This is a genomic window from Psychrobacter sp. UBA2769 (assembly GCF_002352555.1).
Classification (GTDB): Bacteria; Pseudomonadota; Gammaproteobacteria; order Pseudomonadales; family Moraxellaceae; genus Psychrobacter; species Psychrobacter maritimus.
Window position 1 is genome coordinate 115,343 of the sequence record NZ_DEIR01000001.1, and the last position, 104,899, is coordinate 220,241.

The 104,899-nt window shown below is 43.3% G+C and carries 75 protein-coding genes; 30 read left to right on the forward strand and 45 right to left on the reverse strand.

Features of this window, described 5'->3' with window-relative positions:
* Positions 1-123: 123 nt before the first annotated feature.
* The gene (locus tag B3Q63_RS00485) at positions 124-1,452 is read right to left on the reverse strand and encodes a S1C family serine protease (RefSeq protein WP_201624331.1); all 1,329 of its coding nucleotides are present in this window, start codon (positions 1,450-1,452) and stop codon (positions 124-126) included.
* A gap of 502 nt (positions 1,453-1,954) precedes the next feature.
* Between B3Q63_RS00485 and B3Q63_RS00490 the strand changes: the two genes are divergently transcribed.
* Together B3Q63_RS00490 and B3Q63_RS00495 are read left to right on the forward strand one after the other, a co-directional pair.
* Positions 1,955-2,812 (forward strand): Nif3-like dinuclear metal center hexameric protein, encoded by an 858-nt coding sequence (locus B3Q63_RS00490; protein WP_296172494.1) that lies wholly within the window; start codon positions 1,955-1,957, stop codon positions 2,810-2,812.
* A gap of 1,125 nt (positions 2,813-3,937) precedes the next feature.
* A complete protein-coding gene (locus tag B3Q63_RS00495) occupies positions 3,938-5,161 on the forward strand; it encodes a transglycosylase SLT domain-containing protein (protein WP_296172497.1) in 1,224 nt (407 codons plus the stop codon).
* Between the two features lie 155 nt (positions 5,162-5,316).
* Here the strand turns inward: B3Q63_RS00495 and B3Q63_RS00500 are convergent, their stop codons facing one another.
* From B3Q63_RS00500 to B3Q63_RS00510, 3 genes are all read right to left on the reverse strand, one after another.
* Complete coding sequence (locus B3Q63_RS00500; protein ID WP_296172501.1) at positions 5,317-8,388, reverse strand: LysM peptidoglycan-binding domain-containing protein; 3,072 nt, start codon at positions 8,386-8,388, stop codon at positions 5,317-5,319.
* 230 nt (positions 8,389-8,618) lie between these two features.
* Positions 8,619-9,113: a nuclear transport factor 2 family protein gene (locus B3Q63_RS00505; RefSeq protein ID WP_201565352.1), complete on the reverse strand. Its 495-nt coding sequence runs from the start codon at positions 9,111-9,113 to the stop codon at positions 8,619-8,621.
* Between the two features lie 513 nt (positions 9,114-9,626).
* Positions 9,627-10,964 carry a CNNM domain-containing protein gene (locus tag B3Q63_RS00510; protein ID WP_296172687.1) on the reverse strand — a complete coding sequence of 446 codons (1,338 nt, stop codon included), beginning with the start codon at positions 10,962-10,964 and terminating at the stop codon, positions 9,627-9,629.
* A 530-nt stretch (positions 10,965-11,494) separates the two neighbouring features.
* Here B3Q63_RS00510 and yajC point away from each other — a divergent pair.
* The 6 genes from yajC (at position 11,495) to B3Q63_RS00540 (ending at position 18,085) form a co-directional block, all read left to right on the forward strand.
* Positions 11,495-11,824, forward strand: coding sequence for a preprotein translocase subunit YajC (gene yajC / locus B3Q63_RS00515; RefSeq protein WP_201543085.1), 330 nt, complete (start codon positions 11,495-11,497; stop codon positions 11,822-11,824).
* Between the two features lie 321 nt (positions 11,825-12,145).
* Positions 12,146-14,023: a protein translocase subunit SecD gene (gene secD, locus B3Q63_RS00520; protein ID WP_271133112.1), complete on the forward strand. Its 1,878-nt coding sequence runs from the start codon at positions 12,146-12,148 to the stop codon at positions 14,021-14,023.
* A 9-nt stretch (positions 14,024-14,032) separates the two neighbouring features.
* Positions 14,033-15,289, forward strand: coding sequence for a protein translocase subunit SecF (secF, locus tag B3Q63_RS00525; protein WP_296172512.1), 1,257 nt, complete (start codon positions 14,033-14,035; stop codon positions 15,287-15,289).
* A 186-nt stretch (positions 15,290-15,475) separates the two neighbouring features.
* Positions 15,476-16,900, forward strand: coding sequence for an MATE family efflux transporter (locus B3Q63_RS00530; protein WP_296172515.1), 1,425 nt, complete (start codon positions 15,476-15,478; stop codon positions 16,898-16,900).
* A 104-nt stretch (positions 16,901-17,004) separates the two neighbouring features.
* Entirely contained in the window at positions 17,005-17,736 is a 732-nt protein-coding gene (locus B3Q63_RS00535; RefSeq protein ID WP_201628588.1) for an AzlC family ABC transporter permease, read from the forward strand.
* Positions 17,726-18,085, forward strand: coding sequence for an AzlD domain-containing protein (locus B3Q63_RS00540; protein WP_296172520.1), 360 nt, complete (start codon positions 17,726-17,728; stop codon positions 18,083-18,085). The genes B3Q63_RS00535 and B3Q63_RS00540 overlap by 11 nt, the downstream gene beginning before the upstream one ends.
* A 242-nt stretch (positions 18,086-18,327) precedes the next feature.
* On the opposite strand, the gene purF is transcribed toward B3Q63_RS00540, so the two are convergent.
* The 11 genes from purF to B3Q63_RS00595 all read right to left on the reverse strand — a co-directional run bounded on the left by purF (position 18,328) and on the right by B3Q63_RS00595 (position 29,409).
* Positions 18,328-19,863 (reverse strand): amidophosphoribosyltransferase, encoded by a 1,536-nt coding sequence (purF, locus tag B3Q63_RS00545; RefSeq protein WP_201565357.1) that lies wholly within the window; start codon positions 19,861-19,863, stop codon positions 18,328-18,330.
* A 242-nt stretch (positions 19,864-20,105) separates the two neighbouring features.
* On the reverse strand, positions 20,106-20,603 hold the full coding sequence (locus B3Q63_RS00550; protein ID WP_201624314.1) for a CvpA family protein: 498 nt from the start codon (positions 20,601-20,603) through the stop codon (positions 20,106-20,108).
* 80 nt (positions 20,604-20,683) lie between these two features.
* Positions 20,684-21,718, reverse strand: coding sequence for a quinone-dependent dihydroorotate dehydrogenase (locus B3Q63_RS00555; RefSeq protein WP_296172524.1), 1,035 nt, complete (start codon positions 21,716-21,718; stop codon positions 20,684-20,686).
* 254 nt (positions 21,719-21,972) lie between these two features.
* Positions 21,973-22,398: a DUF4870 family protein gene (locus B3Q63_RS00560; protein WP_296172526.1), complete on the reverse strand. Its 426-nt coding sequence runs from the start codon at positions 22,396-22,398 to the stop codon at positions 21,973-21,975.
* Between the two features lie 152 nt (positions 22,399-22,550).
* Entirely contained in the window at positions 22,551-23,120 is a 570-nt protein-coding gene (gene gspM / locus B3Q63_RS00565; RefSeq protein ID WP_296172529.1) for a type II secretion system protein GspM, read from the reverse strand.
* A gap of 2 nt (positions 23,121-23,122) precedes the next feature.
* On the reverse strand, positions 23,123-24,448 hold the full coding sequence (gene gspL, locus B3Q63_RS00570) for a type II secretion system protein GspL (RefSeq protein WP_296172532.1): 1,326 nt from the start codon (positions 24,446-24,448) through the stop codon (positions 23,123-23,125).
* 294 nt (positions 24,449-24,742) lie between these two features.
* Positions 24,743-25,201, reverse strand: coding sequence for a SixA phosphatase family protein (locus tag B3Q63_RS00575; RefSeq protein ID WP_296172533.1), 459 nt, complete (start codon positions 25,199-25,201; stop codon positions 24,743-24,745).
* Positions 25,202-25,293: 92 nt separating this feature from the next.
* Complete coding sequence (locus B3Q63_RS00580; RefSeq protein ID WP_296172535.1) at positions 25,294-26,598, reverse strand: NAD(P)H-dependent glycerol-3-phosphate dehydrogenase; 1,305 nt, start codon at positions 26,596-26,598, stop codon at positions 25,294-25,296.
* A gap of 212 nt (positions 26,599-26,810) precedes the next feature.
* Positions 26,811-27,500, reverse strand: a complete 690-nt coding sequence (locus B3Q63_RS00585) for a nitroreductase family protein (protein ID WP_296172538.1) — start codon at positions 27,498-27,500, stop codon at positions 26,811-26,813.
* A 19-nt stretch (positions 27,501-27,519) separates the two neighbouring features.
* Positions 27,520-28,626: a cell division protein ZapE gene (zapE, locus tag B3Q63_RS00590; RefSeq protein ID WP_296172542.1), complete on the reverse strand. Its 1,107-nt coding sequence runs from the start codon at positions 28,624-28,626 to the stop codon at positions 27,520-27,522.
* Between the two features lie 126 nt (positions 28,627-28,752).
* Positions 28,753-29,409, reverse strand: coding sequence for an alpha/beta hydrolase (locus B3Q63_RS00595; protein WP_296172545.1), 657 nt, complete (start codon positions 29,407-29,409; stop codon positions 28,753-28,755).
* A gap of 287 nt (positions 29,410-29,696) precedes the next feature.
* Here B3Q63_RS00595 and B3Q63_RS00600 point away from each other — a divergent pair, with 287 nt between their 5' ends.
* The 3 genes from B3Q63_RS00600 to xseB all read left to right on the forward strand — a co-directional run bounded on the left by B3Q63_RS00600 (position 29,697) and on the right by xseB (position 32,306).
* The gene (locus tag B3Q63_RS00600) at positions 29,697-30,065 is read left to right on the forward strand and encodes a hypothetical protein (protein ID WP_201565367.1); all 369 of its coding nucleotides are present in this window, start codon (positions 29,697-29,699) and stop codon (positions 30,063-30,065) included.
* Between the two features lie 307 nt (positions 30,066-30,372).
* A complete protein-coding gene (gene xseA, locus B3Q63_RS00605; RefSeq protein ID WP_296172549.1) occupies positions 30,373-31,884 on the forward strand; it encodes an exodeoxyribonuclease VII large subunit in 1,512 nt (503 codons plus the stop codon).
* Positions 31,885-32,060: 176 nt separating this feature from the next.
* The gene (gene xseB, locus B3Q63_RS00610; protein WP_183617778.1) at positions 32,061-32,306 is read left to right on the forward strand and encodes an exodeoxyribonuclease VII small subunit; all 246 of its coding nucleotides are present in this window, start codon (positions 32,061-32,063) and stop codon (positions 32,304-32,306) included.
* Positions 32,307-32,318: 12 nt separating this feature from the next.
* Here the strand turns inward: xseB and pncB are convergent, their stop codons facing one another.
* The 5 genes from pncB to B3Q63_RS00635 form a co-directional block, all read right to left on the reverse strand.
* Positions 32,319-33,566 carry a nicotinate phosphoribosyltransferase gene (pncB, locus tag B3Q63_RS00615; RefSeq protein WP_296172553.1) on the reverse strand — a complete coding sequence of 416 codons (1,248 nt, stop codon included), beginning with the start codon at positions 33,564-33,566 and terminating at the stop codon, positions 32,319-32,321.
* Positions 33,567-33,848: 282 nt separating this feature from the next.
* Positions 33,849-35,699, reverse strand: coding sequence for a bifunctional peptide-methionine (S)-S-oxide reductase MsrA/peptide-methionine (R)-S-oxide reductase MsrB (gene msrAB, locus B3Q63_RS00620; RefSeq protein WP_296172555.1), 1,851 nt, complete (start codon positions 35,697-35,699; stop codon positions 33,849-33,851).
* Positions 35,700-36,245: 546 nt separating this feature from the next.
* The gene (locus B3Q63_RS00625) at positions 36,246-37,148 is read right to left on the reverse strand and encodes an ATP-binding cassette domain-containing protein (protein ID WP_296172557.1); all 903 of its coding nucleotides are present in this window, start codon (positions 37,146-37,148) and stop codon (positions 36,246-36,248) included.
* A 93-nt stretch (positions 37,149-37,241) separates the two neighbouring features.
* On the reverse strand, positions 37,242-39,185 hold the full coding sequence (locus B3Q63_RS00630; RefSeq protein WP_296172560.1) for a glycine betaine ABC transporter substrate-binding protein: 1,944 nt from the start codon (positions 39,183-39,185) through the stop codon (positions 37,242-37,244).
* A gap of 362 nt (positions 39,186-39,547) precedes the next feature.
* Positions 39,548-41,044: a coniferyl aldehyde dehydrogenase gene (locus tag B3Q63_RS00635; protein WP_414706286.1), complete on the reverse strand. Its 1,497-nt coding sequence runs from the start codon at positions 41,042-41,044 to the stop codon at positions 39,548-39,550.
* Positions 41,045-41,660: 616 nt separating this feature from the next.
* Here B3Q63_RS00635 and lipB point away from each other — a divergent pair.
* The 4 genes from lipB to B3Q63_RS00655 all read left to right on the forward strand — a co-directional run bounded on the left by lipB (position 41,661) and on the right by B3Q63_RS00655 (position 44,474).
* Complete coding sequence (lipB, locus tag B3Q63_RS00640) at positions 41,661-42,530, forward strand: lipoyl(octanoyl) transferase LipB (protein WP_296172562.1); 870 nt, start codon at positions 41,661-41,663, stop codon at positions 42,528-42,530.
* Positions 42,531-42,783: 253 nt separating this feature from the next.
* Positions 42,784-43,314, forward strand: coding sequence for an inorganic diphosphatase (locus B3Q63_RS00645; RefSeq protein WP_025651820.1), 531 nt, complete (start codon positions 42,784-42,786; stop codon positions 43,312-43,314).
* A 179-nt stretch (positions 43,315-43,493) separates the two neighbouring features.
* Positions 43,494-43,958, forward strand: coding sequence for a hypothetical protein (locus B3Q63_RS00650; RefSeq protein WP_296172572.1), 465 nt, complete (start codon positions 43,494-43,496; stop codon positions 43,956-43,958).
* A gap of 138 nt (positions 43,959-44,096) precedes the next feature.
* Positions 44,097-44,474 carry a hypothetical protein gene (locus B3Q63_RS00655; protein WP_296172575.1) on the forward strand — a complete coding sequence of 126 codons (378 nt, stop codon included), beginning with the start codon at positions 44,097-44,099 and terminating at the stop codon, positions 44,472-44,474.
* Positions 44,475-44,727: 253 nt separating this feature from the next.
* Here B3Q63_RS00655 and B3Q63_RS00660 read toward each other — a convergent pair whose 3' ends face one another.
* The 4 genes from B3Q63_RS00660 to B3Q63_RS00675 all read right to left on the reverse strand — a co-directional run bounded on the left by B3Q63_RS00660 (position 44,728) and on the right by B3Q63_RS00675 (position 49,712).
* Entirely contained in the window at positions 44,728-45,615 is an 888-nt protein-coding gene (locus B3Q63_RS00660; protein WP_296172578.1) for an SDR family NAD(P)-dependent oxidoreductase, read from the reverse strand.
* A 168-nt stretch (positions 45,616-45,783) separates the two neighbouring features.
* The gene (gene dusB / locus B3Q63_RS00665; RefSeq protein WP_296172580.1) at positions 45,784-46,821 is read right to left on the reverse strand and encodes a tRNA dihydrouridine synthase DusB; all 1,038 of its coding nucleotides are present in this window, start codon (positions 46,819-46,821) and stop codon (positions 45,784-45,786) included.
* Between the two features lie 111 nt (positions 46,822-46,932).
* Positions 46,933-48,981 carry a BCCT family transporter gene (locus tag B3Q63_RS00670; protein WP_296172584.1) on the reverse strand — a complete coding sequence of 683 codons (2,049 nt, stop codon included), beginning with the start codon at positions 48,979-48,981 and terminating at the stop codon, positions 46,933-46,935.
* Between the two features lie 293 nt (positions 48,982-49,274).
* Positions 49,275-49,712 (reverse strand): HIT family protein, encoded by a 438-nt coding sequence (locus B3Q63_RS00675; RefSeq protein ID WP_296172587.1) that lies wholly within the window; start codon positions 49,710-49,712, stop codon positions 49,275-49,277.
* Between the two features lie 190 nt (positions 49,713-49,902).
* On the opposite strand from B3Q63_RS00675, the gene B3Q63_RS00680 reads away from it, so the two are divergent.
* From B3Q63_RS00680 to B3Q63_RS00690, 3 genes are all read left to right on the forward strand, one after another.
* The gene (locus tag B3Q63_RS00680; protein ID WP_296172590.1) at positions 49,903-50,661 is read left to right on the forward strand and encodes a hypothetical protein; all 759 of its coding nucleotides are present in this window, start codon (positions 49,903-49,905) and stop codon (positions 50,659-50,661) included.
* Positions 50,662-50,840: 179 nt separating this feature from the next.
* The gene (gene ilvD, locus B3Q63_RS00685; protein ID WP_296172591.1) at positions 50,841-52,751 is read left to right on the forward strand and encodes a dihydroxy-acid dehydratase; all 1,911 of its coding nucleotides are present in this window, start codon (positions 50,841-50,843) and stop codon (positions 52,749-52,751) included.
* Positions 52,752-52,997: 246 nt separating this feature from the next.
* Positions 52,998-54,245, forward strand: coding sequence for a cation:proton antiporter (locus B3Q63_RS00690; protein ID WP_201624262.1), 1,248 nt, complete (start codon positions 52,998-53,000; stop codon positions 54,243-54,245).
* A 28-nt stretch (positions 54,246-54,273) separates the two neighbouring features.
* Here B3Q63_RS00690 and B3Q63_RS00695 read toward each other — a convergent pair whose 3' ends face one another.
* The 4 genes from B3Q63_RS00695 to B3Q63_RS00710 all read right to left on the reverse strand — a co-directional run bounded on the left by B3Q63_RS00695 (position 54,274) and on the right by B3Q63_RS00710 (position 59,318).
* Complete coding sequence (locus tag B3Q63_RS00695; protein WP_296172594.1) at positions 54,274-55,776, reverse strand: serine hydrolase domain-containing protein; 1,503 nt, start codon at positions 55,774-55,776, stop codon at positions 54,274-54,276.
* Between the two features lie 153 nt (positions 55,777-55,929).
* Positions 55,930-56,499, reverse strand: a complete 570-nt coding sequence (locus B3Q63_RS00700) for a beta-lactamase hydrolase domain-containing protein (protein ID WP_296172596.1) — start codon at positions 56,497-56,499, stop codon at positions 55,930-55,932.
* 49 nt (positions 56,500-56,548) lie between these two features.
* Positions 56,549-57,463 carry a MaoC family dehydratase gene (locus B3Q63_RS00705; protein ID WP_201619912.1) on the reverse strand — a complete coding sequence of 305 codons (915 nt, stop codon included), beginning with the start codon at positions 57,461-57,463 and terminating at the stop codon, positions 56,549-56,551.
* 454 nt (positions 57,464-57,917) lie between these two features.
* The gene (locus tag B3Q63_RS00710; RefSeq protein WP_296172602.1) at positions 57,918-59,318 is read right to left on the reverse strand and encodes a 3-oxoacyl-ACP reductase; all 1,401 of its coding nucleotides are present in this window, start codon (positions 59,316-59,318) and stop codon (positions 57,918-57,920) included.
* Between the two features lie 664 nt (positions 59,319-59,982).
* Here B3Q63_RS00710 and B3Q63_RS00715 point away from each other — a divergent pair.
* Positions 59,983-61,560, forward strand: coding sequence for an acetyl-CoA C-acetyltransferase (locus B3Q63_RS00715; RefSeq protein WP_296172605.1), 1,578 nt, complete (start codon positions 59,983-59,985; stop codon positions 61,558-61,560).
* A 345-nt stretch (positions 61,561-61,905) separates the two neighbouring features.
* Positions 61,906-62,919: a polyphosphate kinase 2 gene (gene ppk2 / locus B3Q63_RS00720; protein ID WP_296172607.1), complete on the forward strand. Its 1,014-nt coding sequence runs from the start codon at positions 61,906-61,908 to the stop codon at positions 62,917-62,919.
* Between the two features lie 144 nt (positions 62,920-63,063).
* Here the strand turns inward: ppk2 and B3Q63_RS00725 are convergent, their stop codons facing one another.
* From B3Q63_RS00725 to rsmG, 10 genes are all read right to left on the reverse strand, one after another.
* Complete coding sequence (locus tag B3Q63_RS00725; RefSeq protein ID WP_183617741.1) at positions 63,064-63,411, reverse strand: PilZ domain-containing protein; 348 nt, start codon at positions 63,409-63,411, stop codon at positions 63,064-63,066.
* 40 nt (positions 63,412-63,451) lie between these two features.
* Positions 63,452-64,570, reverse strand: a complete 1,119-nt coding sequence (locus B3Q63_RS00730) for a DNA polymerase III subunit delta' (protein WP_296172613.1) — start codon at positions 64,568-64,570, stop codon at positions 63,452-63,454.
* 182 nt (positions 64,571-64,752) lie between these two features.
* Positions 64,753-65,577, reverse strand: a complete 825-nt coding sequence (gene kdsB / locus B3Q63_RS00735; RefSeq protein WP_296172691.1) for a 3-deoxy-manno-octulosonate cytidylyltransferase — start codon at positions 65,575-65,577, stop codon at positions 64,753-64,755.
* 68 nt (positions 65,578-65,645) lie between these two features.
* Positions 65,646-66,758 (reverse strand): tetraacyldisaccharide 4'-kinase, encoded by a 1,113-nt coding sequence (gene lpxK / locus B3Q63_RS00740; protein ID WP_296172616.1) that lies wholly within the window; start codon positions 66,756-66,758, stop codon positions 65,646-65,648.
* 48 nt (positions 66,759-66,806) lie between these two features.
* On the reverse strand, positions 66,807-68,594 hold the full coding sequence (msbA, locus tag B3Q63_RS00745; RefSeq protein ID WP_296172619.1) for a lipid A export permease/ATP-binding protein MsbA: 1,788 nt from the start codon (positions 68,592-68,594) through the stop codon (positions 66,807-66,809).
* A 144-nt stretch (positions 68,595-68,738) separates the two neighbouring features.
* Positions 68,739-69,182, reverse strand: coding sequence for an ExbD/TolR family protein (locus B3Q63_RS00750; protein WP_296172621.1), 444 nt, complete (start codon positions 69,180-69,182; stop codon positions 68,739-68,741).
* Positions 69,183-69,277: 95 nt separating this feature from the next.
* Complete coding sequence (locus B3Q63_RS00755) at positions 69,278-70,018, reverse strand: MotA/TolQ/ExbB proton channel family protein (RefSeq protein ID WP_271133077.1); 741 nt, start codon at positions 70,016-70,018, stop codon at positions 69,278-69,280.
* A gap of 80 nt (positions 70,019-70,098) precedes the next feature.
* Entirely contained in the window at positions 70,099-71,259 is a 1,161-nt protein-coding gene (locus B3Q63_RS00760) for a ParB/RepB/Spo0J family partition protein (protein WP_296172625.1), read from the reverse strand.
* A gap of 140 nt (positions 71,260-71,399) precedes the next feature.
* The gene (locus B3Q63_RS00765) at positions 71,400-72,179 is read right to left on the reverse strand and encodes a ParA family protein (protein ID WP_271133075.1); all 780 of its coding nucleotides are present in this window, start codon (positions 72,177-72,179) and stop codon (positions 71,400-71,402) included.
* A gap of 192 nt (positions 72,180-72,371) precedes the next feature.
* Positions 72,372-73,088: a 16S rRNA (guanine(527)-N(7))-methyltransferase RsmG gene (gene rsmG, locus B3Q63_RS00770; protein ID WP_201564909.1), complete on the reverse strand. Its 717-nt coding sequence runs from the start codon at positions 73,086-73,088 to the stop codon at positions 72,372-72,374.
* Positions 73,089-73,475: 387 nt separating this feature from the next.
* On the opposite strand from rsmG, the gene B3Q63_RS00775 reads away from it, so the two are divergent.
* From B3Q63_RS00775 to B3Q63_RS00785, 3 genes are all read left to right on the forward strand, one after another.
* Positions 73,476-76,421: an ATP-binding protein gene (locus B3Q63_RS00775; protein WP_296172634.1), complete on the forward strand. Its 2,946-nt coding sequence runs from the start codon at positions 73,476-73,478 to the stop codon at positions 76,419-76,421.
* Positions 76,422-76,534: 113 nt separating this feature from the next.
* Entirely contained in the window at positions 76,535-77,689 is a 1,155-nt protein-coding gene (locus B3Q63_RS00780) for a helix-turn-helix transcriptional regulator (RefSeq protein WP_296172636.1), read from the forward strand.
* Between the two features lie 123 nt (positions 77,690-77,812).
* The gene (locus B3Q63_RS00785; RefSeq protein ID WP_296172639.1) at positions 77,813-78,472 is read left to right on the forward strand and encodes a TerD family protein; all 660 of its coding nucleotides are present in this window, start codon (positions 77,813-77,815) and stop codon (positions 78,470-78,472) included.
* Positions 78,473-78,651: 179 nt separating this feature from the next.
* On the opposite strand, the gene B3Q63_RS00790 is transcribed toward B3Q63_RS00785, so the two are convergent.
* Positions 78,652-79,632 carry an ion transporter gene (locus B3Q63_RS00790; RefSeq protein WP_296172641.1) on the reverse strand — a complete coding sequence of 327 codons (981 nt, stop codon included), beginning with the start codon at positions 79,630-79,632 and terminating at the stop codon, positions 78,652-78,654.
* A gap of 659 nt (positions 79,633-80,291) precedes the next feature.
* Between B3Q63_RS00790 and B3Q63_RS00795 the strand changes: the two genes are divergently transcribed.
* Positions 80,292-80,918: an OmpW/AlkL family protein gene (locus B3Q63_RS00795; RefSeq protein ID WP_296172644.1), complete on the forward strand. Its 627-nt coding sequence runs from the start codon at positions 80,292-80,294 to the stop codon at positions 80,916-80,918.
* A 163-nt stretch (positions 80,919-81,081) separates the two neighbouring features.
* Here B3Q63_RS00795 and B3Q63_RS00800 read toward each other — a convergent pair whose 3' ends face one another.
* Together B3Q63_RS00800 and aceE are read right to left on the reverse strand one after the other, a co-directional pair.
* Positions 81,082-82,845: a 2-oxo acid dehydrogenase subunit E2 gene (locus tag B3Q63_RS00800; RefSeq protein WP_296172647.1), complete on the reverse strand. Its 1,764-nt coding sequence runs from the start codon at positions 82,843-82,845 to the stop codon at positions 81,082-81,084.
* A gap of 39 nt (positions 82,846-82,884) precedes the next feature.
* Positions 82,885-85,698, reverse strand: coding sequence for a pyruvate dehydrogenase (acetyl-transferring), homodimeric type (aceE, locus tag B3Q63_RS00805; RefSeq protein ID WP_271133067.1), 2,814 nt, complete (start codon positions 85,696-85,698; stop codon positions 82,885-82,887).
* Positions 85,699-86,696: 998 nt separating this feature from the next.
* Between aceE and B3Q63_RS00810 the strand changes: the two genes are divergently transcribed.
* The 5 genes from B3Q63_RS00810 (at position 86,697) to B3Q63_RS00830 (ending at position 98,146) form a co-directional block, all read left to right on the forward strand.
* On the forward strand, positions 86,697-88,775 hold the full coding sequence (locus tag B3Q63_RS00810; protein ID WP_296172651.1) for a hypothetical protein: 2,079 nt from the start codon (positions 86,697-86,699) through the stop codon (positions 88,773-88,775).
* Positions 88,776-89,183: 408 nt separating this feature from the next.
* A complete protein-coding gene (locus tag B3Q63_RS00815) occupies positions 89,184-89,648 on the forward strand; it encodes a hypothetical protein (RefSeq protein ID WP_296172652.1) in 465 nt (154 codons plus the stop codon).
* A 66-nt stretch (positions 89,649-89,714) separates the two neighbouring features.
* Positions 89,715-91,739 carry an isopeptide-forming domain-containing fimbrial protein gene (locus tag B3Q63_RS00820; RefSeq protein WP_296172653.1) on the forward strand — a complete coding sequence of 675 codons (2,025 nt, stop codon included), beginning with the start codon at positions 89,715-89,717 and terminating at the stop codon, positions 91,737-91,739.
* Between the two features lie 156 nt (positions 91,740-91,895).
* Positions 91,896-97,202 carry an SdrD B-like domain-containing protein gene (locus tag B3Q63_RS00825; protein ID WP_296172656.1) on the forward strand — a complete coding sequence of 1,769 codons (5,307 nt, stop codon included), beginning with the start codon at positions 91,896-91,898 and terminating at the stop codon, positions 97,200-97,202.
* Positions 97,203-97,354: 152 nt separating this feature from the next.
* Positions 97,355-98,146 carry a hypothetical protein gene (locus B3Q63_RS00830; protein ID WP_296172659.1) on the forward strand — a complete coding sequence of 264 codons (792 nt, stop codon included), beginning with the start codon at positions 97,355-97,357 and terminating at the stop codon, positions 98,144-98,146.
* 183 nt (positions 98,147-98,329) lie between these two features.
* Here B3Q63_RS00830 and B3Q63_RS00835 read toward each other — a convergent pair whose 3' ends face one another.
* From B3Q63_RS00835 to glpK, 4 genes are all read right to left on the reverse strand, one after another.
* Positions 98,330-99,022, reverse strand: coding sequence for a TetR/AcrR family transcriptional regulator (locus B3Q63_RS00835; protein ID WP_201619525.1), 693 nt, complete (start codon positions 99,020-99,022; stop codon positions 98,330-98,332).
* 214 nt (positions 99,023-99,236) lie between these two features.
* A complete protein-coding gene (locus B3Q63_RS00840; protein WP_296172670.1) occupies positions 99,237-100,265 on the reverse strand; it encodes an endonuclease/exonuclease/phosphatase family protein in 1,029 nt (342 codons plus the stop codon).
* Between the two features lie 361 nt (positions 100,266-100,626).
* Complete coding sequence (locus tag B3Q63_RS00845) at positions 100,627-101,097, reverse strand: hypothetical protein (protein WP_201564951.1); 471 nt, start codon at positions 101,095-101,097, stop codon at positions 100,627-100,629.
* A 578-nt stretch (positions 101,098-101,675) separates the two neighbouring features.
* Entirely contained in the window at positions 101,676-103,268 is a 1,593-nt protein-coding gene (glpK, locus tag B3Q63_RS00850; RefSeq protein WP_296172671.1) for a glycerol kinase GlpK, read from the reverse strand.
* A 428-nt stretch (positions 103,269-103,696) separates the two neighbouring features.
* Here glpK and B3Q63_RS00855 point away from each other — a divergent pair.
* On the forward strand, positions 103,697-104,899 hold a 1,203-nt coding region (locus B3Q63_RS00855), incomplete at its 3' end, for a TolC family protein (RefSeq protein WP_296172673.1).

Genomic DNA, 104,899 nt, shown 5'->3' on the forward strand with positions numbered 1-104,899 from the left:
TAAAAATCCCGATAAAAAAAGCGCGTTATCTGTAAGATAACGCGCTTTTTTATTATTTATTAAACTCTAAAAACGTTTTGATTAAACTTTACGTTATAGAGCATGGCGTTATAAAGCATAGCATTATAAAGGTGCGCCATCTCTTTCAAATAGCTGTAATAACTCTTCACGCATACGGTCACGCTCAGCTTCTGACATCATAGGTACTTCTGCTCTATCACCCTGTAGACTTGGATCTTCCATACCGCCAAGCGTTTCATCATGAATCACGACAGGGCTCGCCATTGGCTCTTGCGCCGGACGTTCCTCTAGTAATATCTTCACTTGGGCATTTTTACCGCGGCGTAAGATTTGCGCGTTGAGCGTGGTATTCGGTGCTTTACGAGCAACATACTGAATCAAAGTATTGGCATCCGTCATCTCAACGCCGTCAATCGTCAGGACGATATCACCAACGCGCAGACCACTTTTAGCAGCAGGGCTCTTAGGAACGACGTTTAGCACTTCTACCCCAGTCGAAGTTTCTAGCTGGGTTGGGTCGCGTAATTGTGACTGTATCTCAATCCCTAACCAACCACGGCTGACCTTACCATCTTTAATCAGCGCATTCATCACTTGCTCAACGATAGCCGTAGGAATGGCAAAGCCGATACCCATCGAGCCACCAGAACGCGAGAAAATCACCGTATTGATACCGACCAATTCACCGTGCGCATCCACCAGCGCGCCACCTGAGTTACCCGGGTTGATAGCGGCATCGGTTTGAATAAAGTCTTCAAACTTATTGACCCCAAGCCCCGTACGACCTGTCGCTGAGATAATCCCTTGGGTTACGGTTTGACCAACACCAAACGGATTGCCAATCGCTAGCGCTAAATCGCCCACGCGAATAGGATCTTCACGGAAACCAAGTGGCGTCAGACCCGTCATATCGACTTTAATCACCGCCAAATCACTATCAGGATCAGTACCGATGATTTGCGCGCGGCTCTTACGCCCGTCGTTAAAGGCAACGGTAATCTCATCGGCTTTTTCGATGACATGGGCGTTGGTGACGATATAACCATCTTCTGACACGATTACGCCAGAGCCTAAGTTGGTATTGCCCTGCTCTTGTGATGGACCACCATGAAACTCAAAAAAGCGGCGCAACACCGGATCATTCATATAAGGATGCTCGGCCATCGTTTGGGTGGTATAAATATTCACCACCGACTGCGAGGCACGGGCGACCGCATTATGATAAGAGGAAATCGGCGCTGGGGTATCGGCCACAGGCGCTGAAGCTTGCTGCTCAGCAGGCGTGGTTCTAGGTGGCTCCCAAGCCTGCTCTGATGCCGCCTTCATACTCGCAAACAACCAGATAAATGCTACAGTGACTACAAGTAACAAAATCCAAGGTAACCATTTTACCAGACCAGCCTTGTCATTGGCGTTCCGAGATGACGACATATAAAAACCTCTATATTATTTTAGAAACAGTATTTGTAACGATGTTTTTGTAAAAGTAACAATAGCTTTGTAGCAATAGCTTTATAAAAATAGTTTTTACAAAACAGTAAATGATGAATAAGCCAAAAGCTTCTGAGCAGTCCGCTGTGATTGGGCGCAAAACCAGATAGGATACGCGCTATGAATCATATAGGCTCAGGTATGCAAATTATAACTGGCAACACGGGCAAATAGTAACGCATCGTGTACCGTTTCAGTTATTCGCCTTGTCTACTCTTTTACAGCGCCATGCTAAAATGGCGATGATAGAAACCCAGATTATTTATAACATACATAATTTATAAATTGGTATTTTGATTATTTACTATAAACACTTAAACCATTTAAACCATTTAAACCATTTAAACCATTTAAACCATTTAAGCAGTAAAAATCAAAGCCGTTATAAACCCAATGATAAAACCAATATAGTGCAAAACTGCAACAATTATAAGGAAACTCCATGACCGCGCACAATACCTTGAACCCATCCGCAAGCGAATCTTCAACCCAGATATCAGATACGGCGATTAGCGCGCAAGCTTTAACAGAATTTTGTGACGAATACTTATCAGCACCCGCTTTTAAAGACTATGCTCCAAATGGTTTACAGGTAGATGGCGGCCGACCTATCCAGCGCATCGTTACCGGGGTCACTGCTTGTGAGGCGTTGATTGACGCCGCGATTGCTGATAATGCCGATGCCATTTTGGTGCATCATGGTTATTTTTGGAAAGGCGAGCCTGCGCCCATCACCGGTATGAAAGGTCAGCGTATCCGTAAACTGATGCAACATGGCATCTCTTTGATTGGCTATCATCTGCCGCTTGATGCCCATCCTCGCATTGGTAACAATGCCAAGCTGGCTGAGCTACTTGATATGAGCATCATTGGCGCGCTTTATCCTACCGAATCACATCCGGTTGGTAATATCGCCACTTGCACCCCGCAAAGTGCTCAAAGTCTAATCACCCAGATTACCGAAGCGCTAGGACGCCTGCCCTTACATATCTCTGCTCATTATCAAGTCTCAGATACCAATCAATCTAATGGGCAAAATGACAGGCTTATCGAACGGGTGGGTATCTGCACCGGTGGCGCGCAAGATATGATTGAACAAGCGGCACTGATGGGCTGCGATGCGTTTATCTCAGGTGAGATATCAGAGCGCACCACACATATCGCTCGTGAACTTGGTATTGATTATTTTGCTTGCGGCCATCATGCGACAGAGCGTGGCGGCATTCAAGCATTGGGTGAACTGGTTGCTGAGCAATTTGGCTTACCGGTGACTTTCATAGATATCGATAATCCAGCCTAATCATTTAGCCAATTTATCGTATTTATGATAATTTTCGTGGCTTTAACGCTGTTTCAGCGCTATTTAAATGCTAATTTTCACATTTTAAGCGCCATGCAGGCGCTTTATTCCCTATCGCAATCGCTTTTTATGACGTTTATTGTCAGCAGATTAGTAAAAACGAGGTCTTTTTTTACCGTTTATAGCGCTATTGTTAAGTTTTATCGCTAATTTATTAACTCTACTTGAATAATATGATGAATATCCGCATATTAGTACCTGAAGAAAGAACGTCTTGTCATGAGACTTCCCATTTTTATAGCTTCCGGTTATGGTTCTAAAACAGGGTTTATCGTCTAAAAGCCTATTTTTAACTCATTAGGTTTTTGGCAGTGAGCAATCAAATACTATTTTTGTATGGTTAATTTTTAATTAGTTTTTTTAATTAATTAGTTTTCTAATTAATTGGCTTTCTAATTAAATAGTACACCCTGTTTTTAGCGTCGCGATACTGCTTAAGCAAAGTTTGTCTGCTACTTATTGTTAATAAGTAGTTAGATAGAATGTTTGCTTGTTTTTATCGCTGAACAGTACATATTACTGATCATCTACTCTACTACAAACTATTTAAAGAGTAGCTGGTTAATAATATGAGCGTTGCAATGATTAAGTGCAGCTGTACCGCACTTATCCGACGTTTTTGTCTCAATAACTTATTCATGACCTTACCTATGTTTACGATAGTTGAATAACGGGTCTTTTATTCAGTAGCAACCCTAACATCGATGAAGGAATCATCCGATTTATACCCTTCGCGGTGTTGTGCGTCTTTTTTTTAGAGCGTTTTTTTTAGAATAGTGTTTAAGATGATTTCTATTTTAAAAAAGTTTAAACAAAGACGGCATTGGGTATTGGCTAGCTGATTAAAAGACTTGAGCGCTAACGCTTATATAATGCATGTTAGCCCCACTATATGTAAACAAGATGACATTGTGCTTATTTTATTTATAAGAGCGATATTATCTAAAATGCAACGCCAGTTTATGCCACTTATATAGCAATACGCTTTTGATAAGCATATATAAGCAGCATGAATTGACGAGGCGTTTTTATGGTATGTAGGATGGCTAAAATTAGGAGACATCCATGCAGCGTATTACTTATCGTGTGAAAGTATCTGCGCAAGGGGCCAAACGCCGTATCTCATACTTACTGCGTCCATCTAAGCGCCTACTGCACACCAAAAGTAACATCGTTCCAGCCGTTGCACCTATTAAAGTAGCTCGTTTTGCCAAAACTAATTTCTCTAAAACTAAGAAGTTGGCACAAGTATCTAGCATCGCCATGCTCTCTCTACCTGCTGAGAGTCTGATGACGATGGGCGCACCCATACCAGCTTATGACCATGTCATGCTGGAGAACACTCTGACCATTGCTGCCGTGCCAGGTGATAGCACCTACTTTGCGACTGATGGCTTTCAGCATGGTTTTGGCTACGACTTGGTGCGTAGTTATGCTGACGAGCTTGGGGTAAAAATCGATTTAAAAGCTTATGCCAGTGAAGAAGCGGCATTAAGAGCGTTAAAATCAGGCGATGCCGATATGGCATTGACCACTGCCAGCACCCAACTAAAAAGCCAATTAAGCTTATCATCAGTCAATGTCAGCTGCGGCTATGACGCCAGCTTGACCAAAAATGGTCTACATCCTAAAGTCAGCTGGACGTTTAATTCAGCCAATGACCCGTTATCACAAAAAGCCAGCTATTTTTTATGTGATAGCATGAAGCTTGAGCATACTCAGAAACTGGCCGCGTTTTATAATCAGAATTTATTAAAAGACGCTTATAGCCAAGACCATTTTAAAAAGACTTTGACCGAGAAACTGCCCGACTATCAGTCTTCGTTTCAAGAGCAAGCGCGCAATTACAACCATGATTGGGAGCTGCTCGTCGCCATGGGTTATCAAGAGTCGCATCTAAATGCCAATGCCGTGTCTCCAACAGGCGTACGCGGTATTATGATGCTGACCAATAATACTGCCAAAGCGATGGGCGTCTCTGACCGCGTTGACCCTTATCAAAGTATCGGCGGCGGTGCGCGTTATTTGGAACAAGTCAAAGAGGACTTCGCCGATGTACCAAAGACCGACCGCATCTGGTTTGCCCTAGCAGGTTACAACATGGGTCCTAATGCGGTAAAAAGTATCCAGCGTAAATTAAGGGCGCAAGGAATCGATGATAAAAGCTGGGCAAATATATATGCCTACTTATCTGAGAACAGAGCCTCAAATAGCCGTTATGGTCAAGCGATGCATTATGTAAGTAATATTAGAAGTTATCTTGAGACCATTAAAACTCAAACGGTTTAATAACTTTTCTTTTTAAAAGACTGCTAGTAAAAGCTGCTAAATACAATACGTATAAAACCTTGTTAATAAAAAGCTTTGTCAATAAAAAAGCTGCTCTTATAAAAGAGCAGCTTTTTTTAATGCTTAAAATTTATTAAATACGGCTACATTCTACATTAGCGATTCGGTACGGTTAAACGTTGACCGCGTTGTAGCATGGTATCTACAGCGATATTATTCATATCCGCAAGCTCTTTGGTTGAGACGCCATATTTACGTGCCAATCCAATCAAGCTATCGCCTGAGCCAACGGTATAGCTTACTGTCGCTTTTGGTACTTTGATCGTTTGACCACGTTGTAACTGGGCATTGGTCGCCAAATCGTTTGTCGCCGCTAGGTCTTCTACTGAGATACCAAACTGACGCGCTAAGGCAATAAGACCATCGCCCGATTTGACTTTGTAGCTCTCAGTATTACCAAGTTTTTTGCCGCTACTGCTTGCGGTTTCTGCACTGGTGCTGCTGGTGCTCTTGTTACTGGTGCTACTAGTATTACTGTTAGCTGTACTAGGAGCACTTACTGTCCCATTGGCAGGAATGGTAATCGTACGACCAAGGATTAGATTAGAATTGGTTTTCAAATTATTGGCGGCTGCCAAATCACCCAAACCGATATTGTAACGCTGCGCAACGCCCGTCAAGGTATCGCCGGATTTAACTTTATAACTGACTGCTTTGTCATTAAGCTGACGATCTACCAAATCTTTAGTGACCGGTACTTTAATCGTTTGACCACGTTGCAAGCGAGCTTTAGCATCAAAGTTGCTATTCACCGCTGCCAATTCTTCAGGACTAATGCCAACGCTATTTGCAATACCAATTAAAGTATCACCTGATTTGACTTTATAATTGGTCGTTGCCACTGAGCTTGAAGTACTAGCAGTCGTATTGCTGCTTGTGCTATTCGACGTATTGTTAGATGCACTACTAGACGTCGTAGGCGCTGGCGTAAAGTCTACATTGGCTGGTACTTTTAAGGTTTGACCAACGTATAGTGAGTCAGTCGTACCCATATTATTTAACGTCGCCAAGGTGGTAGTCGGTACATTAAACTGGCGTGATAAAGCAATCAGACCATCGCCAGGTTTGACTTTATAATTCTTGGTTGCCGTGCTCGACTTACTAGGTTTGGTCGATGGTGCAGCAGGCGTGGTTGCAGGCGCGGTCACTTTACCAGGAACCAGCCATAGTTTTTGACCGCGTAGCAAGTCCGCTCTACTGCTCAAATTATTATAAGTAGCTAGCTGAGTCACCGATAAACCAAAGCGATTGGCCGTACCGATAAGCGTATCACCACCTTGTACCACATAGCTTTCAGGCTGGCTTGCCGCTGTAGTACTGGCATTGCTCAATGGCTCGATAGATTTGGCGTTATATAAATACAACGTGCTGCCGGCTAGCAGATTGGCGCTGGCATCTATCTGGTTCCATTCAGCGATATCACGCCAGCTGACGCCCGCACGACTGGCGATATTTGCCAAGGTATCGCCACGTTTTACCGTATAAGTGCTACGCGTGCCTTGTGGTTTTGGCTTACTAACCGAGGTTTTTGGGAAACTTAATTTCTTTTCTTGACCACTGGCCTCTAACACTGACTGCTGCGTCTGTACGGCTGATAAATTGATATTACCATCGGCATTAATGACTTTGGTTTCAGGCGTACTGATGCGAATCTGACTGGCAATGAAATCGCGCTCTTCTTTGCTTAGTGGTGGCTCTTGAATAATAGTATTGTTTTGCGTGATTTGTGCCGATGTGGTCGGTAAGCTGTTACTGCTTTTTAGCTCAGCGTTAATCTTTTTGGTTTCTGCAGAAGTCAGCGGTGGCTCAGTACGGAATGAGGTATTGCTGCTATAAACAGAGCTGCTCGTCGGTGAAACCGTCGGCGGAATATAGCTGGTGGTTTGCTGCGGTACACTGGCGCTCGCCGCGTAATCAGCAAGGGCGCTACCGGTAGAAGGTAATGATCCACCGCTAGTATAAGGCTTATTGTTATAGCTCGGCGTGGTAGAAGTAGAGCCTGAATAGCTTGGCGTGCTACTGCTGCTAGTGTTACTAGAAGCAATCACATTACTACTGCCATTCCCTCTCAAGGCGCTCAGCTTCGCATCTGTCGTCAAGCTGACATCATTAGGAATAATGATACGCTGTGGACCAGATGAATCAATACGAGCTGAAGTCAGCGCGGTATTCAGTCTTTCTAGTTCGTCATAACTGACCCCAGTCACCTGTGCGACTTCGGCTAAGCTGACGCCATAATTTACTGGCACACTACGGAAATGCTGACGGTTAGCAATAGCAGGGAGATAAACACCATATTGCTCAGGCTTGGCGACGATTTCAGCAACCGCTAAAAAGCGCGGTACATAGTTCATGGTCTCTGTTGGCAGTCTTAGTGACCAGTAATCGGTCGGCAAGCCACGAGCAGCATTGGCATCGATGGCTTTTTGCACACGACCAGGACCGGCGTTATAAGCGGCTAGTGCCAGCTCCCAACTACCGAACTGGTTATGCAATGCGGTCAAAAAGTCATAAGCGGCACGTGTTGATTCAATCACATCACGGCGACCATCATAAGTGCTACTTTGATTTAGACCATAGATACGCCCCGTACTCGGAATAAACTGCCATAGACCTGCTGCTGCCGCACTACTGGTACCACTTGGATCGTAGGAGCTCTCAATCACAGGCAATAATGCAAGTTCGGTTGGAATATTACGACGCTCGGCTTCTCGAACGGTATGGTAAAGGTAGCGACTGGCACGCGCGGTCAAACGGTTGAGATAGTCTTGACGACTGGTAAACCAACCTTTTTGCGCTTCAATACGCTGATTATAAACAGGCTGACCACCATTCATACGGTACCCTGCCCGCAAGCGATTCCATAAATCACCATATTGTTGAATGGCAAGTTTATTGCCTTCCACCATAGTCATGTCGGTGGCTTCTAATAAATCAGCCAGCTCATCTAGGCTTTCAGCATCCAAGAACGCCGTTGAATAATCAGCGCCCGTACTTGGCTTAGTAACTTGAGCGACAGGACGCTTAGTAACCACAGCTGAGCTGCCGGTCGCACCCGTCTTTTTCACCGCCGACGTATTACTACAAGCGCTGATAAGTAAAGTCGACACCGCAAGCGTCAGTGGTAAAGCGATAAATGAGCGAGATTTTGATGACACAGTAGACATGATAGTGGAAGTTTCCTAACAACAATAAGTGATAAAATAAAGTTAATCGACAGTATAGTACGCAATATCAAACAAAGACCAGCCTATTATGAAAGATAATGAGTAGAATTTAATCCACTCTATCTTTCAATGGCTGAATAGCGACATTATTTATACGATTTATTAACTAACTCTGCTAGCGATGGCTCATTGATGGCTAATGACATTACTTACTAATAAAGTAGTAATGATTAATTAATCGCCACTTGTGACACAGCGCGTAAAAGCACCGCATTACCAGTCGATAAAGTAAGCGTTACTCTCGATGTCGTGACAAATGAGACCTTTTGCCCATCTTTTACCCAGCTTTCATTGGTAGTGACATTGGCTTTTGCTTGCTCACCGGTAATGACAATATTATCCACATTGATATCGTAACGATAATTTGAGGTATTACTCCAACTGTTTTGCAGTAATTTTAGATAAGCATCTTTGTCGAGACTGGTAGACTTGCCTTTTCTTGACATAGAAATCAGCGCATCGTCAGATACGAGGCGCGCGACCTGATTAAGACTTTGGCTATTGGCTGCTGACTTCATGGCCGTCGCATAGTTTTGTACCAAAGCTTCGGTCATGGTTGCCGCTTGCGCGCTGATAGTCATGGTGCTGGCAGCCGCCACTATCGCAGTCACGCTAGCGCTTTTCATCAATAGAGCCAACAGCCCTTTTCCCCATAATCTTTTCATGATATTCCTTAGTGATACTATTGTCGTCTATATCGTCATGGTCAGGTGTGATTTTCATCATGCCCTCATACAATGACGCTTAACGGTGATGTATCATTTAATTATAAAGTGCTGCTCTCGTAGATAAACAGTTATCATATAAATTGAAACAAGTCGTGCTTTTATCAGTTAAGTATTTTACATCTGGCTTAATCTAAGACTTTTAGCAGCCTTCTGTTATGATAATTTTAGCCTATCACTAAATTCTCACAGCCATGTGACACCCTGTGTAATTATTGCGAATATCATCAAAGTTGACAGCCTAGAGTAAAAAATCACCGCTTAGCTTAAATACTATGACTAAGTAGCATTACTAGATATCATGCAATATAAAATATATTACTCTTTATAGAAACTATCTATTATAAGAACTGCCTAAATGACTCATAACTTAGGCAGCTTTATCGAACATGTTTTTAATGTCTGTTTTTAATAGCTACATTTCTAATAGCGGTGTTTCTAATAGTTATACTTCTAATTCTTATGTTCAGTATGGATGTCTTCATACTGCTCATCATCACTCAGTTTCATACCCAAGCGCTCAACACGTCTGTCCATCATCTGCCGAGCTAACGCTTGCATGTCTTCGACGCGGTCTATTTCATCGACAATCTCAAGACCCAACAAAGTCTCAAACACATCTTCTAATGTCACTAAGCCTTTGACCTCGCCATACTCACCAACGGTAATGGCGATATGAATACGGTTTTTTAGCATCAGCTCTAACAAGTCAAACAATTTCATCTTTGAAAATACAAAGGTAATATCACGTTTGAACTGCGTCAAGGGTTTATGTACCGCATGATTAACCTTGGCCAATAGCATGTCGGTTTTTAAGACAAAACCGGTGATATTGTCTAAATCACCATCATAAATCGGCAGGCGCGAAAAAGTGAGTTTTGGTCGGTCAACCAATAATTCAGCAACGGTTTTATTTTCTTCAAACGCCAGCATCACCGAACGCGGGGTCATAATATCTTCAACTTTAATGGCACCAAATGCCAATAAGTTACGAATGATACGCGACTCTAATGGGTCGATTTGTCCTGACTCTTCGCCGATACTCGCGAGCGCCGCAAACTCTCGGCGACTAAAAGTTACCGGCTCTTTGCCTCGTACCAATAATTTGGTCAGTTTTTCTGATATCCAGATTAATGGGTATAGCAGTAAAATAATACCGCGTACAAAATAAGCCACCATGCCACTTAATTGACGCCAATAGACTGTGCCCAACGTTTTTGGAATAATCTCAGATAAAAATAAAATTGCCAAGGTCATAATGGCAGAAAACAGTCCAAACCAAGCGCTACCAAAAACAATCGTCGCCTGTGCACCAGCGCCAATAGAACCTAAGGTATGTGCAACCGTGTTTAAGGTTAAGATAGCCGCTAATGACTGATCGATATTATCAATCTTTAAGCGTCTTAGCATGTTGGCTTTTTTGGGGTTAGTCTCTTGAACATCGGCGATATATGACGGCGTCATACTAAGTAATGCAGACTCTGCCAACGAACAAATAAATGAGATACCAATCGCTACTACCACAAATAAGATAAGCAGTAGAACGCTGGTCGGGCTTGGGTCTGCTAAGGCATCAGCAGCCAGCACCGATTGCGGCAGTAATAGAGTGAGGAATAGCGTTATCAATGCAGATAACGTAGCAAGCCGTTTTATAACAAAACGCCACATATTAAGGCGCATCATACCGAAGTAATTTTTACTAAAGCGAGTATAGCCACCCATCATCGGGGGAGGTTCAGCGGATGCGTCTTTACGACAGGCGCGCGGACGGTATAAACGAGGTACAGATATAAAAGAGGTGAACAAGTTAGGTAACCTAAACAAAGAAGTAAAAGGAAGTCACAATATATCATGAGCTGACGGCAGCAGATAGAAAATAATAGCCGATAGCGTCTAATTTTTATCTATTTAACGACCAAAATCATGCTCAAGACAGCCTATTATACCCCCATTTATAGCGATATAAACCCTCGTTTAATCGTAGCAGCAATAATGGCATTCCATAGTAAATAACTATTTATATCAAAGATATAATGTATTGAATAAAGCTATTTTTTGACTATTGTGACGCTATGCCAATTGATATATCTACTTAATAGTCGGCTTTTACTGCTTGCTGAGCGTCTGAGCACTCTGCCCTTTAACTCCAATCATTCTATCATTTAGAATAGCAAAACGATTGTTAGGCTAAATATTGGCGGTTAGTATGTTAAATGGGTAACAAAAACACGCCTAGCCTATGATTAACAGTTACCAAGTCTGGGATTTTTTGTTACTATGCCTGTAAATTTATTGTTATCTATGACTTACTGAGAGAAATTATGAGCTTTTTTATTCAAGCTGCCCATGCTGCGCCAGAAACTGCCGGAGCTGCGTCACTATTTGGTCAAATCTTGTTGCCAGTGGCGTTTTTTGCCATTTTTTACTTTTTGGTGATTCGTCCACAGTCAAAACGCACCAAAGAGCACCGCGCTATGGTTAATTCATTGACTGTTGGTAGCGAAATCATCTTTGCGGGCGGCCTTATGGGTCGTATCAAAGCACTAGAAGGCGATTATGCGGTTGTGAGCTTAAACAACAACACTGACGTTAAAGTACAACGTGCTTCTGTTATTTCAGTATTGCCCGCTGGTACTATCGAAAGCGTTTAAGCATTATCGATGTATTTGATGATTGTTAAATATGAATTATTGAACATTGGTTGTGACTAATTGATGGCTATTATCAATTAATAGTTGTAATGACTTTAAAATGACCGTACATTATTTACGGTCATTTTTCGCTTTACTGCTTTACGCTTTACCGTTTTTTGCTTTACTATCATCGCGGATGATCACAGTGGTGCATGATTCAGTACGACTACTAAAATATAGTAGCTCTCCCTTTAGTCACTCACCCTTGTTATCGCTAACTTCCCATCTGCTAACTTGTGGCCTGCGTCGCCAGTAGTTTATCAACTTAAAGAAGTGATTATGCAATATCCCGCTTGGAAATACTTACTCATCACCGTCGTGCTCATCATTGCCGGTCTATATGCGGCTCCCAACCTCTATCCTGATGAACCTGCCGTACAGATTACCAGTGCAGCAGCAGGTACACAGCTGTCTGAAGGTATCTTGACTCAGTCTCAAAGCTTGCTCGAAGAAGCAGGCTTGAACAATCATGATGGTACCTTTGAAGGCAATAGTGCGCTGGTGCGTCTCGACAATCCCGTCGATCAGCTAAAAGCTCAGGAAGTGCTGCGTCAAAATCTAGGCGAGGACTATGTGGTCGCGCTGAACTTGGCACAGACTACTCCTGAGTGGCTACGTGATATCGGTGCAAGACCCATGAAACTCGGGCTTGATTTGCGCGGTGGTGTGCGTTTCGTGCTAGAAGTGGATATGGACAAGGCGCTCGAACAACGCTTGACAAGCGCCAGTCGTGATATGCGCCGTGACCTACGTGCTGAACGTATTGCGGTTAAAGGTATCAAAACAGAAAAGCGTGGCGTGGTGCTGCATTTTTCTGATACTGATACCCGTAACCGTGCGCAAAACATCCTGCAAGGCTCTATGGGTAACACATTCTCCTTACAGTCTTCTATTGATGAGCAAGGCCCTGCCCTGATTTTAGCTTATAACGATGCGACTTTAGACGAAATCAATAGCTACGCGGTCAACCAAAACTTGACCACCCTACGCAATCGTATTGCTGAGCTTGGGGTTACTGAGGCCTTGGTACAATCACAAGGCGCTAGCCGTATCGTCGTTGAGCTACCGGGTGTACAAGATACTGCAGAAGCAAAACGTGTCCTTGGTCGTACGGCAAACCTTGAGTTCCGTATGGTCGCTGAAGGCGCCGAAAATTATATGGGCGGCATTCCGCCTGCTGGTACCGAAGCATTTCCATTTGAAACGCTTGATGGTCCACCAGTATTGCTAGAGCGTCAAGCGATTGTCACCGGTGATAAAGTTACTAATGCTCAAACCGGTATTGATGAAAGCGGCTCGCCTGAAGTAAGCATCACCCTAGATAGTGCTGGTGGTAAGCTGATGCAAAACGCCACGCGTACGGCTGTCGGCAAACAAATGGCGGTGCTGTTTATTGAAAATAAACAACGCATCACTTATGAAGAAAATCCAGCAACTGGTGAGACCGTCGAAGTACGCACGCCGTATGCTGAGACTAAAGTTATTAACCGTGCCAATATCCAAGCGGTACTGGGTTCGTCTTTCCGTATTACTGGGCTTGATAGCAGTGCTGAAGCCGCAGAGCTTGCGCTATTGTTACGTTCAGGTGCATTGGCAGCCCCGATGTATTTCGTTGAAGAACGCACCATTGGTCCATCATTAGGCCAAGAAAATATCGACAAAGGCCTATTCTCTACCCAAGTGGGTTATCTACTAGTCTTCGCCTTTATGATTATTTTCTATCGCTTATTTGGGGTGATTGCTAATATTGCTCTAGCGATTAACGTCATTATCATTATTGCCATTATGTCAATTTTAGGCTCATCACTGACCTTACCCGGTATTGCTGGTATCGTCTTAACCATCGGTATGGCGGTCGATGCCAACGTACTGATTTTTGAGCGTATACGTGAAGAGCTGGCAAACGGGGTCAGACCAAAATCCGCTATCGTGGCAGGTTTTGATCGTGCCTTTAGTAGTATTTTCGATGCCAACATCACCACGTTATTGGTCGCGTTTATCTTATTTGCGATTGGTACGGGTCCGATTAAAGGCTTTGCGGTTACCCTCGCGATTGGTATTGTCAGCTCACTATTTACCGCGATTTTGGTAACCCGTGCGCTGGTACAACTTGCTTACGGTAAGCGTAAATCTATCAAACGTCTGAGTATCGGTTAGGAGAAAACTATGGCCATCGATAATAACAACCCTTTAGAACAACAGAACAATCCTGAACCGAATGGCTCAAATAGCGAAGCTAGTACGCGTCGCCGTAAGAAACCGCGCCGTGATGGTAAAGGCAGTAATACCCAAAGCAATAAGACTTCTAAGACGAGCTTGAGTAAAAATAAAACCCGTCGCGCCGGTAAAGATGCGAGTCAAGACAGCCATGCATTGGCCACGCAAGCAATGGATCCTAATCTAAATAATTTAGACATAGGTGATGCTGAAGATAATGCTGCAGCAGAAGCTGAAGGTGGCATCAAAGCCATTGGCGATCAACGTATCATTCCATTTATGAAGTTAGAAAAGCCGATGGCACTTCTATCGCTGCTGATGGTGATTGGTAGTATTATCGCCATTGCCGTCAATGGTCTAAATCTAGGTCTTGATTTCACCGGCGGGGTTTCAGCAGATGTACGTTATGAGCAGCCTGCTGAACAAGTAGAAGTGGTTAAAGCGTTGGCTGATAATGGTTTTGATGATGCTGTCGTACAATATCTAGGAACGCGTCAAGAGCTACTAATACGCTTACCACCCCAATCTGATAACGTTGATGGCTTGAACGCCAGTCTTAGTGAAGCATTGGCATTGCCTAATAACAATGTTGAAATCAGTAATGTTAATATTATCGGTAGCCAAGTTGGCAATGAGATCTATCTAAGTTCAGTCATGTCGATTGTATTAGCATTGGCCTGTATGCTTGGTTATGTTGCCCTACGCTTTCAGTTTAAGCTGGCGCTTGGTGCCGTATTGTCACTATTTCATGATGCTATTGTAACCATCGGTGTCTTTGCTTTATTTGGCTTCCCATTTGACTTAACAGTACTAGCAGCCATCTTGGCATTGATTGGTTATTCATTGAACGATACCATCGTTGTCTATGACCGTATCCGTGAGAACTTCCGCCGTGTCCGTGGTATCACGCCGCGTCAAACGATTGATTTGTCATTGACAGAGACGCTACGCCGTACGATTATGACCATATCAACGGTACTGTTGGTTGTCCTCGCGATGCTATTCTTAGGCGGTGATGGCTTATTCTGGTTCTCGGCTGCGCTGTTTATTGGTCTACTTGCTGGTACTTACTCATCTACCTATATCGCAAGCTCAATTCCTCTAGCGATGGGTCTGTCACGTGATGACTTTATCGTTAAGGTAAAACCTGAGTTCGAAGAAGAAATCGTGACCTTTAATGATCCAAAAATGTTTGAGCAAGATTAATGCTTACCTCAAAGGCAATAATTAGACCCTTTAATTATTAAGCTGCTAAGTTATTAAGCTGATAAGCGTTATCCTGATAAAAGCACCTACACCCTAGGTGCTTTTGTCTTTATATTATTTATATTTTAATGTTATTTGAAAAGTTCTTACTAAACTTCTCTGCCTCGTTATATAAGCGACTAAGCTATGTCATCTACCTTGCCGCCAAGTACTATGCCGCCTATCGATACTCGCTATGCGCGCATTATCGCCATCGCCTTGCCAGTATTATTGGCCAACCTTGCGATGCCACTACAAAGCGTCATTGATACAGCGATTGTCGGTAATATGAATGACACCGCTAAGCTTGCTGGTATGGGCTTAGCCATACAGCTGCTCTCTTTAATACTGGTCAGCTTTAACTTTTTGCAATATGCGTCATCTGGACTGTCGGCACAAGCATTGGGTCAACTGGCTAATAAAGATACCTCTAACAATAACAATGCGCCATTAAACCCATCTAACCGAACACCATCACCGCTGTTGTCGATTTTGCAACGGGCTTTATTATTGGCCTTTATGATTGGCGCGGTTTTACTTATCGCAAAACCTTGGCTGATTGATTTTGGCTTGCAAGCGCTCTCCGCCAATCCTGACAGCGGCAGCGCGGCAAAGACTTATTTAGATGTACGTTTTTGGGGTGTCATCGCTGAGCTGATGAACTTTGCCTTTATCGGCTGGTTTGCAGGTCAAGGCAAAACCCGCTACATGCTTTATCAGCAAGGCTTTATCGCTATCCTTAATATCATACTGACCTTGTTTTTTGTTTATGTGATGCAAATGGGCTTGGTTGGGGTGGCGTTAGGTACGACAATTGCCTTTTGGCTTGGCGTAGTTTTGGCATTATGGCTCAGCCGTCGACATCTACAAATCTCTTGGCGAGCGTTATTGACCGCCAATAAAGAACACTTTACCAAAGATAAAATGCTTAGGCTATTTTCATTAAATAAAGACATTTTTATCCGTACGCTTATTTTAACGATAAGCTTTGCTTGGATTACCCGCCTGTCGGCCCAAAGCGGCGATGTCATACTGGCCGCCAACGCCATCTTATTGCAGGTATTAAGTATCTCAGCCTTTGCCCTTGATGGCGTGGCAGTCTCTGCAGAAACCTTAAGCGGGCAAGCTGCGGGACGACGCGACTGGCCACGGTTTCGTATTATCGTAAAGCGCACAGGCGTGGTTAGCTATGGGCTTGCCATTATGCTAAGTGCGATATGGTGGCTTGCCATGCCGACTTATTTACAATTGATGACCAATATCGAGCCGGTCTTTGCGCTTGCTTATGACTATCACCTTTATGCCGTGCTACTGCCGCTTGTGGGCGTTGGCGCTTATTGGTTAGATGGGATATTTTTTGGTTTAACGGCAGGTAGTGTCATTCGTAATGCCGCGCTTATATTGGCGGTTATCTTTTTCCCCTTAAGTTGGCTACTGTATCAACAATGGGATATGACCGGCATCTGGCTGAGCGTTTGGTGCTTATTATTATTAAGATTGATTATCCTCGGTGGGTTTTTATATCGCGCCCATCAGACAGGCAGTTATGAAAAATTGCAGCCTGAAGCCTGATCATTAAGAGCATTTAGCCAAAATGATGCTTGTATGATGAATTTAAAAAAGAAGAAAAAAGACTATAAACGACAAATTAAAGTAAGAAAAAATTAGGATGTCACGTGAATACTCAATCAAATGAGATAAATCAAAATCAAGCCTACCACTACGATTGGGCGGAAGGCTTTAAAAAAAGCTTGCCAGTCGCCATGGGTTATCTGCCAGCAGGGATTGCCTTTGGCGTGCTCGCACAAGTAGCTGGTGTGCCAGTGTGGGCTACTATCATGCTAAGTGTGGTCTTATATGCAGGCGCGGCGCAATATGCTTGTCTGCCAATGCTGAGTGCTGGATTACCGATTGGCAATATCGCAACCAACATTGCTGCTATTAACTTGCGTCATGTCTTTTATGGCATGCCATTATTACAATATCTCCCAAAAAACAAAATAGCCAAGACCTATTGCTTGTTTGCTCTAACCGACGAAACGTTTTCAGTGATGACCAGTTTGCCAAATGAGTCGCGACAATCATTGATACTGCCTATTAGTCTGTTTAATCAAAGCTGGTGGGTATTAGCTGGTGCAATTGGCGTGATGATTGGCAGCGCGCTCAGCGATTTAATACCACATTTAGATTTTGCCTTGGTCTGTTTATTTGCGATTTTAGCCTATGAGCAATTCCAAAGTATCAAACGCTATTTCCCCATTGGTATTGCCGTCATTGCCTTAGTGATTGCCTCGTTCTTTACTAGCAACTGGCTATTATTGGTAGCGATTACAATTTGTATGCTGATGATTTTAGCCCGTGGAGTTTGGGTGCAGCGCAGTGTGCAAGGAGGCAGCAATGAGCAGTAGTTACCTGATTTTTGCAACGTTCGCGATGGCCGCAGTGACGTTTATTACTCGCGCCCTGCCCGCATTAATACCCAAAAAGCTACTGGATACGCCGTGGCTACATCGCTTAAATGAAAGCTTGCCGCTTTCTGTGATGGTATTGCTAATCTTAACCAGTCTTTCTTATCAAGGTTTGTCAGGCAATGCGAGTTTAAATATCGCAGAAGTACATTTATTAATGGCACAAATAGGCGCGTTATTATCAGTATTAGTCGTTTATCATATTAGCCGTCAGTTACTGGTCAGTATGATCGTCGGTATCGCTGCGATTAATGGCTTTTTATGGCTATTTACGCATTTCTTAGGCTGATTAAAGGTTTATTGTATATAGCAGATTAATTTTAAAAAAGATACAGCGCGACTGGGATGAATTTTTCGTAGCCTCTGTGATAACAGCAAGCGAGGAAAATTTATACCAGTCGCATGTGGCTATTAATTCATCAATTATATTTCACACTGACTACATTTATTTTTGCCCATAAAAAAGGCTGCAATCTCAATGATTGCAGCCTTTTTATTTTGCCATTACTTTATTTTAAGATATTTGGTCTCTTACAGCTCTTCTACGCCCATCATATCGACTGGGGTATCAGCAACGATTTGTACGCCTTTTTTGCCAGTCTTAGCCGTGTCATTACGCTGCTCTTGTAGATGCTCAAGATAGGCTTCGTTGATTTGTCCGGTAATGTAGCAACCGTTGAACACCGCACAATCAAAGCCTTCGACCTTGCTATGCTTGGTATCTTTGACGGCTTCAATCAAATCGTCCAAATCTTGGAAAATCAAGCGGTCAGCACCGATAATCTCGCGTACTTCTTCAACGCTATGACCTGAGGCAATCAGCTCGCTACGCACTGGCATATCGATACCATAGACGTTTGGATATTTAACCGGCGGTGCAGCACTGGCAAAGAATACTTTACGGGCACCGGCATCACGTGCCATTTGGATAATTTCGTGACAGGTCGTACCGCGTACGATTGAATCATCAACCAAAAGGACGTTTTTACCTTTAAACTCAAGCGGTACCGCACTTAGCTTTTGACGGACAGATTTTTTACGTTGCTGCTGACCTGGCATGATAAAGGTACGACCGATATAGCGGTTTTTCATAAACCCTTCACGGTATTTCACATTCATCTTTAGTGCCAGCTCCATCGCTGAGGTACGCGAGGTGTCAGGAATAGGAATGACCACATCGATATCATGATCTTCGCCCCATTCAGCAAGGATTTTATCGGCCAGTTTTTCACCCATACGTAGGCGTGATTTATAAACAGAGATATTGTCCATAATAGAATCTGGACGGGCAAAATACACATATTCAAAGATACAAGGCGTGTATTCTTTTTGCTCAACGCACTGATAAGTATGTATTTGATGATCTAAATCGATAAAGATAGCTTCGCCAGGCTTAACATCACGAACAATACTAAAGCCTGAACCCGTCAACGCTACTGACTCTGAGGCGACCATATATTCTGTGCCGCCATTGGCTGCCATACGCTTACCGTAAATCAGTGGGCGGATACCGTTTGGATCACGGAATGCTAGCAAACCATGACCAGTAATCAGGGCAACCACGCCATAAGCGCCTTCAATGCGCCCATAAACCGCTGTCACAGCTTCAAAGATATCAGCAGGCGTCGGATTGGTTTTATCCAAATTTTGCATCTCATGCGCAAGGACATTTAGCAACACTTCAGAATCTGAGTCGGTATTTAAATGGCGGCGATCTTCTTGATATAGAGACTTAGCCAGACTTTCAGCATTGGTCAAGTTACCATTGTGCGCAAGCGTAATACCATAAGGAGAGTTGACATAAAAAGGCTGTGCTTCGGCACTACTTGAGGTGCCAGCGGTCGGATAACGGACGTGACCGATACCAAACTTACCCACCAGCTTTAGCATATGACGATTCATAAATACGTCACGTACCATGCCATTTTCTTTACGTAAATAAAGACGCCCGTCCTGTAAAGTCACAATACCTGCCGCATCTTGCCCGCGATGCTGCAACATGGTTAAGGCATCATAAAGAATTTGATTGACTGGCTCATGAGCTGCGACCCCAACGACTCCACACATAGTTGTATCCTATTTTGTACCACACATTGATAACACAATAACGGCGTAACTGCTGACAAAGTTATGGAACACACTGCCTGCCATTTACCGCCAAGCTGACGATTTTTCTGACTAAAAATCTTATAGATAATCAATAAGGCCTATTATCCATAAGACAAGTTGCTGATGATTGATAGAGGTGTATTTTACGAATATTAAAGCTGATTGAATAGCTTTTTATGAGCACTGATGACTGATGATGCTTAGGACTGATTGACCTGATCCCACGCCAAGCCAAACATATCTGAGACCAGCTCTTTACCCATGGGGGCATAAGGCAGTAATTCAGGCGCGAGCACCGAGGTTTCCCATTGCGGCATTTGCACCAATAATGGCGCGCTGACGCTAAGAACCACTAAGACCATAAGGACGTTTTTTGCCGCGCCAAGTACCCCGCCCGCCACTTTATCAAGGACGCCAAGACGTAAGGTTTTGAGTACTCCAGAGAATACGAATGCAACTAGGTGCATGATGGCTAAGATGGCAATCACAATCACTAAAAAAGCCATCGCCATTTGCAAAACAGGATTTTCTACCATACCTGATAATTGCGGCGCGACGGAACCCGCCAATCGAGTGGCAGCAATAAGTGCAATAAACCAACCGACCAAACCAACAGCTGTCTTAATCAGACCTACCTGAAAACCACGCCATAAGCCAATCAGAACAACCACAGCAATCACAATGTCTAAACCACTCATGTTTATCGCCTCATTTGCATCTTATATCGGGTATTTCAGTAAAGTTGAAAAGCTTGCAGTTTTAACAATCTTTAAAAGGATTAAGCTTCCATGGCATCGTAATAGCCACCGATAGATTGAATGCAAGACTGTACCAGCCCAGGCCCTTTATAAATAAGCCCTGAATAAAGCTGCACCAAACCTGCACCCGCCTCGATTTTCTTGACGGCTTTGGCGCCGCTATCGATACCGCCAACGCCAATCAACGCTACCTTACCATCCAGCTGATCGGAGAATTGTTGTAAAATTTGCGTACTAATGTGGCTGACCGGACGACCGGATAAGCCGCCAGCTTGGTCACCATCGGGCAAATCTTCGACGCCTACGCGGCTCAAAGTGGTATTGGTGGCAATCAAGCCATCAATCTCAAAATCCAGCAGTTGCTGGGAGATATAATCCACTTGTAACGGCTCTAAATCAGGAGCGACCTTTAACACCAAGGGCACATAAAAACCATATTCGGTTGCCAGCTGATTGTGGCGGTTTTTAATGGTGTCTAATAATTGGGTTAACGCTTCACCGCTTTGTAGGTCGCGCAAATTTTTGGTATTCGGAGAGGAGATATTCACAGTGATATAAGAAGCATGCGCATAAACACGCTCTAAGCAATAGACATAATCATCAGCCGCATTTTCAACCGGTGTTGCCGCATTTTTACCGATATTAATACCGATATTGCCTTTGTATTTGCAACGTTTGACGTTTTCAATCAGGTAATCAACGCCTTGATTATTAAAGCCCATACGATTAATGATGGCATCGGCTTGCTTGATTCTAAATAGTCTTGGTTTGTCATTGCCGACTTGCGGCTTTGGCGTGACAGTACCCACTTCGATAAAACCAAAACCCAACTCTGCCAGCGCATCGATATAGTCGCCATTTTTATCCAATCCGGCAGCAAGCCCGACGGGATTGGCAAACTGCAAACCCATACAGTCGGTTGGCTGCATTGACTGACCATATACTAAGCCCAATACACGCGCTTTATGAGCTTTATCTAATAAAGATAAGGTCATCTCATGAGCGTGCTCGGGGTCCATATTAAATAAAAAAGGGCGAAGTAAGGCGTAAGACATAGTAATGACAGACCCTGCTTGAAAAGAAATGATAAATAAGAAAAACGAATGAGGTCAAGCGCTGCGATTATATCAGCTTAACTGAAATAAGACCAAAGTTTCATAGGACAAATTGCGCTAAATCATGCGAATAAACAATCGTTGATATTGCAAACGGACGCCCTTAACCTAGTAATGAGTTGATATCAAAAAGCATTTTTTTGAATGCATTGTTTATTCGTATTTGCTGCTTATTGATATTCGTGTTTTTTATATTAAGGAACTGGGCGGCCATCAGCAAGCGCAATCCAACCGCGTACAATACGGTATAGATGCCAAATAAAAGTAAAGCCCATAATAATAAAGCCTAAACTGGCCAATAATACTGAGCCGATGGCAATATTATTACTGTCAGCAAACATACTTACGCCAAAACCACCTAGGGAAAATGTGATGATAAGCACACCAATGACAAAAAAGACGATGCTATACCAAAACGTCTTAATCTGCCAATCAAAGTGCGTGGCAAGCCAAGTATTATCAGCGTCACGACGTTTGGCATAATTCATAAAGATAGGCACAATCCACAGCAGTCCGGCGGTAAAATAGCTGAGCACATAGAGCAAATACGTGATGTGATTATAGGTAATCAAAGAACGGCGCTTATTATCACTCATCGTATTATTGGTATTATTTATCATACTTTCACTCGTTATATTCTGTGGCTAATAGCACTTTTATTGTGGCAAGGGAGCAAGGTTTCAATGCAGCATATTTTAAAATATAAAGGTGCTTAAATATCAACTTGTTAGGTGTAAAAGTTGTTAGGCATAAAGGTTGTTAAGCATACCTCTTAAGAAGTTACGGTCGCCTGTACCTGAATCGCTTTAGTGACCAAATCTTGCTGCATAGACAGTTGAGTAAATTGCCAACCTTGCTGTTCAAGCTTACCCAGTGCGCCGCTCACCACCGCTTGGCTTGGATGATTAAAGCTTAATTGCACCGCATCGCCAGCAGCAATGACCTGCGCATCGGCAATACCTGAATTATTTAACAACGCATTGATACTGCTAGCCGGCGGCATGGCATCTACGCCATCTGCAGTACTAGCTGCATTTAACGCATTGCTGTCAATGTTACCAGCTTGGGCACGTAACCAAAAATAATCGGCGACCTGCTCTTGATACTCACTTTTGCTAGCATTTGCTGCTTGATGGACGCTATAGCCGCCATAGCCACCGACAAATAACAGCAAAAACGCTGACAATAACAGCAGAGCTAATTGGTCGCGCGCAGACAATGCCTGCCAACGTGTCGCTAGAATGCTTTGGTAACTACTCATGCGCACTGATAAAGCACCACTTCGAGGGCGAGGGTTAGTAGCAGTAGTGCTGCGTTTGGCGAGGCGCTGTAATCTTTTCATGGTTACCCTTTATTGCTGACGCTGCTATTGTTTGCTACCACATCAACGGTCACTTGACCACTAAACTGCCCTTGCTCATTACCATTCACTTGTTCTAATTTGGCGTTTAAGCCTTGGGCGACAAGCGTATTGGTAAATTGATCAAGACTGCCGCGGTCGGGCGCAATCAGCGTAAAGCTAAGCGCAGTTGGCTGCATGACTAACGCCTGCGCGCGTAATGACGACTGTTTAATCAACGGCGATATACGTGATAATACCGCTATGTGAGCGTTAGGCGCTTGGCTGTCACTACGCAGTTTTGGTTGCAATTGCACTTGTAGCTTTGTGCGCGTACTAAGTGGCTCATTTGGAAACCAAGACTGATACTGGCTCGCAATCTCGGTTTTGGTCGCCGCTGTCGCCGCCTTATATTGATACCACTGCACCCCATCGGTCGCCATCTGCAATACCAATGCCGTTAGCGCGACCATCATCGCCACCCGTAGATACGGTGATAATTGCGAATCGGTTGATTTAATAAAAAAGTTCAGCGCATGACGTTCAGGATTTTCAAGCGGTTTAGGAGTAACGGGAAGCGTGGTTAATAGTAATTGATGCTCGGCAATCATTGCCGCTGTCTGAGTAGAGGCGCTGGCTGTGGATGCAGATTTCGTTAAATTAATACCATCGTCAAACGCTGGCTCATTAGCAAGATTTTCAGCAAGACCGTTATTAGAAGCTTGATGAAAAACGGCACTAGAGTCATCAAAGATGTCATCGATGGCTGGCAATAGCAGCACTTCGCTTAAATACGGAAAACGCTCAAAGATTAAAGGCAAGTAACTTACTGCCATGCCTTGATGTAAGGATTGGCGCAGCAGCATGGTTTGTTGGTCTTGGTATAATATGATTTGCTGCCCTGCGCCCTCTTCTGGCGTTGGCAGTAATAAAAAGTCAGGCAGTAACGCTACGATGTTCATGCCAGCGAGCTTGGCGCTTTGCTGCCATGATTCGATATCGCTTTGAGCCAAAGCATAGAGATGATGGCTGGTATTTTCAGTCATTTGCCGAATGGCTAACTGCTCAACCGGCGTTAGAGAAGTTTCTTCAAATAAATACTGCTTACCGCTCATACCTAATTGTTTGAGCTGAGCAGTATTTAGCTCCGAATCCACTTGTAAGACATGGCTTGATGGAAAATACAGACAAACAGATTTTTGGCTATTGGTTTTATAGCTACCATAAATATCATGCAGCTGTTGCCAACCGTCAATCAATTGCCATTGCTTTATGTCTTCATGCCAGACCGCTAGTGGACTGTGCTGCGCTCGTAACCAAACATGTAACACCAAATGTGTCCTTAATTATCAAAGCTGTTGTTTAAAGCCATTGCTTATTGAAGCTGCCATTTAAAGCTACTGTTTATTAAAATGGTTATTCGTTAAAGCTGCGGTCTAGCAAAAATCTAGATAGTTTTACGAGCGTTTGTATAGTCGATACTAAATAACATGGATACGTTATCTGACAAGGTGAAACTGGTACAAATTTTTCTAGCTTGCTGTGCCTACGCCAACAGAGGCTACAAAAAATTCATTCCAGTCTCACTGTGTCTTCTTTATATGGAGCTGACTATATTATTGATATTAATAAGGTTGTTCGGGAACAAAGCGATCAATCTCGGTTGCCATACCTGTCATCACAAAATCCATCTCAAACACGCGTGCTTCTGCTAAAGAGAACGACTCAGGATAATCACCCGTTAGCAGCCCTGCGATATGAGCAACGATAGACATATGACAGACGACCACCAGACACTCTGCTTCAATATTACCAATATCGATGAGCGCCTGACGGGCATCGTCAGACGGCGTGATATTTTCTTGTATTTGTGAGGGCACGTTAGGGGCGCGTAACTGTAATGCCGCCAACGTCTGCTGCGCTCTCTTATAAGGACTCACGACAAAACAGTCAGGCTGATAATGAGTGGTAATATACTCTGTCGTTTGCGCAGCTTGCTGCTGACCAAAATCAGTCAACTGACGCGCACTATCTGGGCGCGTTTCATCTTCTGCTTGACCATGACGTACTAAGATAATTTTCATAATCTTAACCACCTTGTTTGTTACTTTTACCTGACTATTTTGATACTAATGCTATTTAATTATTATGCTGAAGCGACATTTTGCTAAGCGTTTTATTTATTATCGCCATCTACTTTTTTATTTTTAGCATTTTTAGCATTGCTGCTTGCCGTTTGCATTTGCGCCGTTAATGAAGCATTGCTATGGTCATGCTCCATGACAAACTCAACATCGCTACGGAAGCCCGCTTCCATAAGATGTAAAGCAACGCCAAGTGCGGCTTTATCTTCATAAATGACTGCATGCAAGGCATGGGTAATCGGCATATAAATGCCTTCTTTGGTGGCTTTCTCATGTACCTGCTGAATAGTATTGACGCCTTCAGCGGTTTGACCCAGTTTTTTGACCGCCGCATCGATGGTCATACCGCGACCGAGCATATTACCAATACGGTAGTTGCGACTCAGCTCTGAGCTGCAAGTAGCATATAAGTCGCCGACGCCGGACAGACCTAAAAAGGTCAGCGGATTGGCACCAGCATGCACGCCAAAACGGCTCATTTCTGCTAAGCCACGGGTCAGTATCATGGCTTTGGTGTTTTCACCGACTTCATAAGCTGCCGCCATTCCCATTGCAATGGCATAAATGTTTTTGAGCGCGCCGCCAAGTTCGACACCGCGAACATCATCACTGGCAAACACTCTAAAAAACGCACTGTGTAGCGCTGCTTGTACCGCATGGCGTAGTGGCTCAGAGTCACTGGCAATGACCGTAGCAGACGGCATGTTTTTCATGATTTCGATGGCAAGGTTTGGCCCTGACATTACGCCAAAGTTTACTTCTGGTAGCTCATCTTTAATAATATCACTCATTAAAGCGAAGGTATCTTTCTCCATACCTTTGGTCAAAGAAACGATAGATTGCCCGCTAATAAAGGGAGCGATAGTTTTAAGGGTTTCTCGAAATGCAAGGCCTGGAACAGCTATAAAAATAATATCGGTATCTTTGACCGCCGCTTGTAAATCGTGGCTGTATTTGAGGCGATCATCAAGCTTATAACCGGGCAGGTATTTTTTATTGGTCTGCGTCTTTGCCATTGCTTTAACTGTACGCTTATTGCGTACCCACAGCGTGGTATCACAGCCATTACGGGCGGCCAAGTTTGCCATTGCCGTACCAAAACTACCACCACCTAAAAATGCCAAACGCAACTTGGTTGGATTGTTATGGATTTCTGCCATGTTTTTTGCCACGGCAGATTCAACCGCGCTAGGATTTAACTTTTTACGTCCAAGCCCTGATTTGGTAGCACGCTCAATAATACCTGACAGCAAACTGTTTTGTTTTTCATCTGCTTTATTCTCTGCCTGACTGCTATCTATACTTTTGTCTTTATTTTTATCATTAGCGCTGGTCATATTCTTTTATCCGTGTTGACTGACTGAATTATGAGTAGATTTGATGCTGAGTATACAGGGAGACTAACGGCATGTTTCAACAATTATTGATATAAAATCGCTATTTTAATCGAACAACCTGATTAATTTACTCATTATTTTCTTTAATGAGTGACTTTAGCGCCGCATCTGCCCTGCCAAGATATCTCTGTAACCCTACTACGCTATTGCCTTTATGACTCAAAGCGTAGCAAGGGCTCAATATCAATGGGCTTGCGCGTGGGCATATCACAAGGACTGCTGCCAGTATAAACAAAAGCCGTGACATAATCATCTGCGCCAACGCCAAAATATTCTTTAACGGCAGGCTCATTGCATAGCAAGCCTGTGCGCCAAACCGTACTAAACCCTTGGGCTTTTAGCGCCAAAATAAGATTTTGCACTGCGGCGCCAGTGCTTAGCATTTGCTCAAAAGGTGGTACTTTTTTATGCACTTGCATCTGGGTGACGACCGTAATAATCACCGGCGCACGTAGCGGCATATTGTAGGTTTTTTGGCGAGATTTCTCAGACAGCGCCTCACCCTCTTGTGCCGCTTGTGCTTCAGCGGCTGCTAAAAAGGCACGACCCAAGTCATGACGGGCATTGCCTTGGGTAACAATAAAGCGCCATGGTTGCAGTTTTTTGTGATCAGGCGCGGTAACCGCACAATCGATAGCCGCTTTAATCTGACTTTCTGTCGGTGCCGGAATACTCAGGTTGCCGATGCTGCGTCTCGACTTAATCCAATTAATCAGCTGCTCATCGGTCACTTGCGCATTTGTCACTATGGGGCTTTCGGTATTATTTTGCGGCGCGCTTTTACTTGATTGCTTAGCGCTACTATCGTTATTCTCTTCTAAGCTGTCTGCTGAATTACTCATAATGTATCCTTATTTTTTATTATGCTGCATCCGTATCTTCGACTCGATGCTCCATTCTTAAGTAATCTTCTGACTGCATCTCAAGCAGGCGTGAACGTGTACGCTCAATCTCAAACGCTAACTTCTCTCCTTGATACAGCTCAAGAATAGACTGCTCTGCTCGTACCAATAGTTTGACGCGGCGATCATAAAATTCATCAACCAGATAAATAAAACGGCGGGTCGGATCACGCAAATTATCATCTAAAGCGGGCACGGCATTGATTAAGACGGTGCTAAACTCTTTGGCAATTTCAATAAAATCAGACGCTGAACGTGGCTCCATACATAAATGACGGAAGTCACAGAATAAAATATCTTCGGTACGCGCATTAATTCTAATTTCACGACCATTGATAGTAATAGGCTCATTGCTGATTTTTTGATTATTAGATAAGCTGGCGAAACGGTTAGCAAGCCAATGGTGATTGGCCTTAGTCAAAGGCGACTCATATAGCTCCGCCTGCTGCAAGACACGCAGGCGATAATCAATACCAGAGTCAATATTCATTACCGTCGTATGGCGCTCAACTTCGGCGATAGCCGGCATAAAGCGGTCACGGTGCAGACCATCTTTATAGAGACCAGACGGCTCAATGTTTGACGTCGCCACCAAAGTTACGCCACGATTAAATAGCATGGTAAATAAATCACCCAAAATCATGGCGTCGGAGACGTTAGAGACAAAAAACTCATCAAAGCAGATAATCACTGCTTCTGCATAGATAATATCCGCGACTTTTTCCAATGGATCGCTCTGACCTTGCAGCTTATTTAACTCTTGATGGACGCGCTGCATAAAGTGATGAAAATGCTGGCGCATCTTACGCTCAATGGTTAAAGAGTCGTAAAACATATCCATCATCCATGTTTTACCACGTCCTACCCCGCCCCACATATACAAACCTTTGGGCGCGACGGGCTTTGCTTTTAAAAAGCTAAAAAAGCCTTTTTTTTGTTCGACGCTACTATTGAGCTGATGATACAACTCATCTAGATAGCTCATTGCCTGATATTGCTGCTCATCTCGAGTAAACTCATCAGTGCTAATGGCCTGCTCATAACGTTGCAAGGGAGATAAACTCATAATACGACTCATCATTAGACAAAATAAATATAAAAATGGTGGATGTTATTTACTTAACCATCTTAAAGCGGAAATTCTATCGCTACTTGGCTACACAACATCGGATGGTAATATCTAGACAATCAGCTATTTATTACCAAAGCTATGTTCTTCTAACAAGCCTTTAAGCTCAGATAAACGCCCGTGGAAAAAGTGCCCAGCGCCATCAATGACACTAACCGCTAGCCCTAAGCGTTCAGCAAATTCCTGCATGCTAGCCGGCGCAATAACATTATCTTCATTCCCGTATATCTCAAAAGTTTTATCAACGGGTAAGGTAATGTCACTGTTGTCATTTTTTTCAACGGATGGCGCGATAAGGGCAACTTTTTCTATCTCAAAATCACTCAGCCCCCAGATATGCGGCGACACCATGACTTGCTCAGCAACACGTGCCGTCACGTAACCGCCAAAGGAAAAACCACCCAACCACAATTTACGTGCGTTGGTTTGCTCTGCAATCCATTGTAGCACGGTCATTGCGTCTACTACTTCCCCTTCCGCATAATCGTGCTCGCCAGTTGACTGCCCGACACCGCGAAAGTTAAAACGTACCACATGCATGCCGTTATCACGAGCAAACCGATACATGGTCGTGACTACCTTATTATTCATCGTACCATCGAATAACGGATTAGGATGGCAAAGCAGCGCCACCGTATCAGTGTTGGGATCGTTAGGATTGTCTTGTTGCCAGAGTGCATCAACTTCGAGCACGCCAGCAGGAGCAGGAATCAGTTGCATAGAATTACTTACTAATTAAGAATGAATAGTCCAATTATCCTAGATATGGTTTATATTTCAAGTGATTTGCTGTGTACTGGTGCTGTTTGTCTCATTTTGGAGTGACGGTAAGGAGCAATCACCTTAAATAACTGCTGATTTCAGAAAAATCTCTACTGCTTCATTGCCAATATGACATATACCTGCAATATCAAACACAATAACAGCCTAGACACTCAAGAGTACGATAGGTTAGATTCATACTGTTTATTTTTTATGTTTAACTAACAGCCTTTTAGGAAACAGTTATGAATACTTTTAATAAAACCTTGACTTTAACGGCAACATTAGCAGCGGCATTAGCGTTAAGCGCTTGCCAAAGCACGCCTTCTTCGCCGGTTATCCAACGCGCCAATTCTATTTATGAAACCACTGGCATTGCCGATACCAAAGTAAAAGCCCAGCAAAATGCGATAGACAGCGCGCAAAAAACCTGCCGGAACAAGCAGGTTATTATCGTTGATGACAAAGTAAAATATAATGGTATTTTAAATGAGCAAACTGGCCGTATGATTGGGCAAGCGGGTGCGGTCATTGGTTCGATATTTGGTACGGGTTCACCAGACTTATCACGTAAAGATGATTATGAGTATATGATTAATTTCCGTTGCCAATAAGACAGTTATTATTTAACAAAGCTATTAGCTTTTAGCCAATAAGTTTGCGAGATAGATAGTATATTCATCGCGGCTTATTGGCTTTACTTTTTGTAGCGGCACTTTTGGGGTAAACTACCCTAACTAATGTCCCATACATTCAAATCAGTCTATAACTAGTGGCTACTTGCGCCTGGTATAAATTTTCCTTGCTTACTGCTATCACAGAGGCTGCGAAAAATTCATCCCAGTCGCCTATATTGATTTTAAAGAGACTCTACTATATAAGCCGCCCGTTTTTAAACCTTCTTACCTTTGGTCTATTATTATGCGCAAACCCAACCTGTCACATACGAAACAAGCTAAGGTTTTAGCGCCTGCCAAAGATTTAGCGACCTTGGAGGCCGAACTGGCTGAGCAAGAAAACAGTCTCGAAGTCAGTTTAGAAGATACGGTCTTACGGCTGAGCGACTATCTATCGGCGGTCGATATGGTCATCAAACAAACCTTTAATCACCGCGTATGGGTCAAAGCTGAAATTCGTAACTTATCAAGTAAAGGTGGGCATTATTACTTTGAGCTGGCAGAAAAAGATGACGACGGCAAAGTCATTGCCAGCTGCCGCGGTAACCTTTGGCGCTTTAAAGCCGCACGCGTCTTAGCAAAGTTTGAGCGCGCAACAGGCATGCCGCTTGACCGTGATTTGACCGTATTACTCAAAGTATCGGCAGGCTTCCATGCACAATATGGCTTTTCACTCACCATTGAAGATATCGACCCAAGCTATACTTTAGGCGACTTGGCACGGCAATATGCGGAGATGGTCGACCGCTTGACTGGCGAAGGCTTATTAAACCTCAATCAGCAATTATCTATTCCATTTGATATTGAGCATGTGCTGGTCATTGCCCCTGAAAAAGCCGCCGGATTGGGCGACTTTCAAGCCGATGCTGACCGCTTAGCTCGCACAGGTGCCTGTCATTTCCATTATCATCACGCTACCTTTCAGGGCAATCATGCGCCAGGCGAAATCCGTCAAGCTATCGTCAGCGCCCAGCAGCAATTTTATGATACTTATCAGCGCCTACCCGATTTGTTAGTCATTATCCGTGGTGGCGGTGCCGTTGGTGATTTAGCCTATCTCAACGATTATGAGCTGGCCGCGCTCGTTGCCGAGCAGCCTATCCCTGTCTGGGTCGGTATCGGTCACGAGCGTGACAAAGTTATCTTGGATGAAGTGGCGCATACCAGCTTCGATACGCCATCAAAAGTCATTGCCGCTATCATGACGCATTTAGCACAGCTCGTCACTCAAACACTGCAATACCAAGCGCAAATAAAACAAGCTGCCAAGCAGCAATTAAATAGCGCTGAGCAACAGACGACACGCCAGTTAAGCCAAATACAATCGCAAACGATTGGTCAATTGACCGCCCTGCAAAAAGACAGTGATTATGCTTGGCGTAGTATTCAGCAAAGCGCTCAGCGGCAGGTGAAGCAAGCTGCTAGACTAACCAGCGATTTGCGCACGCAAACTCAAGTCTCTGCTTATCAGCAGTTAGCAAGCGCCGCTACACACAGTCAAAACAACCAAAAGACGATTATGCACAGTGCGCAGCAGCAGTTGCTACAAGCACGACGTAATAGCGAGCATCTGCGTGATATTGTACTCTTGCATCGTCCTTCTCGCGTGCTTAAGCAAGGTTATACTATGCTGACTGATGCAAAAGATAAAAAAATACTAACCAGCAGTACGCAGCTTTATGCTGAGCAAACGGTACATATCGTCTTAAAAGATGGTAAGGCAAAAGCACAAATTATTGATGTAGAGACCAATTAGTTATAGTCTATTTGCCATAAAAATACAGAGCTGCTGGGATAAATTTTGCGTAGCCTCGAACAGTGACGAAGTCACACAGCAAGCAAGGAAAATTTATACCAGCAGCAGACTCCTGAAACTAAAATATTTAACAATTACTCATCTACTGAATTTTTATTTCAAAATTAGGAAACATTATGACAACCCCTACTCGCAAACGCAAAAAAGCCGCCCCAAAAACTTTTAAGGCAGCTTACGATATTCTAAAAACCAATGCCGCTGAACTACAGCAACAAGACGAGCCAGATATCGATAATCTTATGACGACAGTGGAAGAATCGATTGCCGCTTATCGCGTTTGCGAAACCCGTATCAATGCGGTACAGCAAGCATTAGATGCCGCCTTCGCTGAAGAAGATACCACAGAGAATAGCGACATTTAAGTTAAGCCAATTCTACTCTGGCTCATCGACTTCAAATACTTGGCGCAAATAGGCAAGATAGGTATCGTTATTGATCATGGTCTTGCCGGGGCTGTCTGACAGCTTAGCAACTGGCTGTCCATTGCATTCAACCAATTTCAGGACGATGTTTATCGGGGTGATGCCCATATCATTGGTCAAATTGGTGCCAATGCCAAAGCTGGTTCTTATTTGACCTTTAAAGTACTGATGTAAATCCCAAGCTTTATTTAAATCCAAGCCATCACTAAAGGTTAAAATCTTGGTTCTTGGATCTATCTTTAATTTCTTATAATGCGCAATCGCCTTGTCACCCCAGATATACGGGTCGCCGCTATCATGACGCAAACCATCGAAAAGCTTGGCAAAATACAAATCAAAGTCGCGTAAAAACGCATCCATACCAACGACATCGGTCAGCGCAATACCCAAATCACCACGATATTCATGCACCCACGCTTCAAGCGCGGCTTTTTGTGAATCACGCAAACGCACATCCAATGCCTGAAATGCCTGCATAAACTCATGTGCCATCGTTCCTATCGGCGTCATTCCAAGTTTTTTTGCTAAATAAACGTTGGAAGTTCCGCTGACGATTTTTGGCTCTGCTTTATGTAAAGTGTCAACCACATGAGCTTGCCATACTTTACTAAAACGTCTACGAGTCCCAAAATCAGCGACGATAAACGGTGGTGTCGGTCTATCACGGCTGTAATTTGCTTGTTCTTCTGCATAGCGATGCAACAAAGCCACTTTTTCATCAAGCCGACGCTGCCCTTCTTCAATGACGCTGGCATTTGATAACGCCCTAAAATACAGCTCATTGACTATCGCTAATACAAACACCTCAAAGAACATCGCCTGAATCATCGGCCCTTCAATATCGATACATAGGCGACCTTTATCATCGATACTGACTGTGATAAAACGCCGTTTTAGCTTAAATAATTCCAAATAATCCACGAAGTCTGAGCGCATAAAGCGCAACTTACGTAAATATTCCAGCTCATCTTCTAAAAATCGCAACTCACATAAGCTGTCTAGCTGTTGCTCTAAATCTTCTTTGATGTCAGCTAAAGGATAAACCGTGTCTTGATTATTGCGGCAGCGGAAACGATAAACACCATGGGTCTGCGGAAACTGATGCAGCATGGCTTGCAGCATGGTAAATTTATATAAGTCGTTATCGAGTAAAGAAGTAATAATGGGTTCAAAAGTTTTAGAAGTATGAGTAACGGTCATGTTACAGCCTTAAATACAAAAATGAAAAGCCGCCAAACAAAGCGAGCGACGAAATAGGTATCAATAATTATCAAGATGCTAATAATAGAAAACGTTAAGATTTTGAGTATAACGAAGTTTGTCTCATTTTTCATAATTCAACGGTTATAACAGCAAAAATACAACGATAATAAACGTATTCATCATGTAGCTATAGCCTATAAATTTGAAACATCAGCCATAAAAAAGACGTTAAGCCTATACTTAACGTCTCTTCATGAGTTTAATTATCAAGGTTAATCATTAAGGTTTTGCAGGCTTTACCAATTTTACCAAGGGCGCATAGCCTGACTGCGGCATCACATCGACTGGAATAAACTGTAGCGCCCCGCCGTTGATACAGTAACGCAGCCCGCCACGGTCTTTTGGTCCATCAGGGAATACATGACCCAAATGCGAGTCTGCTACTCGTGAGCGAATCTCGGTACGCACCATGTTAAAGGCGGTATCATCGTGTTGAGTAATGACCTGCTTATCAATTGGTTTGGTAAAGCTTGGCCAACCGCAGCCAGATTGGTATTTATCGGTTGATAAAAATAATGGCTCACCGCTTACGACATCGACATAAATACCCGGCGCAAATAAATTATCGTATTCATGACTAAAGGCGCGCTCGGTACCCGCATCTTGCGTGATATTGTATTGTGCTTTGGTCAAAGTATTCTTCAGCGCGCCTTTATCAAAGCCCGCATAGCGTTTAGGGTCTAAGGTTTCAGCAACTGTGCTTACAGGCGCAAGCTTGGTACGCGCAGTGCCTTCCGGCTTATCATCGGCGAGGCTTAAATCGACATGACAATAGCCATTTGGATTTTTTGCCAAATAATCTTGATGATACATCTCAGCCAAGTAAAAATTATCCAGCGGTGCGTTTTCTACCACAACTTTTTGTTTATACTGGCTTTGCACACGTTTGAGAGCAGCATCAATCACCGCTTTATCTGCTTTATCGGTGTAATAAACGCCAGAACGGTACTGAACGCCGCGATCATTACCTTGCTTATTAAGACTGGTTGGATCTATCACGCGCAAATAGTATTTTAAAATAGTATCGAGATCGGTTTTATCGGCATCATAGGTTACTTTTACAGCTTCGGCATGACCTGAGCCACGAATCACTTGCTCATAGCTTGGATTAGCCGTCTCGCCATTGGCGTAGCCTGATACCGCATCGACGACACCTTCGACGCGTTCCATATAAGCTTCCACGCCCCAGAAACAGCCACCTGCCAGATAGATTGAGCGCGTATTAATCGCTTTACCTTTGTCATTATAATAAACGCCATCTTTTTGCTTAATGGTTTCAATCTTACTGTTGTTATCTAATGCTTGGGCGTTTGCCGGTTTGGCATTACCGGCTTTTAGTCCGGCAAAATCATTATCAGCGTTTTCAGCGAGGGCATAGGCTTGCTCTGCTGATATATTACCTTTTACCAAGTGCACCAAATTGCCGCTTTTATCGAGTATCGCCCAGCTAGGATACACTTGTACGCCAAGCTTATTAATCAGCTCGCCTGAAGCGTCAGACAATACTGGCAGCTTCGGATAGTCGGCTTGCACGCCCGCATACCAAGTACTAAACTCGCCATCGGCTTTTTCATTGAGATGACCAGGACTGGCAACGGTGACGACATTTAAATCAGCAAATTTAGGATCGGTACGCCATTCCTCGGTTTCTGCAAGCGTCCCTAGGCATAACGGGCACCAGCTTGCCCAGAATTTAATCAAAGTTGGTTTATTAGGGTCAATGACCGCAGCACCTGTTTTGCCCAAGCCCTTTGTTAATTGCGGCAACGCCTGCATTTGCCCAAGCATGTCAGACGGTAACATATCACGTGAGCTTTTCACGCCACTGTTTTGGCTACCTGTATTGGCGCTACTACTGGCATTGCTCTTAGCATTTTTTTCTGCGCTACTCATTTGCCCACAAGCAACCAATATCCCTGCACTTAATACGGTCGTCACCCCAAAAGCGCTGATATTTTTTAGCCAACGCGCTGCTGCACGCGTTGAAGATGTCGCTAAATCACTAGCATTGCTGCGCTCATGATAACGGTTTTTTTTCTGCGACTTATTATCTTGTTTATCAGGTAGCATGGTGGATCCTTTTTACAAAGTCTTGCGAGCAAATACTTAGTTTGAATGGTCTTTTATGGTTTTTTATAGGCTTGTTATGCTGTCTATTGAGGTAAATATGCTTAGACTAAATGCGTTAATAGCGTTATAAAAGCAAGACAGAATAAATATAAAGGTAATGAGATAAAAGCGGTTAGGTTAATTAAGGATAGCTAAAATTTAAGATAAGCATAAAAAACTTATCTACATTAGATTATCTTAATAGTATAACCCCACAATAGAGTTTAATTTAAGAGTTAATGACAGCTTACTACACTTTTTTAACAACGCAGTAAGGTTGTTGATATAGAAATTAGAGATATGGGCGTAGTAGCAGCAATAATGAGGCCTAGTGACTTTTTGCTTAGTGACTTTTATATGAGGCTAAATGAGAGGAAAATCAATATCTACAAATAAATCAATCTCTTATCTGATTATTCAACACTTAAAAACCTGCTATTAAAGTCATCTTTTTGCAGCAGTTAATTTAAAAAATTAATTATTAAACAAATATAGCGCTTGACTGAATTAATTTTTAGCCCTCATAAACTGTGCAATATAATCATCGGCTGGATTCTGGCGTAATTCATTTGGCGTACCGGTTTGCACTAAGCGCCCACCATTTAAAATACTAATACGCTGACCGACTTTGACAGCTTCATCGATATCATGGGTGATGAAGACAATGGTCTTATTGAGCCGTGCTTGTAGCTCAAGTAATTGGTCTTGCAATTGCGCACGAATGAGTGGGTCAAGCGCCGAAAATGCTTCGTCCATCAGCAAAATTGGATTATCCGTCGCCAAAGCGCGAGCCAGCCCGACACGCTGCTGCATACCACCCGAAAGCTCATCAGGATAGCTGTGCTCCAAGTTTGGCAGCCCGACTTCATTAAGCCAATGCCGAGCAACTTCATGACGCTCGCTTACACTCATTTTACGTACACGCAGACCGTAAGCGACGTTTTGCATCACCGTCATATGTGGCACTAAGCCAAAGTGCTGAAATACCATGCTGACCGTTTGCTGCCGATAATGTTGTAGCTCCTTATCATTAAGCTCTAAAATATTAATAGCCGAGTTGGTATTGGCAGCGGTTTGGGACGAACCTTCCTCTGCTATCGGGCTTTGCGCGTTGCCCTTATTTTTTGCATTAATGCTGGTATCAACCCAAATTTTGCCACTGGTTGGGTCAATCAAGCGATTGATATGGCGTATCAGTGTTGATTTTCCTGAGCCTGATAGCCCCATAATACAATGCAGCTCGCCCGCCTTAATGTTCAAATTGATATCATATAGCCCGACCGAGTAGCCCGTTTGCTCCTTGACCGCAATGCTATCCATACCTTCAGCCAATAATGCCAATGCATACTGTGCTTGCGAGCTATTGGCATTATAAATCTTACTGATGTTCTCTAGCTGGATATGGTTCATCGTTGCTCTCACTATTTGTATTTTTTATTTGCATTGTTTCGTGATGGTCACTTTTACTGCTTGTGATATTCACTTCTAATATGGAGCACAGTGCTAACCAATCGGACGTCTGCCAGCGTCGATGGTTTTTTGCCGTGCGCGCCTACCTTGACCGAATGCTTGCGTAATACGGTCAATGATAATCGCAACGATGACAATCGCTGTACCAGCTTGCAAGCCCTGACCGATATTGAGCGTTTGGATAGATTGCAAGACATCTTCGCCAAGACCGGGGGCACCAATCATAGAAGCCAATACCACCATAGAAAGTGACATCATTACCGCCTGATTAATACCCGCCATGATACTGGGGAGCGCTTGGGGTAATTTAATCCAAATAAGTAGCTGCAGATGCGTACTACCGAACGAGCGCCCTGCTTCGACCATCTCATGATTGACTTGGGTAATACCCAAAGTCGTCAAACGAATCAGTGGCGGCAAGGCATAAATAATGGTGGCAAATAGCGCTGGTACTTTACCAATACCAAACAGCATGAGCACTGGAATAAGATAAACAAAGCTTGGCATGGTCTGCATGACATCTAGTATCGGGGTCACAATCTTACGCAGGATTTTACTGCCTGACATGGCAATGCCAATAGGAATACCAATCACCACCGTGACCAACACCGATACGATAAGCAGCGCAAAGGTATCAATCAAGGCGCCCCATAGTCCAAAGGCGCCGATAAGAAACAATCCTGCCCCGCACGCCAGCGCAAACCAAATTTTACGCACGCCAAACCACGCCAATACCGTCACAAGTGCGATAATTAGCCAAGGCGGAATAACCGTTAATAGCCGCTCAATGGGTAGCAAGAGATAGGTTAACGCCACCGTACTGATAGTACGAAAGACGTCACCGTAGTTTTGGACAACGTTTGCTAATATATTATTAAGCGGGGTCTCAAGTGACCACGAAGGAAAGCTTGATGATAAGCCAAATTTGTTAGCACTGGATGCCCCGTTATTACTATCACCAGTATTCGCAACAGCCGCGCCTGTTAGGCTAATACCTAACTTAGCAGCAAGTCTTGTGGCCGCTTCCTCAGATAACCACCCTTGCCAAACGTTTGGATTCTCACGCAAAAACGTTAAGGCTTGCTCATCGCCGCTCCGTTTACTTTCACTCATCTCTAAGATAGCCCCATTCAGCTCATCGGAGCTAAACTGAACCTTTTTGAAGACAGCAGCCAGCTCAGGATTAGATTCAATAAACGGTGTCGATACCGCGATACCTAAAGGTGATACTGGAAATCCAGAAACACAGTCCGCTGTGCCATCAGCAAGTAGCAAGTCTTGCCAGCAAGCGTCGTCATGGGCGGGAAATGCTAATGGCGCAAAGTCATACTTTGCCATCAAGCCAGTAGGCTGCCAGTAGTAGAATAATAGTGGTTTATGCTGTTCAAAAGCAGAGGCAATCTCGGCATCAAGCGCAGCACCCGTTCCTGGATGGGCATTGTTAAAAATACTATCTAAACCGGTATTTTTAAGCAAACGGCTATTAAATATCTCACACGTCCAACCAGACGGACAGTTCATAAAACGTGATTTTCTTGGGTCTTCAGGGTCTTTAAACAGCTCAGCGTACTTCGGCAAATCTTGGTAGCTGCGTAGACCTGGGTTTTCGTCTAGGACATATTTGGGTACATACCAACCTTGAGTAGCACCGCCTTTCAGCGTATCGCCAATGACCGCGACTTTATTTTGGGCGATGGCTTGCTCCATGATTGGCGAGCGCCCAACCCACTGCTCCCCAATCACTTGAATGTCGTCTTGTGATAATGCGGTTTCAAGCGCAGGACCGGCGCCCGGCACTTCTTCAATTGTACAATCGTAGCCATCTTCAGCGATGTACTTAAGCACCCCAGAGATAAACTGACCGCTCTCCCATGTCAGTGCGCCAAATTTGATGGGTGCATCACAAGCTGCTGACGCCGATACCGGCAGCAACAAGGCACTCATACACAGTAAACTTAACGCAATCCATTGGCGCATGGGATATCCTATTTATGATTTTTATTATCAGTATTAATATTAGTATTAACGCTAAAGTTAGTAGTACTGACATCTTGAACCAAGAGTATGTTGCCTTTGACTAGTTTGGTGATTAATGCCTAAATTAGCTATTGCTGATTAATCTAAAATTGACACTATAATCGTTTAGGCTTACTACAAAGTGTAGCGATTTATAGATAGGATGACAAATGCTCATTAATTTTAATTGTTGGTTTTTAACTATTGGTTATTAATGACTAAATTTTAGGCAAAAAAATAGCACCTACCTGAATAGATGCTATTTTTTATCGTGTTGCTTGCTTAACCAAAAACTGTTTTATCATTGGCTATTTTATTATTGGCTATTTCAAAAACAGCGCCATGGCTTTTTTAAACAAGCCACCGTATGGCGGTAGTAAAACATTAAGACCATTCAACTTCGATTGTACAAACACAGGCTTCATATGACTAAGACGCTCAAAGCCAGCTTTACCGTGATAAGCGCCCGTACCTGAGTGTCCAACACCGCCAAACGGCAAATCATGTTGCGCCACATGCATAATGACTTCATTAATACACAGGCCACCCGATACCGTATTATTACGCACCTGATCTATCTCGCTATTGTTATCACCAAAGACGTATAGCGCCAACGGGCGTGGACGCTCATTGATAAAACGAATGGCATCATCAAGGCTGTCATAGTGCATCAAGGGTAAAATCGGTGCAAAAATCTCGTTTTGCATGACATCGCTATCAGGCGCAGGCTCACTGACAATCACGGGCGGCATTAGGCGGCTGTCAATATTAGCATCCGTATCAGTCAGCGGATGAACCTCATCGCCTGCCAAGCCATCTAGATAGCCTTGTACACGTTTAAACTGCGCACCATTAATGATGTGCGAATAGTCAGGATTGTCTGCAATATTGGGATAATGTTTTTCCATCCACTCTTTTGCCAGACGGATAAACTCTTCATGATATCGACGCGGAATGAGCACATAATCAGGCGCAATACAGGTCTGACCGGCATTAAGCGTTTTGCCCATCATCACGCGATTGACGGCGTTTTCTAAGTTGGCACCTTCCAAAATGACGACAGGCGACTTACCACCAAGCTCAAGGGTGACCGGCGTTAAATTTGGTGCAGCAGCAGCCATGACCTTTTTGCCGACCGCAGTTGAGCCGGTATATAATAAATGATCAAAGGGTAATTGGCTAAAGGCTTGAGCAATCTCAACTTCGCCGATGACCACAGAAACCATATCCGGTGAAAAATAACGTGAAATAGTTTCAGCGAACGTTTGGGCAAATTGCGGTGCGGCCTCGCTCATTTTAATCATAATGCGATTACCCGCCGCCAGTGCATCAATCATCGGTCCGACTGCCAAAAACAGCGGGTAATTCCAAGGCACCATAATACCGACCACGCCAAGCGGCTGCGGCTGAATCTCATTATGAGCCGGCATATAAAGCGCTGAAATCGATACACGCTGCGGTTTCATCCATTTTTTACCATGTTTTCTGGCATGGCTGATACCGGTAAAACTCGGAAACAGCTCAGCGAACTGGGTCTCTGACTCACTGCGATAGCCAAAATCGGCGCTAATCGCTTTGGCAAGTAGCTCTTGATTGTCGCTTAGCATCACCTCTAGATTGTCGAGTTGATTTTCACGCGTGGCCCAATCATTGATGGGCTGTGTGCGGCTCAAACTTTGTAGGCGTAAAAATTGCGCCTGCATATCAGCGACGGTCTTAATGATGCTAAGGGATTCGTTTGCATCATTGGCATGGTTTGAAGCTTGGTTGGTTGGCGTCGGCTCGCTTTGGAAAAGCGTGTTCTGATTATTATCGGTCATTTATCTTCCTTGTCATAGGCGTTAGAGTCGGCACGCTATAATATATTTTAAGACTCTGAATACATGATCAGGCGCAATATACGCCGTCTATATCCTATATGGCACTTATATATTCACCTTCAACTGATGGCTGTTGATGAACCGTTTTCAATAATGAAGGCAGATGAGATTCCTTTCAATGCTATTCGACACTATTTTAGTCAACGCCGTTTAATGTAGCGCATCGACCAGTGAATGAACAGCACCTTTGATTGACTAGTGGGTCTGTATGAAATACGTGTCATTTAAGGCCTATATTGCTGCTATTTATCAGTATTTTTACTGCCGCTAAATGGAGTAAGCGAATAGCGCAGCTGACGCAAATATAGAGTTGGGCACAATTGCTAAAACTGCTACACTGAATCGCAGTAATAGGATTTATCCAATCTACAAATGCGATCATGCTGTTGGGATTAATTTTTCGCAGCCTCTGTCTGCATCGGCACAACAAGGAAGATTAATCCGAGCAGCATCTGTGTATAAATCTATTGCTTATATTTAGTCTTGACTATCACTCTAGGCAACTAGACTCTAAAAGCATCCTTCTAAAACATCAAAATATAAGACAGTCATTCTTATGCAAAATACCGCGCAACCCCTCAATGAAATGCTAGTCAGCAAGTCGCTCTCAGCTGCTGATTATGTCCCTACCCTTGATGCCATGCTATCGCGTACGTTGGCGCGTATCGCGCTCAAAAAAGAGCAAGGTCTACGCACCCCTGACGAACTATGGATTGTCGATCACAATGATGTCTATACGCTTGGACAAGCCGGTAAAGAAGAGCATATCCTGCAACGTACCAATACCCCTATTATCAAGACCGACCGCGGTGGTCAGGTGACATGGCACGGGCATGGGCAGCTGGTTATCTATTGGTTGTTTGATTTGGAAAGTTTAGGTTGGAGTGTGCGCAACATGGTATCGCACGCCGAGCAAGCGATTGAAGATGTGGTCAATGACTGCCTAAAAAGCCACGCGTCTAATAGTGTCAATACCAGTGCCGATATCAGCGCCCATGCCCGCCGTGATGCGCCCGGTGTTTATTTATATAGCCATCTAAATACTGCCAGCAACGAGAACGCTCAATCTCTGTCTAACGCACCCGCTGATGACGCCATTATGCTCGGTAAAATTGCCTCACTTGGCTTTAAAATCAAGCATGGTTTTAGTTATCATGGGGTCGCGATTAATTTAGATTGTGATTTATCGGCCTTTAATGCAATTAATCCGTGCGGCTATGCGGGCATGCAAATGTTACGACTGGCTGACTTCGTTGCGATGGATGAGCAAACGCAGGATGAACAAATGGCAGTGCAGTCAGCGGAACAATCTATGCAAGCAATTGCCAACTGTTTAAGCTATGAGCAAGTGACCCAAAAGCTTATCGATAATATTGCCAAACGTCATGCGGGACATATCCAATTACGTGCCCTCGCCCCAAAGTAATTTTCCAAAAATTTTTTATAGTGCTTTTTATACAGTCTTGCTTACACAGTTTTTTTTAAATTAAATACTGTTCTTTGCATAATCCTTTTTTGCATAATATCGTGCACGCTTAGACTTAAGCATTGTGAGAAAATTTGAGTCAAACTTGTTATAATCGCAGGCGCACAAATTGGGCGCAGCAATAACCTTAGCGCGCCAACATCTAACCCTTTATCATTGAAGCATTCATAACAAAAGCACCTTGGAGCAATTTATGGCAGATTTTAATAAAATTTTGGACGCAGGCGACGTCGATGGCGGCATCATTAATGTGGTCGTAGAAATCCCAACTGGTAGCAGCCATAAAATTGAGTGGAATCGCGAATTGGCAGTTTTTGAGCTTGACCGTGTTGACCCACAGATTTTTGCTAAACCTTGTAACTACGGTTTTATTCCGCAAACCCTTGATGAAGATGGCGACGAGTTAGATGCGCTTATCATCACAGAACAGCCTTTGCCTACTGGTATTTTCTTAAAAGCGAAAGTAATCGGCGTGATGAAATTCGTTGATGATGGCGAAGTTGATGACAAAATCGTCGTCGTACCTGCTGACGACCGTGATACAGGCAATGCTTACAACAGCCTAGAAGACTTACCAAAGCAGCTTATCAATCAATTACAGTTCCATTTTAGCCACTATAAAGACCTTAAAAAAGCCGGTACAACGGTGGTCGAATCTTGGGGTGACGTCGCAGAAGCTAAAGAAGTCATCAAAGAGTCTATCCAACGCTGGAAAGACTTATAAATTATCCTAGATAATTTATAAGAAGTGTTTATTGCCATTTTTTATTGAAATACGATAAGCGCCATAAAAAATACCGCAGACATGATAATGGTTGCGGTATTTTTTTGCTTGAATTTTGCGCCGATAAAATGGTTATAATACCCTCACTTACCTATTATCACATCCAAATAAGGACTGTCATGTTTGACTCTGATTCAGGCTCAACACCCGCCAATAAAAAACTGCCAAAAGCCGTTATGATGATGGTCGAAAAAGGCAATTTGGTGCAGGCAATTAAAACATTGGCCGCTGATGAAAATATCAGTATGGATGCCGCCAAATCTCGGATAGATGCTTATGAGCTTGCGCTAAAGAACAAGCAGCAGCAAACCCTCACGACTATCGCCAACAAACAAGGTATCCCAAGCCAAGCCTTTAGCTTTGATAGAGAACAAGTGCAAGAAGAGTCGGAGCGCTTGACGAAGACTCGCGTTAAAACCACGCCCACAGAGCAAGGATTCCAAAGTCTACAAGAGGGCGTTGACAGCCAGCTCAATGACTTAGGCTATAAAAAACCGCTTATTCCTTATTGGGCAAAGCGGTTATTGATTATTGCTGCGGTGATGGCAGGGTTATTTTGGATAATGTGGCGTGTGTTTGGCTAGTCTGTTATAAGTGGTTCCATTATAGCAGTCTGTTTTAAATGGTCTGTTAATAGGTTTGAAGAGTGAAATAGCTGGTTCCCTTAGGGTATAGTCAATGGAATTCTCTAATGGCAGTATTTATGATCCAAAGGTAACAAAATGATAGTTCAAGGCAAGTTTAATCCTTATCCAAAAATTTTATTGCCTACTCAATTCATCTATCCAGTTAAATATTCAAAAATTAGTGAGAATCCAAAACTCGTTAATCATAATAAAGACTATCACTTCCGTTGGTGGTTTGAGGACGCTGATAACGAAGGAAGTAAATTAGCTTATAGGCTTAGAAATGATAAAATAGAAGGACTTAATTTAGTGCCATTTGCTCAAAATGGAGATTGGATGGCATATTTTGACGGTGATGATATTTCAGGCAATCCAAGAGTTGTGATAGTAGATTTGGGTGATTTGCCATTTCATATGATATGTGAAGACTTTGATGACTGGCTGACTAAAGCCGAGCAGGATTATTGGCGATAGCTCACCCTAATAGTTTAATGTTTTGTACACCATGAAGTACCCTGAAACTGTTCCCGTGAGTAAAGCTGTTGATACCATTAGCCCACAGCTGAAGGTTCAAGTCCTCACTAGGGAACCATGCTTATTCCCATAACGGTGATTATGTTAAATAGAAATCCACTACCTACCCATTTATATAATTACGAATAACTTCAAGACATTAAAAAAGAGATACCGTGGCATCTCTTTTTTTAAATTCATCAGACATATTATCTTAGTGATGCTCACCCGGTAGAATTCTAGCAAAGGCACGCTGAGCAAGGTTTGGTTTTTTATCAGTCGTCAATCCAGCGCGGGTACTTGGAAAAATACGGTAACCCATCGATTGAATACCAACGTTGATCGCTGGTGCTAATGAATAAGTCGCCGAGGCAAATTTGCCCATGTTACTGGCAATACTGTTTGGTTTATGGACAATCGCTTTGGCAACCATCATCGCCGCCTCATCCGGCATAAGCGCAGGCATGTAGCGGTATAACTTAGTAGGCTCAATCATCGGCGTACGTACCAACGGCATAAAGATATTGGTAATCGTAACATTATCGCCCTTCACTTCAGCAGCCAAGCAGCGGCTAAAGGCATCCAATGCCGATTTTGAGGCAACATAAGCAGCAAAACGCGGGCTATTCGCCAGCACACCAATCGATGAGATATTAACAATTTGACCAGTCTGGCGCTCAATCATCGTCGGCAAAAACCCAAGAACTATTTTAACGGCGCCAAAGTAATTGATATCCATGGTACGCTCAAAATCATGGAAACGATCTATAGACTCGTGAACCGAGCGGCGAATAGAGCGTCCAGCGTTATTGACCAAGACATCAACATGGCCGAAATCTGCCAAAATTTGCGTGCTGACTTTTTCGATATCATCCATATTGGTCAAATCACAAGGGTAATAACTGGCCTTGCCACCAAGCTCCTCGATACTCTCTTTAACGGCTTTCAGTTTGTCTTCAGTACGTGCCAATAAAATAACATGAGCACCGCATTCACTGAGCAGATAGGCTGTACGCTCACCAATACCACTTGATGCTCCTGTGATAATAATATGCTTATCTTTGACTGCTTTGCTGATTGCTTTTTTTGAGGGATTGGCCATAAAAGATCCTTTTCGTAAATGATACTTCCGTTAATGTTCGCCTAAAGCATAACAAATATAATTGGATTAAAGTTAATAAAGAAGCCGTAAAATGCATTTAATATCATGAATATTAGCAGCTGGGTATTTATTATCAAGTGGAATGCTTAAACTGACCGTTTTTTCTTGCTATTCGTGCGCGTGCAAAAAGGCTTCGACCACGCGAAACTGCCCAGCGGTACTCTCCTCGCCATACATCGCTTGGCGAAAAGCATTGGAATTGGGAATGCCGGTGGTATACCAAGCGATGTGCTTGCGGGCAATACGGCAACCTGAATATTCGCCATAAAACTCATATAGTTCTTGCAAATGCGCTAGGACAATCTCCTTTATCTTGCTCACACTAGGTGCCGCAAGCACCTCTCCTGAGCGCAAAAAATGCTCGATATCACGAAATATCCAAGGCTGCCCTTGCGCGGCACGCCCTATCATCACCGCATCACAACCGGTCAGCTCATAGACACGCTGCGCTTTTTGCGCGCTATCGATATCACCATTGGCAATCACTGGAATACTGATGCTTTCTTTGACCTCACGGATCAGCTCATAACGCGCCTCGCCAGTGTACATGTCCTCACGCGTACGCCCGTGAATGGCAATCGCCGCAATACCTGCTTGCTCAGCGCGCTTCGCCACGCGTAAAATATTCTCACGTCCATTCTCATAGCCCAAGCGCGTCTTTAACGTGACGGGCGCATTGACGCTATTTACAGCAGCATCTAGCAAGCGCGCGACCAAATCTTCATCTTGCAAAAGTGCAGAACCCGCCAACCTACGGCACACTTTTTTGGCAGGACAGCCCATATTAATATCAATAATCTGTGCGCCATTATCTATCTGATAACGTGCGGCTTCTGCCAATTTATCAGGTTCTGCGCCTGCTATTTGGGCAGAAATAGGCGCTATTTCGTTATCAAAATTGGCACGATAGAGCGATTTTTTGCGTGCATAAAGAGCGGTATCAGCGATAATCATCTCACTGACCGCATGCCCTGCCCCAAAGGATTTACACAAGCGTCGGAAGGGATTGTCGGTCACGCCAGCCATCGGTGCGACCATCAGGCGATTTTCAATCGTCAAGCCGCCAATGACCAATGGCTGCAATAAAGGATGATCATTAGCAGTTTGTGCTGATGAGTGACTAGACACTGGATTATTTATAGGCATAAAAAACGGCTTGATTCATGGTGAAAACAAGCCGTTATTCTAAGGGTTCGTACGCATATTGCAAGTCATTCAGACAATCATTTGCTCAGCGCACGTCAAGGGACAAAGTGCCTATTTATCAAAGACACTGCCCTGCTCTAAGGTAATATCATCATCGTGCTCTTGCATACGCCACGGTAAAATATCTGGCGATTCATTGATAAAGTGCAAGTATTTCTCGAACTGATCAATAATGTCGTTAATCACTGACTCTGGTTGATAGCCATACAAATCGTAGGTTTGACCACCACGGCGCAAGTAAACCTCCGCACGATAATGATGCTCTTGCGGTAATTTATTCGCCATCGCTTCCGTATAATAGTCAGGCGCTTCATGCTCCGATAAACGCACTTCGTACCAAAATTCAACGTTATCGCCGCCTCGTAACTCAAGCACCACACGATCATTGACCTCATCATAGTTCACATCAGGCAACCAGCCTGTTTCAGCAAATTTTTCTGAGACTTCATTCATCGACGAGACAACTGTACCTTTAATATAATTCAGTACTTTTTCACGCGTTGGCTGCTGCGTCATATAATCAATACGGTCGTGCCATGCGTCTAGTTTGAGTAGGTGCGGCGGCAAATGATTGTCATTGGCCAAGCTTTGATTGCGATGACCTTCGATACGTAGCGCGCGCCACATGCCAAATATGGCAATCAAGATAATCACCGCAAAAGGCAATGCACTGACGATGGCGGCGGTTTGTAAGGCCGTTAAGCCCCCTGCAATCAGCAGTACTGCAGCGACCGCGCCCTCAGTGACCACCCAAAATGAACGCTGCCACCATGGCGTATCGCTACGGCCACCCGCTGCGAGCGAATCAATCACCAACGACCCAGAATCCGATGAAGTCACAAAAAAGGTAATAATCAATAAAACGGTCAATGAAGAGACAAATTCAGTAAAAGGTAGATTCTCTAATAATTTAAACAAGGCAATAGCTTGGTCGTTTTGTACTTCGCTGATTAATGAGGTATAACCATCGAACATAATCATATGTAGCGCCGTGTCACCGAACACCGCAAACCAAAAGAAAGTGAAGAATGTTGGTACTAACATCACGCCAAAGACAAACTCACGAATGGTACGACCACGGCTAATCTTGGCAATAAATAAGCCTACAAAGGGTGCCCATGCAATCGTCCATGCAAAGATAAACAATGTCCAGTTACTAATCCAATCACTCAGCTGATACGCTTGTAAACTAAAGGTGCGCTCAACGATATTGCCCAAATAGCTACCGGTATTTTCCATAAAGGCATTGAGAATAAAGACAGTCGGACCAACGACAAAGACAAACAGCATCAACGCCGTTGCCAATACCATATTTAAGATAGATAAGCGTTTAACCCCTTTATCCATACCCGCCAGCACCGAAACCAATGCCGCTGCAGTAACCATTGCAATCGTAATCACTTGGACGGTAATATTAACAGGAATCAAATCCGGCAATAAATAATTTAAACCGGCATTAATCTGCGAGACCGACAGACCCAAACTGGTGGCAATACCAAACATCGTACCCAAAATGGCAAACACATCAACCGTATGCCCGATAGGACCATAAATCTTGTCACCGATTAATGGATATAAGGTTGAGCGCATCGATAAGGGTAAGCCATGCCGAAAGGAGAAGTATGCGAGCGACAAACCAACGACCCCATAAATAGACCAAATATGAAAGCCCCAGTGAAAGTAGGCAATCTGCATGGCTTCCTTTGCGGCGGCAATGGTCTGCGGTTCTGATAATGGTGGACTGGCAAAATGCAATACCGGCTCTGCCACGCCAAAGAAGAGTAAGGCAATACCGTAACCCGCCGAAAATAGCATGGCGAACCACTCAAGAAAGCCATACTCAGCCTCGGCATGATCAGGGCCTAGCTTGATACTACCGTAAGGCGAAAATGCCAATACGATGATAAACATCAAAAAAATCGCCACCGCCAGCATATAAAACCAGCCAAAGGTTTCGGTAATATAATTTAATACTGTACCAAACAACTCGCCAGCGGCTTCAGGATTAAGGGATGTGCCTATAACTAACAGCAACATAATGACGGCCGCTGGCACAAATACCGGCAGCAAAATGGTGGAACTGGATGATTTAGGCTTCATAAAGGGAGTCTCGTAACGGTGAGAAAAATATCAAAAAGTTTTCAAAGCATTCAAAATATAAAAATGTAAAAATACCTACGTAAAATATGCACCAATTTTTACCACATTGAACGCCCAAACCCCAGAACCATGCCAAATATGTAACATCAATTTAACATTTGTTACACCACTATTACCTAAAAATAAAAAAGGCAACTTGTTAGCTGCCTTTTTATCCATACTTTTCTATTCACACTTATAAAAATTGTTTTTTTCTAACGCAATGTCTAAGCAATAAATCTCAGCTCTACAGCTTAAGCATTAATAACCTCTGCTAATTGTTTTGCCATTTCAGCAAGTTCGCCATGATCTGCTTGCGTTACAGCATGGCGACCTAGTTCATGAATGCTCGATGGAATCAGGTGCACGTGATAATGAAAAACAGTTTGCCCTGCTTGTGCGCCATTGAGCTGCATTTGAATAATACCTTCACGCTCGAATACTTGACGCTGTGCTTGCATTACCTTTTTGGACGTCATGAGCACGGCTGCGGCATATTCTGGCTCCAGGTCGACTAAATCAACAGCTTTTTGCTTAGGAATCACCAATACATGACCTTTTGCTTGCGGCATGATATCCATAAAGGCGAGGGTTTTATCGTCCTCGAAAACCTTATGATAAGGAATATCACCGTTAAGCATTTTGGCAAAAATATTGTTATCGTCGTATTTGGTTTGGTTGTCTTGACTCATTATTTTATTCCTTAGTTGGTTATCAGTACTTGTTGATCAGTATTAGAGGGTAAATATCTCAGCAAATATAGTGGACGAAATATGGGCTGAGTACAAGGGCTTGAGGATTTGCAGGTATCACGATTAATTTATTGACGAGTGATGCGCTTTAAATGTTATATTAATCCTCTATTTTAATCACCCTACGTTTATGGATTTGACTGCCTTGCCAACCCAATCATCGAACACCACTGATGCTCATAGCGACCACGCTCATGACGCTATGAGTAATCATACTGCGGTTAATGAAACGCTTGAAGATAGCGCGCCGTCAACCATTGAGCCAAATGCCATTATCTTAGCTGAAGCATTGACCGATAAAGCTATCAGCTGGCGTATCCATAATTGCAAAATCAGCAAAAAAACCATTACGCAGGATATGCTGCTGCCCTTTTTGTATCATTACGACAGTTTGGATGACAGTATTAAACAAACCTATCCGCTAACACCGTCATTGCTTGCCCAGTTTAATACTCCGATGACGGCGAATGAGGCTGCGAAACTTATCGGTATTGATAAGGCGCTGATAACCAGCCCTTGGCATGTCAAAGTAGTTGGCTCATTGGTCGTATTCAGCGAAGCCCTGCAATTAGCGGTACGTTTGCATTGGACCAATACCGGTAAAGACACCCAGCAAATTTATACCAAAAATGAAGCGGATGCGCTTACTGCGGCTTTTAAAGAGTGGCAGTTTTTTGGTCGTATTGATGTCCTATATAAAAACGCCAAACAGACGTTAATCAGTATTGATGAACAAGCTGAAGGCGATAAACAGATACTGACTATTGATGCCAGCTCCGATTATCAGTTCTTGCCAGCGACTCACGCCTTGGTCGTCATCGCCAAACTAGAAGCTGATAAAGGCGAGCTGCCTTGGTTTGAGAGCGCTATCTTAGAGCGTCTTGCCTAAATATTGACCCTTAAGTCTTTATGATTCGGGGTTAATTGTTTTCAGTTACTCATATCTAATGGTATGGTAATGACTTAGTATTATTCACTAGTACTCACACTGCATAAAAAGCACACTATCAGTATGACAGCGGATGCTGCACACGTTAATAAATCTCGCTCATTTGTAAGGAATATCACATGGATTATCGCTCAAAAACTTCTACTGGCGGTCGTAATATGGCAGGTGCTCGTGCCCTATGGCGCGCAACCGGCATGACTGATGGCGACTTTGGCAAACCAATTATTGCAATTGCCAACTCCTTTACGCAGTTTGTACCCGGTCATGTGCATCTAAAAGACTTGGGGCAAATGGTTGCGCGTGAGATTGAAAAAGCGGGCGGCGTGGCAAAAGAGTTTAATACTATTGCAGTCGATGATGGTATTGCCATGGGTCATAGCGGTATGCTGTATTCACTACCAAGTCGTGACTTGATTGCTGATTCGGTTGAATATATGGTTAATGCGCATTGCGCCGATGCTTTAGTTTGTATTTCTAACTGTGACAAAATCACCCCTGGTATGCTAATGGCGGCAATGCGCCTTAATATTCCAGTGGTGTTTATTTCAGGCGGCCCGATGGAAGCAGGTAAAGTGATTGCCAGCACTGTAGCTCACAGCCATAACAACGATGGCGGTAGCGACGTCCATACCACTGACAGTAAAGGCAATGCGATTCGTAAGCTTGATTTAGTCGATGCGATGATGGATGCCGCTGATGATAGCATCAGTGATGAAGACGTCTTAGCCATTGAAAGCTCAGCGTGTCCGACTTGTGGTTCGTGCTCTGGCATGTTTACTGCTAACTCTATGAATTGCTTGACCGAAGCTTTAGGTTTGGCATTACCGGGTAATGGTTCGCTGCTGGCCACTCATTCGCTGCGCCGCGAGTTATTCTTGGAAGCTGGGCGCACGATTGTGTCATTGGCCAAACGCCGCTACGAGCAAGATGATGATTCTGTATTGCCGCGCTCTATCGCCACCAAAGCTGCCTTTGAAAACGCGATGACTCTAGATATCGCCATGGGCGGCTCAACCAATACTATTTTGCATCTGCTAGCAGCCGCCAATGAAGCCGAAGTCGATTTTAAAATGTATGATATCGATCGTTTAAGTCGCGGTGTGCCTTGCCTAGCAAAAGTTGCTCCTGCATCGCAAAAATACCATATGGAAGATGTACACCGTGCTGGTGGTGTATTTGCGCTGTTGGCCGAGCTTGATCGTGCAGGCTTACTCCATACTGACTTGCCAACCATTCATAGCGCCACGATGAAAGAAGCCATCGATAAATGGGACATCATGAACCCTGACAATCTTGAGGCGCGTGCACGTTACATCGCCGCTCCTGGTGGCGTCCGTACTACTGAGGCCTTCTCACAGTCAAAAGAATGGCCGAATCTCGACGTCAACCGCGAGTCAGGCTGTATTCGTAGTGCTCAGCATGCCTATTCAACCGATGGCGGCTTAGCAGTACTCTACGGCAACATCGCCGAACGTGGCTGCGTGGTCAAAACCGCTGGCGTCGATGAAAGCATCTTAGTCTTTACCGGACGCGCACGCATTTTTGAATCGCAAGACGATGCCGTAGCAGCTGTGCTTGCTGATCAAATCGTAGCCGGTGATGTGGTCATCATCCGCTATGAGGGCCCAAAGGGTGGCCCAGGTATGCAAGAGATGCTGTATCCAACGACTTACCTAAAGTCTAAAGGTTTAGGCAAAGAGTGTGCGCTGTTAACTGACGGTCGTTTCTCTGGTGGTACCTCAGGTTTATCAATTGGTCACGCCAGCCCTGAAGCGGCTGAAGGTGGCGCGATTGGCCTGGTAGAAGAAGGCGATACCATTCATATCGACATCCCAAACCGTACTATCAATATGCAGGTCAGTGATGAAGAGTTGGCAGCTCGCCGTGAAGTCATGGAAGCCCGCGGTCGCGATGCATGGAAGCCTGTGAGTCGTGAGCGTCACGTCTCTCCTGCCCTACGTGCTTATGCGGCTATGACGACCAGTGCCGATACCGGTGCCGTCCGTGATGTGAGCCAAGTTGAGCGTTAAGCAAAAAACTTTGCTTATAAGTTTTTAAAACTACAGTCTTAAAGCAATACTCTTATAGAATTATCCAAAGCCTGCGCTATGCAGGCTTTTTTTTCACCAAAAAACAACGTAGCCGCCATTCTGATAACGTTTTTTTGCGGTATTAAAAAGCGTTTAGCCTCATTATTAAGAGCTAATAAACACCATCTAATAAACACCATCTAATATCGCATCTCTAAATCCTATAAAACAGCGTGCAGCAAACTTATGATTGAAAATTATAATTTATTCTTATTGGTCTGCGGCATTGCCTTTTTATTTGGGGCGCTGTTTCCTATTATTTTTAAACGCACGCCCATCTCATTACCCATGTTACAGGTGAGCTTTGGTTTACTGATGGGTTATTGGTGGACGAGTTTATCTTTTTTAAACCCGATTGATAATGGTCTTATTATCGAAAAACTGACCGAGATTGTGGTATTAGTTTCATTAGTTGGTGCGGGTATTAAGATTGATACTGAGCTATCGTGGCACTTATGGCGACCGACCGTGCGCTTACTGCTTATCACCATGCCGATTGGTATTTTTGCAATGGCCGTCTTAGGCTATTATGCTTTTGGTTTGACGCTCGGCGCTGCCATCTTGCTCGGCGCTGTACTGGCCCCGACCGACCCCGTATTAGCCTCTAGCATTCAAGTAGGCCCGCCTAACACCGGCGGCGAAGATGCACCGCGCTTTACTTTAACCTCAGAAGCGGGGTTGAATGATGGTCTCGCATTTCCTTTTGTCTATCTCGCGATTAAGATAGCGGAAGCTTATAGCGGAGGGCAGCAGTTCACGGGTGAGATGCTGTGGTCTTGGTTCACCCATGATGTGCTGTGGAAAATTGGCGCAGGCCTGATAGTTGGCATTGTGGTTGGTAAAGTTTTGGCAAAGCTGGTGTTTTCGAAATACAGCCACAACACCACTATTTCCCAAGGGTATGTGGTGATTGCCATCACATTGCTTGCCTATGGACTGGCAGAATACGTGCATAGCTATGGGTTTATTGCCGTATTTGTTGCAGCCTTTGCCTTTCGGCGCTCAGAGCGCGAACACAGCTATCATCACAAATTGCACGATTTTGCTGAGCAATCAGAAGGTTTGCTGATGTCTTTAGTGCTTGTTATCTTTGGCATGTTCTTAGGTCAAGGCTTGCAAGCGGGGGTTGAGCTGACGTGGCGCGTTTATATTGTCAGCTTTACCTTTTTATTGCTGATTCGTCCTATTGGCGGCTTTATCGCTTTATCAGGATTAAACCTTCCACGTACCGAAAAATACGCTATTTCTGCGCTCGGTATTCGTGGTATTGGGACTTTATACTATTTATCTTATGCCCTCAATCAAGGATTCTTTAATAATGAAGATGCCCTTAAACTTTGGATAGTGTGCTCCATTGTGATTTTAACTTCTATCTTTATCCATGGTTTAAGTGCGACAAGGCTGCTTAAAATGACGCCAAATAAGTCGCATTAGTATTAAGTGCCGATGATGCTAATTAACCTTATCTGTCAGCATCCACCAAATCCAATACTGCTTCCGTTAGCGCAAACTGACGGACATCATTAAGCATCGTTACGTCAAAGTTATGGATAAAGGCTAATGACAGTTGCCGCGTAGGGTCACACCAAGCAACCGAGCCGTTATAACCCATATGACCAAAGCCTTGCGCCCTATCATCACCAGCTTTGCTATCACAAAGACTAAAACGGCGATGATAGCCCAAACGCCAGTTCATTTTTGCAGGCATCACTGCATCCATGCCGGTAACTTGCGGGGTTGATAGCTGCTGAAAGGTTTGCTCATCAATGAGTGTCTGCCCCTGCCATATACCGCCATTGGCTAGCATGGCATAAATAGTCGCTAATGCTTGCGCTGAGGCCACGCCATTGGCAGCAGGGATAACAGCCTGTAATGTGCGTTTATCATAATAATCAATAGGTTGCTTATTGGCTAACATAAGAGCGGATTTATAATTTTTTAAATTAAGCTGGCTATTATTAAAGTATAAACGATTAATTTTTGCCGTATCTAGACTGGGTAGCTCATCTACCGTTGTACTTTCGTTTGTACTCTCATTTTTACCATCATTTGCGCTCGTTTGATTGGTTAGCGCTCTTTTTTGCCAACAAGCATAGCTTGGTAGACTGGTGTAAGTATGCAAAGTATTGGCAGAGTCTGCCCTTAACACTGGTTTACTACGGCGAGGACGCGCTTGCCCGCTTTGTTGACTGCTTTCTTGGTTTGTTCCTAAATCGTCTTTTTGCTCTGCTACCTGCTCTGCTGTCTCAAAATACTTAACTAGATGCGCAACGTCGTTTACCTTGTTTTCTGGTACGCCAAAATAACAGCTATCTGCAATCCCAAGAGGTTCGGTTAAATAATGGCGCAATGCGTCAGCTAATGGCATATCAGTAACGGCTTCTATCACGCCGCCTAACACCCAGCCATAAACCAGCGCGCTATAAGCGCTATCATATAACTCACTCTGTTCGGGAGCAGTTATCGGCATGGCGGCAACTTTCTCTAGCATTATATTCCAATCAAGCACGGTTTTATTATCGACATCGATACTTTGAATGGAAAATAAATTGCCCTGATGCGACATCACGCGACGCAGCGTAATCTGCTCTTTGCCCTGCGCCGCAAAAGCTGGCCAATAATCAGCAATCGGTTGGTCATAATCAAGTAATTGCTGCGAGACCAATACATGTACCAAGGTCGCCAAAATACCCTTACCCGTCGAAAAATTAAGCGATAACGTATCAGGACTCCATGACAAATCCGCGCGTGCCATGCCCACACTTGCTTGAGCGATGCATTGTCCCGCCTGACAAACGACTAATGCCCCACCGGCTGGCGCATCATCAAGCTGTAAGTCCGTTAGCAGTTGTTGTAATCGTTGCTGAAGATCAAGGTTAATGGCGACAGTTGATTTAATCGCTTCATTCGGGGCGCTTGATTCATGGACGTTGTTATTATTTGCTTGTTCATTATTTTTTATCATTATTTACTCGCTTTATTTTTAATCTGAGTTATAAAAAACCGTTATTACACTTAAAAAACTGCCTGCTGATAAAATTTTCTCGTAAAAAAGGCAACCTATTGGTCGCCTTTTTATTGAGTGATGCTAATCAGTTTAAATGACATCGACGATAGCTTAGCGTGGCACTAATAAACGATTATGAACCTCTTCTGCAAGCTTCGTCAAACCATGACTACGCCCACGTTCCATCGCCGTATCCATTTTACGCCCACGTAACCAGCCGGCACGCAGCGCAATTGCTGCGCCAGCACGATTGCCAGAGCCACAATGCATAACGGTTTTTTTGCCATGATGCTGACGTAAGATGTTATCAAATGCCAATATCTTTAGCTGTTTTAAATCGTTCGCACCCCTTATAGGTAGCTGCTCATAAGCCATGCCAGCACCCTCGACCGCCGCTCGTTCATCAAAACTTAGCTCATCATCAGGCTGCAGGTTAATCACTAACTCAACGCCAGCGGCCGCCAAAGCGGCTACTTTTGCTTCATCGAGTGCACCGCAGACAATGGTGTTTGCCTCCGGACGAAAATAAGGCTCAAATATATCTGCTAAATTGATACCGTTATCTATAGCGCTTGCAGCATTTTGTTCGTTAGTATCGCTTTGCTCATGAGCAGCGCTTTGGTCTATCACAGCTGAACTATCAGGCTCAGCGGCGCTTATTGCATTTTCATGTAAAGTCATAATTAGTGAGGTGTTCGTGAAATATGAATGTTAAAAAATATGGCCTATTTTACTGGTTGTCAGCTTGCAATTTAATCACACCTGCAAGATGCGGCTTGTCGTTTTTGGCGCTATATAAGCCAAACTCACAGCTATCTTCTGCATTTTTAAGCTGTGCGACTGGTTCCGCAATCAGCTCTACTTCAGCTGGCAAAAAGATAGGCAGTTTAAATGACACTTCAACCGTACAAGCATCTGGCAGCTCATCCATCAAAGCCAGACATTTGGCCTTTGACCACATACCATGAGCAATGGCTTTTGGGAAACCAAACGCGCGTGCTGATAGCGGGTGCAGATGGATAAGGTTAAAGTCACCTGAAACAAACGCATAACGACGACCGATATCTTCTGGTACTTCAAAGATGCTGTGCACACCGTCTTCATTGACTGCTGGCTTCACGGTTACTGGACGCGGCGTGCTTTTTTTATCTTTGCTGCTTGATTTTTTGCCGCGTGATAAATAAGTAGAGGTCCCTTCCCAAATGACTTCATCATTTGATTTCACTGTGGTGACAAAATCAAACTGCTGACCTTGGGCATGATCACGCAAGTTATCAAATTTTACCGCCATGGCAACCGTTTCACGCTCACCGATAGGACGATACTGAGTGACGCTATTATCCACGTGTACCAAACCTAGCATGGCAAATGGAAACGGCTCTTTGACCATCATATTCATCTGCAACGTCTGTGATAAGACCGAAAAATACGTCACAGGCACTTTGCCATTATCAGCGAAACCACAAATCTTACGATAGTCATCAAGATTGCTTTGATCGATGTGCAAGTCATCTACATAATAGGTCGCTTGTGGCAATTGATCGCGACTGATTTTTCCGCTATTACCAATAGGCAATAAGCTTTTGACGATATTAGCATAAGTGGTATGCGCTTTTGGCAACGCATCATAATGTTTGTCTGACATAATAAATCCTAAGTGGGGCTTGAGCAAATTTTCTGGCTAGATGTAAAATGCGATGCATTCGTTTATTAGTAAGTGCATTGACTAATACTTACTTTGATTAATACTTGCTTTAAGTAATATTGACACTTATTTTGATTAATATAGGTTTTGATTAAAAGGTAATTTCGCCCAACAAAGAGGGTCACTCCCTTTACCCAATCCAGCTATTTATCATTATAGTAATAATCCGCCGCCAACATAAAAAACCATCTAACAAACCGGGCAAGTTATTATTACTGTGTTTTTATCATAAAAAAGCCACCCTAGGGCAGCTTTATTACAATTTATCAGCAATTTTTTCGTAAGCATATGTGAGGTAAATCTAAAACCTTACTGGATATCATATACTTAGTGCAAGCTTAATTGAGATTAATCATCTATGTTATTAAGCAGAATTTTGCCTGCATTATATTTACTAAGCACCTAATAAGCTTTGACCACACACACGTACAATGTTGCCATTTAGGCCGCCAGAAGCTGGTGAAGCAAACCATGCAATGGTTTCAGCTACGTCTACTGGCAAGCCGCCTTGGCTCATTGAGTTCATACGGCGACCGGCTTCACGAATGGCAAATGGAATCGCTTCTGTCATTTGCGTTTCGATAAATCCTGGGGCAACAGCGTTAATCGTCATACCTTTCGCATTGTCTTCTAACTGTTTAGCAGTGGCATTGACTAAACCAATAACGCCTGCTTTAGAAGTCGCATAGTTACTTTGACCTAAGTTACCGGCGATACCTGAGATTGATGAAACGCAAACAATACGCGCATTTTCTTTTAGCACATCATTATCAAGCAAATAGCGGTTTAGCTTGGCAATACTGCCCAAGTTGATATTGATGACCATATCCCATTTTTGCTCGTCCATGTTGGCAAGCGTTTTATCACGCGTGATACCAGCATTATGAATCACTGAATCTAGACCGCCACGTTTTTGCGCGGCTTCAGCGATTTCTTTGCCCGCATCTTCACTGGTGATGTCGACTGTTAGGACTGAACCACTGATTTCGCTTGCCACTTTTTGTAAGTCAGCTTGCTGCTGTGGTACATCAAGACAGATAACGTGAGCGCCTTCGCGTGCTAAAACACGGGCGATTGCTTCACCAATACCGCGACTTGCGCCAGTCACTAGCATGGTTTTGCCGCCCAAAGGCTGTGCCCAATCAACGTCAACGTTAGCGCTGTTACTGACACGTACCACTTGTCCTGAAACATAGGCTGAACGTGCTGAGGTGAAAAAGCGTAATGTTGAGTCTAAGTTTTGCTCAGCGCCTTCGGCAACATAAATAAGCTGGGCTGTGATACCACGCTTAAACTCTTTACCGACCGACTTCACAAAACCTTCAAGCGCGCGTTGTGCCAATGCCGCTTCGATATCCGTGATGTCTTCTGGTGGACGACCAATAATAATAACGCGACCTGATTTCTCGACGCGGCGCGCAACAGCATGAAAGAATTCATACACTTGCTTTAGCTCATCAGCATTACTGATATTACTGGCATCAAATAATAGGACTTTAAATTTATCATCGCCGCCTGTATTGGCCTTGGCTTTAACGCCGGCATCAGACAGCGCATCTTTCACATTATCACTGCTATTTACAAACACGTCAGCATGCAGCTCTGACAAAATACGGGCTACTGACTCACTGATGGCGGTATTATCACCATTAGCACGACCAACCAATACGCTACCACGTACCGCAGGCTGGCCACTATCAAAACGATCAAGCTCTACTGGCATAGGCAAGCCTAAGTTTTTTGCTACTTTTTTACCAATAGAAGACTGAACAAAATCACCATAACGGTCTGACATAATATAATCCTATAATTAACGAGTAAGATAAAAATTAACGGGTAAATAATAGTAAACAAAAATGCAATGCGCCTATTATAAAGACTCACCAGCACTATCATTGATAAAAATTATTAGCATTTAGTAAATGGGCTTAAAACTGCCTCAACTATACACTTCCATGCGAAACAAGTCCAAAAGCCACTAATGTCTATAACAATCTGTAGACAAGCCAGTATACAAGATGGCCACTTTTTCTCGGGTCAAAAACACCAAACTTATGCTAAAATCTAACGTATAAGTTATGGCAAACGCACTTATAGATAACAATATATTATCAAAAGCTCTGTTATGCAATGCAAATAATCAACACTAGCCAGTCGAAATGGCTGTTGTTAACTGACGTGAAACGTTATTAACCCTTGCGATAGCTTAAACATAATGTCACATCATTTGCCAAAGGCATACAGTAAGGCCGTAAAAAACGCCTTATGATAAGCCACTGCATTTTAACCATTGTTATGTAATATAATCGCTGTCATTAGATAGCAATCATTCAGTAATAGTATCTGTATACGATTTTTTTTAACGTTTTAAGACTTTTATTAAGCACTTTTTTACTGCTTTTTTTCATTAATACGTTCTTCCCTTTTTTCTTCTACCCATACTTTTTAAGGATAATATTATGAGTAATAAAAATAATCACCCTGATAGCCCTGTTGTTGAAAGCACCGTTGTAAAAGCCAGCGATACAAAAAATACCGAATCAGCTGCGAAAGAGTCAGCTGCTAATTCAAAAGCGACTGAGTCGAAGAAAGCGGATACTAAAGCTAACGACACTAAAGCTACTGATACAAAAACAGCCAGCTCTAAAAAAGACAACGCTGCTAAAGATGACAACAAAGCCAAAGAAGCGGATACGACTAGCGCTAACAAAACCACTACTGCTGCTAAAAAAGCCAGCCCAACCAAGCTTAGCTCAGGTCAACATCGTGTGGCTATCCTAGGCGGCAACCGTATTCCTTTTGCTCGCTCAAACGGTACTTATGCAGATGTCAGCAACACTGACATGTTAACCGCAGCGTTAGATGGTTTGGTTGAGCGTTTTAACTTACAAGACAAAAAAGTCGGTGAAGTGGTTGCTGGTGCAGTCATGAAACTGAGCCGCGATATCAACTTAACGCGTGAAGCGACACTAAGCACGGCATTGAACCCACATACCCCAACCTATGATATCTCACAAGCTTGTGGTACTGGCTTGCAAGCAACGTTTGCTGCTGCCAATAAAATCGCCCTTGGTATTATCGATTCGGCCATTACTGGCGGTGTTGATACGACTTCTGACGCGCCTATCGCAGTTGGCGATGGCTTACGTAAAGTGTTAATTAAATTGGGCGCTGCTAAAGACAACAAACAACGTCTAAAAGCGCTAATGGGTTTAAATCCAAAAGATTTACTTGATACCCCGCAAAATGGCGAGCCACGTACCGGTTTATCAATGGGCGACCATCAAGCGATTACCACACTTGAATGGAACATCAGCCGTGAAGCACAAGATGAGCTTGCTTTTACTAGCCATCAAAACCTAGCGCGCGCTTATGATGAAGGTTTCTTTGATGATCTAATTACCCCATATAAAGGTCTGACGCGCGACAATAACTTGCGCCCAGATACTACTTTAGAGAAATTAGCTAAATTAAAGCCTGTATTTGGCAAAAAGAATGCCAACCCAACCATGACAGCGGCTAACTCTACACCGCTAACTGATGGTGCTTCTTGTATACTACTAGGTACTGATGAGTGGGCGGCAGCACATGGCCTTAAGCCATTGGCTTATATCGTTCATCAAGAAACCGCTGCTGTTGACTTCATCGGTAAATCTGGCGATAAAGAAGGCTTACTGATGGCGCCAGCTTATGCGGTACCGCGTATGCTTGAGCGTGCTGGTCTGACCTTGCAAGACTTTGATTTTTATGAAATCCATGAAGCGTTTGCCTCACAAGTACTATCAACCCTTGCTGCTTGGGAAGATGAAAAATTCTGTTCAGAGCGTCTGGGTCTTGATGCGCCATTAGGTTCTATCGATCGTAGCAAGCTAAACGTCAATGGTTCATCACTTGCCGCCGGTCACCCATTTGCTGCAACCGGTGGTCGTATCCTAGCCACTGCTGCTAAATTACTGGATCAAAAAGGTTCAGGTCGCGCGCTTATCTCTATCTGCGCCGCTGGTGGTCAAGGTGTAACTTGCATCTTAGAGAAATAATTACTCTAAGATATCCTTAGACAGTCAATAACGTTAAGCTTTTAAAACACCCTTTAATCTATTGATTAAAGGGTGTTTTTTTGTCTAAAAAGACGCTGAAAGCCGCTCTCAATCAAATTTTTTAAAGTCATAATACCAATAGAGATTATATGCAATCATCAACTACTCCATTGTTCGCAAAAACATTAGAAAATGAATTGTCTAATCAATCGAACACTGCTCACTCATAGCTGCATCATTAGATATGTTAAAATAGCTTTATAAAAGGCATTCATATAAAAATTTGTCATATAAAGAGCTGTCATCATAAAAGGCAGTCATAAAAATAGGTATTAGGAGCTTACTATGAGCAAGGATCCCTCGTCGATTGATCGGCAAACCTTAACCACGACCAAGCGGCGTGAGCTATCAGCGCTTGAACAAGGCAGCTTCATTACCCGAATGGATAAAGAGGTGTTTGGCGATGAGCTGCGCCGAAAAATGCATCAAGACTTAATAGATAGCTATGATGAAGAGCTTGAAAATGAGATAGACGATTACGTGCGCGACTTTCGTTTTGATGGGCGCGAGATGAGTGAGCAAGAAAAGCTTGATCGCCGTACCTATTTTCAAGAGTTATTGCGCCTGCAACGAGAGCTTATTAAGCTGCAAGATTGGGTGGTTGAATATGGTGAGCGTATCGTCGTGATATTTGAAGGACGTGATTCTGCTGGTAAAGGCGGCGCTATCAAGCGCATTACTCAGCGCTTAAACCCACGTGTTTGCCGAGTGGCTGCCCTACCGGCTCCAACAGAACGTGAACAATCGCAGTGGTATTTCCAACGCTATGTGGCGCATCTCCCTGCTGCTGGTGAAATTGTCTTATTTGATCGCAGCTGGTATAACCGTGTGGGCGTCGAGCGCGTCATGGGATTTTGTACCGATGCCCAGTACGAAGAGTTTTTCCAATCGGTACCTGAATTTGAGCGCATGCTGGTACGTTCAGGTATTCGCTTGGTCAAATATTGGTTTTCGATTACCGATGATGAGCAACATTCACGTTTTATGAGCCGGATTCATGACCCTCTTAAACAGTGGAAACTGTCGGCGATGGATTTGCAATCACGCCGCCGCTGGGAGGATTATACCAAGGCTAAAGAGACCATGTTTGAGCGCACGCATATTCCTGAAGCGCCATGGTGGGTGGTCGAAGGCAATAATAAAAAACGCGCACGGCTAAACTGTATTGCCCATTTACTAGAGCAAATCCCGTATAAAGAAGTACCGCGTGATGAGGTCGAGCTGCCTGAACGCAAGCGCGATGACGAATACTACCGCGAACCGATTCCTGATGATATGTATGTGCCACCACGTTATTAAATAAACAAATTTATGCACGTATTATTTAATAAAATATGACGCATGAAAAAGCAGCCTTATATATTTATAAGGCTGCTTTTTTTATATTATTTCGCTAGTATTTATAATAATCATAGCGAATACGATTGCTGATCTGTAAAAACACTACATGGTATAAGTCGACTGTAAACTATCAATCTTACCGGCCAATAAACGCTCGACCTCATTTTTAATTCTTAGCCCAGCGATATCTGTACCTATCTGCACCGCAAAACCTGCTGGACGGCCACTTTGGCTTTTAGAATTAATCCAAACCACCTTACCGTTCATAGGCAAGCGTTCGCTAGAATTGGGCAAAGTCACGGCAATAAACACCTCATCGCCCAGTTTTTGTATTCTATCAGACGGCACAAACAACGCGCCATTGGTCACAAAGGATAAATAGCTTGCGTATAACGTTTCCATATCTTCAATATGACAGGTTAAAATCCCGCCACGTCCTGGCATTGCCATAGTTAGCTTCCTTTATGAGTGAGGTTTACTTTATTTTGATTTATAAATACGCCAATTCTTGCATCAGCTTATCATAAGCGAATTTTTCTTGCACATTTTGTTGTAGGGCGATTTTTGTTTGTTGCAGACTGTTTATAAATGCCTCAAAGCTACTTTCAGCAGGTTTATAATTGCTTAAAGAGGCGGATAAATCAACATCCTTTTGCAGCGCATCGAGACCCAAACATACACGGCGCATATCGACCAGCATTAGCTCCGACAATTGAATAAACTCGCTTATACTCAGCTGGGTTTGCCAATAATCGCTTGCCGCAATGCTACTGCGTTTACCGCTACGTAACGCTTGCCACGTTGTCAGCCATAACGCGCGCTTGCTATACCAAGGCGCTTGTGCAAGGGCCACCGCTGCTAAAGGCGCGCCATTTGCCAACTGTATCAGCTGCTCAATGGCCGCCGTGCCGACCGCCTCACGGTTGACCGTACTGCCTAAAGCATGAGTGACATAATCGACTGAAACAGCAGGATCAATCGTTTGCAATGCCAGCTGCTGAACGCGGCTCTTAATGGTTGGCAGTAACTGCGCCGGAGCATCACTGATGAGGAATAAATGCACTTGCGCTTGCGGCTCTTCCAAGGTTTTAAGCAGCGCATTAGCCGCAGCAATGGTCATTTGCTCTGCATAATCTAGCACACAAATCCGCATGCCCTGCCCGCCTTGATAAATAAACGGCTGTAGAGCACGAATATCATCGACTTTTATTTTTAACGCGGCGTTACTAGCAGCTTTGGCAGATTTTTTGTCTTTTGCGGTGCTAGTTGCTGCTTCTTTAGCATGGGCATTATCGGCACTGACTGGCATACTAATCATTGGTAAGACTTGTAAGCTTGGATGCGTCCCTGATCTAAGCCATTGACAGCTCTCACAAACGCCGCAAGCGCCGAGCGGATGGCTATCGCGCTCACGGCATAATAACCATGCCACCAAGCGCCAGACAAAAGCACGCTTACCCATCCCTTGCATCCCAGCCGCTAAAAGTGCATGGGGTAAGGATTGCTGCGGCATTAACACCCGCTTTGTCAGCTGCGACCATAACTCATTTTGCCACGGTAGTAACGGTGCAAAATAAATACTATCGCTCAAAGGCACTGTGCTGGTCATTTCAGTTATCTCACTTATGGTCATCGCTCAATGCTTTTAATGCGTTCACTACCTTTAACACACTGAACACCTTTAATATGATCAATCTGCTAATACACTTAAAACCTTTAAAGACCGAATAAACCAATTATTTTTAATCAAAAATATTGGTTTTTTACTTAGGCTATTATTAATTATCTACATTAGCAGTTTTGAAAATCTATTAAACTCATGGCATTTAGACGGTCCAAATCTTCTTGGGTATCGACGCCTGCTGGCAGATGACAGGCGGCTGGGGCAATAGCAATATGGCCACCATTTTCTAATACGCGTAACTGCTCTAAGCTTTCCAGTGTTTCGAGTGGCGTTTGCGGCCAGTGTACAAACTGCTGTAACAAGCTGACGCGGTAAGCGTATAACCCTAAGTGGCGATAAGCATTTTTTGGCGATTGCTGCTGTGTAGCGCTGTCCTTTGCCAATACTGCATCACGGTCACACGGAATCGGCGCACGGCTAAAATACAGTGCGCGCTGTCGATGGTTCGAGGTCTGACTGACGACTTTAACGACCGATGGGCGCATAAACGTCTCGTAGTCTTCGATAGGTTCGCATAAAGTCGCCATCACACTCTCGGCATCTTGTACCAACAGTGCTTTAACTTGCTCTAATAATAACGGCGGTACTAAAGGCTCATCACCTTGCATATTGACCACGATATCATGCTCAGCCCAGCCTTTAATAGTCGCGACCTCAGCCAAGCGGTCAGTTCCTGACGCGTGCGCGCTACTGGTCATCACCACGTCAAAGCCTGCTTTTCTACAAACTTTGGCAATTGCTTCGTCATCCGTGGCAATACACATATCATCAGCAAAATCAGCCAACTGTGCCTTTTCAGCTACCCACAGTATCATCGGTTTGCCATGGATAGTTAATAATGGCTTGCCAGGTAAACGGGTACTTTTAAAGCGCGCAGGAATAACAATATGCGTTTTGGCTAGCGTTACTTCAGTTGTTGCTGCTGTTGGCATAGTTTCGGCTGAGGCTAAGACTGACGACATGATTTATTCCTATAAAAATTATCTAAGCTTTTAGAATTCTAGCCATTATTGATATCAATATTTAAAGCTTTTAATTGCTGCTGTAAGCTCTCATAACAACTGTCCGATAACACCGCAGTCACTGGCAATACCCATAGGCGACTGACAAGCTCTTGATACTCTTTGCTAAGTGGTTGGCGACTAATCGCATCCAATAGCAGCGCCCTGATTTTAACCGCGTCTTTGCTAGTCACAATGATAGGCTGCTCGGTATGTTGTAAAAGCTCATGCAAACTAAAATCATAATGATCCGGATAAGCATGGCCAATGACATCGAAACCAAGCGATATTAAGGTATCAAAAAAACGCTGTGGATAGCCGATACCGCTTACCGCATGTACCCGACTGTTTGGCATAGGTGGCATAGGCATTTTTTCTGCTGTGACATTTGAGCTATTTATCTCAGCAGCAGAAGACCATAAAAGCTGCAATTTATCAGCTTGTAGATGCATGGTTAAACGATTAGGTTTGGCTTTATTATTATAAATCCCTATCATTTCTGCTTTTTCATGATAAACCACATTTGCGCCTTGTAAGCGTGACATGGGTTCACGTAAAAAACCGGTTGGTAGCAGCTGCTGATTACCAAAGCCGCGTGACGCATCAACCACTATCCATTCGATATCACGTTGCAGCGCATAATGCTGCAAGCCATCATCAGCAATAATCAGTTGTAAATCAGGGTAAGCGTTTAATAAGGTTGTAATCGCTTGTTTACGATTGGGGCATACTGCCATAGCAGTGCCTGTCATATTGACGATTAAAGAGGGCTCATCACCTACGATGCTTGGCAAACTATCAGCATGCACCAAAGCTGGCATCTGGCTGCTATCACCCCCATAACCACGGCTGATAACACCCACCTTTAAGCCTTGCTTTTGTAGATGAGTGACTAATTCAATAATTAACGGTGTCTTACCGCTGCCACCTACCGTAATATTACCGATAACCATTACTGGAATAGGCGCACGATAACTTGAAAGCAGACCTGTTTTATAAGCCTGCCGACGTAGCATCGTAATGAATCCATACAACCCGCTAACAGGCAATAGTAGCCAGAGCCAAGCGGCCTGACGTTGCCATGCACGCGTCATTGTGGTTTCAATACTCATGATGATTTGTTACTTATCCTATTTATACAGCAAATTTATTCAGTACATTTACTCAAAGTCACGCGCATACATTTGCGCATAATGACCCTGCAATTGCATCAGCTCAGCATGCGTACCTAGCTCAACAATCTGACCACCATCTAGTACAGCAATACGGTCAGCGGACTCAATCGTCGTTAAACGATGCGCGATCACTAGCGTCGTGCGGTCTTTCATAATATTATCTAGCGCTTTTTGAATGTAGTATTCTGACTCATTATCTAAAGCACTGGTGGCTTCATCTAAAATCAAAATCGGCGCATCTTTTAGTAATGCTCGAGCAATAGAGATACGCTGGCGTTGACCACCAGACAGCTGCAAACCTTCAGCACCAACTTCACTTTGATAACCATTTGGCATTTTCATAATAAAGTCGTGGGCGAAAGCTTCTTTTGCTGCTTGCTCAACCTCAGCTTGGGTTTTATCCGCCAGACTGCCATAGGCAATATTATTAAACACTGTGGTATTAAACAGCACCACTTGTTGATTGACCATGGCAATCTGTGCTCGTAAGCTCTCAAGCTTTATATCTTCAATCGGCATACCATCAAGGGTAATTTGCCCAGAAGAAGTATTTAAGGTACGGGTAAGCAAGTTGACTAAAGAAGATTTACCAGCGCCACTACGTCCCACCAATGCCACTGTTTCACCTGCATGCACGTCCAAATTAAAGTCACGTAGTGCTACAGTTGAATCCGGGTATACCAAGCTAACTTCACTTAGCTGAATACTGCCTGTTAATAAAGGTTCAAGGATACCCGTATCGTTTTCTTCAGGCTCATCCAGCAATTCGAATATAGACTCACCCGCGGCAAGACCGCGTTGTAGCTTTTGATTAACGTCAGTGAGTGAGCGCACGGGCTTACTTAACAAACCTGCCGCTGCAATGTATGAGATAAACTCACCTGCCGTGATGCTATCTATCACCGATGGTCGTAGCGCGAGCCATACAACGACAGCCATTGCCATTGCCATTAATAGCTGTACGGCAGGGGTATTGATACTATTAGTAACAACTATTTTCATACCTTGACGCAGATTCTTTTTTGATACCTCATCAAACCGTTGTGACTCATAAGCTTGACCACCATAGTTTTTAACCACGTGATAGCCACCAACGACCTCATTTGTTATATGACTGACACCGCCCATGGTTTCTTGAATACCTTTGGAGAGTTTCATATAGCGTTTAGAGGCAAAATTAACCAACCATAAGATTGGTGGTAGCACCAAAAATAGGATTAGGGTTAAGCGCCAGTTGGTATAAAGTAAAAAACCTATCAAGGCTACAACTGTCAAACCATCACGCACCAAGGTCTTCATAGAATCTGTACTGGCTGCGGTCACCTGCTCTACGTCAAAAATGAGTTTGGAAGAAATAGTACCAGAAGAATTAGCCAAATAAAATGAGCTTGGCAAACGCAGTAGCTTATTAAACACCTCTACTCGTATCTCATACACAAGATTACGCGATACTAATGCTGAGTAATAATTACCCAAGAAGCTTCCCACACCACGGACAAAGAACAACATAATAATCAGGGCTGGAAACCAAGCTTGCTTACTTCGATCGTTTTGATTGATGGCATCAGTGATATATTGCAGCAATTTGGCAATCCAAATCTCTGTTGCCGCATTAATTGCAAAGCCTATTATGACTAATATTAGCGCCCACCAATACGGTTTAAGGTAGCTTAGTAGACGCAATAAAGTCTTATGCTTAGGCGTATTTGAAGGCGCGGCTGATAGCTTTTTAGCAGAATTTTTTTTAGAGTCAGGTTGATTAGCTTGGCTCATAAAAGCCTCGATTTAGGTATAAAGAAGGAATAAATGACACGGATGCAGCAGTAGCGCTTGGTTATAAGATAAAGCATTAAATGCTTTTAGAATAATAGTGGTAATGCTTAACACGCTTTACCACCTTATCAAATATCATAAAAATTATTGTGGAGATGATTGCGGTAAAGGCTGACCAAGTGGTACAACCGTACTGATATTTAAATTTAAAAAACCCAATTTACCAGCGATATCCATGACTCGTACTACAGATTGATGCGTGGTATTCGCATCGGCAGCAATCACAAATAGCATATCACGATTACTTCCCGCCTCTTGCTGTAGCATGCTGGTCAATTCAGCCTCGTTGCTACTGGCAAGGGTAATTCCGTTAACTAGATAACTGCCATCTTCTTGCACGGCAACTTCAATACTGTTTTTCTCTTCTGTCAGCGCCACACCTTCAGCTTCGGGAAGAATGATATTTAAACGACTGAAATGATTAAACGAGGTCGCCAAAAGTAAAAATACAATTAAAAATAATAAGCAATCAATCATTGGCGTGAGATTGATTTCAAGCGGCTCAACGGTCGGTTTTCTAAAGCGCATGTCAGTCTCTTTAATGTGCTTAAAGGTATATATTTAATAAGCAGTGCTTCATACTATTATTTTTATCATTAATTACCATAATATAAACAATAGAATTAAGTCGCTGCCGCCGTATGATTTAAATCTGAGGTGTCAATCGAAAGCTCATTACTTACATGACTCGATTTATCATCTACTGCTGCATGAGTCGTCAACTGAGACATAGCGGAACTGTTGATATTATCTAACAATTGATAGTCATATAACTCTTGAATCATCAGTCCCGCTTGCGTTTCAAACTGCGCATTGATATCGATAATACGGCGCTGAAAATAACGATAAGCAACCAAAGCTGGAATAGCCACAATCATACCAGCAGCAGTGGTAATCAAAGCCTGTGACACGCCAGCCGCCAACATCGTTGGGTCTTGCATCGCGCCATCCGTAATCGCCAAAAACGATGAGATAATACCTAATACCGTACCCAACAAACCAAGCAATGGCGCAATCGCCCCAATGGTGCCAAGCATATTGATATTTTTCTCTAGCTGATGCACCTGCACACTTGCGCGGTTTTCCATATGCATCGTCATCGAGTCTAAGCCGTACTGGCGGTAAAGCAGACCGGTCGCTAGAATATCACCCAAAGGGGTTTTTTCTTTGACATTCATCAACTGCGTACGACCAATATCACCGTTTTCACGTAGGCGGGTTATCAGCTGTTCGCGCAATCTATTGGGCGCAATCTTATTAAATTGTAAAGTATGACTACGCTCGATAATAATAACCAATGCCAATATTGAGCACACCACGATAGGTGTCATCAGCCAACCACCTGCTTTTACCAGCTCCCACATACGGACTCTCTTCTATGTTTTTATTAATTATTAAAAGATGATTATATATTTGTATAATTAGCTCAAGCTTATTAAAAACCTTAAGCTTGCGCTTCTATATGCTTAATTAAGGCCGCTAACTGATCTTGGCTATGGAAGAATATCTCAACACTACCCTGCCCGTCTTTTTTGTGTTTGAGCTTTACTTCCGCGCCTAACATATCGGTTAAACGCTGGGTTAAGCGCTCAACATCGCGAGACTGTACTTGCTCAGGACGACTGGCTTTTGGCGCTGGTTGTAAAATGGATTTGACTAACTTTTCAGCTTCGCGCACCGTCATACCAGCATCGATAATTTTTTGCGCAATGATAGGCTGCTGTTCTGATGATAATGCTAACAATGTACGGGCATGCCCCATATCTAAAGCACTGTTTGCCAAATGGTCTTTGACCGTATCATGGAGCTGATTGAGACGTAGCAAGTTTGAAACCGTGGTACGTGCCTTCCCAACGACTTCGGCAATCATGGCATGACTCATACCAAACTCTGTATGGAAACGCTGCAGGGCAGCCGCCTGCTCAATCACCGATAAGTCTTCACGCTGGATATTTTCAATCAAGGCCAGCGCAATTGCCAGCTCATCGGATAACGCGCGCTCAATCGCTGGTATAACCGATTTACCCGCCATTTTTGCCGCACGCCAGCGGCGCTCACCGGCGATAATTTCATGCGTAACCAAGGCCTCGCTCTTGTCTTCATTCGCCAATAATGGACGAATAACAATCGGTTGCATGACGCCATGTTGTTCAATAGAAGAAGCCAATTCTGCCAGCGCCGTTTCACTCATATCACGGCGCGGTTGATACTTACCTGCTTGCAGACGCGTGACATCGATTTGCACCAAGCTTATCTGGTCTTCAGAGGCGCTATTGTCTATCGCATTGGTACGGGTTTTATTAGCAGGGCTTTTCTTAATCATCCGCGCTTTACGATTTTGACTGTCAGTAGATTGCTCTGTCACTGGTGAGGCAGAAGGCTTTTTAGTCACTTTCGTATCAGCAGCTTTGCCTGCCACGCGGGCATCCTGCTCTTGTTTTTTAGCTTCTGATATGTCAGTTTCTAGCATTGCAGCTGACACAGTAGGCTCGCGCACCACCGTATCATCTTGTAAGGCAGAGGCGGCAATTTGTTTTTCTTTTTTGATTGACCCTAATAAGGCATCTAAGCCTCTATTGGCAGCCAACCCTCTTTTCTTTGCCATGATTACCTATCCTCTAACGCTAAAATAAAAAGCCCAATGCTTACTACTGCCGGCTTACTGATAAATATAATTTGCTGTTTTTAATGTTTACACTAAACAAGCTAATTGATGACTAGCAGCTTATGACTAGTAACTTATGATTATTCACTTTGCTTCATCACTTCAGCGGCCAGCTTTTGATACGCGCGCGCACCTTTTGACCATCTCTCGTACGCGATAACTGGTAAACCGTGTGCCGGCGCTTCTGCTAGACGAATATTTCTTGGAATATGAGTTTTATACATAATCTCGCCAAAGTGCGCCTCTAATTCAGCAGACACATCACGCGCTAAAGTATTACGCGCATCAAACAAGGTTCTGACCACGCCGCGAATATAGAGCTTAGGGTTAAGTTCAGTGAGACGCTCAATTGTCTGTGACAAGTCCGCCAAGCCTTCTAGCGCATAATATTCACACTGCATCGGAATAATAACGCTGTCGGTGGCAACCAAGGCATTAATCGTCAGCAAGTTTAAGCTCGGTGCACAATCGATAATCACATAATCATAAGCAGGTTTTTCGGCCGCGATTTGATCGTTGACCAACTGCGCCATCGCCGTTTTAAACAACTCATGGCTGTTGGTCTTACTCATTAAAGTGATGTCCATACCCGCCAAATCACGATTGGCACCGATGACATCAAAGCCAGCTGGACTATTCACAATCGCCTCAGACAGCGACACACCATCGAGCAGTACATCAGCGATGGTTAGCTCTAATTGGTTCTTATCCACGCCCGTGCCACTGGTGGCATTACCCTGTGGGTCTAAGTCAATCAGCAGTACGTGCTTGCGCTTGGCCGCTAAGCTGGCGGTCAAATTCACTGCCGTCGTGGTTTTACCCACGCCGCCTTTTTGATTCGCAATTGCTATGATTTCCATACACTCACTCAATTTAATTAGGATCTGTTACTGATTTTTACTGAAGCATTTTTGCTGCTCATGCTTATTATATTACTCAAATACCTGATGCTTACCTATAAGGATGTTTAAACACCTGCGTATAAATGAGAAGACCACTTACTCATCACTATAGAACAATTGTTGCCTTATAGCGCGTTACGTGCTCATAGCTTAGACATTTTTATAAGATAATTCAATTAAATGACGACTATCTTGTAAACGCGGCACATTTAACGGAATCGTCTTTATCTGCCAAGCGTCATTTAGCGCTTGCAACTCTTCATCGCTCGGGGCTTTACCCTTCATCGCGCATAAATAACCATTATCTGCTAAGCGCGGCTGAGCCACTTCGACAAAATCAATCAGACTGGCAAAGGCTCTCGATGTTACCACCTCATAGCTGGCTTCATGCGCTTCAATACGCGAGGCGATTGGGTGCATGTTACTCAAACCAAGCTCGCTACTGATTTGCTTAATAAAACGAATTTTTTTCTGATTGCTATCAAGGGCGGTACATTGGCGCTCAGGCTGACAGATAGCGATAATCACCGCTGGCAAGCCCGCTCCCGTGCCAATATCTAGCAGCGACCCTGACGGTAAATGCGTTATAATAGCCAAACAATCGATGATATGTTTAATAAGCGCTTCGATTGGATCGGTAATAGCGGTCAGATTATACGCTTTATTCCATAATAAAAGCTGGTCTAAATACAATAATAACGTGCGCTGCTGCGTCGCGCTTAATGCAAGACCCAGCTCATCTATTGATTGGGCTAAGATATTTGCAAGTGTTGGCAATTGCGCACCGAGCTTTACAAAACCTGTCGGGTCAATATGAATTTTACCCGTGCTAGCAGATGATGAAGAGGTTTTAGTAGAATCTGACATACGGGTTATCCAGTTTTGACATGTGAACCGTCTATTTTATCATGCAGGCTGCCCATTGAATAGTTGCAGATTGCGCCAATGTACGCCATCTTATACTATCTACGCCTATATTGAAGGCTTATCTTCTTGGACCGTCAGCAATTTAACGTAGCAAAATGAATATTATCTCAACCTAATTAGTAAAAATACCCATCTCTCTATGATACAAAACTGCGCCTAATGTCTTATCTAAAACGCGCCTATATCTTGTAAGATGTCCTGATACATTATTAAAAAGATTCATTATTAAAAATGATTGATTGTTAGAAGCACATTCTTACACTTAGCGCTCAAACAGCAAAAGCTCAATAATCATTCCGCCCTCTTAAAACGACTTACTATATAACTATGACCAAACCGCAAAACACACCTATGAATAAAGACCCAAAAGATACCAATCCTATGGTAAGCCCTGTCAATAAAACAGCAGAGACAAAGCCATTAGCAACGAATCTGCCTAAAAAAAGGCCATCTAAAACAAAGCTAGCCAAAAAAGAGCTGGCACGCAAAAAGCCGTCGGAAAAAGCTCAGCCAGATAGCACAGTAGATGTGCCTAACACGCCTCATCCGGTATTTATCGATGTTAATGAGCGCTGCCTTATCAGTGCCGAGCAACTTAAGCGTTATACTGATACGAATGAGCTACCGAGCGATACCCGCACTGCCCCCGATTTAGATGTCGGCTTTGGACAACAGCGCGCCCTTAAAGCGTTGCATACAGCACTGGATATTCATGCCAGTGGCTATCACGTATTTGCCGCTGGAGAAAATGGCTTAGGTAAACGCACCGTTATCAGTCGTTTATTGCAACGAATTGCCGCTGACGCACCAACGCCCGATGATTGGGTTTATGTGTATAATTTTGCCGATCCACGTACACCGCAAGCATTACGTCTACCTTCTGGGCAGGCGACCATACTACAACAGCAGGTCAATCAATTATGGCAGCAAGCCAAAAAACGACTTAGCCAACGCTTTCGTAGCGACCAGTATCAAAGCAAAATCGAAGCCATCAAAAATGATACCCATCAAAAAGAAAGTCAGGCTTACGACGACCTAAATACCGAAGGCAAACAATACGATTTAGCACTAACGTTTCGCGCATTTGATAATAAAGCCGTATTTGTACATCCTAGCCAGCTACCAAAAGAAGAGAGCAATAGTGAAGTTAAAGATGACAAAATCTCTAATAGCCAGAAAAATAAGTCAATAAAAGAGGAAAGTCAAAGAGCCAATATTCCTAATGACAATATTCCTAATGACAATATTTCTAGTTCCAGTATTTCTAGTGCTGATGATAGCGTTAGCAAAGATGCTAACCACGACTACGGCAAGAGCGAATATGAAGCTGAGCTGAATAATTTTGCACAAAAAAACCATATGCAAAAGCGCCTAAGTCAGCTGACCATCGCCTTAGAGCAATTAGAAGACGAAGCCAATGATGCCATTGAAGCGCTGCATCGCAATATTGCACGCCGAGCGCTACAGCCTTTATTTGCGCCTATTTATGAGCAGTTTACTGATCATCCATTGGTTGTCGAGTATTTAAAAACCGTATTTGCCGATATGGTTACGCATGTCGAGCGTATCGTCAATGGCGATGATGAGGAGTTTGTGACGGCAGTGCTTGCCACAACGCCGAGCCGCTATGCAGTCAACGTCATTGTCAGTCACGCGCCCGATAGTGGCGCACCTGTTATCTTTGAAGACTTACCGACGCATTTAAACCTATTGGGTCATGTCGAGCAAATCACCCAATTGGGCACAGTAACCACCGATGTCAGTATGATTCGAGCAGGCGCCCTGCACCGTGCCAATGGCGGCTATCTGTTATTAGAAGCCAGTCACCTGCTTGAGCATCCTTACGCATGGCAAGGTCTTAAGCGCGCCCTGCAATCTCGAAAAATCAAGCTCTCAAGCCTTGAGCAGATGCTGACCTTAACGGGTAGCTTATCGCTCGCGCCCGCACCCATTGACCTTGATATCAAAGTCATCTTGCTTGGCGAAGCAGATTTATATTACGAACTACTAGAGCTGGAGCCGGAGTTTGATGCAGTATTTAAAGTACGTGCCGATTTTCACGACGATGTAACTCGCAGCCCTGAGCACGAATTGGCATTGGTAGCAAAAATGGCAGACATCATTGATTATGCCAACCTTTATCCTTTTGATAGTAGCGCCCAAGCTGCCTTACTTGAGCATTTAAGCTTACAAGCCGAAGACCAAGACCGCTTGAGTTTGCATAGTGACTTATTGATTAAGCTCTTACATGAATCTAACCGCCATGCACGTTTGAGCGGTAAAAATATTGTTAGCGCCATTCACGTCACCCACGCTATTGACGATATGGATGAGCGCTCAGGATATTTGCGCGACCTTTATTGGGATGAGTTAAAAAATGGCCAGCAGCTTATTCAGACCCAAGGCGATGCTGTCGGGCAAGTAAATGCGCTCACCGTCGTCAGTTACGCCGATAGCGAGTTTGGTATGCCCGCTCGTCTGACCGCAGTCATTCAGCCAAATATTGGCGCTGGCGAAATCCTCGATATCGAGCGCGATGTGGATTTGGGCGGTAGCTTACACGCCAAAGGCATGCTGATTATGACCAGCTATTTGCGCGCCTTATTTAGTCAGCATCATGCGCTAAACTTTAGTGCCTCACTCGCTTTTGAGCAAAGTTACGCCCATATCGATGGTGATAGTGCGACGGTAAGTGAAGGCTGTGCGCTACTCTCCGCCCTAGCAAACGTTCCTATCAATCAATCTTTTGCGATTACCGGCTCGATGAATCAGTTAGGCGAAGTCCAAGCAGTTGGCGGTATCAATTCTAAAATCGCTGGTTTCTTTGACGCTTGCCGCGAGCAAGAGCTGACGGGACAACAAGGCGTGGTTATCCCAATGGCCAACGTCAAACAATTAATGCTACGTGACGACATCATTGCCGCCGTTCAAGCAGGGCAATTTCATATTTATGGCGTACATACATTAAGTGAAGCCTTGACCTTAATGACCGGCTTACCTGTCGATACCATGAATAAAAAAGGTCGCTACCGTAAAGAGACCTTATTTGGCAAAGTACTAAGCCGTTTGATGCTTTGGGATGAAAATCAGAATACTGATGACGAAGTCGATGATAAAAAGTCGAAAAAGAAAGCCAAGAAAAAGCGCCAAGCCAAACGTCAGAAAAAACAAGATAAACAAAAAAAAGCCAAGAAAGAGAAAGGTGACATAGATACAAGCCTAGACGTAAACCCAGATGCAAATATAGAGGCAAATACAGAAGTGCATCGCTAGACGTTGTCATGCTTTTCTGCGATGATTGGCTTTTTATGATTCGCTATGTTAATTAATAAAATGCTAATAAACAGCTAGCAACCAAACCCGTGACTGAATAAAGGTTATCTTTAATGACTGCACATTCTACTGACGCCGATAGTATTCAAGCTCAAGCAGCTGTTGATAAATCAGCAACTGCGCTAGTGACTAAAGAAGTTGCTGAGCAAAATGAAGAAATTACTGCAGATAATAAAGCGTCTGAGGAAACAGCAGATAATCGTCATGGAGCAGCGACGACAGCGCGACAATGGCAAGTGTTGTCGCAATTGCAGCGCAATCGCTGGGTAGGTACAACCCATGTTTACGAGCAGCTTATATTGGCAGGCTTTGATATCAGTTTGCGTACGGTGCAACGCGATTTAAATGCTCTTGCCAAACGCTTTCCTATCGAAAAAAACAATGCCAATCCACAAGGCTGGCGCTGGAAAGATGATGCGCCGCTGCAAAGCTTACCACATATGAACTTATCACAAGCGGTTGCCTTTAATATGGTCGAAGCCAATCTAAGCCAGCTGCTACCGCCGGTTATTTTAGATGAGCTATTTCCGTGGTTTGACTTGGCACGCAGGCAGCTCAAAAACAGTAAAGTCACCCATTCCTGGATTGACAGAGTGCGTATCGAGCCTGCAACTCAGCCTTTAATTGCACCGCATATTGATTTAGAAAGCAAAGACAACATTTATCATGCCTTATTTTATCAATTACAAATACAAGCCAGCTATACCCGCAGTGATAAATCACAAGCCAGCGAATATACCTTAAACCCTATTGCTATCGTCCAGCGTGGGGTAATTATTTACCTATTGGCAACGCGCACTGATGATCCAGAAGTGATTATTCGTACCTTTGCTTTGCATCGCTTTACCAGCGTTGAGATATTAGAAAGCGCGGCTAAAACCCCAGACAATTTCCAACTAGATACCTATTTAGATGCAGGCGGCATGGGCTTTAGCCATCCTTTATTTAGCCAGTTACCTGATCATGGCAAACATACTGCGGTTGAGCTACAATTTACCAAACAAGCGGGCAAAAGCTTAACGGAAAGTAAGCTTAGTGACGACCAAACCGTTAACATCAATAGTGATGAAACCCTAACCATACAAGCGACCGTTAACTTAACCTCGCAGCTGGTTTGGTGGTTACGTGGCTTTGGTAGCGGTTTATTAGACGCCAAACCCGCGCTACTGTATCAAGCCGTATTAGACAAACCAATAAATGATGAATAGCGACAATAAAGAAAAACAGCTCATTATTAATGATGATAAAAATCTAATAGCCATACTCAAATGCACCAACGCTTATACTATTTAAAATAAACATTGAAAAAATTAAAATCCAAAAGGAATATTATGTCGACCACTATCCCATCACCACTACTTTCAGACAGTTTAAGAGGGCTGGGTTTAGATGCGGGGACGTTGTTTTTTGCGCTAAATTATGAATTTACCAAGATTGAGCAAAAAGGCTTATTTAAAAATTTAAAGAAGCGCTTTAAGAAAAATGAAGGCGCGATTGATATCGATTTGGCCTGCGTGCTGTATGACGACAACTGTACCATCAGCGATATTGTTTGGTTTAAGCAGTTACGTGATAAAGCCGAATCTGTCAAACATCAAGGCGATAGCCTCAATGGCAAAGACCGCGGTGAGCAAGCCATGTATCTTGCGCCGCTTGACCAAGAGCAAATCCGGCTTTATTTGGATAAAATCCCCGCGCACATCACGCATATCGCTTTGATTGCCAATTCTTATCATGGGCAGCCTTTTAGCAGAGTCAAAAAAGGGGAGATTCATTTAAGCGATGATGAAGGTAATCGCTCTTTTGAAGTTAATTTAAAGCAGCTACCGCGTGACTGCATTACACTTTGGGTGGCACACTTGCGCCGAGAGGTGGACGATTGGCATCTGACTTTACAAAATCTGCCACTGCCAGCGACAGATTTATCGACAGCGGCACAAGAAGTGGCGCATGAATTGGCACGCGCCCTGCCTGTTCCGCAAGGAATTTAACATTGATGTAGAAAGCTAAGATTGGTTTTTGCTTATAAAGCAAAAAGGGTGAGACGCTATTTAATAACGTCTCACCCTTTTTTACACTAAAAACTTTTGATTTAAGAGCTTCCTTTAAAAACTGCTCTTAAGAACGACCTTTAAGAATCATCTTTAAGAAAAATGCTTAAATGCCAGCTTTACTCTAACGGCTCTCCGCAATGCGGGCAAAAATTCTTTTGCCGCACTTCCTTTTCACGGCGTTCTAGCTCTTGCTCACGCAATACTTGCAGCACAATCTCTTGCGCTTGCTCTTTATCCAAACCAAGCTCGCGGCGGATTTTTTCAATCATCATCTGATTCTGTACCAAATCAAAATCGCTATCGACCAATTGCCCGCGAAAGTCTTGCTCAAGCTCTTCACGGCGCTGACTGAGCTCATTTGCCAAACCCGTCGCCAAAATACCGGCCGGTAATGCAGCCAGACCGACGCCCAATATGGTGATGATTGCCCCCAATATTTTACCAGCATTGGTGATAGGCGTTACATCACCATAACCGACCGTCGTCAGCGTAACCACCGCCCACCACATGGCCTTGGGTATCGACTCAAACTCCTCTGGCTGCGCGTGGTTTTCGACCAAATAAATCCCACTTGATGCCGTCACAATCATAATAATTAAGATAAAAAGGACCGCTTGAAACGAGCCCTTCTCCTTACTGATAACCACCAATAAAATACGTAATGAGGCAAAATAACGAGTGAGCTTAAGAATGCGAAATAAACGCAAAATACGTAAGAAACGCAAATCGATACTGACAAAGAAATTCAAAAATGCGGGCGCAATTGCAATGATATCAATCAAAGCCGACGGACTTTTTAGCCAATCCCAGCGCTGACGCCAAGTGGTATTGTCAGGCTTCGCTTCAGCGACACTCCATAATCTGAGCAAATACTCGATAGAAAATATGATAATCGAGAAATTTTCAAACCAAGTAAAATACTCTTGATACGGATAATACCAGTTATCTACAGACTCAGCGATGACCGCCGTGACGTTCGCCATGATTAGGAAAATGAGAAAGTAGTCAACACAGCGACTAAAGAGCGTATCATGCTCATCGTTTTGTAGAATGTTATAGACGAAAAGACGCAAGCGCCGTATAGATTGGAGTAGCATGGCGTCCCTATATACGGTGCGATGTAACACCGGTCTTATATTAATAAACAGTCGTTTAAAAAGCGCTTATGCCTAAATTCAGACCAACAAAGTTGATGGGCATATTTAGTTTATACATTAGTAATAATGATTATACAAAATTTAGGTAATAAATGTAGGTCACTGCCAACAATATCACGGCAATCGCCAAGAAAACGAAGCGTAAAAACTGCTCATCCGCCCGTAATTGGTTGCTTAAGTTTTGCGCCGGTAATAAGAACAAACCACATTTAGGGCAACAAGAATCTATTTGATTTAAGAGCTTGATGGAACGGGCATTTTCACAACGAAGCGGAGAATTACTACAATAACCGAGCATAATGTCTGAACGTCCCCTTTGATAAATAGCAGCAAAAACCGCTGAAAATTGCGAATTAAAATAACAAGTGTAATTAAAAATTTATTCCTAATTTAGTCTATCTATTCAAGTAGATGGGTAACTTAAGATATAAACATTACCGCTTTCTATTTAAAACCTTACTTTTATTAGGGTTTTTGTATTATAATAGAGAGATAATGTTACAAGTTAACCATAACCATAACATTGTGTAATCAGTCACTACTGTCATCCCTCATTAGCGACTGACCAATAATCATCTATTATGTTGAGGAATCAAACGATGAAACTACAATCCCTAGTTTTAGCTGCTGCAACTGCACTTACTATGACCACTGCTTTCGCTGTACCTGCTGGTACTTGGTCAGTCGCTGCTGGTGCTCACTATGTTGACCCTAAGAGCGATAACGGTACTTTAAATAACGGTTTATCTGTTGATGTTGATGGCGATGTACGTCCAACCATCAGTGGCGAATACTTTATTGCTAATAACGTTGGTGTTGAGCTACTAGCAGCGATTCCATTTCATCATGATTTTAACCTTAACAATCCTGATGGTACAACTGCTTTAACCGGTAAAACTCAGCACTTACCACCTACTCTTTCACTACAATACCACTTCGACGGCTACAATCTGCCTATGAACGTGAAGCCTTTTGTTGGTGTTGGTGTGAACTATACAACTTTCTTTAAAGAAAGAATCTCTACTGGTGGTGATCTAGATCTTGATGATAGCGTAGGTGTTGCTGGTCATATCGGTCTTGATATTCCATTCGCGCCTACTGAGTCTTTCCGTATCGATGCCCGTTATATGGACATCAAAACTGATGCTACGTTAAACGGTACTGATATTGGTGAAATTGATATCAGCCCTTGGGTATATGGTGTCGCTTTTGTAAAACAGTTCTAATATAGCCCATTGCTATAGACTGAGTACGATAAATAAAAGAAGCCAGCTTAATAGCTGGCTTCTTTGTGTCTATGAATAGATATTTTTGTAATAAAGGATATAAAAAAGACCATCCGTAGATAGTCTTTTTTATTAACCATGCTATTTTTACTTAACCCTAAAACTATAGCAAAATACGGCGTGGATCAGCCAATAAGCTTGCGATATAACGGGTAAATACCGCGGCATCAGCGCCATTAATCACGCGATGATCATAAGATAGCGATAACGGCAGCATCAAACGCGGCTCAAAAGTTTGCTTACTAGCATTCCAACGCGGCTGCATACTGGCTTCTGATACCCCTAAGATACCCACTTGTGGCCAATTTACCAGTGGCGTAAATGCGGTACCACCTAAGTTACCTTGGCTTGATATCGTAAAGCTTGCGCCTTGCAATTCTTTAGTCGTCAGCTTCTTATCACGCGCTTTAACCGCAAGCTCACCAATCTCAATAGCAATCTGCTTAAGCCCTTTATCTTGCACATTTTTGATAACAGGTACAATGAGGCCGTCATCAGTCGCTACCGCAATACCCATATTGACGCTCTTACGTAAAACAACTTGGGTATTGTCATCACTCAAATGACTGTTAAAACGTGGATGCTGGGTTAACGCATAAGCGGTTGCTTTGACAACAAAGGCTAAAATAGTGAAGCCGATACCTTCCGCTTTCATAGCACCTTTGAGCTCACCACGTAACTTTTCAGTCTCCGTGATGTCAGACAAGTCAAACTGCGTCACTTGCGGCAACAAGGTATTATAATTAAGCTGCGGTATTGACACTTTTTGTAGGCGGCTTAAATCTTGTACTTCGGTCTCGCCCCATATTTCGGTATTACTCATATCAGGTAAGCTTGGCAGGCTTGAGCTAACTCCATTGCCACTAGCAGGTGCTGCTTTTTGCTTGCTCAAGCTGTCTTTTACATGGGCAAATAAATCTTCTTTTAAGATACGCTCATTAAGCGCTGAACCCGTCACTTGAGAGATATCAACCCCTAGCTGACGCGCAAGCTTACGTACGGCAGGACCGGCATAGATATCGACCATTTTTTCGTTGACTTGTGCTTCGGTCAGCTTGGCATTTGCAGCGCTAGTATCTGTTGTAGATTTAGCGGCTTGTTTAGGCTCGTCTGTTGTTTGCGACTTGTCAGACTGCTCAGCTGATTCCGTTTTGTTAGTTGATTCAGCTGGCTTTGATGCTTGCGACTCAGAACTATCGGCCTTAGACTCATTAGCATTATTACTGGCGCTATCTGAACCCTCACCAATAATGACAATAAAGTCTTGACCATTGGCGACCATATCGCCCGCTTGCACCAATATTTTTTCGACCTTGCCCGCTTCTGGCGCCGGCACTTCAACCGACGCTTTATCAGATTCAATCAGCAAAATAGATTGATCAGCAGTAACCATATCACCGACACTGACCATAATCTCGGACACTTGCGCTTCATCAACACCTAGGTCTGGCAAGGCATGAGTGGTTGCTTTTCCTGCTTGCTCACTTGCTTGTTTTGCTGGTTGAGAAGTATTTTCCTCAGCTGCGTTAGTATCGCTTTGCTTCTCTGCTTGCTGATTATCCTGCGACTCATTTTGTTTATCAGCACCAGATTCTGTTTTGTTTTCTGTATCAGTGCTTTGCGTATCGTCTTTAGCATCGGCTTCGCTTTCAAGCTCAATAAGCACCATACCTTCGCTCACTTGGTCGCCGACTGCCACGCTTATTTTAGTTACTTTACCAGCAGCCGAGCTTGGTACTTCTACTGACGCTTTATCAGATTCTAATAAAATAATATTGTCGTCTTTTGCAATAACGTCGCCAACTTCGACCATAATCTCACTGACTTCGGCGCTATCGACACCCAAATCGGGGGCTTTAATGTCCATCCGTAATTCTCCTTGTATTATGATTGCCTTGTCTTTTGGCTATTCTTTGACGTCATCATCATTGAGTAAGGCGGCGTCAGCTGGGTCTTCTGCGCGACCTTCGCTACTTATTTCATCATCATCTTCATCGACAAACTCTGGTACAGGGCTCGGATTTACATTGTCAGGGGCTGGCGCGTCTGGGAAATGATCATAATGAGGCTGTTGTTGCCATGCAGGCGGTTGATCCGCTTCGATACCAAAGCTTGAAATCGCATCTTTTACCAAACGCATCTCAACTTCACCTTCATCAGCTAAGCGTTTAAGCGTGGCGACCACGATATGCGCGGCATCAACATGGAAGAAGCTACGTAGATTCTCACGGGTGTCCGAGCGACCATAACCGTCGGTGCCTAAAGTCGTATAAGGGCGATTATCCGGTAACCATGCGCGGATTTGTTCTGAGTAGTTACGCATATAATCTGTTGCAGCAACTACGATACCTTCGTGCGGAGCCAACTGTTCAGTAACCCAAGGTACTATTTCTTCTTCCATCGGATGCAGGCGGTTATAATCATCACAAGCCATACCATCGCGAGTCAGCTCGTTAAAGCTGGTCACGCTCCAGACGTTGGAGCTGATGTTAAACTCGTCGTGTAATATTTGTGCCGCTTTTTGAACTTCACGTAAAATAACACCTGAACCCAGCAGCTGAACTTGGCTTGAGCCATTGTCTTCTAGTAAGTACATACCACGCTTAATGCCTTCTTCCACGCCTTCTGGCATGGCAGGTTGTTCGTAGTTTTCATTCATCAAGGTTAAGTAATAATAAACGCGCTCGCCCTCTCCATACATGCGGCGCAGACCATCATGCATAATCACTGCCAGCTCATAACCAAAGCAAGGATCATAAGTCACACAGTTCGGTACGACGTTAAATAGAATTTGTGAATGACCATCTTGATGCTGCAAGCCTTCGCCATTGAGCGTAGTACGACCCGCTGTTGCGCCAAGTAAGAAGCCTTGCGCCTGACAGTCACCTGCCGCCCATGCAAGGTCACCAATACGTTGGAAACCAAACATCGAGTAGTAAATATACATCGGAATCATCGGTAACGCGTTGACAGAATAACTGGTTGCCAGTGCAATCCAAGTACTCATCGCGCCCGCTTCGTTAATCCCTTCCTCTAACATGTGACCATCGATGGCTTCTTTATAACCCATTAATGCTTCACTATCTTCTGGCGTATATTTTTGCCCAGAAGCCGAGTAAATACCCAATTGACGGAACATACCTTCTAGACCAAAGGTGCGTGCTTCATCAGGAACGATAGGCACAACGCGGTCTTGAATGTCTTTATTTTTTAGCATGGCTGATAGCAGGCGTACAAACACCATGGTAGTCGATTGCTCTTTACCATTACTGCCTTTAAGCACGCGATCAAAAATAGACAAATCTGGAATATTTAATGGAATATGACCACTACGGCGATTGGGCAGATGACCACCTAAGGCTTCACGGCGACCTTTTAGGTACTTCATCTCAAGTGAATCTTCTTTTGGGCGATAAAACGGTAGCGTCTGTAACTCGTCATCGGTAAATGGCAAGTCAAAACGGTCACGGAAATACATCAAAGCTTCATGGTCGAGTTTTTTGATTTGATGCGATTTATTTACCGCTTGTGCTTGGGTCGACAAGCCATAGCCTTTAACGGTTTTTACCAAGACAACGGTCGGTTGACCTTTGGTTTTCATGGCTTCACTAAAGGCAGCATAAACCTTCATCGGATCATGACCGCCGCGGTTTAGGCGCGAGATATCATGGTCAGACAGCTCGTTTGCCATCTCCTCTAGCTCTGGATATTTGCCAAAGAACTCTTTACGCGTAAACTCAGGGGTACGGGCTTCATATAGCTGGTACTCACCATCGACCGCTTCTTCCATACGATGTTTGAGCACGCCTGTTACATCTTTATCAAGCAAGGTATCCCAGTTACCGCCCCAAATCACCTTAATCACGCGCCAGCCAGCACCGCGGAAGACGGATTCAAGCTCTTGAATAATCTTGCCGTTACCACGCACTGGGCCATCAAGCCGCTGTAAGTTACAGTTGACCACCCAAATTAAATTGTCCAGTTTCTCACGTCCGGCAAGCGAAATCGCACCCAAACTTTCTGGCTCATCGGTTTCACCATCACCCAAGAAGGTCCAAATCTTGCGATCTTCTTTTTCTAATAAACCGCGGTTTTCCATATAACGATGCACGTGCGCATGATAAATGGACATAATCGGACCCAAGCCCATCGACACGGTTGGGAACTGCCAATAATCTGGCATTAAGTACGGATGCGGATAGCTTGAAAGACCCTTGCCGCCCACTTCACGGCGGAAGTTTTCTAGCTGTTCTTCGGTCAGACGACCTTCTAAATAAGAGCGCGCATAAATACCGGGCGCTGAGTGACCTTGATAATAAATCATGTCACCGCCGAAATGGTCGCTCGCCGCACGGAAGAAATGGTTAAAGCCGGTTTCATAAAGCGTCGCACTTGAGGCAAAAGTCGCTAAGTGACCGCCTAAATCATCATCGTTCTTATTGGCGCGCATAACCATTGCCAACGCATTGTAGCGAATCAAAGCCCGAATTTTACGCTCAATCGTCAAGTCGCCTGGGTACATCGGCTCATCTTCAACCGCGATGGTATTGATATAAGCCGTATCGAGACGGTTAAATGGCAGTCCTTCTTGTACCGCCATGTTGTATAACGCTTTTAATAAAAACTGCGCCCGATCCTTATCAGCATGTTTGATAACGGACTCAAAGGCTTCCAGCCATTCTTGGGTTTCGGTGCTATCAGCATCCTTATAATAATTCATCTTTCTTAATCCTTTTTATCAGTCAGCCCTGCGCAATGACAGGGTGTTATTAAATCAGAGTGTGTTACGTATTTTAATGAGCAATCACTTTACTTGATGCTTTCCTTATAACGTCCTTGCTGCATCTAAGCATTGCATTGTATTTTGTGGTGATGACAGAGAATTCTAAATAAATCGTATCACTGTAGATTAGCATAGGAGCAAATAAACATCGTTGTAAAATTAAACGATATCCACTACGCGATACTCACTATCAAATGATAATGACACTCTATTATAGGTACTTATTGAGGGTTTGTTTATAGCTATGGAGAAATGCCAATATGACAAGTATTTCTGAAATAAATAGTGATTATTCTTTTTGCAATATTTCAGAATATTGTTTAGTAGTTTTATTTTACGGAGCCATTGCTTAAATTTAGCATTTTAATGTGTTTGGTCATACTAAAACTACCATTAGTCCGTTTTTTAGAATTGCTATAAGATAATTGGTAAAAGACATTTATAATCTATTATGTGTTCTCATTTAAAAGTGATTATAAAAATAAGATAAATTGTTATCAAACAAGGAAAATCGTACAGACAATATCGAAATATTAGCCAGCTATTTGACAATACTTGGCTACTTTTAGTCCATTTGAAGAATTATGGATTAAATTGAATTGATGATATGCCCTAGTGTTCTTTGCTAAAGAACTGGCATAAATATTGCGGCTATTATCTTGAACCAAGCGCCTATACATACTTTATCGGCTTATCTTGCCTTTCATCAGAAATTTCTAGATTTCCTGACTATTTAGCTATATAAGACAGGTAACTTGTTATACATATATTTACGTGGTCATTTTTGACTCTAAAAAAGTACTCCTCATCTTATGAGCGATAACCATGAAATCTAACAACAGAGCATAAGTTTAATATCAGTATGTATAAGATTACTTCGCAACATTTATATTATCTACGTGAAATTATCGAATAAATAGAGTAAAGGTGACAATATGCGTCAGTCTCAAAAAATTTTGGAAGCTAACGATATTTATTTATATCGTAGATATCATAAACAAATGTTTGTTATAGTGGGTTTTTTTCTTTTCTCTTTGGGTAGTAATTCGGTAGGTGCTAATCAATTTGCTACACCTGATGACTTTAGTGCTGCTAGCTGCCCTATAGATCACAAAAAATACTCAATCAGAAATAATGCGAGCACAGCTACAACCCCATCCCTTTCCTCATGGAAGGCAGGGGAGACATCGCGGACTTTTACTTTCGAAGAAAACTCAGGCAATAAAATATTCACTATCAACTTCCCAATTCTAATAGATGCGAATAATAGCAATGGTACAGTTCCTTTTTATGGCTCCATCAATGACGCTACTTCTAATGCTATTAATTTGCTGCATAACTCTACACGGGTTCAGACAGATCACACTTTAGACGTTAGTATTAATAGACCCGTTAGTAAGATTGGCTATAAAATACAAGATTTAGACTCAACTACAGTACAGGTTAATGTAGGACCTTGGTGGAATCCACGTTACGAAACCAGAACGCCCTATATTGAGCAAGTAGATGTCTCAACGAATGATGGGCGCTTAACCTTTAATGATATTTTCCATAAAATTAATGCAGGAAGAAATATTGTAACCGCTAAAGACGGTGAAAACTGTAGTACTGGTCAATGTACTATCGATGCTACTTGGAGCTATAAAACTGCAAACAGTGTTATCAATCTAAAGCACAATAACGATAAGCGCGAAACTGGTGGAAGTCACGCGGTTGGCTATTCCGATTTTTACTTTTGCCTAGCACCGCCCAAAATTATTGTTAATAAACTATTGAATGGCAGCCGTGTAGACAGCGATGATCAATTCCGTATTGAGCTTCTTCAGACTAGTGATGATGCATTCGTAGAAGCCTTTACGACGACTGGATCGGGATCAGTAGTGACTGACAACACTACCACTGTGAAAAGGTTAAAAAAAGGTTTTAACTATACGGTATCTGAACAAACTATCAATGGCAATTTACTTGACTATCAGACGAATTACACTTGCTCAAATGCAGCCACTGGCACCGATGTTACTTTCTCGAGTGGTACGATGCCAGTCAATGCTGCAGGTACGCGTCGCACCTTTGCTATAAACAATGTTGATTATGGTGATGAAATCACTTGTAATATCACCAATACTCCGGTTAATAACTACACTTTCACTGGCTTCGTCTTTAACGATAATGGTGGTATAGCTAGAAGCACTAATCCTGATACAAAGTCTGATGTTTCTGCTACTTTTATGAATAACTCAAAATACTTTAATGGTAAGTTTGATAGTGGCGAATTAGGCATATACGATATTAATCTTAAAGTGCGTTTGACAGATTGCGGTCCTAATGGTGGTACTGACATTACGGGTACAACGCCTCAAACTGTATCAAATATTGCTACTACTTTGGGACGATACCAGTTTACTGTACCTGCAAACGCAATAGCGAACAAACCTAGAGTCTGTCTGGTGCAAGTCGAGCCCAATTCATGGGATTATAGCATTGATACTACGCCCAATATTCGCGAAGTTACTTTAAAAAATGACGTATTCGATTATAAAACGGAAGGTTTAGTCAATCTTGACTTTGGTGAAGTCGAAGCGGATTACGCGGCAATAGTATTAAGAAAAGCCCAGTTCGTCAATGACTGCCCTTCAACTTTAGACTACACTGCCTCTACTTTGAATACTCCAGGAAATACTAATCCTAGAACGGGCTTCAGTGAAAGTAGTATTAGTGGTAGTGACCTTATTCCTGGGCAGTGTATTGCTTATAGAATTACTGCGACCAATCGTGCAAACCTTCCTGTTAGCAACTTTGTGATGCGAGATATTCTACAGAAAAAGGGAGATAAGGGTGCTTTAGTCACCTCTGTGTTGACAGGACCTATAGATAACGATTCTAATTATGCTCTTACTAGTAGTGTTCCTATAGGTGAGAATGGAACAGTGGTAACTACAGAGTCTGTAATAAATTCAAAAGCTAGTCGTCGTTTTTACTTCAACACCAAATACGGAACAACCGTAGATCCCTAATATCTATTACCTCTTGCATCATCTCTAATATTCAAAACTTAATTTTTCGGTGGTGTGTCAAAAAGTATGCTGATTAAAATCTGAACAATTTTTGAAGCCTTGAAAGCCTTATAGAATCAGAGAACTTAGCATAGATGTCTTATGGACTTTAATCGCCAGCATACTTTTTAGAACACCACCAATTTTTCTAACAAAAGCCCTATCTTTCCAGATAGGGCTTTTGCCGTTCAGCTACTTCAAACGACCTTTTGTCGCTTTTATAGTGACAGTATGTAAGTAATTTGTAAAAATCCATTCTAAGCGCACAGTCGATATTTTTCAGCTTATCGAAAGCCCAAGAACTATCCAGTTTGTAGTCATAACAAGTAAAAACATCTCTGATAGTGATGATTTAATAAAGGATTTCATATGAAAGGTTCTAATTTTTTACGCAACACTTTATTAGCTAGCTTAGCATCGGTATTCTTATTAGGTACGGCCAATGCCGATGACGCCTTAAAGATGGATTTAACTGCCAACAAAGTCATCAAGAACGCTGAAGGTAAAACTACTTATCTGCCAGTCCGCAATGCGCCAGCTGGTACGGTTATTCAGTATAAAGCCACCTATAGCAATACGATTAATAAAGACATTCAAGACTTGGCGGTTGTACTGCCTATCCCTGCGAACATGACCTTCACTGGTGAAGCCATTCCTTCAACCGCGCAAGCCAGTATCGATGGTAAAAACTACGCTGATATGCCACTAATGCGTAAAGTCGATGGCAAAATGGTAAAAATACCTTTTTCTGAATACCGTACCCTGCGCTGGAATATCAAGCTATTACCAGCTCAGAAGTCAGCGGCGGTCGCTCTAAATACCACTGTTAATTAAGCCTCCTGAACCCTTCATTCTTTTCAACCTTACACATAGTTTTTATCATCACTTTTGGAGCAATACATGAAATCAAACACTTTTAACTATAGCTTGCTTGCCGTCGGTGTCGCGACATTGATGGGTTTATCTACTGGCGCTAATGCTGCTGTTAGTGGTCAAACGAAAACCGATGTCGACATAATCAACGTTGCAACAGCTAAGTATAATGTTGCTGGTGTTGGTCAAGAGGTTACCTCTAACTCAGTTAAAATTACCGTCTCAGAGCAAGTTTCATTTTCTTTGACTCAAGACAATGACAAAACAGTAGCGCCTAACGGATTTGTCGTTTTTGAACATCGGTTAACTAACGAAGGTAATCGTAAAGATAATTATACTATTACAGTAACAGACCGAACTGATGATACTAAGCAGTTTGATCTTACTAACTCTACTATCACTTATAGAATTTATACTGACGGTGACACACCTTCGGAAACTACTGGAATCTTAGGTACTATCAGTACTACTAATCCTAGAATTCCTCTTGAAAGCAATCAGTTTGCGGTGATTAATGTCAAAGCAAAGACTAATGGTAATAAAGGTGGCGATACTCAGAATTTAGACCTGACAGCAACTGGTACAGCATTGGCAACTGGAAATAATTCGGTAACTAACATCGATAATTCGACTACTAGGTTGCCAACTTTCAGCATCGTAAAATCTGTTACTGATCCTCTAGACCTTAACAACAATGATGACACAGCGACTTACCAGATTACGATCAAAAACCCTACTACTACTTACTCTGCAGACGCCACAAATATCATAATTGAAGATATACTTCCAGAAGGCTTAATCATTGCAACCCCAGTAACAGCTTCTGCTACTAGTGCTAGAGCTACTGCTGATTCTACAATTGGTACTATTGATTCGCGTACTAATGGTTTTACACTTACTAATGCAAATCTTAAGGTTGGTGGTACTATTACCATTACTTTAATTGTTAAGAGAGTTGCCAATGCGACCATAGCATCACCTGCAATTAATCATGTGAAAGTTACAGATGATCTTGATGATAATGTGAATACGTCTAACACTATCGTTGATAGTACTAATAGCAGTGATGATACCAATCAAAACTTCTATCCAGTTACTGAACAGAACTATACTAATGGAACAGTAGTTTCTGGAACCAATGGCGATGACTCAACTCAACCCTTAACAACTATCAAGCGCGCCCTAACTCTTGGTGTCGCAACCACGAGAGAAATAGCACCGCTTACCTCTACTACTGATACCAAGGGTCAAGTCACTCATACCGCTACCATCACTAATAATGGACAGGATATCGAAGGTAATACCGCCAATCCATTAACACTTACGATTACTGACGGCACTAACGCACAAGTCAATCCTGTTCCTAGTCAATTTTTCTTATTTTACACTACAAAAGCAGGTGTAGTTAGTGGCCCAATCGCCGTGACGCCAATCAAAAACGATAATGTTTATACTATTAGCAGTACTCAATTTCCTGGCGGTGCAGGTATAGAAGCAGGCGGTAAGTTAGAAGTTAGATACAACATGGAATCTATTGCTAATGCAGGGAATCTTGGTGCAGCTATAGATAGCACAGAACAAACGGTTGTCCAGTTGACTGCTACCGGTGCTGGAGCCCCAACTATCCCCTCTATTACTGATACTACAATTGTAAAAGGACTGACCTTAGCCAAATCTCAGCTAAAAGATGCTGCTTGTAACATTGCAGTTAATACTACAACGTCTTTCAGTACTAACGATATCACTGCAGAGCCTGGTCAATGTGTTATTTATCAGATTATTGCCAACAATACTTTTACTAGTGCTTCTAATACCGCTATTACCAACCTTGTAATTTCAGATTTATTATCCAACTTTAATGCTAAAGCAGACTATGTAGAGTCAAGTGCAGTTACTACTGTTAGTAGTACTAACAGTAGTATTAGTGTGCCTGCAAACAAAACTACCACTGATGTAACAACTACTGTGAGTCCATTGGCAGCCACAAATAGTGCGACACTACGGTTTAAAATTAAAATTAAAACTGATCGCGCTGCTGCAGTTGCGCCATAGATAATAAGTAGTCATCTTAATTAGTTTAAACCTACAAGCAGCAATAGCTACTTATAGAACAACCCGACCCTCTAGCTTGGCCTAAATCTTTTAATTTAGCCAAGCTAGAGAATCTCTGCCCTTACCCTCACTGCTGTTTTATTGGATAAGCGACATATGACTCTATCTACCATGACACCGTCTAATCGTACCGCATTGTGTTCAGCGAAGATCTCTGCGCTGACATTAGCAATGTTGCTTATGCAATCAAATATCGCGTTTGCAGCGACTGTTTCAAATTCAGCCGCAAACCCTAACCTACAAATTATCAATAACATTGCAAACGCTACCTATAACGTCAATAGCCAGTCTGACGTCACTATCTCTAGCACCTCAAACCAAGTGCAAGTTAAGGCATCGGCACTATCAGAGTATGGCATCGAGCTAACTGAGCCACCGGTACAGACAGTAGCGCCAAACAAGACTGTCAACTGGGTAAATGTCCTAACTAACACTAGCTATAGTGACCAAACTGTCGAGCTGACACTACAACCTACCTCTGTAACCAATGTCAAGGTTTATCAAGATCTAAACAAAAACGGCATTGTTGATGAAGATGATATAGAACTTCAACTTAACAACCTCCAGACCCAAATTAAGATTGGTCATAGTGAGAGTATTCAGCTTATCGTTCAGGCTCTCTCTGATCCTAATGGCAAAAGTGGTAATACTGCTGATATTAAACTAGGTGCATTAGTTTTAGAAGATCCCTCAGTAATAGCAAAAACTGCCACTGACGCTTTGATCATCGTTGAGTCTAAGATCAACTTCTTTAAGAATACTAACTCTGAAATAATTCAAGAAACTTCTCAAATAGGCAAGGAGGTTTATTTACAGACTAGCTTTGCTCAATGTAATTTCAGTACTACTGAACAAGACTATGTTTGGGTCACCTTTACTTCAGAAAAAACCGGTGACACTGTTAAATTAAAAGCTTTAGAGAGAGAGAGAGATGGTAGTTATAATTCTGGTAAATACCAAGTACTGGCTCCTACTCAAAACAATGCTACTAAAATATCTGATGATGGTATTATCCAAACCCTAGATGGTGATACGCTGACTGCGAGCGATGTATATTGCTCTCAACCTAAAACAAATTTAGAAGTATCAGCGCCAGAGCTTAGTACCACTATTGGTATGGTTAGTCCTGCTAGCTTAGTGGTTGAAAAAACCTCTGAAGTTAGAACTGCTGAGCTTGGCGACTATGTCAACTATACTATCAATATTAGAAACAATGGTAATTCTACTGCTTATAATGTTGATCTGAAAGATGCGCTACCCCGTGGCTTTGACTACGTGGCTGGAAGTTTACGCGTTGATGGTGCTAAAATAAATGACTTCAAAGCAGAAGGTAAATATCAAGTCTTAGGATTGGGCGATCTAACTTCAGGTACCAGTAAAAACATTACCTATCGAGTATTGATTGGGTCAAGCGCACTTGGTGGTGATGGCATTAACCGCGCCATTGCCCAAGGTAAAGACTCCGAAACTGACGGGAAAACTCTAACTTCGCTAGAAGCACATTGGCCAATCGAAATCGAGCGCGGTGTCATGAACACTGACGGCATCATCATCGGTAAGGTTTACCATGATATCAACCGTGACGGCATCCAACAAAAAGAAGAGGGCGAGCTTGGCGTTGCAGGCGTGCGCATCTATATGGAAAACGGCAACTTCGTCGTCACCGATCCTGAAGGTAAGTATAACTTCTATGGTGTCAGTGCAAAAACTCACGTCCTAAAAGTTGACCGCACGACTATCCCTAACGCCACCGAAATGGTTACTCAAAGTAATCGCAATGCTGGCGATGCGGGTAGCCTTTTCGTTGACTTAAAATATGGCGAGCTGCATCGTGCTGACTTTGGCATCGTTGGTGGTATCGGCGATAGCACTGAGCGCTTAAATGCAGAGCTGGTCGCGCGCAGCAAATCTGTCAGCGCTAAAAATGATAGTTTAGAACAAGCGGTAAAAACCGAGCTGGTGTTAGAGCCTGATTATAACCGCGACAATAAAGACAATGTCGATGCAAGCGGCTGTAAATCTAACGATGTCCTAGATGCCGGCATACAGTGCGACTCCGCCATCGTTAACGAAATGGTCAAGCCAGCTGCCAATCGTGTCGATATGACAGTGACGACTATTGCGCCGCCGGTAGAAAAAGAGCTTGAAGAATACTTAAAAGAAGTTTCTAGCAACGACGTTGCCTTTATTAATCTTAGCGAAGGTCAGCAGCTCAGTACCTATAAGCAAATGGTGCAAGTACAAGCGCCACTAGGTTCTAACTTTACCCTATATACCAATGGCAAAGCCGTATCAGCCGAGCAAATCGGTAAAACCGCTGAGCAAGAAAAGCAAAAGGTGACGGCGTTTGATTATTATGCTGTCGATTTACAACGTGGCACTAACACCTTACGCGGTGTCGCGACTGACATTAATGGTAAAGTCATCTCTGAGCAAACTATCAAGGTTTTGACACCCGATAGCTTGCAAGCCATTGACTATCGCACGCAAAAACAATTGATCGCCGCAGACGGCATCAGCGAATATCAAGTAGTGATTAGCCTAAAAGACCGTGACGGTCGCCCTTATATCGCCTCAACGCCTATTACAATTGACACCAATATCGGTCGTATCAATCTTAGCGATAGCAGTAAGGATCAAGCTGGCACTCAAGTCACCGTCTCTGGCGGCGAGCTACTGATACCCATCACCGCTCCAAGCGTACCGGGTAAAGGTGAGCTAGTCATTAACACGGGCAGCAGCAAACAAGTGATTCCGCTACAGTTCACCGCTCAGCTGCGCCCTCTTATCGCTGTTGGTATCGTCGAAGGTGCTATCTCGCTTAAAGACTTCGATGGCAGTAATATTACTGATGCCCAAGGTGCTTTTGAGCAAGAACTGCGTGAAATCGCTGGCAATGACGACTATTCAGCAACGGGTCGCGCAGCGATGTTCTTAAAAGGTAAGGTGCGCGGCGATTATCTACTGACACTAGCTTATGATAGCGATAAAAAAGGCGAACGACTATTCCGTGATATCGAGCCGGGTGAATACTATCCTGTCTATGGCGATTCTTCTGCTAAAGGTTTCGACGCCCAATCGACGAGCAAGCTTTATGTACGCGTCGATAAAGGTCGCTCATTTGCCATGTATGGCGATTTAAAAACTCAAATCGATAATGACGAAGGTATCAAACTTGGTCAATACAACCGTACCTTAACGGGTTTAAAAGCGCAGTTTGAAGACAATAATACTCGCATCACCGCGTTTGCCGCTGAAACCAGTACTTCACAGCGCGTCAACGAGACTCGCGGTCTAGGTATTTCAGGTCCCTACCCGCTTGCCAATGATTTCGAGGCGGTATTAGAAAACTCAGAAACCATCGAAGTCATCACCCGTGACGCCAATAACCCGGGTCGTATCGTGCGCCGTCAGACCTTGACGCGTTTTTCTGATTATGAAATCGATCCTATTAGCCGCAGCTTATACCTAAAATCACCGATTGCTAGCCAAGATATCGATGGCAATCCTATCTACTTACGCGTGACGGTCGAAGTCGACGAAGGCGGCGAGAAATATTGGGTTGGCGGTATCGCCGCCAAGCAGCAAGTGACCGATAAAATCGCCATCGGTGGTAGCTATATTAATAGTGATGACCCGCTGAATAAAGAAGAGCTTGCCAGCGTCAATACGGTGGTCAAATTTAACGATAAGCTAAAGATGGTCGCAGAATATGCCAAAAATAAAGCAGAAAATCCAAACTCGCAGCCAAGCGATCAGATTAATGCCAAAGAGCTAGACGGTAAAGATACTGAAGGCGATGCACTGCGCATCGAGCTTGACTATGACGATAAGAAAAACACGCGTGCCAAAGCCTATTATAATGATACCGATGAAGGCTTCGTTACCGGTGCTTCGCCTCAAACCGCTGGACGCACTGAATCTGGCATCGAAGTCACACATACGTTAAATGAGAAAAAAACCGCACTTAAATTGGAAGGTGTGCGTACAGAAGACCATACTACCGAGGCCAGTCGCCAAGGCCTACAAGCCAGTATTGAACAACGCTTAAGTCAAAATATCGTTGGCGAGATTGGCGTACGCTACTATAAGCAAGAGGCCACTGCCGCCTCACGCAATACTCAAGCTGCAACCGATGTCTTAGATATTACTAACGATACCATCTTTAATGACGACATCATTAACCAATCAGCGCTTAATGGTGTAAGTAGTGCTGAAAAAGACATCGAAGGCACCACTGCCCGCGCCCGTCTCACCGCGCGTTTGCCAAAGCTAAATAACTCATTGGTCTTTGCAGAATACGAGCAAGATATTGAGCATAGCTCGCGCAATGCCACTTCTATCGGTGGCGAAACGGCGCTTGGCAGCCTAGGTCGTTTATACGCCCGTCATGATTTAATCAATAGCTTGTCAGGCAGCTACGGTTTAGACGATTCTGAAGAGCGCCAACGTACCGTTATCGGCTTTGATGCCACTTATATGAAAGACGGTAAGGTCTATAGCGAATACCGTATGCGTGATGCAATCAGCGCCCGCGAAGCCGAAGCCGCTATTGGTTTAAAGAATAAATGGTATGTTCAAAAAGGTTTAACACTTAATACTTTGTTTGAGCGTGTCGAATCTTTAGAAGGTGAAAAAGACAATACCGCGACTGCTGCTGGTGTTGGCGTTGAATATCTTGCCAACGAAAACTATAAAGCCTCAGGGCGCTTAGAAAAACGCTGGGGCGATACCAGTGATACGCTGCTCGCTAGCGCAGGCGTTGCTTATCGTTATAGTGATGAGATTACCTTATTAGCCAAAGACATCTATTCACAAGTTGATTACGATGATGGTCATCGTACTATCAATCGCTTTCAGCTAGGCGCCGCTTACCGTGATTACGATAGCAATCAGCTCGATATGCTTGCCAAGCTTGAGTATCGCTTAGATGATAACGCAACAGGCAACGATCCGTATCAAAAAGATGCCATTGTATGGTCATGGAGCGGTAACTATCATCCAACACGCCCATTGACGCTATCAGGGCATTATGCCGGCAAATATACGGAATATGACGCTCAAGGAATTGCTAGCGATAATACTGCACACGCTGTTTATGCACGCGGATTGTATGATATCAGCGAGCGCTGGGATATCGGTTTGCAAGCAGGCACCTATTGGAATAAGCAGGCGGACGATTTATCGTACTTGGTTGGCGCTGAAGTTGGCTATAGCCCGATGACCAACCTTTGGCTGTCACTTGGCTATAACTTTATGGGCTTTGAAGATGAAGATATCGCCTATGACGATACGACGATAGAAGGCGCTTACTTTAGATTGCGCTTCAAATTTGACGAAGACTTATTCAAACGCGAAGATTCACGCAAAAATAAGCCGCTCACCGCCCGTTCTACGCTATAATTTAGCCTTGTTATCATTTATCCTAGTTGTCGTAAGCCACGCTTACGGCATTTTTGTATTGACTGGGCGACGGTTTTTATTGAATGATAAATTAACCTGCCTATTTACATACAAACTTTTCATACTTACTACCTTACTTTCAGGTTTATCTTATGCCTCATTCTGCCCTTCAAGCAGCTCCCTATAAAAAATCACTATATGCTACGCTATCCACTGTATTGCTTCTGTCTACCGTATCCTGTGTATCGACTACAAGTCTTACGCCAAAAGACGCGACGCTAAAGACCGCCGACTATTGCCTTAGCAGCCATAATACTGAATCTCAAGCCCAGACAGCTGATGATAAAGCCCAAAGCGTACAACAGCGCGCCATGAACTGTATGCTGAACGAATTACAAACCTATCAGCAAAAAGACATGAGCGCCCGTCAACAATACTTTGCTTACAAAGCCCAAGCTTGGCTGAACTACGCCACTCATAAAGACAGTATGAATAGTCGTTCAGACGCTGCTGTACAAGCCGCCCAAGCGGCAGAAACCATCTTGCAGGCATTAAAAAATAATAAAGTTGAAGCGCTTGAGCTTATCGAAGATATCCCATCGACCTCGACGCTCATGCGACCTGATTTATGGGCAACTTTAAATGCCCTTAAAGATAGTGGCGGTATCGTGAATGCGCCGCGCGAAATGGCCTTTAGTGAAGTGGCATTAATATGGGCAGCTACCGACCACTGTGAACGTGGCGCAAAATCATCAAACAGTCATTTTCGGATGGCAGATCGCTGGCTTGAGCAAGCACGCGAAGCTTTCGTCAATGCCCATGACTCAAAAACCAACGTTGCTTTAGAAGCGCTTATCGTGCGTTATTATGAAGCATACGCGCCTTTAGATTCAAGCGATGACAGTTGTAATGGTCAAGTGCTAACAACGATTGATAAAAAGTAGGTGTCTTATACTTGTAGTGACTTATGCTTGTAGTGACTTATGCTTGTATTAACTAGCCTTTGACCACACAATAAAATTTCAATCAATGTTTAATAAACGTTTATTAAAAACGCGCAAAAAAAAGCCGACATCATGTCGGCTTTTTTACGTTTGGATTTGGCTCAAACTCTAGCTCAATAAAAATTAACGATTTTTACGCGGTAATTTTTCTGGCAGATAGCAGCGCAGATAAGCGATAGACGCGGTATTGGCTTCTTGCAAATACTTATCGGTAATGCTCTGATGACGGCGATAAGAGACGGTAAAGATGGCGTTAATAATACTAAAGGTAATCAATAACACATCTTGGATGTCTTCAAATTTTGGTACTTCATAACGCTCTGATAGGCGTTTATATACCAATTGCACCACTTGATTGTCCATATGCTCACCAAAACTGTCCCCTTCAAAATCAGGCGTGTTGGTGTCATAGATCAGTTTGGCTTTGGTTTGGTCTTCATCAAATATTTTTACACAGCGCTCAATCAGCGCGGTCAAATACGCTTGCCATCTATCATAATCAACTGTTTCGACAGTGGTCAGCACTTCTAAGATGTCGATCGCATTTAAAAAACGCAATGCTAAAAATATCGCTTCGATATTTGGAAAGAAATGATATGCGGAAGCTCTTGGAATACCCGCTTCTTCACAGACAGCAGCCAAGGTAATATCATTAATCGCTTGAGTTTCACTCAATTTTTTCGCGCCCATCAATAGCTTTTGACGGCGTGCGCGGCCTTGCTGACTAGTGAATTTAAATTTATTAGGGACCAGCTTTTTTGCCAGCTCCGAATCTACCAGTACATCTTCAATTTTGTCGTCTTTGTTTTCACTCATTATAAATCTCTTAATGTTACGCCCCATCTTTATAAATATAGTCTTCATCAGATAGCATCTGTCCTAAATCGAAGGACATTCTATCAACCGGTAATTTGGGCCAATAGCACCGCTACTATACTCAACGAAGAGGCATGATAAACGCTTGTACACAGTCAAGCAAGGGACATGAATAGGTTAAAAAATAATTCACCAATCAACCAAAAAAACGGGGTTAATTATGAAGTTTTATTTTCGCTCGTATAATACCATGATCGATGACTCTATCGGCATAATCCCACTTTAAGTGGTCATTAAAATAGTCAACTCGTTCAACCTGACCAAGCGAAAACTTACTATCAGGTAAAAACTCTTCAGAAACGAATAACTGATCAATAACTTCTGGCATACCCTGATAAATATGGGTATAAGCAACATCTTTCATCCAACCATAACGGGCTTGGATACGAGCGGCATCAAACAATGCCACATCACGCATACTTTTATCGTAATTGACTTCACCGGTTTCAGTCATCAATTGGGTGGTCACGCTACCGGTGACATCATTCATATCACCCAATAAAATCAGCGGCTCGCGCGTATGATGTAAGCGCTCAATGATAGACATACGAATAGAGGCGGCTTCTGCTGCGCGCATACATAAACTACGCAGTTTGGCACGAACACGAATATTCGGATCGTTCATATCCTCTAACAGATTGCCGTTTTCATCACGTAAGAAAAAAGCACGTTTGCTTTTAAGATGGGCGGTAATAATCGTTATCGGCTGCCCATAAGCATTCACTCGTAATATAAGTGGTGGACGATTAAAACGCTCATAAGGTCCTATATCAGGAATATCGATGACCGCTTTTGGCTCTATGGCTTGTAGCAATGAGCTCTCTAACTGCTCAAAGCGCGTGATAATACCGACTGCAGGTGTATTCTGCGCACCTTTGCCTTGAGTATAAGGGCTTGCGCTGTCATTACTTGCCAGTGGAATCACCACATGCTCAGGCTTAAAACCCAACGATACTGCCAACGCTTCAAGCGCCTGACTATCCCATACTTCTTGTACAGCGATAATATCGGCATGGGCTTTTGCCAACAAATCAGTAATGCCGCGCAGCTTATGTTCGTATTCTTTATTGGTATAAGCGGGCGCATTTTCGTAATAAATTCTATTAGGATTGGCAAAATTCAATAAATTGGCAGTTGCTATATAAAACTGCTTTGGATCATTGCCTTCTGCATTATGAATCATAAATTACCTATTATTATTATTTTTGATAATTATGTCTTATCATTAAATATATTTATACATAACAATATTAAGTATATTCACACTTAACAATATACACTAAAAAAGCCTCCAAAGAAATATTTGGAGGCTTTAAAGTAGCATAAAACTGGCTTATTTTGTCTGATAGCAGAGTAAAGTCTACAATCAGACTAATTCTAGTAATGAGAGAGTAAGCTTTTGTATTGTTTATTTACTTATATCAAATCAACGATTCATTAATCTTAATGATAAAGCTTAATAAAGGAACGCTTATTCACCATTACTTTAATCACTACCACTTTTCATTATTATTTAATCATCATAGACTAAAATATAACGGCTATTAAGACACACGGTTCCATGCATCACGTGTTGCACGACGAGCCTCTTCCCACTCTAGACGCGACTCACCCTTCACTTCATGCCATGAACGCTCTAAATCTGATTCATGATCTTCAAAACGGGCATCGGCTGGATAGCGGGCGCGATTGGCATAACCAACAGCATACGCTGGATGTAAATCACGATCAAACTCATGACCTTCACGGTAATAATCCGCATTGGCATGTTGAGCACGCCAGTATGCTTCTTCACGAGTTGGGTCAATGGCTTCTGCGGCTGCATGACCGGCACCGCCACCAACGATAGCACCAATAGCGCCGCCGATTAAGGTTCCTAATGGACCTGCCATTGTTCCAATAGCCGCACCTGCTGCTGCACCGCCAATACCACCAATACCTGTACCTAGTGGGTGTGAACCTGGCTCACCTGTGATTGGATCAGCATTCAGATCTTCTCTGCTCTCTTTTGACATATGCTTCACGGCATTACGATCAATGGCGTCGTGATCATCAATGATATTGTCATTTTCATGTCTAACAATTCTATTACCATTGATATCAACATCATTGTCAGTTAATCGACGCGCGTTATCATCGATGATGCGCTCTCTATCACCGACTTCAAGATAGTCATCAGCGATTACACGGTTATTAGGGTCTGTAATGCGTCCATCGTTATTCATAATATTATCCTTAAATTATTTGTTATATATTAGAGTTATTCATTGCTAATGTACTAATCGCTCATTTTTCAGCGGTAAATCTAAGCTATTAATTTAACGCCTATTAATGACATAGTTATGAATTAATAGTTATAGATTAATAGAAATTAAATAAGAGTGATTAGCGCTATGATTTAATTCATCTAAAGTATAGGAATTTATGGATGCCAACAAATAGACAGGTTATGTAATTTGTGTCCAAATTACGATTGCCTTGCGTTACAGCCTGTATCTTTATCACCAATTTGCATGGATTTGTATGTCAGCAGAGCGCTTTAAGTAATCTTTGGCTGAGTGGTTACAGCACTTAAATATCTCAAATTAGACAATTACATGACTTTTAACGCTCTATCAACGGCTTGTTGCCATTTATTAAGATGCTGCTGCCGAATATCGGCTGACATTTCAGGCTCAAAAATCCGGTCGACTTGCCATGATGCTTGCATCGTTGCTTCATCGTATAGACCGGTTTTCAATCCCGCTAATAAAGCCGCACCTTTGGCAGTGATTTCTGTGTCTCTAGGGCGCAGTACCGGCACCCCTAATAAGTCAGCTTGAAACTGCATAAGTAAGTCATTATTAGCCGCGCCGCCATCGACTCTTAGCTCAGTCAATGGATGAGGACTGTCTTTTTGCATAGCGATGAGTACATCATAAGTCTGATATGCCACCGCTTCCAATGCCGCGCGCGCGATATGGGCTTTGGTCGTACCGCGGCTCATACCAGTGATACTGGCACTGATATCGGAGCGCCAGTAAGGAGCGCCAAGACCTGTAAATGCGGGCAATAAGACTACCTCTTCACTACTATCTACTTGCCGCGCTAAACTCTCAACCTCAGCGCTTTGTTGAATCATACCGAGATTATCACGCAACCATTGCACGATAGCACCGGCCATAAACACACTGCCCTCCAAGGCATAAGTGACTTCCTTTTTGGGCGGTTGTAGCATACGCCTGCCAGACTGAACGATTTGATCAAATGATAAATTGTCTGGACGCATTGGCGTTGCTTTACGTTGCCAAGCGATGGTCGTCAGTAACTTATGCTCACTCAGTTTTGGCGTCTGACCGATATTCATCAGCATAAAACAGCCGGTGCCATAGGTATTTTTTGCCATGCCTGCATCAAGGCAGCCTTGCCCAAACAGCGCCGCTTGTTGGTCGCCCAATACTGCCTGAATAGGAATTTGTTTGGCAAATAACCCTTTTTTTGTTTTACCAAAATCTCCATCAGATGGCAATACTTTAGGCAATATATTCATGGGTATAGCAAAACAGGTACATAGCTCCTCTGACCATGCCAGTTTATGGATATCGTATAACAAGGTACGACAAGCATTGGTCACATCGATGACGTGTTCGCCGCCGGTTAATTTATAGATAAGCCAGCTGTCTATGGTACCGACAGCAATCTCCCCTTTATTGGCGCGTACTCTTAATTTAGGATCATTTTCTAACAACCACGCGATTTTACTGGCGCTAAAATATGGGTCTAAGCGTAAGCCTGTGATACGTTGTATCTCGCTTGCCATATCAACATGCTTATCATCAGTCTTACCGCTCGTGCTTTCTGCAGCAAGCGTTTTGCAATAACTGGCGGTACGGCGATCTTGCCAAATAATGGCAGGCGCTAAAGGTTTGCCCGTTTGCTTATCCCACATCACGATAGACTCACGCTGATTGGTAATCGCAATACTGGTAACATCGGTCGCAAGCAACCCGGCCTGATTAATCACATCATGGGCACAGCTAATCTGTGTCTGCCAAATCTGCTGCGCATCTTGCTCGACAAAACCTGCTTGCGGCGTCTTTAAGGTTGTCGGCTGTTGTACTATTTTAATCGGACGGGCATGGTCATCGTACAAAATCGCGCGGCTCGATGTTGTGCCTTGATCTAGCGCTAAAATATATCCTGCCATTACTCACATCCTATTTTAGATAGTGTTGTTTTTTATCTGCTGATTTTTATCTGCTGTTTTTTATCTAGCTTTATAGCCATGCCTTTATTAATAAAAGCTATTGCATGTACTAATAAAAGTTAGTGCATGGTTTAGATTGTTATTTCAACGAGCTTTTATCCTCAATGACTTTTTATCACTAACCCATAAATAATGCTATTATTTACCTTATAGTGAGACACTTAACATAAAAACAGTGCGTATTCAATGTAAAATAAGCGAATAGTGAGCATTGACCCGTCACCATTGTGGCACTACAGTGTACGCTTTGTTATGAATAACCAATCTTTGCTTTCTATTAATAGTCTATAATATTGCCCAGTTTGGCTACCTTCTACACACTTTACGTTCTAAACACTTTGCATTCTAATTAATGGCTTACGTGACTTATGAAATTTGCTTTATCGACTCTGTCTACTGCTGTGATGACGGCTACGCTCATGAGCTTAGCCGCGCCTCACTCCGCAAACGCTAACGATGATACTATCACGTCACAAAATGAAGTAGCGCCAGTGGTAGTGACGCAAATTATTGATGCAGATAATCAAAGTGTCACTCAAGAAAGCAGTCTACAAAACAAGGCAGCGACGACAGAAAAACAGACAGCTAAAGCTGAGCTCAATACTGGCTTAAGCACCCTTATCGACCCCATCACCCATAAAAGCATTGATAATAGCTATCCCTTAGAAGTGTCTAGCCTGTTAAGCCTTGAGCAGGCACAAAATATCTTACTACAAGTGTCACCAAAAATTGCTGCCAATGAAGCTGCCATTGCCGCCAGTGAATATCAAACGGATGCCCTTAAAACCATAGATCATCCGTTAGTGTTTGCGCGCGTCTCTGCTACTGCTTATAACTTAGACGCCGATGTTGATTTATCATCAATCAAAACCAGCATTATCAATGATGTGAATAGTATCGACCCGCCCATAAACATAGAAGATTTACCAGATTTTGGTGAGTTGGTCGGTCAGCGTATCCCAGATAACTATGAATTAAAACGCTCAGGCTCTACAACGGGTGCAGGACTCGGTGTGGTGTGGCCTATTTATACTGCTGGGCGTAGCGCAGCGCTGACAGGCGCGTCCAATGCTCGTACTCAAGAAGCAGTAGCTGACAGCTTATTGGACAAAAATGAGCTTTATAACACTTTGATTGAGCGTTACTTCAAGGCGCAGTTGGCAATCATTGCCGCTTATTTACGCGACGATGCCTATGATACTTTGCAGCAGACCGACCATATGGCGCAGCGGCTTTTTGAAGAAGGCTTTATCTCGCGGGTTGATCGTCTAGAGGCGCAATCTGCCCTTGCTGATGCCAAAAGCGAATCCGTCAATGCCAATAATGATGCGCGTCTGGCGATGATGGCGCTACAGCGTCTTTTGCGTACCGACTATCGTATCAAGCCGACCACGCCTCTATTTGTCTCTAGCCGTCCTTTACCTGATGTCAATTATTTTCAAGATTTGGCACTGAATAATCATCCAGGTCTGAAAAAAGTCGCCGCTAAACGAGCCCAAGCTCAGCAGCTACATGCGCTGTCAGATACGGGTTACAAACCTACGGTTATGCTTTATGGCTATGGACAACTT

Bases quoted from the DNA above. Each gene is read 5' to 3' on its own strand.
- B3Q63_RS00585 (WP_296172538.1), bottom strand. From the start codon at position 27,500: ATGAGTAATTCAGCAGACAGCTTAGAAGAGAATAACGATAGTAGCGCT.
- rsmG (WP_201564909.1), bottom strand. From the start codon at position 73,088: ATGTCAGATTCTACTAAAACCTCTTCATCATCTGCTAGCACGGGTAAA.
- B3Q63_RS00760 (WP_296172625.1), bottom strand. From the start codon at position 71,259: ATGGCAAAGAAAAGAGGGTTGGCTGCCAATAGAGGCTTAGATGCCTTA.
- B3Q63_RS00595 (WP_296172545.1), bottom strand. From the start codon at position 29,409: ATGCAACTGATTCCTGCTCCTGCTGGCGTGCTCGAAGTTGATGCACTC.
- B3Q63_RS00695 (WP_296172594.1), bottom strand. From the start codon at position 55,776: ATGATAAAAAATAATGAACAAGCAAATAATAACAACGTCCATGAATCA.
- msbA (WP_296172619.1), bottom strand. From the start codon at position 68,594: ATGAGCCAAGCTAATCAACCTGACTCTAAAAAAAATTCTGCTAAAAAG.
- B3Q63_RS00835 (WP_201619525.1), bottom strand. From the start codon at position 99,022: ATGAGTGAAAACAAAGACGACAAAATTGAAGATGTACTGGTAGATTCG.
- kdsB (WP_296172691.1), bottom strand. From the start codon at position 65,577: ATGCCAACAGCAGCAACAACTGAAGTAACGCTAGCCAAAACGCATATT.
- B3Q63_RS00825 (WP_296172656.1), top strand. From the start codon at position 91,896: ATGACTCTATCTACCATGACACCGTCTAATCGTACCGCATTGTGTTCA.
- B3Q63_RS00505 (WP_201565352.1), bottom strand. From the start codon at position 9,113: ATGAAAAGATTATGGGGAAAAGGGCTGTTGGCTCTATTGATGAAAAGC.
- B3Q63_RS00660 (WP_296172578.1), bottom strand. From the start codon at position 45,615: ATGGCCAATCCCTCAAAAAAAGCAATCAGCAAAGCAGTCAAAGATAAG.
- B3Q63_RS00765 (WP_271133075.1), bottom strand. From the start codon at position 72,179: ATGGAAATCATAGCAATTGCGAATCAAAAAGGCGGCGTGGGTAAAACC.
- aceE (WP_271133067.1), bottom strand. From the start codon at position 85,698: ATGAATTATTATAAGGATGCTGATAGCACCGAAACCCAAGAATGGCTG.
- xseA (WP_296172549.1), top strand. From the start codon at position 30,373: ATGCGCAAACCCAACCTGTCACATACGAAACAAGCTAAGGTTTTAGCG.
- B3Q63_RS00780 (WP_296172636.1), top strand. From the start codon at position 76,535: ATGACTGCACATTCTACTGACGCCGATAGTATTCAAGCTCAAGCAGCT.
- B3Q63_RS00645 (WP_025651820.1), top strand. From the start codon at position 42,784: ATGGCAGATTTTAATAAAATTTTGGACGCAGGCGACGTCGATGGCGGC.
- B3Q63_RS00820 (WP_296172653.1), top strand. From the start codon at position 89,715: ATGAAATCAAACACTTTTAACTATAGCTTGCTTGCCGTCGGTGTCGCG.
- secD (WP_271133112.1), top strand. From the start codon at position 12,146: ATGCAATATCCCGCTTGGAAATACTTACTCATCACCGTCGTGCTCATC.
- B3Q63_RS00670 (WP_296172584.1), bottom strand. From the start codon at position 48,981: ATGAAGCCTAAATCATCCAGTTCCACCATTTTGCTGCCGGTATTTGTG.
- msrAB (WP_296172555.1), bottom strand. From the start codon at position 35,699: ATGCTACCTGATAAACAAGATAATAAGTCGCAGAAAAAAAACCGTTAT.
- lipB (WP_296172562.1), top strand. From the start codon at position 41,661: ATGCAAAATACCGCGCAACCCCTCAATGAAATGCTAGTCAGCAAGTCG.
- B3Q63_RS00580 (WP_296172535.1), bottom strand. From the start codon at position 26,598: ATGACCAGCGCTAATGATAAAAATAAAGACAAAAGTATAGATAGCAGT.
- xseB (WP_183617778.1), top strand. From the start codon at position 32,061: ATGACAACCCCTACTCGCAAACGCAAAAAAGCCGCCCCAAAAACTTTT.
- B3Q63_RS00785 (WP_296172639.1), top strand. From the start codon at position 77,813: ATGTCGACCACTATCCCATCACCACTACTTTCAGACAGTTTAAGAGGG.
- B3Q63_RS00490 (WP_296172494.1), top strand. From the start codon at position 1,955: ATGACCGCGCACAATACCTTGAACCCATCCGCAAGCGAATCTTCAACC.
- pncB (WP_296172553.1), bottom strand. From the start codon at position 33,566: ATGACCGTTACTCATACTTCTAAAACTTTTGAACCCATTATTACTTCT.
- B3Q63_RS00530 (WP_296172515.1), top strand. From the start codon at position 15,476: ATGTCATCTACCTTGCCGCCAAGTACTATGCCGCCTATCGATACTCGC.
- purF (WP_201565357.1), bottom strand. From the start codon at position 19,863: ATGTGTGGAGTCGTTGGGGTCGCAGCTCATGAGCCAGTCAATCAAATT.
- B3Q63_RS00635 (WP_414706286.1), bottom strand. From the start codon at position 41,044: ATGACCGATAATAATCAGAACACGCTTTTCCAAAGCGAGCCGACGCCA.
- B3Q63_RS00840 (WP_296172670.1), bottom strand. From the start codon at position 100,265: ATGATTCATAATGCAGAAGGCAATGATCCAAAGCAGTTTTATATAGCA.
- ilvD (WP_296172591.1), top strand. From the start codon at position 50,841: ATGGATTATCGCTCAAAAACTTCTACTGGCGGTCGTAATATGGCAGGT.
- B3Q63_RS00790 (WP_296172641.1), bottom strand. From the start codon at position 79,632: ATGCTACTCCAATCTATACGGCGCTTGCGTCTTTTCGTCTATAACATT.
- B3Q63_RS00750 (WP_296172621.1), bottom strand. From the start codon at position 69,182: ATGCGCTTTAGAAAACCGACCGTTGAGCCGCTTGAAATCAATCTCACG.
- B3Q63_RS00550 (WP_201624314.1), bottom strand. From the start codon at position 20,603: ATGAGTGGTTTAGACATTGTGATTGCTGTGGTTGTTCTGATTGGCTTA.
- B3Q63_RS00755 (WP_271133077.1), bottom strand. From the start codon at position 70,018: ATGTGGGAGCTGGTAAAAGCAGGTGGTTGGCTGATGACACCTATCGTG.
- B3Q63_RS00680 (WP_296172590.1), top strand. From the start codon at position 49,903: ATGGATTTGACTGCCTTGCCAACCCAATCATCGAACACCACTGATGCT.
- B3Q63_RS00700 (WP_296172596.1), bottom strand. From the start codon at position 56,499: ATGACTTTACATGAAAATGCAATAAGCGCCGCTGAGCCTGATAGTTCA.
- B3Q63_RS00560 (WP_296172526.1), bottom strand. From the start codon at position 22,398: ATGATAAATAATACCAATAATACGATGAGTGATAATAAGCGCCGTTCT.
- B3Q63_RS00795 (WP_296172644.1), top strand. From the start codon at position 80,292: ATGAAACTACAATCCCTAGTTTTAGCTGCTGCAACTGCACTTACTATG.
- B3Q63_RS00485 (WP_201624331.1), bottom strand. From the start codon at position 1,452: ATGTCGTCATCTCGGAACGCCAATGACAAGGCTGGTCTGGTAAAATGG.
- B3Q63_RS00725 (WP_183617741.1), bottom strand. From the start codon at position 63,411: ATGGCAATGCCAGGACGTGGCGGGATTTTAACCTGTCATATTGAAGAT.
- glpK (WP_296172671.1), bottom strand. From the start codon at position 103,268: ATGGCAGGATATATTTTAGCGCTAGATCAAGGCACAACATCGAGCCGC.
- B3Q63_RS00625 (WP_296172557.1), bottom strand. From the start codon at position 37,148: ATGAACCATATCCAGCTAGAGAACATCAGTAAGATTTATAATGCCAAT.
- B3Q63_RS00800 (WP_296172647.1), bottom strand. From the start codon at position 82,845: ATGGACATTAAAGCCCCCGATTTGGGTGTCGATAGCGCCGAAGTCAGT.
- B3Q63_RS00500 (WP_296172501.1), bottom strand. From the start codon at position 8,388: ATGTCTACTGTGTCATCAAAATCTCGCTCATTTATCGCTTTACCACTG.
- ppk2 (WP_296172607.1), top strand. From the start codon at position 61,906: ATGAGCAAGGATCCCTCGTCGATTGATCGGCAAACCTTAACCACGACC.
- B3Q63_RS00710 (WP_296172602.1), bottom strand. From the start codon at position 59,318: ATGTCAGACCGTTATGGTGATTTTGTTCAGTCTTCTATTGGTAAAAAA.
- yajC (WP_201543085.1), top strand. From the start codon at position 11,495: ATGAGCTTTTTTATTCAAGCTGCCCATGCTGCGCCAGAAACTGCCGGA.
- B3Q63_RS00730 (WP_296172613.1), bottom strand. From the start codon at position 64,570: ATGACCAGCACAGTGCCTTTGAGCGATAGTATTTATTTTGCACCGTTA.
- B3Q63_RS00575 (WP_296172533.1), bottom strand. From the start codon at position 25,201: ATGAAAATTATCTTAGTACGTCATGGTCAAGCAGAAGATGAAACGCGC.
- B3Q63_RS00540 (WP_296172520.1), top strand. From the start codon at position 17,726: ATGAGCAGTAGTTACCTGATTTTTGCAACGTTCGCGATGGCCGCAGTG.
- B3Q63_RS00495 (WP_296172497.1), top strand. From the start codon at position 3,938: ATGCAGCGTATTACTTATCGTGTGAAAGTATCTGCGCAAGGGGCCAAA.
- B3Q63_RS00600 (WP_201565367.1), top strand. From the start codon at position 29,697: ATGAATACTTTTAATAAAACCTTGACTTTAACGGCAACATTAGCAGCG.
- B3Q63_RS00630 (WP_296172560.1), bottom strand. From the start codon at position 39,185: ATGCGCCAATGGATTGCGTTAAGTTTACTGTGTATGAGTGCCTTGTTG.
- B3Q63_RS00715 (WP_296172605.1), top strand. From the start codon at position 59,983: ATGAGTAATAAAAATAATCACCCTGATAGCCCTGTTGTTGAAAGCACC.
- B3Q63_RS00830 (WP_296172659.1), top strand. From the start codon at position 97,355: ATGCCTCATTCTGCCCTTCAAGCAGCTCCCTATAAAAAATCACTATAT.
- B3Q63_RS00810 (WP_296172651.1), top strand. From the start codon at position 86,697: ATGCGTCAGTCTCAAAAAATTTTGGAAGCTAACGATATTTATTTATAT.
- zapE (WP_296172542.1), bottom strand. From the start codon at position 28,626: ATGAGTTTATCTCCCTTGCAACGTTATGAGCAGGCCATTAGCACTGAT.
- B3Q63_RS00675 (WP_296172587.1), bottom strand. From the start codon at position 49,712: ATGAGTCAAGACAACCAAACCAAATACGACGATAACAATATTTTTGCC.
- B3Q63_RS00655 (WP_296172575.1), top strand. From the start codon at position 44,097: ATGATAGTTCAAGGCAAGTTTAATCCTTATCCAAAAATTTTATTGCCT.
- B3Q63_RS00815 (WP_296172652.1), top strand. From the start codon at position 89,184: ATGAAAGGTTCTAATTTTTTACGCAACACTTTATTAGCTAGCTTAGCA.
- secF (WP_296172512.1), top strand. From the start codon at position 14,033: ATGGCCATCGATAATAACAACCCTTTAGAACAACAGAACAATCCTGAA.
- dusB (WP_296172580.1), bottom strand. From the start codon at position 46,821: ATGCCTATAAATAATCCAGTGTCTAGTCACTCATCAGCACAAACTGCT.
- gspM (WP_296172529.1), bottom strand. From the start codon at position 23,120: ATGAAAAGATTACAGCGCCTCGCCAAACGCAGCACTACTGCTACTAAC.
- B3Q63_RS00705 (WP_201619912.1), bottom strand. From the start codon at position 57,463: ATGTCAGACAAACATTATGATGCGTTGCCAAAAGCGCATACCACTTAT.
- B3Q63_RS00845 (WP_201564951.1), bottom strand. From the start codon at position 101,097: ATGTCAAAAGAGAGCAGAGAAGATCTGAATGCTGATCCAATCACAGGT.
- B3Q63_RS00690 (WP_201624262.1), top strand. From the start codon at position 52,998: ATGATTGAAAATTATAATTTATTCTTATTGGTCTGCGGCATTGCCTTT.
- B3Q63_RS00555 (WP_296172524.1), bottom strand. From the start codon at position 21,718: ATGTCTTACGCCTTACTTCGCCCTTTTTTATTTAATATGGACCCCGAG.
- lpxK (WP_296172616.1), bottom strand. From the start codon at position 66,758: ATGAGTATTGAAACCACAATGACGCGTGCATGGCAACGTCAGGCCGCT.
- B3Q63_RS00775 (WP_296172634.1), top strand. From the start codon at position 73,476: ATGACCAAACCGCAAAACACACCTATGAATAAAGACCCAAAAGATACC.
- B3Q63_RS00650 (WP_296172572.1), top strand. From the start codon at position 43,494: ATGTTTGACTCTGATTCAGGCTCAACACCCGCCAATAAAAAACTGCCA.